At 64.0% G+C, this 113,562-nt stretch carries 104 protein-coding genes, 1 tRNA gene and 2 pseudogenes (1 of these 107 only partly in view); 57 read left to right on the forward strand and 50 right to left on the reverse strand.

Features of this window, described 5'->3' with window-relative positions:
• The first annotated feature begins 97 nt into the window (after positions 1–97).
• Both RT582_RS11935 and RT582_RS11940 read left to right on the forward strand, forming a co-directional pair.
• Positions 98–173, forward strand: a tRNA-Glu gene (locus RT582_RS11935).
• Between the two features lie 191 nt (positions 174–364).
• Entirely contained in the window at positions 365–814 is a 450-nt protein-coding gene (locus RT582_RS11940; RefSeq protein ID WP_104096884.1) for an acyl-CoA thioesterase, read from the forward strand.
• 13 nt (positions 815–827) lie between these two features.
• On the opposite strand, the gene RT582_RS11945 is transcribed toward RT582_RS11940, so the two are convergent.
• Positions 828–1,082: a hypothetical protein gene (locus tag RT582_RS11945; protein WP_044316067.1), complete on the reverse strand. Its 255-nt coding sequence runs from the start codon at positions 1,080–1,082 to the stop codon at positions 828–830.
• Between the two features lie 98 nt (positions 1,083–1,180).
• Here RT582_RS11945 and dinB point away from each other — a divergent pair, with 98 nt between their 5' ends.
• The 17 genes from dinB to RT582_RS12030 all read left to right on the forward strand — a co-directional run bounded on the left by dinB (position 1,181) and on the right by RT582_RS12030 (position 18,452).
• Entirely contained in the window at positions 1,181–2,245 is a 1,065-nt protein-coding gene (gene dinB, locus RT582_RS11950) for a DNA polymerase IV (RefSeq protein WP_313477542.1), read from the forward strand.
• A 338-nt stretch (positions 2,246–2,583) separates the two neighbouring features.
• Positions 2,584–3,504, forward strand: a complete 921-nt coding sequence (locus RT582_RS11955) for an MSHA biogenesis protein MshI (protein ID WP_313477544.1) — start codon at positions 2,584–2,586, stop codon at positions 3,502–3,504.
• Positions 3,504–4,109, forward strand: a complete 606-nt coding sequence (locus RT582_RS11960; protein ID WP_104096887.1) for a PilN domain-containing protein — start codon at positions 3,504–3,506, stop codon at positions 4,107–4,109. The genes RT582_RS11955 and RT582_RS11960 overlap by 1 nt, the downstream gene beginning before the upstream one ends.
• Entirely contained in the window at positions 4,102–4,779 is a 678-nt protein-coding gene (gene gspM / locus RT582_RS11965; RefSeq protein ID WP_104096888.1) for a type II secretion system protein GspM, read from the forward strand. Before RT582_RS11960 ends, gspM begins: the two co-directional genes overlap by 8 nt.
• A gap of 19 nt (positions 4,780–4,798) precedes the next feature.
• On the forward strand, positions 4,799–5,098 hold the full coding sequence (locus tag RT582_RS11970; RefSeq protein WP_255849662.1) for a Type II secretory pathway component: 300 nt from the start codon (positions 4,799–4,801) through the stop codon (positions 5,096–5,098).
• Positions 5,095–6,696, forward strand: a complete 1,602-nt coding sequence (gene mshL, locus RT582_RS11975) for a pilus (MSHA type) biogenesis protein MshL (protein ID WP_090521652.1) — start codon at positions 5,095–5,097, stop codon at positions 6,694–6,696. Before RT582_RS11970 ends, mshL begins: the two co-directional genes overlap by 4 nt.
• Positions 6,697–6,704: 8 nt before the next feature.
• Positions 6,705–7,634: an ExeA family protein gene (locus RT582_RS11980; protein WP_102832474.1), complete on the forward strand. Its 930-nt coding sequence runs from the start codon at positions 6,705–6,707 to the stop codon at positions 7,632–7,634.
• Positions 7,631–8,995, forward strand: a complete 1,365-nt coding sequence (locus tag RT582_RS11985; RefSeq protein ID WP_313477546.1) for a tetratricopeptide repeat protein — start codon at positions 7,631–7,633, stop codon at positions 8,993–8,995. Before RT582_RS11980 ends, RT582_RS11985 begins: the two co-directional genes overlap by 4 nt.
• Positions 8,992–10,716 (forward strand): GspE/PulE family protein, encoded by a 1,725-nt coding sequence (locus RT582_RS11990; RefSeq protein WP_313240542.1) that lies wholly within the window; start codon positions 8,992–8,994, stop codon positions 10,714–10,716. Before RT582_RS11985 ends, RT582_RS11990 begins: the two co-directional genes overlap by 4 nt.
• 81 nt (positions 10,717–10,797) lie before the next feature.
• The gene (locus RT582_RS11995) at positions 10,798–12,036 is read left to right on the forward strand and encodes a type II secretion system F family protein (RefSeq protein ID WP_313477547.1); all 1,239 of its coding nucleotides are present in this window, start codon (positions 10,798–10,800) and stop codon (positions 12,034–12,036) included.
• 133 nt (positions 12,037–12,169) lie between these two features.
• Positions 12,170–12,697 carry a pilus assembly FimT family protein gene (locus tag RT582_RS12000; RefSeq protein ID WP_278378527.1) on the forward strand — a complete coding sequence of 176 codons (528 nt, stop codon included), beginning with the start codon at positions 12,170–12,172 and terminating at the stop codon, positions 12,695–12,697.
• Between the two features lie 25 nt (positions 12,698–12,722).
• Positions 12,723–13,181: a type II secretion system protein gene (locus RT582_RS12005; protein WP_312724663.1), complete on the forward strand. Its 459-nt coding sequence runs from the start codon at positions 12,723–12,725 to the stop codon at positions 13,179–13,181.
• Between the two features lie 138 nt (positions 13,182–13,319).
• The gene (locus RT582_RS12010) at positions 13,320–13,784 is read left to right on the forward strand and encodes a pilus assembly FimT family protein (RefSeq protein WP_312724664.1); all 465 of its coding nucleotides are present in this window, start codon (positions 13,320–13,322) and stop codon (positions 13,782–13,784) included.
• A gap of 161 nt (positions 13,785–13,945) precedes the next feature.
• Positions 13,946–14,311 carry a prepilin-type N-terminal cleavage/methylation domain-containing protein gene (locus RT582_RS12015; RefSeq protein WP_376785684.1) on the forward strand — a complete coding sequence of 122 codons (366 nt, stop codon included), beginning with the start codon at positions 13,946–13,948 and terminating at the stop codon, positions 14,309–14,311.
• Position 14,312: 1 nt separating this feature from the next.
• Positions 14,313–15,149 (forward strand): PulJ/GspJ family protein, encoded by an 837-nt coding sequence (locus RT582_RS12020; protein WP_313475095.1) that lies wholly within the window; start codon positions 14,313–14,315, stop codon positions 15,147–15,149.
• Positions 15,139–15,585, forward strand: a complete 447-nt coding sequence (locus tag RT582_RS12025; RefSeq protein ID WP_312724667.1) for a pilus assembly protein MshP — start codon at positions 15,139–15,141, stop codon at positions 15,583–15,585. Before RT582_RS12020 ends, RT582_RS12025 begins: the two co-directional genes overlap by 11 nt.
• Positions 15,582–18,452 (forward strand): polymer-forming cytoskeletal protein, encoded by a 2,871-nt coding sequence (locus RT582_RS12030; protein ID WP_313477548.1) that lies wholly within the window; start codon positions 15,582–15,584, stop codon positions 18,450–18,452. The genes RT582_RS12025 and RT582_RS12030 overlap by 4 nt, the downstream gene beginning before the upstream one ends.
• A gap of 320 nt (positions 18,453–18,772) precedes the next feature.
• Here RT582_RS12030 and RT582_RS12035 read toward each other — a convergent pair whose 3' ends face one another.
• The 8 genes from RT582_RS12035 to RT582_RS12070 all read right to left on the reverse strand — a co-directional run bounded on the left by RT582_RS12035 (position 18,773) and on the right by RT582_RS12070 (position 25,701).
• Positions 18,773–19,174, reverse strand: a complete 402-nt coding sequence (locus RT582_RS12035; protein WP_014821213.1) for an META domain-containing protein — start codon at positions 19,172–19,174, stop codon at positions 18,773–18,775.
• Complete coding sequence (locus RT582_RS12040) at positions 19,171–19,611, reverse strand: hypothetical protein (RefSeq protein WP_313477550.1); 441 nt, start codon at positions 19,609–19,611, stop codon at positions 19,171–19,173. Before RT582_RS12040 ends, RT582_RS12035 begins: the two co-directional genes overlap by 4 nt.
• A 96-nt stretch (positions 19,612–19,707) precedes the next feature.
• Positions 19,708–20,514 carry a dienelactone hydrolase family protein gene (locus tag RT582_RS12045; RefSeq protein WP_313477552.1) on the reverse strand — a complete coding sequence of 269 codons (807 nt, stop codon included), beginning with the start codon at positions 20,512–20,514 and terminating at the stop codon, positions 19,708–19,710.
• 166 nt (positions 20,515–20,680) lie between these two features.
• On the reverse strand, positions 20,681–21,382 hold the full coding sequence (locus tag RT582_RS12050) for an ABC transporter ATP-binding protein (protein ID WP_023444303.1): 702 nt from the start codon (positions 21,380–21,382) through the stop codon (positions 20,681–20,683).
• A 2-nt stretch (positions 21,383–21,384) separates the two neighbouring features.
• A complete protein-coding gene (livG, locus tag RT582_RS12055) occupies positions 21,385–22,152 on the reverse strand; it encodes a high-affinity branched-chain amino acid ABC transporter ATP-binding protein LivG (protein ID WP_014821209.1) in 768 nt (255 codons plus the stop codon).
• A complete protein-coding gene (locus RT582_RS12060) occupies positions 22,149–23,405 on the reverse strand; it encodes a high-affinity branched-chain amino acid ABC transporter permease LivM (RefSeq protein ID WP_014821208.1) in 1,257 nt (418 codons plus the stop codon). Before RT582_RS12060 ends, livG begins: the two co-directional genes overlap by 4 nt.
• Positions 23,402–24,325: a high-affinity branched-chain amino acid ABC transporter permease LivH gene (gene livH / locus RT582_RS12065; protein WP_003299167.1), complete on the reverse strand. Its 924-nt coding sequence runs from the start codon at positions 24,323–24,325 to the stop codon at positions 23,402–23,404. Before livH ends, RT582_RS12060 begins: the two co-directional genes overlap by 4 nt.
• Before the next feature lie 257 nt (positions 24,326–24,582).
• Positions 24,583–25,701, reverse strand: a complete 1,119-nt coding sequence (locus tag RT582_RS12070) for a branched-chain amino acid ABC transporter substrate-binding protein (protein ID WP_313477555.1) — start codon at positions 25,699–25,701, stop codon at positions 24,583–24,585.
• 198 nt (positions 25,702–25,899) lie between these two features.
• Here RT582_RS12070 and RT582_RS12075 point away from each other — a divergent pair, with 198 nt between their 5' ends.
• Entirely contained in the window at positions 25,900–26,217 is a 318-nt protein-coding gene (locus tag RT582_RS12075) for a DUF2288 domain-containing protein (protein ID WP_014821206.1), read from the forward strand.
• A 58-nt stretch (positions 26,218–26,275) separates the two neighbouring features.
• Here the strand turns inward: RT582_RS12075 and RT582_RS12080 are convergent, their stop codons facing one another.
• The 8 genes from RT582_RS12080 to RT582_RS12115 form a co-directional block, all read right to left on the reverse strand.
• Positions 26,276–27,859, reverse strand: coding sequence for a M48 family metalloprotease (locus tag RT582_RS12080; RefSeq protein ID WP_313477556.1), 1,584 nt, complete (start codon positions 27,857–27,859; stop codon positions 26,276–26,278).
• A complete protein-coding gene (locus tag RT582_RS12085) occupies positions 27,846–28,211 on the reverse strand; it encodes a hypothetical protein (RefSeq protein ID WP_041756511.1) in 366 nt (121 codons plus the stop codon). The genes RT582_RS12080 and RT582_RS12085 overlap by 14 nt, the downstream gene beginning before the upstream one ends.
• Positions 28,145–29,503 (reverse strand): CHASE2 domain-containing protein, encoded by a 1,359-nt coding sequence (locus RT582_RS12090; RefSeq protein WP_102832483.1) that lies wholly within the window; start codon positions 29,501–29,503, stop codon positions 28,145–28,147. The genes RT582_RS12085 and RT582_RS12090 overlap by 67 nt, the downstream gene beginning before the upstream one ends.
• Positions 29,504–29,587: 84 nt before the next feature.
• Positions 29,588–30,355, reverse strand: coding sequence for a phosphonate ABC transporter, permease protein PhnE (phnE, locus tag RT582_RS12095; RefSeq protein WP_313477557.1), 768 nt, complete (start codon positions 30,353–30,355; stop codon positions 29,588–29,590).
• A complete protein-coding gene (gene phnE / locus RT582_RS12100; protein ID WP_090521617.1) occupies positions 30,352–31,185 on the reverse strand; it encodes a phosphonate ABC transporter, permease protein PhnE in 834 nt (277 codons plus the stop codon). The genes phnE (RT582_RS12095) and phnE (RT582_RS12100) overlap by 4 nt, the downstream gene beginning before the upstream one ends.
• Positions 31,179–32,027, reverse strand: coding sequence for a phosphonate ABC transporter ATP-binding protein (locus RT582_RS12105; protein ID WP_090521615.1), 849 nt, complete (start codon positions 32,025–32,027; stop codon positions 31,179–31,181). The genes phnE (RT582_RS12100) and RT582_RS12105 overlap by 7 nt, the downstream gene beginning before the upstream one ends.
• 19 nt (positions 32,028–32,046) lie before the next feature.
• Positions 32,047–32,898, reverse strand: a complete 852-nt coding sequence (locus RT582_RS12110) for a putative selenate ABC transporter substrate-binding protein (RefSeq protein ID WP_090521613.1) — start codon at positions 32,896–32,898, stop codon at positions 32,047–32,049.
• Positions 32,899–33,407: 509 nt separating this feature from the next.
• On the reverse strand, positions 33,408–34,220 hold the full coding sequence (locus RT582_RS12115; protein ID WP_090521609.1) for an undecaprenyl-diphosphate phosphatase: 813 nt from the start codon (positions 34,218–34,220) through the stop codon (positions 33,408–33,410).
• Between the two features lie 279 nt (positions 34,221–34,499).
• On the opposite strand from RT582_RS12115, the gene RT582_RS12120 reads away from it, so the two are divergent.
• From RT582_RS12120 to RT582_RS12140, 5 genes are all read left to right on the forward strand, one after another.
• A complete protein-coding gene (locus tag RT582_RS12120; RefSeq protein ID WP_102832485.1) occupies positions 34,500–35,387 on the forward strand; it encodes an NAD(P)-dependent oxidoreductase in 888 nt (295 codons plus the stop codon).
• A complete protein-coding gene (locus RT582_RS12125; RefSeq protein ID WP_090521605.1) occupies positions 35,384–36,166 on the forward strand; it encodes a hydroxypyruvate isomerase family protein in 783 nt (260 codons plus the stop codon). The genes RT582_RS12120 and RT582_RS12125 overlap by 4 nt, the downstream gene beginning before the upstream one ends.
• Positions 36,167–36,286: 120 nt before the next feature.
• On the forward strand, positions 36,287–37,633 hold the full coding sequence (locus RT582_RS12130; protein ID WP_023444478.1) for a spinster family MFS transporter: 1,347 nt from the start codon (positions 36,287–36,289) through the stop codon (positions 37,631–37,633).
• 157 nt (positions 37,634–37,790) lie between these two features.
• Entirely contained in the window at positions 37,791–39,056 is a 1,266-nt protein-coding gene (locus RT582_RS12135) for an Hsp70 family protein (protein WP_023444477.1), read from the forward strand.
• Between the two features lie 116 nt (positions 39,057–39,172).
• Positions 39,173–40,081, forward strand: coding sequence for a CHAD domain-containing protein (locus RT582_RS12140; RefSeq protein ID WP_313477562.1), 909 nt, complete (start codon positions 39,173–39,175; stop codon positions 40,079–40,081).
• 147 nt (positions 40,082–40,228) lie between these two features.
• Here RT582_RS12140 and rapA read toward each other — a convergent pair whose 3' ends face one another.
• Positions 40,229–43,078, reverse strand: coding sequence for an RNA polymerase-associated protein RapA (rapA, locus tag RT582_RS12145; protein WP_313477563.1), 2,850 nt, complete (start codon positions 43,076–43,078; stop codon positions 40,229–40,231).
• A gap of 151 nt (positions 43,079–43,229) precedes the next feature.
• On the opposite strand from rapA, the gene RT582_RS12150 reads away from it, so the two are divergent.
• The 4 genes and pseudogenes from RT582_RS12150 to ccoM all read left to right on the forward strand — a co-directional run bounded on the left by RT582_RS12150 (position 43,230) and on the right by ccoM (position 44,662).
• On the forward strand, positions 43,230–43,526 hold the full coding sequence (locus tag RT582_RS12150; protein WP_090521698.1) for an aspartate-semialdehyde dehydrogenase: 297 nt from the start codon (positions 43,230–43,232) through the stop codon (positions 43,524–43,526).
• Between the two features lies 1 nt (position 43,527).
• Positions 43,528–44,155: pseudogene (locus tag RT582_RS12155) on the forward strand (alpha-ketoglutarate-dependent dioxygenase AlkB family protein).
• A complete protein-coding gene (locus RT582_RS12160) occupies positions 44,152–44,313 on the forward strand; it encodes a hypothetical protein (protein WP_014821192.1) in 162 nt (53 codons plus the stop codon). Before RT582_RS12155 ends, RT582_RS12160 begins: the two are co-directional and overlap by 4 nt.
• Positions 44,314–44,554: 241 nt before the next feature.
• A complete protein-coding gene (gene ccoM / locus RT582_RS12165) occupies positions 44,555–44,662 on the forward strand; it encodes a cytochrome c oxidase subunit CcoM (protein WP_023444473.1) in 108 nt (35 codons plus the stop codon).
• Positions 44,663–44,736: 74 nt separating this feature from the next.
• Here ccoM and pulA read toward each other — a convergent pair.
• Positions 44,737–47,845: pseudogene (gene pulA / locus RT582_RS12170) on the reverse strand (pullulanase-type alpha-1,6-glucosidase).
• A gap of 233 nt (positions 47,846–48,078) precedes the next feature.
• On the reverse strand, positions 48,079–48,549 hold the full coding sequence (locus RT582_RS12175; protein WP_014821189.1) for a MaoC family dehydratase: 471 nt from the start codon (positions 48,547–48,549) through the stop codon (positions 48,079–48,081).
• 276 nt (positions 48,550–48,825) lie between these two features.
• Here RT582_RS12175 and fadD2 point away from each other — a divergent pair, with 276 nt between their 5' ends.
• From fadD2 to rarD, 7 genes are all read left to right on the forward strand, one after another.
• On the forward strand, positions 48,826–50,514 hold the full coding sequence (fadD2, locus tag RT582_RS12180) for a long-chain-fatty-acid--CoA ligase FadD2 (protein ID WP_313477566.1): 1,689 nt from the start codon (positions 48,826–48,828) through the stop codon (positions 50,512–50,514).
• A 224-nt stretch (positions 50,515–50,738) separates the two neighbouring features.
• Complete coding sequence (gene fadD1, locus RT582_RS12185) at positions 50,739–52,430, forward strand: long-chain-fatty-acid--CoA ligase FadD1 (RefSeq protein WP_221104587.1); 1,692 nt, start codon at positions 50,739–50,741, stop codon at positions 52,428–52,430.
• Between the two features lie 174 nt (positions 52,431–52,604).
• On the forward strand, positions 52,605–54,290 hold the full coding sequence (locus tag RT582_RS12190; protein ID WP_041754783.1) for a methyl-accepting chemotaxis protein: 1,686 nt from the start codon (positions 52,605–52,607) through the stop codon (positions 54,288–54,290).
• A gap of 183 nt (positions 54,291–54,473) precedes the next feature.
• Entirely contained in the window at positions 54,474–56,159 is a 1,686-nt protein-coding gene (locus tag RT582_RS12195) for a methyl-accepting chemotaxis protein (RefSeq protein ID WP_090521592.1), read from the forward strand.
• Positions 56,160–56,427: 268 nt separating this feature from the next.
• Positions 56,428–58,035, forward strand: a complete 1,608-nt coding sequence (locus tag RT582_RS12200) for a M28 family metallopeptidase (RefSeq protein WP_090521588.1) — start codon at positions 56,428–56,430, stop codon at positions 58,033–58,035.
• 115 nt (positions 58,036–58,150) lie between these two features.
• On the forward strand, positions 58,151–62,233 hold the full coding sequence (gene hrpA / locus RT582_RS12205) for an ATP-dependent RNA helicase HrpA (protein ID WP_125876673.1): 4,083 nt from the start codon (positions 58,151–58,153) through the stop codon (positions 62,231–62,233).
• 38 nt (positions 62,234–62,271) lie between these two features.
• Positions 62,272–63,165 (forward strand): EamA family transporter RarD, encoded by an 894-nt coding sequence (rarD, locus tag RT582_RS12210; RefSeq protein WP_090521583.1) that lies wholly within the window; start codon positions 62,272–62,274, stop codon positions 63,163–63,165.
• A gap of 102 nt (positions 63,166–63,267) precedes the next feature.
• Here rarD and RT582_RS12215 read toward each other — a convergent pair whose 3' ends face one another.
• From RT582_RS12215 to RT582_RS12225, 3 genes are read right to left on the reverse strand one after another with little or no spacing between them, the layout of a single operon-like run.
• A complete protein-coding gene (locus tag RT582_RS12215; RefSeq protein ID WP_313477572.1) occupies positions 63,268–64,119 on the reverse strand; it encodes an FHA domain-containing protein in 852 nt (283 codons plus the stop codon).
• Positions 64,120–64,176: 57 nt separating this feature from the next.
• On the reverse strand, positions 64,177–65,724 hold the full coding sequence (locus RT582_RS12220) for a serine/threonine-protein kinase (RefSeq protein ID WP_090521577.1): 1,548 nt from the start codon (positions 65,722–65,724) through the stop codon (positions 64,177–64,179).
• A 19-nt stretch (positions 65,725–65,743) separates the two neighbouring features.
• A complete protein-coding gene (locus tag RT582_RS12225; protein ID WP_090521572.1) occupies positions 65,744–66,520 on the reverse strand; it encodes a PP2C family protein-serine/threonine phosphatase in 777 nt (258 codons plus the stop codon).
• A 290-nt stretch (positions 66,521–66,810) separates the two neighbouring features.
• On the opposite strand from RT582_RS12225, the gene RT582_RS12230 reads away from it, so the two are divergent.
• Positions 66,811–67,950, forward strand: a complete 1,140-nt coding sequence (locus RT582_RS12230) for a sensor histidine kinase (protein WP_045666616.1) — start codon at positions 66,811–66,813, stop codon at positions 67,948–67,950.
• A gap of 22 nt (positions 67,951–67,972) precedes the next feature.
• Here the strand turns inward: RT582_RS12230 and RT582_RS12235 are convergent, their stop codons facing one another.
• Both RT582_RS12235 and RT582_RS12240 read right to left on the reverse strand, forming a co-directional pair.
• Positions 67,973–68,704: a TrmH family RNA methyltransferase gene (locus RT582_RS12235; protein ID WP_090521568.1), complete on the reverse strand. Its 732-nt coding sequence runs from the start codon at positions 68,702–68,704 to the stop codon at positions 67,973–67,975.
• 11 nt (positions 68,705–68,715) lie between these two features.
• Positions 68,716–70,353 carry an NAD(P)/FAD-dependent oxidoreductase gene (locus RT582_RS12240; protein ID WP_090521565.1) on the reverse strand — a complete coding sequence of 546 codons (1,638 nt, stop codon included), beginning with the start codon at positions 70,351–70,353 and terminating at the stop codon, positions 68,716–68,718.
• A gap of 247 nt (positions 70,354–70,600) precedes the next feature.
• On the opposite strand from RT582_RS12240, the gene rlmE reads away from it, so the two are divergent.
• Both rlmE and RT582_RS12250 read left to right on the forward strand, forming a co-directional pair.
• On the forward strand, positions 70,601–71,221 hold the full coding sequence (rlmE, locus tag RT582_RS12245) for a 23S rRNA (uridine(2552)-2'-O)-methyltransferase RlmE (RefSeq protein WP_003300908.1): 621 nt from the start codon (positions 70,601–70,603) through the stop codon (positions 71,219–71,221).
• An 88-nt stretch (positions 71,222–71,309) separates the two neighbouring features.
• Positions 71,310–71,954, forward strand: coding sequence for an ion channel (locus tag RT582_RS12250; protein ID WP_090521562.1), 645 nt, complete (start codon positions 71,310–71,312; stop codon positions 71,952–71,954).
• A 64-nt stretch (positions 71,955–72,018) separates the two neighbouring features.
• Here the strand turns inward: RT582_RS12250 and RT582_RS12255 are convergent, their stop codons facing one another.
• The 9 genes from RT582_RS12255 to RT582_RS12295 all read right to left on the reverse strand — a co-directional run bounded on the left by RT582_RS12255 (position 72,019) and on the right by RT582_RS12295 (position 80,122).
• On the reverse strand, positions 72,019–72,834 hold the full coding sequence (locus RT582_RS12255) for an alpha/beta fold hydrolase (RefSeq protein ID WP_090521559.1): 816 nt from the start codon (positions 72,832–72,834) through the stop codon (positions 72,019–72,021).
• A gap of 222 nt (positions 72,835–73,056) precedes the next feature.
• Positions 73,057–73,944: a YghX family hydrolase gene (yghX, locus tag RT582_RS12260; RefSeq protein ID WP_090521555.1), complete on the reverse strand. Its 888-nt coding sequence runs from the start codon at positions 73,942–73,944 to the stop codon at positions 73,057–73,059.
• A gap of 115 nt (positions 73,945–74,059) precedes the next feature.
• Positions 74,060–75,043 (reverse strand): ribonuclease Z, encoded by a 984-nt coding sequence (locus RT582_RS12265; RefSeq protein WP_313477577.1) that lies wholly within the window; start codon positions 75,041–75,043, stop codon positions 74,060–74,062.
• A gap of 143 nt (positions 75,044–75,186) precedes the next feature.
• Positions 75,187–76,350: a DUF1624 domain-containing protein gene (locus RT582_RS12270; protein WP_090521551.1), complete on the reverse strand. Its 1,164-nt coding sequence runs from the start codon at positions 76,348–76,350 to the stop codon at positions 75,187–75,189.
• A 142-nt stretch (positions 76,351–76,492) separates the two neighbouring features.
• Positions 76,493–76,912 carry a VOC family protein gene (locus tag RT582_RS12275; protein ID WP_090521548.1) on the reverse strand — a complete coding sequence of 140 codons (420 nt, stop codon included), beginning with the start codon at positions 76,910–76,912 and terminating at the stop codon, positions 76,493–76,495.
• 16 nt (positions 76,913–76,928) lie between these two features.
• On the reverse strand, positions 76,929–77,348 hold the full coding sequence (locus tag RT582_RS12280) for a YciI family protein (protein ID WP_044313759.1): 420 nt from the start codon (positions 77,346–77,348) through the stop codon (positions 76,929–76,931).
• A 119-nt stretch (positions 77,349–77,467) separates the two neighbouring features.
• Entirely contained in the window at positions 77,468–78,217 is a 750-nt protein-coding gene (locus RT582_RS12285; protein ID WP_313477578.1) for a CPBP family intramembrane glutamic endopeptidase, read from the reverse strand.
• A gap of 1 nt (position 78,218) precedes the next feature.
• Entirely contained in the window at positions 78,219–78,773 is a 555-nt protein-coding gene (locus RT582_RS12290) for a COG3904 family protein (RefSeq protein WP_313477579.1), read from the reverse strand.
• A gap of 98 nt (positions 78,774–78,871) precedes the next feature.
• On the reverse strand, positions 78,872–80,122 hold the full coding sequence (locus RT582_RS12295; RefSeq protein WP_313477581.1) for a M20/M25/M40 family metallo-hydrolase: 1,251 nt from the start codon (positions 80,120–80,122) through the stop codon (positions 78,872–78,874).
• Between the two features lie 137 nt (positions 80,123–80,259).
• Between RT582_RS12295 and RT582_RS12300 the strand changes: the two genes are divergently transcribed.
• The 4 genes from RT582_RS12300 (at position 80,260) to RT582_RS12315 (ending at position 83,187) form a co-directional block, all read left to right on the forward strand.
• A complete protein-coding gene (locus tag RT582_RS12300) occupies positions 80,260–80,703 on the forward strand; it encodes an HIT family protein (RefSeq protein WP_313477582.1) in 444 nt (147 codons plus the stop codon).
• Between the two features lie 108 nt (positions 80,704–80,811).
• The gene (locus tag RT582_RS12305; protein ID WP_313477584.1) at positions 80,812–81,792 is read left to right on the forward strand and encodes an ABC transporter substrate-binding protein; all 981 of its coding nucleotides are present in this window, start codon (positions 80,812–80,814) and stop codon (positions 81,790–81,792) included.
• Positions 81,789–82,550 carry an ABC transporter permease gene (locus RT582_RS12310; RefSeq protein WP_044313764.1) on the forward strand — a complete coding sequence of 254 codons (762 nt, stop codon included), beginning with the start codon at positions 81,789–81,791 and terminating at the stop codon, positions 82,548–82,550. The genes RT582_RS12305 and RT582_RS12310 overlap by 4 nt, the downstream gene beginning before the upstream one ends.
• The gene (locus tag RT582_RS12315) at positions 82,543–83,187 is read left to right on the forward strand and encodes an ABC transporter ATP-binding protein (RefSeq protein ID WP_313477586.1); all 645 of its coding nucleotides are present in this window, start codon (positions 82,543–82,545) and stop codon (positions 83,185–83,187) included. Before RT582_RS12310 ends, RT582_RS12315 begins: the two co-directional genes overlap by 8 nt.
• A gap of 7 nt (positions 83,188–83,194) precedes the next feature.
• On the opposite strand, the gene RT582_RS12320 is transcribed toward RT582_RS12315, so the two are convergent.
• Entirely contained in the window at positions 83,195–84,460 is a 1,266-nt protein-coding gene (locus RT582_RS12320) for a DUF445 domain-containing protein (protein WP_313477588.1), read from the reverse strand.
• Positions 84,461–84,758: 298 nt separating this feature from the next.
• Complete coding sequence (locus RT582_RS12325; protein ID WP_014821159.1) at positions 84,759–85,160, reverse strand: hypothetical protein; 402 nt, start codon at positions 85,158–85,160, stop codon at positions 84,759–84,761.
• A gap of 227 nt (positions 85,161–85,387) precedes the next feature.
• Between RT582_RS12325 and RT582_RS12330 the strand changes: the two genes are divergently transcribed.
• The 3 genes from RT582_RS12330 (at position 85,388) to RT582_RS12340 (ending at position 86,655) form a co-directional block, all read left to right on the forward strand.
• A complete protein-coding gene (locus RT582_RS12330; RefSeq protein WP_014821158.1) occupies positions 85,388–85,576 on the forward strand; it encodes a hypothetical protein in 189 nt (62 codons plus the stop codon).
• A gap of 40 nt (positions 85,577–85,616) precedes the next feature.
• Positions 85,617–85,826, forward strand: coding sequence for a hypothetical protein (locus tag RT582_RS12335; RefSeq protein WP_014821157.1), 210 nt, complete (start codon positions 85,617–85,619; stop codon positions 85,824–85,826).
• A 241-nt stretch (positions 85,827–86,067) separates the two neighbouring features.
• On the forward strand, positions 86,068–86,655 hold the full coding sequence (locus RT582_RS12340) for a LysE family translocator (RefSeq protein WP_312172298.1): 588 nt from the start codon (positions 86,068–86,070) through the stop codon (positions 86,653–86,655).
• On the opposite strand, the gene RT582_RS12345 is transcribed toward RT582_RS12340, so the two are convergent.
• Positions 86,641–87,492 carry an AraC family transcriptional regulator gene (locus tag RT582_RS12345; protein ID WP_312172301.1) on the reverse strand — a complete coding sequence of 284 codons (852 nt, stop codon included), beginning with the start codon at positions 87,490–87,492 and terminating at the stop codon, positions 86,641–86,643. The genes RT582_RS12340 and RT582_RS12345 overlap by 15 nt on opposite strands.
• 112 nt (positions 87,493–87,604) lie before the next feature.
• Here RT582_RS12345 and RT582_RS12350 point away from each other — a divergent pair, with 112 nt between their 5' ends.
• On the forward strand, positions 87,605–88,030 hold the full coding sequence (locus RT582_RS12350; protein ID WP_023444443.1) for a hypothetical protein: 426 nt from the start codon (positions 87,605–87,607) through the stop codon (positions 88,028–88,030).
• A 9-nt stretch (positions 88,031–88,039) separates the two neighbouring features.
• On the opposite strand, the gene RT582_RS12355 is transcribed toward RT582_RS12350, so the two are convergent.
• Positions 88,040–88,390 (reverse strand): DUF6746 family protein, encoded by a 351-nt coding sequence (locus tag RT582_RS12355; RefSeq protein WP_313477590.1) that lies wholly within the window; start codon positions 88,388–88,390, stop codon positions 88,040–88,042.
• Between the two features lie 469 nt (positions 88,391–88,859).
• Between RT582_RS12355 and RT582_RS12360 the strand changes: the two genes are divergently transcribed.
• Both RT582_RS12360 and RT582_RS12365 read left to right on the forward strand, forming a co-directional pair.
• Positions 88,860–90,479, forward strand: a complete 1,620-nt coding sequence (locus RT582_RS12360) for a methyl-accepting chemotaxis protein (RefSeq protein WP_023444441.1) — start codon at positions 88,860–88,862, stop codon at positions 90,477–90,479.
• Between the two features lie 119 nt (positions 90,480–90,598).
• Positions 90,599–91,612: an alpha/beta fold hydrolase gene (locus RT582_RS12365; protein ID WP_313477592.1), complete on the forward strand. Its 1,014-nt coding sequence runs from the start codon at positions 90,599–90,601 to the stop codon at positions 91,610–91,612.
• A gap of 6 nt (positions 91,613–91,618) precedes the next feature.
• Here the strand turns inward: RT582_RS12365 and RT582_RS12370 are convergent, their stop codons facing one another.
• Entirely contained in the window at positions 91,619–92,566 is a 948-nt protein-coding gene (locus RT582_RS12370; RefSeq protein ID WP_313477594.1) for an alpha/beta hydrolase, read from the reverse strand.
• Between the two features lie 124 nt (positions 92,567–92,690).
• A complete protein-coding gene (locus RT582_RS12375) occupies positions 92,691–93,917 on the reverse strand; it encodes an MFS transporter (RefSeq protein ID WP_313477596.1) in 1,227 nt (408 codons plus the stop codon).
• 376 nt (positions 93,918–94,293) lie between these two features.
• Here RT582_RS12375 and RT582_RS12380 point away from each other — a divergent pair, with 376 nt between their 5' ends.
• Positions 94,294–96,315, forward strand: coding sequence for a methyl-accepting chemotaxis protein (locus RT582_RS12380; RefSeq protein WP_313477598.1), 2,022 nt, complete (start codon positions 94,294–94,296; stop codon positions 96,313–96,315).
• A 53-nt stretch (positions 96,316–96,368) separates the two neighbouring features.
• Here the strand turns inward: RT582_RS12380 and RT582_RS12385 are convergent, their stop codons facing one another.
• From RT582_RS12385 to RT582_RS12405, 5 genes are all read right to left on the reverse strand, one after another.
• Positions 96,369–96,719 (reverse strand): DUF3147 family protein, encoded by a 351-nt coding sequence (locus tag RT582_RS12385; RefSeq protein ID WP_042924706.1) that lies wholly within the window; start codon positions 96,717–96,719, stop codon positions 96,369–96,371.
• A gap of 73 nt (positions 96,720–96,792) precedes the next feature.
• Positions 96,793–97,473, reverse strand: coding sequence for a transmembrane anchor protein (locus tag RT582_RS12390; RefSeq protein WP_090521515.1), 681 nt, complete (start codon positions 97,471–97,473; stop codon positions 96,793–96,795).
• Between the two features lie 12 nt (positions 97,474–97,485).
• A complete protein-coding gene (locus RT582_RS12395) occupies positions 97,486–98,217 on the reverse strand; it encodes a HupE/UreJ family protein (protein WP_313477600.1) in 732 nt (243 codons plus the stop codon).
• A gap of 58 nt (positions 98,218–98,275) precedes the next feature.
• On the reverse strand, positions 98,276–98,638 hold the full coding sequence (locus RT582_RS12400; protein ID WP_313477601.1) for a hypothetical protein: 363 nt from the start codon (positions 98,636–98,638) through the stop codon (positions 98,276–98,278).
• Between the two features lie 212 nt (positions 98,639–98,850).
• Entirely contained in the window at positions 98,851–100,698 is a 1,848-nt protein-coding gene (locus tag RT582_RS12405; protein ID WP_313477603.1) for an SLC13 family permease, read from the reverse strand.
• A 230-nt stretch (positions 100,699–100,928) separates the two neighbouring features.
• Between RT582_RS12405 and RT582_RS12410 the strand changes: the two genes are divergently transcribed.
• The gene (locus tag RT582_RS12410) at positions 100,929–101,885 is read left to right on the forward strand and encodes an alpha/beta hydrolase family protein (protein WP_313477605.1); all 957 of its coding nucleotides are present in this window, start codon (positions 100,929–100,931) and stop codon (positions 101,883–101,885) included.
• Positions 101,882–102,358, forward strand: coding sequence for a GreA/GreB family elongation factor (locus RT582_RS12415; RefSeq protein ID WP_313477607.1), 477 nt, complete (start codon positions 101,882–101,884; stop codon positions 102,356–102,358). The genes RT582_RS12410 and RT582_RS12415 overlap by 4 nt, the downstream gene beginning before the upstream one ends.
• A gap of 108 nt (positions 102,359–102,466) precedes the next feature.
• On the opposite strand, the gene RT582_RS12420 is transcribed toward RT582_RS12415, so the two are convergent.
• Positions 102,467–104,407, reverse strand: coding sequence for a DNA topoisomerase III (locus RT582_RS12420; protein ID WP_313477610.1), 1,941 nt, complete (start codon positions 104,405–104,407; stop codon positions 102,467–102,469).
• Positions 104,408–104,595: 188 nt separating this feature from the next.
• On the opposite strand from RT582_RS12420, the gene RT582_RS12425 reads away from it, so the two are divergent.
• Entirely contained in the window at positions 104,596–104,808 is a 213-nt protein-coding gene (locus RT582_RS12425) for a DUF3079 domain-containing protein (protein WP_003283903.1), read from the forward strand.
• Between the two features lie 7 nt (positions 104,809–104,815).
• On the opposite strand, the gene RT582_RS12430 is transcribed toward RT582_RS12425, so the two are convergent.
• Positions 104,816–106,045: a dicarboxylate/amino acid:cation symporter gene (locus tag RT582_RS12430; protein ID WP_042926552.1), complete on the reverse strand. Its 1,230-nt coding sequence runs from the start codon at positions 106,043–106,045 to the stop codon at positions 104,816–104,818.
• 194 nt (positions 106,046–106,239) lie between these two features.
• Between RT582_RS12430 and RT582_RS12435 the strand changes: the two genes are divergently transcribed.
• The 3 genes from RT582_RS12435 to RT582_RS12445 all read left to right on the forward strand — a co-directional run bounded on the left by RT582_RS12435 (position 106,240) and on the right by RT582_RS12445 (position 108,680).
• Positions 106,240–106,563 carry a hypothetical protein gene (locus tag RT582_RS12435; RefSeq protein WP_090521501.1) on the forward strand — a complete coding sequence of 108 codons (324 nt, stop codon included), beginning with the start codon at positions 106,240–106,242 and terminating at the stop codon, positions 106,561–106,563.
• Positions 106,564–106,635: 72 nt separating this feature from the next.
• Complete coding sequence (locus RT582_RS12440) at positions 106,636–107,361, forward strand: SIMPL domain-containing protein (RefSeq protein WP_313477614.1); 726 nt, start codon at positions 106,636–106,638, stop codon at positions 107,359–107,361.
• A 185-nt stretch (positions 107,362–107,546) separates the two neighbouring features.
• Positions 107,547–108,680 (forward strand): Fic family protein, encoded by a 1,134-nt coding sequence (locus RT582_RS12445; RefSeq protein WP_313477616.1) that lies wholly within the window; start codon positions 107,547–107,549, stop codon positions 108,678–108,680.
• Between the two features lie 87 nt (positions 108,681–108,767).
• On the opposite strand, the gene RT582_RS12450 is transcribed toward RT582_RS12445, so the two are convergent.
• The 3 genes from RT582_RS12450 to RT582_RS12460 form a co-directional block, all read right to left on the reverse strand.
• A complete protein-coding gene (locus RT582_RS12450) occupies positions 108,768–109,694 on the reverse strand; it encodes an ABC transporter permease (protein WP_014821137.1) in 927 nt (308 codons plus the stop codon).
• A gap of 65 nt (positions 109,695–109,759) precedes the next feature.
• The gene (locus RT582_RS12455; protein WP_014821136.1) at positions 109,760–110,866 is read right to left on the reverse strand and encodes an ABC transporter permease; all 1,107 of its coding nucleotides are present in this window, start codon (positions 110,864–110,866) and stop codon (positions 109,760–109,762) included.
• 12 nt (positions 110,867–110,878) lie between these two features.
• A complete protein-coding gene (locus tag RT582_RS12460) occupies positions 110,879–112,435 on the reverse strand; it encodes an ABC transporter ATP-binding protein (protein WP_313477618.1) in 1,557 nt (518 codons plus the stop codon).
• Between the two features lie 250 nt (positions 112,436–112,685).
• Here RT582_RS12460 and RT582_RS12465 point away from each other — a divergent pair, with 250 nt between their 5' ends.
• Positions 112,686–113,562: the 5' portion of an AraC family transcriptional regulator gene (locus RT582_RS12465; protein ID WP_313477620.1), read on the forward strand. It continues 44 nt past the right edge of the window; only the first 877 of its 921 coding nucleotides appear in the window; the start codon lies at positions 112,686–112,688; its stop codon lies beyond the right edge, outside the window.

Raw genomic sequence — 113,562 nt, forward strand, 5'->3', positions numbered from 1 at the left:
CGCTTGCATGGCATGCAAGAGGTCGACGGTTCGATCCCGTCTAGCTCCACCAATCACGGCTTGTCGATTGATTGTTCGGCAGGTTTGCGAAGGTTTCGTCCCCTTCGTCTAGTGGCCTAGGACACCGCCCTTTCACGGCGGTAACAGGGGTTCGAGTCCCCTAGGGGACGCCATTTTTATTGCCCGTTTTGGGCTTCAAGGGGTCATCTTTCATGAGATGGCCCTTTTTGTTTTGCGTGGTCGAAAAGTCGGTTGAGTCGCACTGCGCTGAATGTCTTGTCATTGCTCGCAGCAACAGGCGTGACTCGTCGCGGCGGCTGCGGTTTCATAGGTCATCGCAAACGGCCAACGAGGCTTGCAACGAATGAGCTGGGATCAGGCAGACGCGTTTACCATCGACCTGCAGGTGCAGTCCGAGCATATCGACGAGCTGGGCCATGCCAACAATGCGGTCTATGTAACCTGGCTGGAGCGGTGTGCCTGGCAGCATTCGCAGAGTCTGGGATTGGGCATCCACGACTACCGCCGCCTCGATCGGGCGATGGCAGTGCTGCGGCACGAGATCGATTATCTGGCCGCGGCCTACGAAGGCGATCTGCTGCAGTTGGGAACCTGGATTTCCGAATCCGATCAGCGTTTGAAGATGAAACGCAATTTCCAGCTGATCCGACCGGCCGACGGCGCTACGCTGCTGCGCGCGCAGACGACTTTCGTTTGCATCGAGCTCTCCAGCGGGAAACCCAAGCGCATGCCGCCGGAGTTCATCGACGGCTACGGTAAAGCGCTGGTTCAGCCGTACCCGCTGGAGCTTTGACGAAGCTGGTTGCTCAGCCGCGCTGCTCGGGCTTCATGACGTCGCTCTCGCGGCGCTTCTCGGCATCCTCGCGCCAATCTTCCTGGATTTCCTCTTTCATTTTCGGGTCGGCGCCGCCATCTTCGTTCTCGCGAGCCATTCCCTCGCCTTTCTTTTCCTGCTGGATGTTGGTGCCTTGCGGCTGAGTGTTCATCATGTCCTGGTCGGCCAGCGCAACGGCGGAAAACAAGCTGCCCAGTGCGATGATGCCTGCGTACAAGATTTTCATCTGAACCTCCGGCTATCGGGTGATAAAGCACTTACCATCTTAATAACCGACCTGTTGCGCTGAAGATTCGTTCATTCCTGTCCGGTGCCCCGTTTTCCGTGAGTCAGTCCTCCCTTCGCAAGATCATCCATATTGATTGCGACTGCTTTTACGCCGCGATCGAGATGCGTGACGACCCCAGTCTGGCTCGGCGGCCGATCGCAGTTGGCGGCGCTGCGGATCGGCGCGGGGTCATTGCCACGTGCAACTACGAGGCGCGAGCATATGGTGTTCGCTCGGCCATGGCGTCCGGGCACGCGCTGAAGTTGTGTCCTGATCTGCTGATCCTGCGGCCCCGCATGGATGCCTACCGAGAGGCTTCGCGTGAGATCCTTAACATCTTTCGCACCTACACCGAGCAGATCGAGCCGCTGTCGCTGGACGAGGCTTATCTGGACGTCACTGCCTGCGAGCATTTTTCCGGTAGCGCCACGCGTATTGCCGAGGACATCCGGCGTCGGGTCTGGCAGCAGCTGCGCATCACGGTGTCGGCGGGTGTTGCTCCGAACAAGTTTCTGGCCAAGATTGCCAGCGAATGGAATAAGCCCGACGGCCTATTCGTCATTACCCCGACACAGGTCGACGATTTCGTACAGGCGCTGGAGGTCAAGCGGCTGCATGGTGTGGGTCGCGTCACCGCTGAGAAGCTCGGCCGGCTCGGCATCCGCACCTGTAGCGACTTGCGCGAGTGGCACAGATTGGACCTGGTCCGCGAGTTCGGCGCGTTCGGCGAACGGCTCTGGGGGCTGGCGCGCGGCATCGATGAGCGGTCGGTGCAGGTGGAGAGTCGGCGCCAGTCGGTGAGCGTCGAGCAGACCTACGACAAGGATCTGCCGGACTTGGCGGCGTGCCTGCAGCGTCTCCCGGAGCTGCTGCAGCAGTTGGCTACCCGCATGGCGCGCCTCGACAACGGCTATCGACCCGGCAAGCCCTTCGTAAAGCTCAAATTCCATGACTTCACCCAGACCACAATGGAGCAGACTGGCGCCGGACTCGAAATCGACGACTACGCCGATCTGCTCGCCATCGCCTTCTCCCGCGGTGCCCGGCCGGTTCGGTTGATTGGCGTCGGCGTGCGGTTGGTCGATCTGCGCAGTGGTTTCGAGCAGCTCACTCTGTTCTAAGAGCGCCAGTTTCCTTTCCTGCATCTTCCTGCATCCATCGCGTGCTTATTCCGCTAACTACCGTTCGTCAGGTGCGTAGTTTGTGATGCCCTCGTGCGACGAAAGGGCTTAAGCCGATATAGCGCGAGCTAATTAATTAACCCAGAATGCGCGCGATCTTTGACGTCCTTGGATTGACGGTTTTCTGTTGCGCGATTGATTCACGACAATATTTGGACGCACCCATCGGATATTGTTAGAGTCACGCAAGATGGCAATATGCTATCTATTGACGCCCTCAGTATCGATTCTCTGCTTTTTGGCAGTTGAGCACCGACGTCTTGGCGAGGGAGCCATTGGTGGGTCTGTTTTCCAAAACCAAGAAATCAAAACCAGCCGGCATGCTCGGCATTGAGGCTGGTCCGCAAGGTATCGCGTTGGCGCACGTCGTTCGGGTGCCCGGTGCGCGGCCGCTGCTGCCGTACTGCGGACACCTGGAAGGCAGCGTCGACGCGCAGGCCGCTCTGCTGGAGAAGGCCGTGAGCGAACGTGCCTTGCAGGGCTTGCCGACGAACGTGCTGCTGCATCCTTCCGAATACCAGATGTTCCTTCTCGAAGCGCCTGAGGTGCCATCGCAAGAGCTGCGTGACGCCATGCGCTGGCGCATCAAGGACATGATCAGCCAGCCGCTGGACGATGTGGTGATCGACTGCTTAGCGCTGCCCGAGGACGCTTATCGCGGACGCACGCGTATGGTCTATTGCGCCGTTCTCGAGAAAACCCGGATGCAGCACTACGCCCAGTTCGTGCGTCAGGCCGGTCTGCACATGGCGAGCATCGACATCACCGAGATGGCGTTTCGCAATCTGGGCTCGCTCGCCGGCGCCGAAGGCATGAATCTCGCACTGCTGCGCCTGCGCACCAGCGAAGGCCTGATCTGCATCCAGAACGGCGCCGACCTTTACATGGCACGGCGCATCGAGCAGGGGCTGGCCCGCGCCGCCCAGGATCTGGGCAGTACGACACTGGAAATCCAGCGCTCGCTTGACTACTTCGAGAGCCAGCTCGGCAAGGGCTATATCAATCGCTTGATGTTGCTGCCTATGAAGCAGGATGGCGAGCGCGCCTATCAGGGGCTGGCCAGTGGCCTGGCGGTGAACCTGCAACGCCTCGACCTGCGCGAGCTCTTCCCCGGCCAGCCGGGTGCCGAGATGTCCGAAGCGCAGCAGGCGTTCTGCATTGGCGCCGTCGGCGCCGCCCTGCGTCAGGACGCCGTCTGATGCAGAACGTCAATCTCTATCAGCGCGAACGTCGTCAGCAGGGTGGCCCGCGTCCGCGGCAACTCCTGCTTGGCGCATGTGTACTGGCGCTTGCCCTGGCTTCGCATGCTGCCTGGCAGGGCTGGAACCTCAAGCAGCGCGCCTCGGACCGTCAGTTGGCCGAGGCGCAGGCGGTCTCTGCAGAGGCGCAGCTGGCTGCATTCAAGGCCAACTATCGGGAACCGACTCTGGATACCCGGCTGCCTGCGCAACTGGCAGAGCGGGAAGCGGAGAACCGCCAGCTGCAGCGCCTCGCAACGCACCTGCGAACGCTCGATGGCCAGCTGCGTGGCGGCTTCGCGCCTGTACTGACGGCGCTGGCCGATCGGCACCCGCCGCGCGGGCTGTGGCTGACCCGCATCCGTCTGCAGGCGGGCGGCAGCGACATGCTGTTGCGCGGCTTGAGCCAGGATCAGGAACTGCTTCCGCTTTATCTGGAAAGCCTCGGGCGCAGCAAGACGTTGCAGGGTCGCGAGTTCGGTAGCTTCGATCTGCAGCGCGACGACAGCGGCCTGCTGGCGTTCCGCCTGGCATCCCGTGCGGCGGAGGAGGGCGACGATGAATAACGCCATGCAAAACCTGCGGCAGCGCTGGCAGGCGCTGGCGCCGCGCGAGCAGTGGCTGAGCGTGCTGGTCGGCGCTTCCCTGCTGGGCATGCTTTATCTACTGCTAGTGGCTGAGCCGCTCGCCCAGCGCATCGCCCAGCAGAACAGCCAGCTGCGTCTCGCCGAAGCCCGTCAGCTGGAGGCGAACAATGCGTTGCTCGAACTTCAGGCCAAGCTCGCGGCCGACCCCAATCGTCCTTATCGCGACGCACTCGATATTGCACGCACCAGCCGCGAACAGATTCTGCGCAGCATCGACGAGGAGACCCGCTCACTGGTTTCACCTGCACGCATGAAAGCGCTGCTGCAGGACCTACTGCGCCGTCAGCCTCAACTGCAGATGGTCGCGCTGCAGAGCTTCAGCGCGCCGCTGGAGTTGCCGGCCGGCGCGACGGATGCGGCGAAGGATGCGCCGCCAGCGGCGGTCAGCTTCTACCGGCACGGCCTGCGTCTGACCCTGCAAGGCGGCTATTTCGACCTGCTCGATTACCTGCAGGCGGTGCAGAACAGTGGCTGGCGTCTGCATTGGGACAGCCTGGACTATCACATCGATGAGGCCGGGCCGGACAAAGCGCGGATCACGCTGGAGCTGCATACCTTGAGTCGCGAAGCGGGGTGGGTTGGTGTCTGATTTTTCTCGTGCGTTCTGCTTGTTCCTTTTGCTGCCCGCTTCGACCTACGCGCTCGATCCCACCCGCCCGCCCGCGGCGTTCGTGACCGCGGCAGCGGAGCGCCAGGCACCGGCGACGCTGCACCTGCAAGCCATTTTCCGTGGTGCACAGAGCGCCCGGGCGGTGCTCAACGGCCAATCGCTGAGAGTCGGCGACATCCTGGCCGATGCCCGAGTCCTGGCCATCAACACGAATTCCGTCCTGATCGAGCGCGACGGCCAGCAGCAGACGCTGCGTCTGGTTGCCCCGATCATTACTCCGAGCCAAGTCCGACCATGATGCCGACCCTTTTTCCACGTCTCGGCTTGCTGAGCCTGTTCTGCCTGCTGGCCGCCTGCCAGACATTCGAGGACGGCGACAAGCGCCTCTACGAGCAGAGCAACCGTCTGTTCGAGGAAAGCCTGCAGCAGACCCAGGCCAAGGCGCTGCCGCCGCCGTCGGTACAGGCTGCGCTGATTCCGCCGCTGAGTGTCGACGGCAGCTCGGCGGTCAGTGGCCCGCGCTTCGATGTGGTCGCCAACGACATGCCGGCCCGCGAATTCTTCCTCAGCCTGATGGACAACGCCGGGCAGAACCTGCTGGTACACCCGGCGGTGACCGGCAACATAACCTTCAGTTTGCGCAACGTGACGCTGGAAGAGGTCCTCGCGGCGGTGCGCGACAGCTACGGCTACGACTATCGCCGCACCAGCTATGGCTACCAGATCCAGGCCAATACCGCAGTCACCCGTACCTATGACCTGAACTACCTCAACCTGCAGCGACAGGGCATGACCGATACTCGGGTCAGCTCCGGTCAAGTCACCACCAGCGACAACACCGACACCGGTGCAGGCGGAACCACGACCAACTCGACCTCCAGCACCGTCAACGCCAGTCAGCTGCTGACCAGCAGCAGCGTCGACTTCTGGAGTGAAGTGCGCGAGGTCGTGGCGATGATGATCGGCAGCGAGGCGGACAACAGCGTGGTGGTCAACCCTCAGGCCGGACTGCTGGTGGTTCGAGCATCCAGTGCCGACCAGCAGAACGTCGAGCGCTTCCTGCAACAGGCGCAGCGCAACCTGCAGCGGCAGGTGATTCTGGAAACCAAGATTCTCGAAGTGAGCCTGTCCGACGGCTTCCAGTCCGGGATCAACTGGGCGCAGCTGGGTTCCATGGGCAACGCCGACTTCGCGCTGGGTGTGCAGGGCGATACGCTGGACGGCGTCAATAATGTCGGTGGCGTGTTCAGCGCTGCGGTCAGCGTCGGCGACTTCAGCGGCGTGCTGCAGCTGCTGGAAACCCAGGGCGATGTGCGGGTGCTTTCCAGCCCGCGGATTTCCACTCTCAACAACCAGAAGGCCGTGATCAAGGTCGGCACCGACGAGTTCTTCGTCACCGACGTTTCGACCACCACCACCTCGCTGGCGGGCGGCACCACCGCGCCCGATCTGGACATCACCCTGACTCCGTTCTTCTCCGGAATCTCGCTGGACGTCACCCCGCAGATCGACGAGAACGACCAGGTCACGCTGCACGTCCGTCCGACCGTCAGCCGCGTTCAGGATCAGAACAAGAGTATCCAGCTGGGCGGTTCCGACAACGTCTTCAACCTGCCGCTGGCGCTGTCCACCACGCGCCAGTCGGATTCCATCGTGCGCGCGCGTAGCGGCCAGGTCGTGGTCATCGGTGGCCTGCTGGAAAACCGCAACAGCAACAACGACGCCAACATTCCCTGGGCCTCCAAGCTGCCCATCGTCGGCAGCCTGTTCCAGCAGCAACGCAAATCGCTCGAGCAGACCGAGCTGGTCATCCTGGTGCGCCCGCAGGTGATCGACGATCAGGTCTGGCTCGACGAGCTGCGCCGCAGCGCCGATTCGTTCCGGCAGGTCAGGTAAGCATCGGTATGTACGAAGCATTCTTCGGCCTGCAGGAAAAGCCATTCGCATTGACGCCGAATACCGGCTTCATGGTTCGCCTGCCGCCTTACCAGGCGTGCCTGAACCTGCTGCGCGTGGCTCTGGCCGAAGGCGAGGGCTTCATCAAGGTGACCGGCGAAGTGGGCACCGGCAAGACCCTGCTCTGCCGCGCGCTGCTCAAGCAACTGGATGCCGAACACTACCAGCTCGCCTGGTTGCCGAACCCAGCGCTTGGACCCATGGCGCTGCGCCAGGCGCTGGCCCATGAGCTGCATGTGCCGCGGGTCGAGCAACTGGACAATCACGGGCTGCTGACGGCACTGCATCGCCGGCTGATCGAGCTGGCCGGCCAGGGCAAGAGCACCGTGCTGTTGATCGATGAGGCGCAGGCGCTGCCACCGGCCACGCTGGAGGCCCTGCGACTGCTGACCAATCTGGAAACCGAGCAGCGCAAACTGCTGCAGGTGGTGCTGTTCGGCCAGCCTGAACTGGACGCTACGCTGGCCAGCGAAAATTTCCGGCAATTGCGCCAGCGCATCACATTCTCCTATCGCCTGCGCCCGCTGGATGTCAGCGATGCCAGGCGCTATCTGCATGAACGCCTGGCGGTTGCCGGTTATCAAGGTGAACCGCTGTTCAAGCCGGCCGCGATTCGCCTGCTGGTCAAGGGCAGCGGTGGCATCCCGCGGTTGCTCAACATCCTGGCCAACAAGTGCCTGATGGCGGCGTTTGGCGAAGGTCAGCGACGGGTCGGCAGCCGCCACGTACGCCGTGCCCTGGCCGATACCGAGGGTGCGCGACCGTTCCTGCGTGCAGCCCTTCCGTTGCGTTGGGCATTGCTGGCGGGTGCGGCAACCCTGAGCCTGCTGCTGAGTGCGTTGCCATGGCTGTCGCAGCTGGCCGAGGTGCGGCCATGAGCCTGGTCAACGACATGCTGCGCGATCTCGAAGCGCGCGGCGCGGCATCCGGCAGGCAGAGCCCATTCCTAGACATGCAGGCTGTCGATGAAACAGCCGCAACGCGGCGTCAGCGATCGGCACGGCTGCGCCGCTGGTTGTTGCCGCTGGCTATCGGGGCGTTGGTCGCCGCGGCATCGGTGGTGCTGTTCGAACGTTTCGCGCAAGCCCCGGTTGTGCAGGAGTCACCTGCCGCTGCTCCGGTGGTCGCTGCGGTGCCTGCAACTCAGCTCCTCGACGTCTTGCCGCAGCAAGACGGTGGCCGTTTCGTGCTGCAGTTGCTGCTGGATCGCTCGATCAGCTATCAGCGCACCGACGAAGGCGGCGCGATCAGTCTGCGCCTGCCGGATGTGACGCTCGCCGGTGGCCCGCGAAACGGTCGTGTGGAGAGCAATGGCCTAAGTCTGTCCTGGCGAGTGGAACAGCAGGGCGACCAGGTGCAGGTGCTGCTGCTCGGCATGACCGATCGCCTCGATGTGAGTGATCGGCTCGAGCCGGCCGCTGGCCATGCGCAGCTCTGGCTGGAAGTCCACATGGATGGCGCACCAGTGGCCGTTCCTGAGGACTTGGAGCTGCCTTTTGCCGAGCCGGCATTGGACGAAGCGAGCCTGCCGGAGTGGGTCACCCGCACCGCGCCAGACGCGCAAACCGCGCCGCCCGTCGCGCCGGATGTGCAACCGGTCGCCGAGCCAGCCCCGGCCCCGGTTGCCAGACCTCAGGTTGCCACCAAACCCACCGTGCAGATCGGCAGTCATCGACCGGACCCGCTGGCCCAGGCGCGCGATGCCCTGCAACAGCAGAACTTCCCCCGTGCCATCGAGCTGCTGCAGGCGCTCCATGCCGCACAGCCGGACAACGTCGAGGCGGCCCGCTGGTTGGCTCGTGCTTACCTGGCGGCTGGACGGATCGAGCCATTGCTCGAGTGGCTGCCGGCCCAGCTGCAGAGGCGGCCGTTCGATGCCGAGCTGCGTATGCTGCTCGCCCGTGGCCAGCTGCAGAGCGGCGACAAACAGACGGCGCTCGCCACCCTGGTGCAGAACGCGCCGTCGCTGGCCAGCGATCCCGGCTATCACGCGTTGCTGGCAGCTCTGCAGCAGCAGGTCGGCGACTGGGCCGGCAGCGCTGCGGTTTATCGCCAGCTGGTGGCTCTTCAGCCGCAGCAGGCGGCCTGGCAGCTGGGCTTGGCCATCGCGCTGGAACAGATCGATCAACCCGCCCGGGCGGCGCGCCACTACCGTCTGGCCGCGCAAGGGCAGGGGCTCGATGACAACTCGCGGCGCTTCGCCGCCGAACGTGCCGGCGTACTCGGAGGTGCCCGATGACCGCGCAAGATATGCGCCAGCGCAAGATTCGTCTCGGCGATCTGCTGGTCCAGGCCGGCCTGATCAGCGAGGCCCAGCTGCAGCAGGCGCTGCAGGACCAGAAGCGCACCGGCTCCAAGCTCGGACGCACGGTACTCGACCTCGGCTTCATCGACGAAGGCCGCCTGCTGCGTGCGCTGTCCGAGCAGCTGCAGATTCCCTTCGTCGAACTCAAGCACTACAAGTTCGACAACCAGCTGACCCAGAGCCTGCCCGAGGCGGTCGCCCGGCGCTTCCGGGTGATCGTGCTGTCCCGCCAGGGCGATGGTTTGCTGGTGGGCATGACCGACCCGCTGGACATCTTCGCTCAGGACGAGATCGAGCGCCTGCTCGGCAAGCGCGTCCACCCGGCAGTGGTGCGGGAAAGCGAGCTGCTCGGCGCGCTCGATCAGCTCTACCGCCGCACCAGCGAAATCGCCTCGCTGGCCGGCGAGCTGGAAGGGGAGCTGCAGGAAAGCGACTTTGACCTCTCGCGCCTTGGCGAAAGCAACAGCGATGCGCCGGTGGTGCGCCTGCTGCAGACGCTGTTCGAGGACGCCGTGCAGATGAAGGCCTCGGACATTCACATCGAACCGGACGAAGGCGTGGTGCGGATTCGCCAGCGTATCGACGGCGTGCTCAACGAACAGGTAATGAAGGAGCACCGCGTCGCTTCGGCGCTGGTCATGCGCCTGAAGATCATGTCCGGCCTGGATATCTCGGAAAAGCGCCTGCCGCAGGACGGCCGTTTCAACATCCGCGTGAAGAACCGCAACCTCGATGTGCGGGTTTCCACCATGCCGGTGCAGTTCGGCGAGTCGGTGGTCATGCGTCTGCTCGACCAGAGCGGCGCGATGTTCAAGCTCGAAGGCACCGGCATGCCGCCGGCGATGCTCGAGCGCTTCCGGCGTCTGCTGCAGCGTCCGCACGGCATGGTGCTGGTCACCGGCCCGACCGGCTCGGGCAAGACCACCACGCTCTATGCCGGGCTCTCCGAGTTGAACAGCCCGGAGAAGAAGATCATCACCGTCGAGGACCCGGTGGAGTACCGCCTGCCGCGGATCAATCAGGTGCAGGTCAACGCCAAGATCGAGTTGACCTTCGCCCGCGTGCTGCGCGCCGCCTTGCGTCAGGACCCGGACATCGTCCTGGTCGGCGAGATCCGCGATCAGGAAACCGCCGAGATCGGCCTGCGCGCCGCACTGACCGGCCACCTCGTACTCTCGACGCTGCACACCAACGATGCCCTGACCTCGGCCATGCGCCTGATCGACATGGGCGTCGAGCCCTTCCTCGTCGCCACCGCGCTCAATGCGGTGCTCGCCCAGCGTCTGATACGCCGCGTGTGCGAAAACTGCATGGAGGACGATCAGCCCGATCCTCGGCAACTGGCCTGGCTGGAAGCGCTGCACGGCGGCTCGCTGCGCGACCACCGTTTCAAGCGCGGCAATGGTTGCCATCAATGCCACAACAGCGGCTATGCCGGCCGTGTCGGTGTGTACGAGCTGCTGGAGCTGGACGAACCGATGATCGCCGCATTGCGTCGAGGCGATCCTCAGGGCTTCGCCGAGGCCGCGCGCCAGCAGGCGCACTATCGACCACTGGCGGCGTGCGCGCTGGATTACGCCATCGCCGGCGTCACCAGTATCGAAGAGGTGCTGAAGGTCTGCGCCACCCTGGCGGACGACGAGGTGATCGCGTGATCGCCGGTAATCTCCAGCCTGTCGCGGCCGTAGGCGCCAGCGCCACGGGCTTCGTCCGGTCATTTCGCGGGGTGCCTGCCGATGCCTAGCTTCCGCTATACCGGCCGCGATATGCGCGGCGCACGGGTCAGCGGCGCGCTCGATGGCGCCAGCGCTGACGCCGTGGCAAGCGAGCTGGTGTCGCGCCAGATCACCCCGCTCACCATCGATGCGGAGCGTGCCCAGGCCGATAGCGTCGACGTGTTTGCCGTGCTGCGCGAGAAGCTGCGGCGCAAACGTGTCGATCTGGACGAACTGATCATCTTCAGCCGCCAGATGTACAGCCTGAACAAGGCCGGCGTGCCGATCATTCGCGCCATCGGCGGCCTGGCCGAATCCAATCGCAACCTGTATTTCCGCGGCATCCTGCAGGACGTGCGCGCCAGCCTCGAAAGCGGCCAGTCCATGGCGGTCGCACTGAACGCGCATCCCAAGGTGTTCAACAATCTGTTTGTCAGCATGGTCAGCGTCGGTGAGAACACCGGCCAGCTCGACCAGGCGTTCAAGCAGCTGTCTGCCTATCTCGAGCTGGAGCGCGAGACCCGCAAGCGCATCAAGCAGGCCACGCGTTATCCGATCTTTGTGCTGGTGGCCATGGGGGTGGCGCTGGGTGTCATCAATCTCTTGGTGATCCCGGCGTTCGCCAAGGTCTTCGCCCAGTTTCACGCGCAACTGCCGTGGGCCACGCGCGTGCTGATCGGCACCTCCAACTTCATGCGCGACTATTGGTGGCTGTTGCTGCTGGGCATCGTCGGTGGGCTTTACGCCTTCTTCAAGTGGATCGAAACCGACGCCGGTCGACTGCGCTGGGACCGCATCAAGCTGCGCCTGCCCATCGTCGGCGGCATCTTCGAACGTATCGCCCTGGCGCGCTTCACCCGCACCTTCGCGATGATGTATCGCGCCGGCGTGCCGCTGCTGCAGACCCTCTCGATCAACAGCGCCAGCGTCGGCAACCAGCATATCGGCCAGGCGATTCTCGGCATTCGCGAAAGCGTCGAACGCGGCGAAGCGCTGACCCGTTCGGCGCACAGCTCCGGTCTGTTCACTCCGTTGGTACTGCAGATGATGGCCGTCGGCGAAGAAACCGGCGCGCTGGATGACCTGTTCATCGAAGTCGCCGATTTCTACGAGCAGGAGGTGGACTATGACCTCAAGCAGCTGGCTGATGCCATCGAGCCGATTCTTATCGTGGCCATGGGCGTGATGGTGCTGATTCTTGCGCTCGGCGTGTTTCTGCCGATGTGGGAACTGGGTAGCGCGGCGCAGGGGAGGGGTTGATGCATCGGGTTAAGAGCTTACTCCGGCTGCCCTCCAGCAAGAGAACGGCGGTTTACTGATATGACGGATCACTGACGGATCACGGAAGACCCGTTGGTTTTAAACAATACGGATCGGCCATGGAAAGGCTGCGTTGACCACTCAAGAGGAGAAGAAAATGGACAGGCAAAAAGGTTTCACGATGATTGAGCTGGTGGTGGTGATCGCCATTCTCGGCATCTTGGCAGCGGTAGCGTTGCCTCGCTTCATCGACGTTGCTGACGATGCGCACGAGGCGTCTGTACGAGGTACAGGGGGTGCCCTTGCGTCCGCAGTGATGCTTGCACGAGCGCAATGGGAAGTTAACCGGGGGAAAGGCATAACGTCGAACGATAACGTTGTGGGCTTTGGCTCCGGAAACATCGACGTCAATACAAGTGGCTGGCCGGTAGGTATCGATGGCGGCAACACGCTTGGTTCCGTTGCCGATTGCCAGGCGCTTTGGACCAACCTCCTTCAAGGCTCTGCACCAACAATCACCGGGGCTACGCCGGACTACGTTGCCACTCTGGCAGGCGCCACTGGCCAGGCCTGCACCTATACCTACCAAGGGCAGGGCAACAACGACACGATCGTCTACGACTCGGCACTCGGTACTGTCGTTACTACTTTTAATCCGTAATACCAACTGCCTTGGGGGCATCGAAATGAAGAAACAACAGAGCGGTTTTACCCTGATCGAGCTGATTATGGTGATTGTGATTTTGGGGATTCTGGCGGCGTTTGCGTTGCCGAGGTTTGCAGACTTGGGCGGTGATGCACGCCGCTCTACAGTCCAAGCTGTTGAAGGCTCTATGAAGTCCGCAGCAGCCATTGCCCATTCTGCTTTCCTAACGGCAGGAAATAGCCCGGCATCGGTGGATATGGAAGGTGCCACTATTGCTTTAGTTAACGGCTATCCTGATGCAGAATCCATAGCAGCTGCAGCAGGTATTACAGGTGGTACAACGGCTGCTGCGACTGGTGATTTCATTATCACTAGCACTGCAACTGCTACCACTGTTCAGGCGAAAGGCGCGGCTGATGAGACTAAGTGTCAGGTTGTTTATACCGAGGCAGTCGCAGGAGCGGCACCGGGTATTGTCGCAACATTGACCGATTGCTGAGCCTTATAAGCTATTTAGGGCAGGTCAATCGCCAGTGCACACTACGGCCGCACTGCAACCCGGCTTTTGGTCGGGTTGCAAGGAGTTTCCGGGGGCTTGTCAATCCTGACTTCTGCCAGCTTGAACAGGGATCGGCCAATGGTTAAACAGCGCGGTTTTACAATCGTCGAGTTGATCATGGTGATCGTCATCATCGGCATCCTCTCCGCCGTGGTTGGGCCGCGCTTCTTTAGCAAAAGCAACTTCGATGAGCGCTTCTATTATGAAGAACTGCTTTCTGCTGTCCGTTATGCGCAAAAACTGGCCGTGGCTGGTGGGTGTCCCATACAGGTGGAAGTCCGTGCATCCGGAACTTCGCTGAGTTACTTCGGGAAATGTGGTGCCAGAAGTTCTGGCGATGCTGTTGCTGGAGATCATGCAGTTGCTAACCCACGGGCTATCAAGGTTGTTCCCGATCCGTTCTCAGTCGTTTTCAATTCGCTTGGCTGTGTTTCCGATACGGCTACCTGCCCGGCGCAGGGTGTCGATGAACTGAAAATTGGTGAGTCCAGCTTCACAGCGAAAATTCACCATGCCACCGGCTTTATCGAGGTCGCCCCATGACCCATAAGCTCCGTAGGGTGAATGACGCTTCACCCACCCAGCACCAAACGGTTCACCCCCAATACCATGGAAGACGCTTCGCGGTTTATCACAGGGTGGCCATCCATCTTTCGATTTCCCGTCTAACAGCCTCACCAGCTGTCAATCGGCGCCAACGCGGCATGACCCTCGTCGAGCTGATCATCACCATCGTCATCATCGGTATCGCCGCCGCCGCACTCTTCTCCGCCATGGCAAGCATCACTGCTCGATCTGTAGATCCGATGTTGGAAGCTCAAAGCCTGCACCTGGCTGAGTCGCTAATGGAGGAAATGCAGTCCGTACCATTTAATGCGATTGCCGATATCGCTCCAAGAGAGCCGCAATATCGGGACGGCAGCGGCATTGAGGCGCTGGAAAACTATCGCGTCGGTGCGGTGGTTTGGGACTACAGCATTGGTGGACAGCCCGGCAAGCGCATCGATGTGGATGTCACCGATCCGACCGGCAGAACGTTGCGCCTCACCGGCTACCGGGCGGACTACTGATATGAGACGGACCGAACTTCGGAGACCTTGGAAAGGGTTTACGTTGGTGGAGCTCGTCATGGTGATAGCTCTGTCCGGAGTCGTCATGGTGATGATCTCCACCGTGATGACCCGTCCGCTACAGGGCTTCTTCGATATCAGTCGCCGAGCCGAGCTGACCGATCTGGCTGCAATAGGGCTTTCGAGGATCGCCCGGGACATTCGCGATGCCGTGCCCAATTCCTTGTGCCTTGGAGATACCTGCGGGGAGGGCGCGGGTGTATCGCTGCGACTGATGAGCATCAGCACCGCTGGTAGGTACCAGGCCAACACTTTCGATGCTGGGGCGGAGCGCTTCGATCCGCCGCGATGCCCAGCTACGGGTAGCTGCATGATTCCAGTGCTTGGCGGCACGGCGAAGGTACCGACCGGGGCGCACTGGCTGATAATCTACAACACGGGCGGTGACATGCCCGGCAGCAGTGTGTGGAATTCGCAGTCGGTCAGCCCGGCCGTAATGTCGGATCGTGTGTTCGAGTTGAGCGGTACCAGCCTAATCGGTACCGCACCTGGATTTCACTTCAAATATGCATCGCCGCAGCATCGTTTCTATCTGGCGCGGGAGGTGGTTCGCTATCGCTGTGAAGGCTCTCGCCTGCTTCGCGAAAGTGCGTCGGATCTGGCCTTCAACAGCAGTCTGTCGAGTCAGGTAGTGCTTGGCTCCCTCCGCGAATGCCGGTTCGTCTACGAGCCGGGTGATAACAGCCGTCTTGGTCTTGCGACGCTGCAGGTGACACTGGAACAGAAAGGTGAGCGGGTGACTCTGGTACGCCAGGTACAGGTGAGCAATGCGCCCTGAAAAAGGATTCTCCCCAGGTCAGCGGGGTTTTGGCCTGGTCGCAGCACTGTTCCTCATTGTGGTGGTCGCTGGTGCAATCACTACCATGGCGCGGTTGTCGGTGACACAGAGCAGCACCGGTAGCCTGGCGCTGCAGCAGGCGCGAGCCTGGCAGGCTGCGAATGCAGGTCTGGAGATGGCGATAGCCACGGCTGCAAAAGGCAGCTGCCCTTCATCTTTGCCTTTTACCCTGCCGGGGCTGGATGGTTTCACCATCCGGGTCACAGACTGCGATATGACTCCAAGCCTTCATCTGGACGAAGAAGAGCTGTCCCTGCACCTTTACGGTTTGGTTAGTGAGGCGGAATACGGCGCGCCGGGGCAGCCTGACCATGCCTTTCGGCAATTGGAGGCGCTTGTGGAGTACAGCGTGCCAGCAGGGGGGAGCGGAGGATGAGGCTGAAAATCAAACGACTGTTTTCCCTGATCATCGGCGGCCTGCTGTTTTGTATCACCAGTGCGGGGTTTGCCGCATCCTATAACCTCAGCAGCGGTGAGTACCCGCCGTGCTCCACCTCATGGAGTGTCAGCGCAGATACCTACACCTGTACTGGCGATGGTCGGGTGAGTCTGGGTTATAGCGATATCGTCACGGCCAGCCATGCCAGCACCCTGCGGGCAAACAAAGGTTTCTCGCTGGGCAACGGGCGGATCGGTAGTGTTAGTGCGCCTATCGCTTTGCTTTCAACTTACGGCACTGTCACCAGCTCAAGCGGCGCGGTGGTATTTGGCGACATTCAGGCAAATGCGCTTATCGAACTGACTGGCGCTACGGTGACAGGGAACCTGCGGGCAAATAGTGCGGATATTACCTTGGTGGGTAGCCGCATCACAGGCGGCGTCAGTGCCAGCAACGAGGTCAGCCTTAGCAGCACTGACGTGACGGGCGACATTTCCAGTAGTAATGGAACTATTACTGCCATAGGCGGCACGCTGCGAGGCAATATCAGCGGAAGCTGTTGTGATATCAGCCTTTCCAATCTTTCTCTCTATGGCAACGTTTCGGCCGTATCGGCTGATATTTTACTCTCCAGCGCGCAGGTCACTGGAAATTTGAACACAACTAACCGGGTTTCGCTCGACAAATCTACCGTCAATGGCAACGTCACCGCGGCCACTTGGGATGCTCAGACGATCAAGGGTACCGGCAATAGTTTTATCTATGGCGTCTGTATTCCTTCTGCGACCACACCTGCAAAACTCTGCAGCGGGGAGGAGCCCGTAGCAGGTGTACACCATTACCGGCTCGCCTTTGCCAGCCAGGCACTGACCTGTCAGCCGCAGACCATTTTGTTTTCAGCCTGCATGGATGCTGAGTGCAGCGTTGTTTCCAGCAGCACCAGCACCCTGACCATAAGCCCTAGCGGCACAGCAATGACTTTCAAGGGCCAGAGCGCAGGCACCGTGGCTGTGCGTACGGCACAAACCGTTGTTCTCTCCGTTATTGCTGCTAGCCCAGCGCCGAGCAATTCGACCCTATGCCGGGTGGATGGGGTCTTATCGACCAACTGCAGCATGACCTTTCATGACAGTGGCTTCGTCATGCGTGACCTCTCACCGCTGATCGCCGGTAAGCCTCGAACAGCCACCATTCAGGCTGTGCGCAAGAGCGACAGCAGTCCGGGGTGTACGCCGGCCTTTGCCGGGGGGGGGCGAACGTTGCAGTTCAGCGCGAGCTATGTCGAGCCTGCCGGCCCTTCTGGCTCGGCGCGGACGCTACGCATCGGCAGCACGGATCTGTTGCCGGGTGGGCCTGCTCAAGACGTTTCATTAACATTCGATTCCAGTGCTAATGCGCTATTTCCGGTCTCCTATTTCGATGCCGGAGTCGTTCGTCTGAGCGCAGCTTTTACCGGAACAACCAGCAGCGGGCCAAACGGGCAGAGCGAGGCAGGTTTGCAGATGACCGGCAGCGCCGAACTCGTCTCCCGTCCCTTCGGGCTGTGTTTGGAAACTGATCTGGCACACGATTCTGCGAAACGCTTTGCTGGCGTTGCTGGGGACGAGACGGTGCATGTGGCCGGTGATGCGTTCGAGCTCAGAGTTCGTGCCGTGGCCTGGACGCCAGCAGACGACGCCGACCTGAATGCCAGCGCCCCACGCCAGCCGAATATTTGCGCGAATCCAACCACTCCGAACTATCAACAGGCGGGTATCAGGTTGACCCATGCCGTACTTGAACCTGATCCTCCAGCGAGTGACGGTAGCCTCACTATTAAAAGTTACGTGCATCAGCGTGGCGAGCGCACTGTTCTGGCCGGGCAGAAAATCGATGAAGTCGGCGTATTCCAGCTGACAGCCGAGCCTCCGGCTTACTTTGGTTACAGCATGAGTCATGGCGTGAGTCAGAGTGGACGAATAGGGCGCTTCATTCCCGCTCGCTTCACGGCTACAGGCGTGGGCAGTCTCGATAGTTGTGATGATCTGAGCTATCAAGGTGAACCCTTGAAGTACGCGGTTGTGCCCAGTCTCACTGTGACTGCGCTCAACCGTGCCGGCACGCCTGCTCGTAACTACGATCGGGGCGACTTCTGGCGACTCTCCAGGCCGGCCGAACAATGGTTTACGCAGGAAACCGGTAGGGATGTTAGCTCCAGGCTGAGCCATAACAGGCGACTAGTGGAAAATGGAGCAGATGATGGTGACGGTGCGCGTGTCTTCACTTCGGAGCGAAATGATACCTCGATGGATTGGGATTTGAATTACGCCCGCAGCTCTTCACCGGGGAGCGCAGATTTGGCGTTCTCACTCCGCCAGTATTACCCGGAGGCGCTGCTGGTCGACCAGGATGGCGTATGCCACCGTGCAAACGGAAATGCAGACTGTGATGGGTATGCCTTGGATCTGAGTGGTGGCGATATTCGCTTGGGCAGGCTCCAGATTGGCAACGCCCATGGCTCGGAACTGGAGAATCTCGCGCTGCCTTGGCGCATACAAAGCTGGCAGGCACCCGGTGTCTTTCTTGCTGAAGCAAAAGACAGTTGCAGCTCAGTAAGCTGGTCTGTGCCGAATCTGGATGACATTACTCCCGGTTTGAAGGGGCACACCAGTCTGGAGTCGGGGGTGGTGCAAGGGCATCAGGGCGTTCTGGTGCTACTTGCTCCGGGAAGAGGGCGCACCGGCAGCGCGACGGCTGGCTTTCCGGACCTTCCGCATTGGTTCTGGTATGACTCGCGCGGCCCGGAATCGAGCCGTGGCCTAGCGACCTTCGGTATTTACGAAGGCGCCAAACCGCTGATCTTCCGCCGTGAACTGTATCGCTAGAAGACCGGACCACCGGAAACAAACGCAAAAAGGCCGCTCAATATGAGCGGCCTTTTCGTCTGGGTGTAAAAGAGGGGAATCCCTGGCCTGCCTGTACCAGGGTCCCCGAAACTGGTTGATTCAGTCTATGCACTGGATGTGCCAGTTTCGTGGAAGGTCGGCAGGCGGCTTTGCTCGGGCTTGTTCACAGGCGCTGAGCGCCGGAATCCGCGGGGAGGCGGGTCCCAGGCGCTGTGTCAGCTGCCGTAAGGATGAGCCGGCAGATGTGATCTCGCGTAAAAGCAGTGCGCATGCCTTGTTGCATGCGCACATTTGGCGCGTTATTCCTGTTCCGGCCAGAGCCGTAGCGGGGTGCCCTGGGCGGGCCAGAGGCGCAGTTGGTCGATGTTGGAGACATCCCAGCGCTCGACGCGATTGAGCAGATCGAGGAAGTGGTGCTCCTGCTCCATGATTTCCTCCGCGCACATCTTGCGTGTGCTGCCCAGGTTGCTGAAGCGGATCTGCTGGCCATCACGCTCGTAACTGCCGAACCAGTGGTTGCAGCCCGCGTTGCCGTAGGCGCGGCCGTCGCTCAGCGTGAGCGAGACGGGGGTGCGGCCGATCACGGCGTCATCGCCGATCCATTCGGCGATGTAGGTGACGTCGCGTTGCAGTTCGAGCTGTTCGGTGGCACAGCCTGTAAGGCCGAGGGCTGCGATGAGTGGCAGGATTCGTGAAGTCATGCCTGTTGCTCCTTCTGGCAGCTGGGGCAGCGGTGCTGGTCGTTCTGACCGGACCAGCCCAATTCGGTGATGCGCGCCTGTGCGGCGGGCTTGCGTGCGGCCTCGCCGAGCTTGGCATCCACGGCGAACTCGAAGTCCAGCTGTTTGCCGCAGCTGTCGCAGGTGACCTGCCAGTTGAGGATTTCCAGTTCGCGGAACACCGGTCCGCTGGCCACGGCCATCCATTGCCCCGGTGGGTTGATCAGGTGGCGGACCTTCTCCACTGTCAGGCGCTGGGAAAGGTCGCGGCTGCCCTTGAGCGTGACGATCAGTACATCGCCGCTACGAATCGAGCCGCCATTGCCGGTTACCTGATAGCGGCCCGGCGCCAGCGCACGGCATTCGGTGAGGGTGTGGGCGGGGTTGAGCAGGGTGTAGCGGAAATCGTGTTCGGCCATGACTCGTGATCGACGGTGAGTTGTGCGCGCAATGCTAGCACGCGCCCTGGCGGCAGGCGCGCCGCCGGGACGAATCACGGACGAGTAGCCGGTTGGTTACTGCGCCTGGGCGGTTGCAGGTTTGCCGAAAGTGTCTTCGAAGAAGCGCTGCATATCACGCCAGGAACGTTCGTCCGCGGCTTTCTGATAAGCGACGTCGAGGCCGTTCTTCTGGTGGGCGTCGGCACCCTGATTGGTGAAGCCGTGCTTGGCGCCCGGCAGGCTGACGAACTGGTAGTCGGCACCGGCCTTGACCATCTCGACGTTCAGCGCGGCGATGTCGTCGGTGCTGATCATGCTGTCCTCGCTGCCATGTTCGACCAGCACACGCGCCTTGACGCTGCCGGGCGCGGCGCGGGTTTCGGTGGCCAGCGCGCCGTGGAAGCTGACCACGCCTTCCAGCGGCACACCCTGTCGCGCCATGTCCAGAACCACCTTGCCGCCGAAGCAGTAGCCCACCGCGCCCAGTTTGGCGGTATCGGTCTGGGCCTGTTCCTTGAGCAGATCGAGGCCGGCATTGAAGCGGCCCTTGGCAGCATCGGCGTCCTTCAGCGCGGCCTGCATGAAGCTCATGGCGTCTTTCGGGTGATCGGTGTTCTTGCCTTCGCCGTACATGTCGATTGCCAACGCGCTGTAGCCCAGCTCGGCGAGGTCGCGAGCGCGCTGCTTGGCGTAGTCGTTCAGCCCCCACCATTCGTGTACCACGACGATGCCGGGACGCTTGCCTTCGATGGCGTCGTCATAGGCGTAGTAGCCGATCATCTCGGTGCCATCGGCAGCGGTGTAGGGGATTTCCTGCGTCTGAATCTCGGCATTCGCAGTGACGCTGGCAACCATGAGCAGGCCGAACAGGCAGTGGCGCATCGTGGGATCTCCTTGGTGATCGTTATGTTGGCGATGGGGGTTCGAAGAAGGATAGCGGTTCTTCGACTGCACGCGCAGCGCCCGGGTTCGGCTGCGTGATGGATACGTATAAGACGAAAAAGCCCTGCCGGTTGGCAGGGCTTTTTCGTTGAGTGTGGTGGCGATGTCAGCCGCCCAGGTAGGCGTCGCGCACTTTCGGATCGGTCAGCAGGTCCTCGCCGCTGCCCTGCATGACGATATGCCCGTTCTCCAGCACGTAACCGCGGTCGGCCAGCTTGAGCGCCTGGTTGGCGTTCTGCTCGACCAGAAACACCGTCACGCCATCCTCACGCAGCTGTTCGATGATCTCGAAAATCTGCTGGATGATGATCGGCGCCAAGCCCAGCGATGGCTCGTCGAGTAGCAGCAGCTTGGGTTTGCTCATCAGCGCGCGGGCGATGGCGAGCATCTGCTGTTCACCGCCGGACATGGTGCCACCGCGTTGCTGGTAGCGCTCCTTGAGCCGCGGGAACAGGCCGAGCACCTTGTCCAGTTGCTCCTGAAAGTCCGTCTTGCCGGTGAAGAAGCCGCCCATGGAGAGGTTTTCCTCAACCGTCAGGCGGGCGAAGATCCGCCGGCCTTCGGGTACCACGGCGATGGCCTTGCGCATGATGTCGCAGGTCTGCTGGCCGACCAGCTCCTCGCCCTGGAAGCGGATACTGCCGCTGGCCGCCTGCGGCGAGCCGCACAGGGTCATCAGCAGGGTCGACTTGCCTGCACCGTTGGCGCCGATCAGGGTGACGATTTCGCCCTGTTCCACCTGCACGTTGATGTCGTGCAGGGCCTGGATCTTGCCGTAGAAGGTCGAGACGTTTTCGAAAGTCAGCATGCTTACGCCTCCCCCAGGTAGGCTTTGATCACGTCCGGATTGTTGCGCACCTGTTCGGGCGAACCATCGGCCAGCGGCGTGCCCTGATTGATCACGTAAATGTGGTCGGAAATGCTCATGACCAGCTTCATGTCGTGTTCGATCAGCAGCACCGTGACCCCATGTTCGTCACGCAGCATGGCGATCAGCGCCTTGAGATCCTCGGTTTCCTTTGGGTTGAGGCCCGCCGCCGGCTCGTCGAGCATGAGGATGCGCGGACGCGTCATCATGCAGCGGGCGATCTCCAGGCGGCGCTGCTGGCCGTAGGCGAGGGTTCCAGCCGGGCGGTTGGCTACATCGGTCAGATTCACCTGCTCCAGCCAGTGCGCAGCAAAGTCCATCGCCGCGCGCTCGCTCTTACGAAATCCCGGGGTCTTCAGGAGACCGGCGAGGAAGTTGGTGTTCAAATGGCGATGCTGTGCCACCAGCAGGTTTTCCACCGCCGTCATGTCCTTGAACAGGCGGACATTCTGGAAGGTGCGTACCACGCCCTGGCGAGCGATCTTGTGGCCCGGCAGGCCATGGATCGGCGTACCGTCGAGGAGGATTTCTCCGGCGGTCGGCTGGTAGAAACCGGTCAGGCAGTTGAACACCGTGGTCTTGCCGGCGCCGTTGGGGCCGATCATCGAAACCACTTGCTTGTCATGTACCGTCAGCCCCACCTCGTTGACCGCCAGCAGGCCGCCAAAACGCATCATCAGGCCGCGTACTTCGAGAATCGGGCGGCTCATTGCTTCAGCTCCAGGTGTGGGCGTTGCATCGGCAGCAGGCCTTGCGGACGCCAGATCATCATCAGCACCATCAGGGCGCCGAACATCAACATGCGGTATTCGCTGAATTCGCGCATCAGCTCAGGCAGCAGGATCATCACGATGGCTGCGAGGATCACCCCGAGCTGCGAGCCCATGCCACCCAGCACGACGATGGCGAGAATGATCGCCGACTCGATGAAGGTGAACGACTCCGGCGATACCAGACCCTGGCGTGCGGCGAAGAAGCTGCCGGCAAACCCGGCGAAGGTCGCACCGAGGGTGAAGGCCGAGAGCTTGATCACGGTGGGGTTCATGCCCAGCGCGCGGCAGGCGATCTCGTCTTCGCGCAGGGCTTCCCAGGCGCGTCCGATAGGCATGCGTAGCAGGCGGTTGATCACGAACAACGTCAACAGCACCAGTAGCAGGGCAATCAGGTAGAGGAAGATCACCTTGTTCACCGAGTTGTAGGCCATGCCGAAATACTCGTGGAACGTCTGCATGCCCTCGGCTGCGCGGCGGTCGAAGGACAGGCCGAACAGGGTCGGTTTGTCGATGCCGCTGATGCCGTTCGGGCCGCCGGTGAGGTCGGTCATGTTGCGCAGCAGGATGCGGATGATCTCGCCGAAGCCGAGAGTCACGATGGCCAGATAGTCACCGCGCAGGCGCAACACCGGGAAGCCCAGCAGGAAGCCGAACAGCGCCGCCATCGCGCCGGCGATGGGCAGTGCAGTCCAGAACCCGACCCCGTAGTAGTGCGAGAGCAGCGCATAGGTGTAGGCACCGACGGCGTAGAAGCCGACGTAACCCAGGTCGAGCAGGCCGGCCAGACCGACGACGATGTTCAGGCCGAGGCCGAGCATCACGTAGATCAGGATCAGCGTGGCGATGTCCACCGCGCCACGTGACCCATAGAACGGCCACGCCAGCCCGACGAGGATCAGAGCGATGATGATCCAGCGTTGGGTCGAGGGCAGGGTAAGGAAGCTGCCCGCGCCTGCGGGTACGCTCGGCAGGCTTGGGCTGGCGGCCCAGCCGGCGGCCAGGTGAGTACGGAACAGTTGCCAGACGAACATGGCTACCGCGCAGGCGGCGATGATCCAGAACGTACCGGCTTCGGCGCCGTGCACTTCGACGCGGATGCCGACGGTGGTGAGCTTCAGGCCAAATACCGGCACCGCAACGGCGATGACCAGCAGGGCGCTGAAGAAGGCTGTACGGAGATTGCCGGTCATACCTTTTCCACCTCCGGGCGGCCGAGGATGCCGGTGGGGCGGAACAGCAGGACCAGCACCAGCAGGCTGAACGCCACGACGTCCTTGTACTGGTCACCGAAGATGTCGGCACCGAAGGCCTCTGCTACGCCAAGCACCAGGCCGCCGAGCATGGCGCCCGGAATGCTGCCGATGCCGCCGAGTACCGCCGCGGTGAATGCCTTGATGCCGGCGAGGAAGCCGATGTGCGGGTTGATCACGCCGTACTGCATGCTGATCAGTACCGCTGCGATGGCGGCCAGCGCAGCGCCGATGACGAAGGTCAGGGCGATGATGCCGTTGGTGTTGATGCCCAGCAGGTTGGCCATCTTCAGGTCTTCTGCGCAGGCGCGGCAGGCGCGCCCCAGACGTGACCGCGAGATGAACATCGTCAGCCCGTACATGGCAACGAAGGTGACCACGAAGATCAGGATCTGCATGTACGAAATCACCACGCCATTCATGGTGCTTTCACCGAACACCAGATTGCCCGGCATCAGGTTGGGAATCGCCTTGTCCTTGGAATCCTGAGCCAGCAGCACGACGTTCTGCAGGAAGATCGACATGCCGATGGCCGAGATCAGCGGAATCAGGCGGTTACTGCCACGTAGCGGGCGGTAGGCGACCCGTTCGATGCTGTAGCCGTAGGCGCTGGTGACGATGATGGCGGCGACGAACGCACCCATCATCAAGATAGGCAGCGCATCCAAGCCCATCATGGACAGGCCGACAATGGCGATGAAGGCGACATACGAGCCGATCATGTACACCTCGCCGTGGGCGAAATTGATCATGCCGATGATGCCGTACACCATCGTGTAGCCGATGGCGATCAGCGCATAGGTGCTGCCAACGGTGAGCCCGTTGATCAGCTGTTGTAGGTAGTGGTAAAGCTCAGGCATCACTGCTCTCCCGAAGTCCCTGCAATTGCGTTTCGGTCTGCTGCGCTGCCCACGTCGAACGCACCGCACACCCTGGCGCGGCGCCACTGCGGTACGGTGCCCTGCGGATCACGCACGGCATCGGTTCGAGGTGGGCCTGCTGTTCAGGCCGCTCGTTGAATTACAGGTACGGCAGGGCGACCCGGGTGCTTTTGGCTGGGCCGCCTGCTTAAAACAAAGCCCACAAGCGAGTGTGGGCTTCGTCAGGCTGATGGAATTTACTTGGCTTCGGTCTTGGTGCCGTCCTGGTGCCATTCGTAGACGACGAAGTTGAAGTCCTTCAGGTCGCCCTTCTCGTCGAAGGAGAGCATGCCGGTCGGGGTGTCGAAGGTGTTGCTGCGCAGCGCCTCTGCCACCTTGGCGGTGTCGGTGCTGCCGGCTTTCTCGATACCTTCGGCAATGACCTGCACGGCGGCGTAGGCGGGGAATACGAACGGGCCGCTCGGGTCCTGCTTCTTGGCCTTGAAGCCGTCTACCAGTTCCTTGTTGCGCGGGTCCTGATCGAACGACTTCGGCAGCGTCACGTACATGCCTTCGGAAGCCGGGCCGGCGATGGCGGAGATTTCCGAGTTGCCGACGCCTTCCGGACCCATGAAGCGTACGTTCAGGCCTTTTTCCTTGGACTGACGCAGCAGCAGACCCAGTTCCGGGTGGTAGCCGCCGTAATAGACGAAGTCCACGCCTTCACGCTTGAGCTTGGCGATCAGCGAGGAGAAGTCCTTGTCGCCGGCATTGATGCCTTCGAACAGGCCGACCTTGATGTTCTTGCTTTCCAGGGTCTGCTTGACGGCAGTGGCGATGCCTTCACCGTACTGCTGCTTGTCGTGGATGACGGCAACGTTCTTCGGCTTGACGTGGTCGGCAATGAAGTTGCCGGCGGTCGGGCCCTGCAGGCTGTCGAGGCCGATGGTACGGAAAATCAGCTCGTAACCGCGGGAGGTGATGTCCGGGCTGGTGGAAGCCGCGGTGATCATCAGGATGCCTTCGTCCTCATAGATGTCGGACGCCGGCTGAGTGGAGCTGGAGCAGAGGTGGCCGACAACGAACTGCACTTCGTCATTGACGATCTTGTTGGCCACCGCCACGGCCTGCTTCGGATCGCAGGCGTCGTCGTAGCGCACGCCTTCCAGTTGCTGGCCGTTCACCCCGCCGGCCTTGTTGATCCGCTCGATGGCCATTTCGGCCCCGATGAACTGCATGTCCCCGTACTGCGCCACCGGCCCGGTTACCGGCCCTGCCAATCCGATGCGGATCGTGTCGGCGGCCAGGGTGTAGCTGGCTGCGCCGGTCAGTGCCATTGCCAGAAAAATTTTCGAAAGACGCTGGTTGGTCTTCATAAGTGCTCCACTTGCATCGTTATTGTTTGAATCCTGCGGGCCGGAGTGCCGTTTAGAGGCGAACATCCCGAAACGCTCCGGCAACTGTACCGGCACAGTGTAGAAGTGTCTCCTCCGTTTGCACAGCCGGCAGATTCAACCGTTTGATGGGAATCGGGGCGCGGGTATCATTGCGCGCTTTCGTATCTGGTGAGTCCCATGGCCGACGACGCAAGCACTCTTTATGCCAAGCTGTTGGGCGAAACCGCAGCGATTACCTGGGAAGAACTGCAGCCGTTCTTCGCTCGCGGAGCGCTGCTGCAGGTGGCTGGCGATGCTGATCTGGTCGAGGTGGCGCTGGCCGTCGCCGAGGACGATCAGACCAAGGTAGCGGCGTGGCTCCACGGCGGACAGCTGTCGAAGATGCAGCCCGAGCAGGCGCAGGACTGGCTGGAGCGTGACCCCGACCTCTGGGCCGTCGTGGTCGCCCCTTGGGTGCTGGTGCAGGAGCGCGTCGGCAAACCTGCATTGCACTGAAACGGGGCGAGGCGCGCAGCCGGTAATCGACTGCGCAACCAGCGTCGCCCTCTCAAGGTCAGCCGATCTTCTTGCAGACATCCTTTCGATTTGGCATCTGCTTGCATTTTTCGCCGAGCATGCGCAGTTCGCTCTCATCTTTCTTGAGCTTATGAGCGAGCATCTTTTCGACAATGAACTGTTCCTGTGAACCCAGGTGGCGTTCAGCCCGTTCAATGGTCGCAAGGGCCGCAACTGCATCGCCATTGTTCAGATGATAGTGAACCAGTTGTTCGTAGACTTCCGGTCCCGCTAGCGACCAGTCCTTGATTGCGTTGAGCTGCGCCAGTGCACGACGTTTGTCACCAGTTGCCATGTGGACGTTGAAGAGGCTACGACGAATGCCTGGCTGGTTAGCCACCGGAGACCTCAGAGCTCGCTCGGCCAAGGTTCGGGCATCCTTCAGATTCTTCTGAGCCAGGGCCTCGTTGGCTCCGTAGGCGTTCTTGTAAGCGTCCAGTGAGGCTTTCACGCCTGGGGTGTTGCGGACTGTAAGCCAGTTCCGTTTATTTACCCGGTGATAACGCTCGGCATCGTACTCGCGCTGCAGATATTGGCGCAGGTCGTCATCGCGGCGCTGGGCTGACATGTGTGAGCGGGTGAGGTGCTGGCCGACTGCGCTGACGGTCGTCATCAGGCCCTGATTGACGAATGTGTTGATCTCCTGGGTAAAGCCGTTCAGGTCGAGGCGCTGCAGCGAATCTTGCATCGCGCCCCGTCGCGCCTGGATAAAACCGGCCAGGAGGGGTTCCTGCTTTCCCTGGAAATCGCTAAGCCGCTGCAGACTGTGGCTGGCACCGCGCGGCGCGTAACGCGCTTTGATCAGTAGATCGGTACCCAGCAGATCTGCCTGGTCTTCCTGAGCACGACCCCAGGCGGTGTTCCATACGTTGTCTGAAAAGGTGTTGGCGAGTGAGGTGTAGAGCACCGTCTCACCGACGGCCTTCTGTGTGGCTTGCGGATTTTTGCTGACCACCTTCCATTTCGAAGCTCCGCGATCCAGGCGAGAGTCGGCGACCATCGTCGCGATTACCGCAGTGGTGGCAATGTTGGTCAGCAGTTCCCGCTGCTCGTTGAAGGCTTGGCGGCGATCATGGTGGCGCAGCAGCACATGGCTCATTTCATGGGCCAGCATCGCCGCGATTTCGTCCTCGCTTTCTACGCTTTCCAGCATGCCGAGCGGCACGTAGAGATTGCCGTACGGGTCGGCTGATGGCCCGAACGAATAACTGTCGGTGACCGTTACCCGCAATTGTGGCTGCTCGCCAGGCCAACCCTTGGCGAGACGTTCGACGATGCCTTGCAGATAGTTCTGCAGCGCAGGGATTAGCACCACGTTCTGTTGGCGGATTTCATTGGCTGGCAGGCTACGGCCGTCATAGCTCAGCCGCAGGTTGTGGTTGTGCTGCGGATCGAGGCGGAAGTAGCTGCGAACCTCCTCCTGCTCCAGGTACTTGCCCTGAAACCCGCTTTGCGTGCTTTGTCCTGCAAGATTGATCAGCGCGTCAGGTGCTCCTTTGAGCGTGCTGCACCCGCCCAGACAAGTCAGCAGTAAAGCCGCCGCGAATGCGGCACGCTTACGCAGTAGGTCAGTTCTTCGCACAGCCAGCCCCGTAACCAATGGTGGAGAGATTGGTCGCGCTATCTGCGCGGGCCTTGGGCAGTGCTGCGCACGGCATGGGAACGGTCTTGCCTTGACTCAGGCGGACATCGACACCATCCAGCCAGACCAGCTGTCCGGCTACCTCGACCTGCACCAGTTCGAGATCGTCATTCCACTGCTGTGCGGCCAGCGGTGTGGCGGGTAACTCGGAGCGTGCAATCTTCTTCAGCAAACGACCCTCTGCATCAAGCAGAGCGATCGGATCGTTGGTGTATTGCTCTACGGTCAATCCGGCCGCGTAGCTGGTACTGCTGAGCAACAGGGCGCAGAGCAGTGTGAGGGGTTTGCGCATGATGACTCCTTTCGTGTGCTGGTCGAGGGGAGGGAGGGGGATTCCGGTTCTTCTGGCAGTAACACGCCAATCAGCAGCAGCAAGCCGAGGATGTTCACTGGAGTGACGCGCAACTGATAAAGCAGCACGCTGATTAGCAGCAGACAGAGCGTTGCACCGATCGCGAACGCCAGGCGATGCCCAGGCAAAAGGCCTGCGCGGGCCGAGTGAAACCAGAGAATGACCAAAGCGAAGATGAACTCGAGCAGGTCCAGGACATCGATTTCGGTGTTGAACAGTTGCGGTGGTGCGGCGATGTAGTCCTGGCCATATTCGATCAAGTTATCCAGCGCCATGGCGTGGGCGTAGACGCCCGGCAACTTGCCGTGAACCGGCGAGCTGGTGAGATCCGCGGCGGAACTGATGGAGGCGCCTACCATTACCAGGCGATCGCCAAGCAGCTCGCGTAACAAGGCGCGCTCCTCCGGTACGGTCGTAGCCAGGGCACTCGCGGTGATTGTCAGGTGAAACGGGCAGCGTGTTTCGGTAGGAGCACTGAGACGCCAGAAGACCGACTGGGCGAGCTGGCTGAAAATCCGGCTCCAGAGTCCAGATGATGAAGCGCACTGGCTGACGTCGCTGACCAGACGCTGCTCACGCGCCGGGTCACCGCCCCATTGCAGAGCGATCGGCGGTTGTTCTCCGGCGAGCTGTGCCGTTGCTGGTAGCGGCTGGCAGGCATGGCGCGTGCAGTAGCTTCTGTATAAGGCGAAGGCTGCGCTGTCCATCCAGCCGTATGCGGTCTCGGCTGCCAGCGGGTACTGATCTTCATAACCGCTCCAGCTCACCAGTGCCGGCTCGCTAACTTCGGTAAAGATCGGCAAGGCATTGGATTCAGTGCTGCCGGAGTTGGCGAGATACAGCGGCACGCCGGCAGCTCGATAGCGTTCGAACACGTTGGACAGGAGTCGACTACTGTCGCTGTTGCGTCCGCGGGAGTGGTCGTAGCTGTACATCAGGTCAACCATGACCGCGGCTGGTCGATAGGCCAGTAGCTGGCGGAACAGTTTGCTCTGTTCGCTGTAGGGTAGTGGCCAATGGCTTTCGCGCTGGCGCAGAAAAGCGTCATCGATGATCACAACTGCGATCTGCTGTCTGGCGCCGGCATCGCCGTAGGCGTTGGCTTGCAGCTGATTGAGCAGGCGGGACGATGCGCCATCGGTGGCCGTAGTCAGGCCGAAGGGATCCAGCAGGATTGCCAGCAATGCCAGTACGGTTCGTAGCGTAGACAACTGGCGCGGTAGGGCCGGCACTTCATCATCCTTGATGATCTCAAAACGACATCACGGATGTTCGGTGAATCAGTTCACAAAAGTCAACGGAGTCGGCCGCGGCGATTAGCCTCGCACCCAGCGCTGCCTGGCCCAGGCACTCAGGCTGTCGACCGCCAGTACCATCGCCAGCATGGCCAGGATCACCGTCGAGGCTTGGGCTTCCTGGAACAGGCTGAGGTTCATGTAGAGCATCTGGCCCAGGCCGCCGGCGCCAACGAAGCCGAGCACGCTGGCCATGCGAATATTGTTTTCCCAGCGGTACAGCGTATAGGCCACCAGTTGCGGCCAGAGCGAGGGCAGCGTGCCGTAGCAGAATGCCGCGATGCGTCCGCTACCGGCCAGGCGAAGGGCGTCGGCGGGCCGGGACGGGGTATTTTCCAGCGCTTCGGCGAACAGGCGCCCCAGCACGCCAGCAGTGTGCAGCGCCAGCGCCAGGGTGCCGGCGTTCGGCCCGAGCCCCGCTGCCAGCACCATCAGCGCGGCCCAAACCAATTCCGGAATCGCCCGCAGCGCATTGAGCAGCAGGCGTGATGCGGCCTGTGCCAGCAGACCGAAACGGCCGGCCGCGGGGAGTGCCAGCAACAAGCCGAACAGGGCTGCGAGCAATGTGCCGATGGCCGACATCGCCAGGGTTTCCAGCGTGCCGCGAGCGATCGCCTGCAGATGCGCGGGCGACAGGTCCGGCGCCATGAATCCCGAAGCGTAGGCGGCCATCTGCGCAAGGCCGTCTCGGCTGAGCAGCGCGGCGCTTTCCAGCTGCAGGAAGGCAAAGGCGGCCACCACGGCCGCGACCAGCCCGGCCGGAATCAGCAGGCGCGACAGCAGACTCATGCGAATCTCCAGCGCAGCAGACGGCTGAGCAGGTCCGCCAGCAGCACCAGCGCGAGGAACGTCAGCAACATGGCGGCGACCTCACCGCCGGCGAACATGCGCATCGACAGGTCCATCTGCTGGCCGAGTCCACCGGCGCCGACGAACCCCATCACCACCGAGGCGCGGATCGCACATTCCCAGCGGTAGACGCTGTACGACAGCATCTCGCCCGTGGCCTGCGGCAGCACGCCGTAGAGGAAGGCCTGCAGCCGCGAGGCGCCGGCACCGAGCAGTGCACGGGCGGGTAGCGGGTCGACCGACTCGAAGATCTCCGCGTAGACCTTGCCGAGCATGCCGGCGTAGGTGATGGCGATGGCCAGCACGCCGGCGGTCGGCCCCAGGCCTACGGCGCGGACGAACAACAGCGCCCAGACGATCTCCGGGATGCTGCGCAGCACGATCAGCAGGCCGCGTACCGGCCAGCGCAACGCTTGCGCCCACCAGGCCGGGCGACCACCACGGCTGAGCGCCGAGAGCGACAGGGCGCGGGTGGCAAGCAGGGCGCAGGGGATGGCGACAGCCAGGGCCAGGGTCATGCCGGCAGTGGCGATTGCCAGGGTTTCCAGTGTCGCCTGCCAGAGCAGGTCAAGGAATTCGCCACTGTGCTCCGGTGGCCAGAACGCCGAGAGAAACGTGCCCATGGTGTCGGCATTGCTGCCGTCGAACAGCACACCCAGGTCCAGCTCGCTCAGCCTTACCCCTGGCCACAGCAGCGCCACGGCCAGCAGGGTCAACATCAGGCGTGGCGCGGCGGCAGGATCGTGTCGGACAGTTGCGGGGTTCAGCATCGCGGAATGTTCAGTGGCGGGGTCGCTGCTGCAGGTGGCGACGGGGCATGCTGAAGCTGCTCATTGGCATACAGCGCCGCCAGCTCGTCGGGGCCGATTTCGCTGGCAGGCTTGTCGAACAGGATGCGGCCGTCACGCACGCCGACGATTCGCGGAAAGTGCTCCAGTGCCAGCTCCACTGCATGCAAGCTGGCCAGCAGCGTGGCGTTGCGACGTTGCGCCTCGCGGTTGAGCACGCCCAGCGTGTGACTGGCGAGCACCGGGTCCATGGCTGAGACGGGTTCGTCGGCGAGGATCAGCTCCGGCGCCTGGTAAAGCATGCGGGCGATTCCGACCCGCTGCAGCTGGCCGCCGGATAGCTGATCGCAGCGCATGTACAGCTTGTCGGCAAGGTCGAGCCGCCCGAGCGCCTCGGCAGCGCCCTGGCGGTCCAGGGGATAGAGCAGGCTGAGCAGGCTTTTGGGTAGCGACCAGTTGCCGAGACGCCCCGCCAGTACCGCCGTCACCACCCGCTGTCGCGGTGGTAGCGGCGGCGCCTGGTGGATCAGGCCGATCTGGCTGCGCAGGCGTTGGCGAGCGCCGGCCGAGAGCGTCCAGGGGCGCTTGCCGAGCAGCTCGAGATCGCCCTGATCTGGCTTGAGCGACGTGGCTAGCAGACGCAGCAGCGTGGTCTTGCCGGCCCCGGACGGGCCAATGATGGCGACCCGTTCACCCTGCGCGACCTGCAGGTCGAGCCGCCGCAGTGCGATCTGGCCGCCGGCGTGGGTGTGGCCCACGCCGGCCAGCTTCAGCGCCGGTTGTGCAGCGAGGCCTGGCGCCGGCGGTGTTTGCAATGTGCTCATTGCTGGCGCTTACGCGGCATCACTTGAGCAGGCCGGCGGCGCGCGCAGCTTCTTCGATGCCTGCGTAGTTCTCCGGCTTGGTCTCGATAAAGCGACTGGCGGCCTGCAGATCGAGAATCGCCTTGTGCTCAGGGTTGGCCGGATCGAGGGCGAGGAAGGCAGCCTTGATCTTCTCGACCAGCGCCGGCTCGAGGTTGCCGCGCACGGTCCAGTTGTAGTCGTAATAAGGCGGAGTGATGGAGATCACGCGGACCTTGTCGGTGTCGACCTTGCCGGCCGCGACCAGCTTGTCCCACACCGAGGCGTTGAGCACGCCGGCGTCGGCCTTGCCGGCCTCGACCCAGGCGGCGGTTGCATCGTGAGCGCCCGAGTAGGCGATGCGCTTGAAGAACTGCTCCGGCTGGATGCCGTCCTTGAGCATGAAGTAGCGCGGCATCAGGCTGCCTGAGGTCGACGACACGGAGCCGAAGGCGAAGGTCTTGCCCTTGAGGTCGGCCAGTGACTTCACCTCGGGATCGGCGGTGATGAACTTGCTAGTGAACTGCTCGTCCTGCTCGCGCTGCACCAGCGGGATCGCATTGCCAGTCTTCAGACGGGTCTGGACAAAGGTGAAGCCGCCCAGCCAGGCGAGATCGAGGCGGTCGGAGGCCAGGGATTCGACGACAGCCGCATAGTCCGATACCGGGGTGAACTTCACCGGCATGCCCAGCTGCTGTTCCAGGTATTCCCCCAGCGGCTTGAACTTGCGAATCAGCTCGGTCGGGGCTTCATCGGGGATAGCGGAAACCCGCAGGGTTTCAGCGGCGTGGGTAGTAGCAATAGACAGGGACAGGGCAAGGCCGGCGACGGCTGCCAGGGAGCGCTTCAGCATTGAGGGTTCTCCGGTTCAATAGCGGAAAAAGCGCGCGGATTATAGAGCGTGGTAGGCGTGTGGCGCCAAGGGAAAGCTGAACAGGGACGTTTGGAGCGCTTCTGGCGCATTTCCATTGCAGAAATATCGTGTAACACGACGAACTTTTTTCAGGCCCCAAACCTAAGTGATCTGTAGTGGCCGAATATGTGCAATGTGCCACCCCCCGCAGGCAAAGGAAGCGAATGTGAAGTGCGATAAGAAGCGTCGGTCCACCATGGTCTGGGCAGATGGTCACTCATTCAGAGAGGTAGCGCGAATTCAGGCGCAACCTGTTGGCAGCGCGGAAGTACGCAGCGCGCCTTTGACCGAGAAGATGTTCACCGAGGCGCGTATCGCAGCTGTCCTGCTCGGCCCACTGCTGATCGACCTGCCTCAGGGCTGATAGGGCGACCTCGCTCCGGCCAGCGCCGCGGCAGCGCGAGGAATCGCACGCCGCGGCAAGGTGTTCAACGTATCAGCAGGGGTGCTCAGGCGCCGGCGAACAGTACCAGCAGCACCACACCGAGGATCAAGCGGTAGATCACGAACGGCAGCATGCCGACGCGCTCCAGCAACTTCAGGAAGATGTGGATGCACAGGTAGGCGCTCATCGCCGACAGCACCACACCCAGCCCCATCGCCGTCCAGTCAACCGCTACCCCGCCTTCCACCAGGTCGAGTGTGCTCAGCGCGCTGGCAAGCACGATCACCGGGATCGACAGCAGAAAGGAAAAGCGTGCTGCGCCGGAGCGCGACAGGCCCAGCAACAGCCCGGCGGTCATCGTCACGCCCGAGCGCGAGGTGCCGGGAATCAGCGCCAGCGCCTGGGCGCAGCCGATCAGCAGGATGTCCTTCCAGTTCAGACTGTGCTCGTCGCGCGGTTGCGGGATTCGCCGGCTGACCACGTCCGACCACCACAGCAGCAGACCGAAGCCGATGGTCGCCCAGGCGATCACCAGCGGCGAACGCAGCTGGACTTCGATGAAGTCCTTGAACAGCAGCCCGGCGATGCCGACCGGAATCGTTCCAAGGATCACCGCCCAGGCCAGCCGGCTGTCACCGACCCGCTCGCGGCGGGCTAGCGATGCGAACCAGTCGCGCGTCATGCCGAAGACTTCCAGGCGGAAGTACCAGACCACTGCGGCCAGGGTGCCGAGGTGCACCGCCACGTCGAATGCCAGTCCCTGGTCGTCCCAACCCACCAGGTGCGGGAAGAGGATCAGATGAGCCGAGCTCGATACCGGCAAGAACTCGGTTAGTCCCTGCACGATGGCCAGAACGATGATCTGAATTAAATCCATTGCTTGTTTCCTGCGATGTCTTCTGATGCACGCGCGTTGCCAAGGGCAGGCGTGCGTTGAGCGGATGGGTCTGCGCGAGGCGATGCCCCAGGGCCTCCTTCAGAGGCGCTCGACGGCGGATCGTTCCGGTTGGTCGGGCAATTTACTGGATCGGTCACAGTGGAATTGTGGCAGCAGGAGGGGGCATTGAGCAGTTGAGGGATGAGGGAGGTACATCGTTTGGCCGTTCCTGGCGGTGCGGCGCTAGAATCACGACCTCGTTCGTCAAGGAGCCGCCTCATGTCCGACCTGCCAACCCTCGCTTTTGCCGGTATCGGCCTGATGGGCCTGCCGATGTGTCGACGCCTGCTGGCGGCGGGGTATCGTCTGGCGGTGTGGAATCGCTCGCCCGAGAAGTGCCAGCCGTTGGTAGAGCTGGGGGCCAGGGCGGTGGCGACGCCCGCCGAGCTCTGTGCCGAGGCCGACATTGTGCTGTTGTGTCTGGCCGACACCGCCGCTGTGCGCGAGGTGCTTTTCGGCAAGGGCGGCATCGCCGAAGGTGGCAAGGCCGGCAAGCTGCTGGTCGATCACTCGAGCCTGGAGCCGACGGCAACCCGCGACATGGCCGCCGAGCTGGAATTTCGCAGTGGCATGCGCTGGGTCGATGCCCCGGTCTCCGGTGGAACGCCGGGCGCGGAAGCCGGCAGCCTGGTGATCATGGCCGGCGGACGCGACGAGGATGTCGAGCGGGTACGGCCGGTGCTGATGCACCTGGGCCAGCGCCTTACCCATATGGGTGGGGTCGGCGCCGGCCAGGTGACCAAGGTCTGCAATCAGATGATCGTCGCCTGCAATGCGCTGGTGATCGCCGAGGTCGTGGCCTTGGCCGAACGTGCCGGAGTCGACGCCAGCCTGCTGGCACCGGCGCTGGCCGGCGGCTTCGCCGATTCCAGGCCGCTGCAGATTCTTGCCCCGCAGATGGCAGCGAGCGAGTTCGAGCCGGTGAAATGGCACGTGCGCACCCTGCTCAAGGACTTGGACACTGCGGTGAAACTGTCCCGTGAGCAGGGTTCGGCGACGCCCTTGAGCGGCCTGGCCGCGCAGCTGATGCGCCTGCACGGCAGCCAGGGCAATCTGGAGCGTGACCCCGCCACGCTGGTGCAGATGTACCGGGAGGGCGACCAATGAAGATCGCCGCCAATCTATCGCTGCTGTTCACCGAGCTGCCGCTTACCGAACGCATCCTTGCCGCCCGCACCGCCGGTTTCGATGGCGTGGAGATCCAGTTTCCTTACGAAGTGCCGGCCATTCGCCTGAAAGAGCAACTCGAGCGCGCCGGCATGCCGCTGGTGCTGATCAATCTGCCCGCCGGCGATCTGCTGCAGGGCGGACCAGGTCTGGCGGCGGTGCCGGATCGGCAGGAGGCCTTCGACGCGGCTCTGCAGGAGGCGCTGACCTATGCGCTGATGGTTCGCCCGGCCAGTGTCAACGTGCTGCCGGGCCGCCTCGCCGAGGGCGTCGACCGTGAGCTGGCGCTGGAGACGCTCGAGCACAACCTGTGGAAGACCGCCGACGCCTTCGACATGCTCGGCATCCGCGTGCTCTGCGAAGCGATCAACCCGCTCGACATGCCAGGCTTTCTGATCAACAGCGCGGCGGATCTGGAGGCTCTGCTGCAGCGGGTCGATCACCCCAACTGCCTGGCGCAACTGGATTTCTACCATATGGCACGCCAGCAGCTGGACCTGCCCAGCTGCATTACCCGGCTGGGCGAGCGCATCGGTCATGTGCAGTTCGCCGACTGCCCGGGCCGCGGCGCGCCGGGTAGTGGTGAGCTGGACTTCGGCGCAGCGCTGCAGGCCTTGCAGGCCAGCGGCTACCAGGGCTGGCTGAGCGCCGAATACAAACCGGGGGAGCAGGGCACCGAAGCCAGCCTGGGCTGGCTGGCCGAGTGGCGCGGGCGCTGAGCCATCGCGGGGCATAAGCGAAGGTGATGTTCGGAGACAGGATCAGGCACAGACTCTAGAGTCATGGTCGAGTCCCGGCTGGTCTGCGGCCGGAATATAAGAACAATCGAGACCGACGTCATGCAGCCTTCCACCCAAGCATCCAACGCCTGGCGCGTGCTGTTTCTGCTCTTTCTGGCGAACCTGTTCAACTTCTTCGATCGCACCATACCGGCGATCATCGCCGAGCCGATCCGCCTGGAGTGGAGCCTCAACGATTTCCAACTCGGCCTGATCGGCACCGCCTTCACCATCGTCTACGCCATTGCCGGGCTGCCCCTGGGGCGCATGGCGGACCTCGGTTCGCGGCGCAAGATCATGGGCTGGGGGCTCACCGCGTGGAGCGGCCTGACCGCGATTAACGGCCTGGCCTGGAACTTCTGGAGCTTCCTGCTGGTGCGCATGGGCATCGGCATCGGCGAGGCCAGTTACGCGCCCGCCGCCAACTCGCTGATCGGCGACCTGTTTCCGGCGCACAAGCGCTCCCGGGCCATGGGCATCTTCATGCTCGGCCTGCCGTTGGGCCTGTTGCTGGCGTTCTTCACCATCGGTTCCATGGTAGAGGCGTTCGGCAGCTGGCGCGCGCCCTTCTTCATCGCCGCGGTGCCGGGCCTGGTGCTGGCGCTGTTCATCTTTCTGATCAAGGAGCCCAAGCGCGGCGCCGCCGAGACCGTCAAGGTTTCCCAGGAGCCGGTGCAGCAGCCGATCCGCAAGGTGCTGTCGATTCGCACCTTCTGGTGGCTGGTGCTGGCCGGCCTGGCATTCAACTTCGCCACCTATGCCTGCAACGCCTTCATGGTGCCGTTGCTGATGCGTTATCACGGTGTCTCGCTGGTACAGGCGTCGGTCGCCACCGGCGTGATCGTCGGCTTGACCGGCCTGTTCGGGTTGACCCTGGGCGGCTGGGTCGCTGACCGTATCCACCAGCGCTACGCCCGTGGTCGCCTGATCTTCGCCGCTGTGAGCATGTTGATCGCGACCATCGCGACCGGCTATGCGCTGCTGGCCGGCCGCATCGAGGTCGGCATGTTCGTCGCCGTGTTCAGCATTGGCTGGCTGTTCTCCTACAACTTCTATACCTGCGTCTACACGGCAATTCAGGACGTGGTCGAACCGCGCCTGCGGGCCACGGCCATGGCGCTGTTCTTCGCTGGCCTGTACCTGCTGGGCGGCGGCATGGGGACAGTAGTGGTGGGGCTGCTCTCGGACCACTTCGCCGAAGGGGCGATGCTGGCAGCGGGCGCCAGCGAGATGGCCGAGGCCTTCCGTGCCGAGGGTCTGCACGGGGCGATGTATCTGATACCGGCGTCGCTGCTGCTGACCATGCTGTTCCTGTTCCAGGCATCGCGGACCTTCTGCGCCGATGCCAAGCGCATGACTGCCGGGATGACGGCCGATGCGCCCGGCGCGGAGGCGGTGCCTGCCTGATACGTTTGCGTTATGGGGTTTGTGCCCGGACCAGCGATGGCCGGGCATTTTTTTGTCTGGAGAAAGCCATCGAGGGGCTAACCGACGATAGGCCTGCATCGGCGGGCCGCCTCCTTTACACTGCGCGGCCGTTTTTTCAGTACCCGTGGAACACGCCATGCTCAACGCCTCATCCGCCCGCGCCTGCGGCATCGACTTCGGCACCTCGAATTCCACGGTTGGTTGGTGGCGCCCCGGCGTCGATCCGCTGATCGCGCTGGAAGGCGAGCAACCGACCTTGCCGTCGGTGGTGTTCTTCAATCTCGAAGAGCGCCGGCCGGTCTACGGTCGGCAGGCGCTGAGCGAATATCTGGAGGGCTATGAAGGCCGCCTGATGCGTTCGCTCAAGAGCCTGCTCGGCTCCAAGCTGCTGAAAAGCGAAACCACCGTGCTCGGCAGCGCCATGCCGTTCAAGGAAATCCTCGGCCTGTTCCTCGGCACCCTCAAGCAGCGCGCCGAAACGGCTGCCGGCCGGCCATTCGAGGAAGTCGTGCTGGGGCGGCCGGTGTTTTTCGTCGATGACGACCCGCAGGCCGACCGCGAGGCATCGGACACCTTGGCCGCTGCCGCCCGCAAGATCGGCTTCAAGGACGTGTCCTTCCAGTACGAGCCGATCGCCGCGGCCTTTGATTACGAGTCGCGTATCGAACGCGAAGAGCGCGTGCTGATCGTCGATATCGGCGGTGGTACCTCCGACTTCTCGCTGGTGCGGCTGTCGCCCGAGCGTCGGGACGTCGATGATCGACAGGCTGATATTCTCGCCACCGGCGGTGTGCACATCGGCGGTACCGACTTCGACAAGCAGCTCAGCCTGAGCGGGGTGATGCCGCTGTTCGGCTATGGCAGCCGGATGAAGAGCGACGCACCGATGCCGACCAGCACCCACCTCAACCTGGCCACCTGGCACACCATCAACGCCGTATACGCGCCGGCCTCGCTACGGGCGTTGCAGAGCATGCGCTACGACATCGTCGACCCCACCGGTATCGACCGGCTGTTCCGCCTGATCGAGCAGCGCGCCGGACACTGGCTGGCGATGCAGGTGGAGCAGGGCAAGATCGAGCTGACCGAGGCGGAGCAGTTCGCCATCGACTTCCAGCGTATCGAGCCGCAACTGCAGGTCGAGCTGACCCGCCAGGGCTTCGAAGGCGCCATCGCCGCACTGCTTGACCGTATCGGTGGCAGCATCAATCAGCTGCTGGCGGATGCCGGCGTGCGCCATGATGAGGTCGATACGGTGTTCTTCACCGGTGGCTCGAGCGCCATTCCTGCACTGCGCGACAGCGTTGCCGGGCTGCTGCCTCGGGCGCGGCACGTGGAAGGCAATCGCTTCGGCAGCATCGGCAGCGGATTGGCCATCGAGGCGCGCAAGCGCTACGGTTGAAATGGAATCCCGGCGTTGCTGACACAAATCTTCACATTGCCGGAATAACACCCGGCGTGGCGTGCGGGTCTCAATACGGATGCTCCAGCGGAGCGTGTCATTGAGGGATAACGCAAATGGCCTATCGAATACGCCCAGCGCGCAATGCTGCCAAAGAGGTGCGCAAGGCCGCGCTGGGGCGCATCAACAAGGCGATCCAGGCGCTCTGTGTCGAGCCGTCCGAGCGGGCCGAGGGCGTGCACCAGGCGCGCAAGCGCTTCAAGGAATTGCGCGCGCTGCTGCGGCTGGTGCGTGAACCGCTCGGTGCGCGTTTCAGCGTCGACAATCGTCGGCTGCGCGATGCCGGACGACGCCTGGCCGAGTCACGCGATGCCGCCGCCATGCTGGAAAGCTGGGACGCCCTGGAGCGCACCAATCAGCCACTGTTCGTCAGTGACGCGTTCCGCCAGATCCGTCTGCGCTTGCAGCAGCGCGCCGCGCCGGATGGTGAGGTGCATACCGGCTTCGATGTGGAAGTGACGCAGGTGCTGGGTGACCTGCGCGCACTGACTCGCGACGTGCAGCACTGGAAATTGCCGGGCAAAGGCTTCGGCTTGCTCGCCGCGGGCTTTCGGCGAACCTATGCCGACGGTGTGCGGGATCTCGCACGTGCGCAAAAGGCGGACTCGGATGAGTTGCTTCACGAATGGCGCAAGCGGGTGAAGGACCACTGGTATCACTGCCAGCTGCTGTCTCCGTGCTGGCCGGATGCGCTGGAAACTCGCGCGGAACAGCTCAAGCAGGTCGCCGACGCGCTGGGTGACGACCATGACCTGGCGGTGATGACTGAGCTGATGCAGGGCGAGCCCGAGCTGTTCGGTACACCGGATACCCGTGAAGCGGTGCAGCGCTGTATCGAACAGCGACGGGCGCAATTGCAACAGCGCGCGCTGCGCCTGGGCCGCCGCTTGTATGCCGAACCGCCAAAGGCGCTAGCGGAGCGGGTCGGGGCGTACTGGCGTATCGCACGTAAGGAATCGGAATAATAGGAGCACGCCTCGACGGGGGCGTTCCCGGGGAAGCGCGGACCGCCTCGTTCAGGTCGGGAACGAGGTGGTCCAACCGCTGGTGCGTTGACCTGAACGGATGGTTTGGGCACCGCCTTCAGGACACACGGGCAAAGCGCTGCCGGCTCAGCCGGCGACCAGCACCCGTATTGCCTCCAATCGCAAGGCCGCCTTTTCCAGTGCTGCCAGGCCGTCTTCGCGCTGCTGACGCAGGGCTTCGATCTCGCTGTCGCGCACGCTCGGGTTGACTGCCTGCAGGGCTATCAGTCGCGCCAGCTCCTCCTCCAGGCCGGCCTTGAGCTTGCGTTGTGCTTCGGCAACGCGCTCGCTGTGGCGCGGCGCGATCTTGGCTTCGGCGGCGGCGATCTGGGTGGCCAGCACGTCGCGCTGGGCCTGAACGAATTTGTTGGCGCTGGCCCGCGGCACGCTTTCCAGCTGATCGTTGAGCGTATCGAAGGCCACCTTCGAGGCCAGGTCATTGCCGTTGCCGTCGAGCAGGCAGCGCAGCGCCAACGGCGGCAGGAAGCGGCTCAGTTGCAGCGCGCGCGGCGCCACCACTTCACTGACGAACAGCAGCTCCAGCAGCACGGTACCCGGCTTGAGCGCCTTGTTCTTGATCAGCGCGACCGCGGTATTGCCCATGGATCCGGACAGCACCAGGTCCATGCCACCCTGCACCATGGGGTGTTCCCAGGTGAGGAACTGCATGTCTTCGCGGGCCAGGGCCTGTTCGCGGTCGTAGGTGATGGTCACGGCCTCGTCGTCGCCCAGCGGGAAGCTGGCATCCAGCATCTTTTCGCTGGGGCGCAATACCAGGGCGTTTTCCGAGTGGTCTTCGCTGTCGATGCCGAACGCGTCGAACAGCTGCTCCATATAGATCGGCAGGGCGAACTGGTCGTCCTGCTCCTCGATGGCTTCGACCAGCGCCTTGCCTTGTTCGCCGCCGCCGGAGTTGAGTTCCAGCAGACGGTCGCGACCGCTGTGCAGTTCGGCTTCCAGACGCTCGCGCTCGGCGCGGGCCTCGTCGATCAGCAGCTGATAGGCGTCGTCGTCACCTTCTTCCAGCTGCGCCAGCAGGCGCTGACCGAAGCGGTGCTGCAGGGCGTTGCCGGTCGGGCAGGTGTTGAGGAAAGCGTTCAGTGCCTGGTGATACCACTTGAATAGGCGTTCCTGCGGACTGGTTTCCAGATACGGCACGTGCAGCTGGATGGTGTGCTGCTGGCCGATGCGGTCGAGACGGCCGATGCGCTGCTCGAGCAGGTCCGGATGCGCCGGCAGATCGAACAGCACCAGATGGTGGCTGAACTGGAAGTTACGGCCCTCACTGCCGATTTCCGAGCAGATCAGCACCTGCGCGCCGAACGCCTCGTCGGCGAAGTAGGCCGCGGCGCGGTCGCGCTCGAGGATGCTCATACCCTCGTGGAACACCGTGGCCGGAATGCCGGAGCGCACGCGCAGCGCGTCTTCCAGATCCAGGGCGGTCTCGGCATGAGCGCAGATGACCAGCACCTTGTACTTCTTCAGCATCTTCAGCGTGTCGATCAGCCATTCCACGCGCGGATCGAACTGCCACCAGCGGTTGCTCGCCTCGCCGTCGTCCTGCTGGCTCTGGAAGGCGACCTCCGGATACAGCTCGGCATGCTCGCCCAGCGGCAGTCCGAGGTATTCGGCCGGGCAGGGCAGCGGATAGGGATGCAGCTGGCGCTCCGGGAAACCCTGCACGGCGGCACGGGTGTTGCGGAACAGCAGACGGCCGGTGCCGTGACGGTCGAGCAGCTCGCGGATCAGCCGGCTGCTGGCCTCGATGTCGCCATCGGTGGCGGCGGCCAGCAGGGCTTCGCCCTCGGCGCCGAGGAAATCGTGGATAGTCTGGTGTGCCTGCTGCGAGAGACGGCCCTCGTCGAGCAGCTCCTGCACGGCTTCGGCCACCGGCTGATAGCTGGAGCTTTCGGCGCGGAAGGCATCGAGGTCATGGAAACGATTCGGATCGAGCAGCCGCAGACGGGCGAAGTGGCTGTCCAGACCGAGCTGTTCCGGAGTTGCAGTCAGCAGCAGCACGCCGGGGATCACTTCGGCCAGCTGTTCGACCAGTTTGTATTCGGCGCTGGCACCTTCCGGGTGCCAGACCAGGTGGTGCGCTTCGTCCACTACCAGCACGTCCCAGCCTGCGGCGAAGGCAGCATCCTGGGCACGCTCGTCTTCCTTCAGCCATTCCAGCGATACCAGTGCCAGCTGGGTGTCTTCGAACGGGTTGCTGGCATCGCTCTCGATGAAACGCTCGGCATCGAACAGTGCGACTTCCAGGTTGAAGCGGCGGCGCATCTCCACCAGCCACTGGTGCTGGAGGTTTTCCGGAACCAGGATCAGCACCCGGCTGGCGCGGCCTGAGAGCAGTTGGCGATGGATGATCAGGCCGGCTTCGATGGTCTTGCCCAGGCCCACTTCGTCGGCCAGCAGTACGCGCGGGGCGATGCGGTCAGCGACTTCCTTGGCGATGTGCAGCTGGTGCGCGATGGGCTGCGCACGCACGCCACCGAGGCCCCACAGCGAGGATTGCAGCTGGGCGCTCTGGTGCTGCAGGGTGTGGTAGCGCAGGCTGAACCAGGCGAGCGGGTCGATCTGCCCGGCGAAGAGGCGGTCGCTGGCCAGGCGGAACTGGATGAAGTTCGACAGCTGGGTTTCCGGCAGGGTGCGGGCTTCGTTCTGTGCGGTCAGGCCGTGGTAGACCAGCAGGCCGTCGACGTCGTCGACCTCGCGCACGGTCATCTTCCAGCCTTCGAAATGGGTGATCTCGTCACCGGGTACGAAGCGCACCCGCGTCAGTGGGGCGCTGCGTGTCGCGTACTGGCGCGTTTCGCCGGTCGCCGGATAGAGCACGGTGAGCATCCGTCCATCCTGGGTCAGGATGGTTCCGAGGCCGAGTTCTGCCTCGCTGTCGCTGATCCAGCGTTGCCCCGGTAGATACTGCTGCGCCATGCTGCCTCCCGCTGTGAAAAAGCCGGCTATGGTAACGGAACGTCGCCATCAGAGCGACGGCCGATGGCGACTGCGTGACGCATGAAGTGTAGCGGTCCTGTTAAAGTTGGCCGGTGCCGCGCCGATTCATCGGTAAAGAGGGGTAATGAGCATGCTGCCACCCATCCCATCAGGCGTATTCCCGGTCAACGCCCAGCAGGACGTGGTCAAGCCGCGCCCGGAGATCGCACCGGTGGCACCCGTGCAGCCGAGCCCGGACGAAAGTGCGGTTACCCTCGACCGACGTCATCCGCAGGAGAGCGCCGAGATGCTGCGCGACGAGCAGCGGCGGCGTCAGCGCCGGGGTTATACCCCGGAGGAACTGGCGACCGGAGAGACTGATGAGCAGGACCAGGCCGAGCTCGAAGAGCTGCCGCGCCAGGGACTCTGGGTTGACGTCGAGGTCTGAGGTGTTCACGAACGACCCGAGCCACGCTTCATCGATCGAGTTGCCGGACGCCGCACTGGACTACTACCCGGGGTGGGTCGACAGCGAAACCGCCGATGCCTGGCTGGAGAAGCTCGTCAGCGCCACGCCCTGGTCGCAGCCCGAAATCCGAATCTATGGCCGCCAGGTTGCAGTACCACGCATGGTCGCCTGGTACGGCGACGCGGACGCCAGGTATCGCTATTCCGGCCTGCGACATGATCCGCTGGCCTGGACACCGCTGTTGCGCGACATCCGTGAGCGTCTGCAGCACGAGACCGGTCAGCGCTTCAACGGTGTGTTGCTGAACCTGTATCGCGACGGACGCGACGCCATGGGCTGGCACAGTGACGATGAGCCCGAGCTGGGCGATTGCCCCACTGTCGCTTCGCTGAGCTTGGGCGCTGAGCGGCGCTTCGATCTGCGGCGCAAGGGCAGTGGGCGGATTCAACACTCGCTCGTCCTCGCTCGTCCTCGCTCATGGCTCGCTGCTGGTCATGAGGGGCACGACGCAGCATCATTGGCAACACCAGATCGCGCGGACCAGTAAGGTGCTGCAGCCGCGCCTCAACCTGACCTTCCGCCTGATCGAGATGAGGCCGAGCAAATGAGCAGCGACGAGAAGTTGATCGACTTTAGTGCAGAGCGCGCAAAGCGCATTCACGACCTCAACGACAAGCGCCTCGAGGAAATGCGCAAGACCTTCGAGCAGGTCCTGCCGCTGGGCAAGGCGAAGAAGAAGGGCAAACGCTCTCCGAAGAAGCGTTAATCGCGCCCCTTTCAACATTGCACAGATCGATTCGCTATTAGCCGCTCGGCTCTCACCACACTTCTGCTGCTGCCCCTGCCGTTTTTCGCCTCAAACACCCCTGTTTTCTTGACCTGGATCAGTCGTTGCTCACGGCTGTGCGCGCTGCTTTGTGGCCATTGACCCGGGTCAATTTTTTTAGGGGGGAGCGGGTTTAACTTGAACCCATCGAATAGCGAATCAGGTTTCGGAGGTAGGTCTCATGTTTGTCGATGATGTGGTGCTCGCAGGGGTGGTCACGGTCGGCCTGATGGTCGCCTTCCTCGGAGGCTTCGGATATTTCATCTGGCGGGATGCGCACAAGAAGTAAGCGATTCCCGGCAGATTCAAAGAGCACGCAAGGCATTTAGGCGACCTATGGTCGCCTTTTTTTTTGCGCGCGATTTACCGACGTGCCTGAGGTTGGGCGAACACGATCGTCGTGAACGCCGGGACCTCGAACTCCCCACTGGTGACCTTGGCCTGGCGGCTGATCGGGTCGACCGAACCATTCAGCACCGGGTGCAACTCGTAGCCGTCCGCGCCCGGCAGGCGAACCGGCCTGTCCGAGGCATTGATCACCACCATCAGCGAGCTGTAGCGGCGGTCCAGATCGCGGCCGTCACGCGGACCATCGGCCAGACTGAAGGCGGTCACGCCGGGCTGCTGTTCGGGGCCAGTGTTGTGAAACTGTAGGCGCCGTTGCACCTCGCGGGCGCTGTCGAGCTGGAACAGTGCGCTGTCGCTACGGATTTTCAGCAGCTCGAGGAAACGTCGTTTCGCCGCGACGATGTCGGTGGTGCCCGGTTTGGCCTGCGGGTCGACAATGATCCTGCGAATCAGCGGCCAGTTGTCGCCGTCCTTGTCCGCGCGCGGCAGGCCCTTGTTCCAGTTGTTGTCCTGATAGCTGAAGTCCACCGCATTGAACCAGTCTCCCGAATCGTAGCTGTCGCGCTGCATGGACTTCGATCGCAGGATATCCGAGCCGAGATGGATGAACGGCACGCCCTGGCTGAACAGCGGCACCGACAGCGCCACCATGTGCAGGCGCACCCTGTCGGCAACCGACAGGCTGCTGGCCAACTTGTACTGGTAGCGTCTGGTTGTCGTGCTTGGAGACGTAATTGACGGTTTCCTGCGGGTCCAGCGTATAGCCGGCGGGCTGGCCGTTGTAGTCGATCTCGCTGCCTTTGCGCGTGCTGCCGTCGGAGGTCACGAATTGGAAGTCGCGTAGCCCGCCAGCAATGCCGACGCGGATCAAATCGGTGGCGTGCAGCAGTTGCGCTTTTTCCTGAGCCCCGGCGCCGCTCAGCTCGATGGGTCGCAGATAGAGCCCGTTGGCGAAGCCCTGGTTGCGGCGAATGCTGTCGCCGCCGTCGAAGGGGCTGCCGCCACGGACTGCATCACGTTGCCGATCATTGAAGGTACCGACGCCGGTGCCGGCCATGTTCAGTTGATTGGCGTTGATACCGCGTGCGTTGCCGGCGACCTCGCCGAACTCCCAGCCTTCGCCGTAGAAATAGGTGTCGCGATCGATGCGGCGAACGGCGCGATACGCATCGACGATCTGCTCGCGCATATGGTGACCCATCAGATCGAAGCGAAAGCCGGCGATCTTGTAGTCGCGTGCCCAGACCTTCAGCGAGTCGATCATCAGCTTGGCCATCATGCGATGCTCGCTGGCGGTGTTCTCGCAGCAGGTCGAGGTTTCCACCGCGCCGGTCGTCGGGTTGCGGCGGTGGTAGTAGCCGGGTACGACCTTGTCCAGGACGGACTTGTCGGCCAGGCCGGAAGCGTTGGTGTGGTTGTAGACCACGTCCATCACCGTGGCGAGGCCATTGCCGGCCAAGGCCTGCACCATCTGGCGGAACTCGATGATGCGCTGCACGCCTTCGGCATCGCTGGCGTAGCTGCCCTCGGGCGCGGTGAAGTGGAAGGGGTCGTAGCCCCAGTTGAAGTCATCCAGCCCACGCAGGTCGTTGTACAGCGATTGCGCCTGACCGCTGGCCGGGTCGAAGCCCTCTAGCACCTGACGGATGCTCGCTGCGCCACAGTACTGCGCCCAGCGCTCCCGGGCCGCATCCGACAGGTCGCAGAGCTTGGCGAAGGGATCGTCCAGGTTGATCCGCCGAGCGGGGTCTTCGCTGATGGTCGCGATGTCGAACACCGGCAGCAGCTGCACGTGGGTGAGCCCGGCCTTCTGCAGGTCGCGCAGGTGCCGCATGCCGTTGCTGTTCTGGTGGGTAAACGCTGCGTAGGTACCGCGCAGCGCGGCCGGCAGGCTGGTGTCGCTGGCGCTGAAGTCGCGCAGATGGGTTTCGTAGATCACGCTCGCTTCGGGGCGCTCCGGGTGTGGCGGACGCACGGCATCCCAGCCAGCTGGCTTGAGGTCGCCGGCGTTCAGGTCGACGACCTGGGCGTACTGGCTGTTGCGCGACAGGCTCAGGGCGTAGGGATCGCTGACGAGCGTCGTCTCGATCCTGCCGGTGCTGGGTCGGTAGGCGGTGACTTCGTACTGGTAGTACTGGCGATCCAGTGCGTGTGGGCCTTCCAGGCTCCAGACGCCGAGCCGTTCCCGCATAGGCTTCGGATAGCCGGGTAGCAGTCGTTTGGACGCATCGAAGACGTGCAGGCGAACCCGCTGTGCGGTCGGTGCCCAGAGCTTGAAGGACACACCTCTGGCATTGAGCGTCGCGCCCAGCTCGCCGTTGTAGGCGAACAGCATGTCGAGGATGCCGGCGGTCTGCACTTCGGTGGCGTCGATGACCCGGTCGTCCGCGTCGTAGGCGATTACCACCAGCTGGCTCATCACGGCGCGGCGAATGTCTTTCACACCTGTCGTGATTCGGTAAGCGGGGGCATCGACCAGATGCGGGTGTTGGCGCCTGAGGCCATTGCGCAGGCTGGACGGCTGCATCGCCAGGGCCCGCCCGCCGCTGACGGTACGCGCCTCGCCGTCGATGCGGATGCTGGCGTCGCGGTCATAGCGCAGTTCCAAGCGGCTGGCGCCCGGCGCACCGCCCACCAGTGCGAGCGTGAACGGATCAAGCCAGTGCGCCCGCGCGCCCTTGATCGCCACGGCACTGCCACTCAGCGGCGTGCTGGACAGCTGTGGGTTGCCGCTGACCGCGAAGACACGACGGCCCAGTTCATCGAAGCGCCAGGTCAGGTCGCCACCGCCCAGGTCCTTTTCGTCGCCCTTGTGCATGATCAGATTCAGGCAGCTGGCATTGGCGCTCAGTGGAATGCGGTACAAGGCGCCGTACCGCGGGTCGGTATCCACCGCCGCGAGCGGTTGCGCCCAGCTGGTTTCAGTCGCACTTCCGTTGCAGCCGGGGGTATTCCATAGATGTGGTCCCCAACCGTTGTAGTCACCATCGGCGCGCTGATAGTAGAGCAGGGCCTCGTCGGGGCCAGGGTCGAGCGGGGTAGCCGAAGCGGATTGCATGGCCAGTGAGAAGCCGGCAAGGGCGAGCGCCGCCAGGCGCCGATAAGCGATCGAGCGAGTGAGCATGGGTGAGGGTCCCGTTGTTGTTCTTCTTGTACTGCTCGCTGGATGGTCGGCGCGGGGTATCCGATACGCATCCTCCGTTGGGGAACTGCTCGGGGCGTAGGCCAAGGCCGTAATGGCGTTCTGCTTGTCGCCCGTGCCGGGCAGGCGGAGGGATTGCTGGAAATGAAGAGGGCGCCAATCAGGCGCCCTCAGCTTGCCTCCGTCACGCGACGGGACACTGAACGTGGAAAGGCTCAACCGATGGTGATCGGCGGCAACTCCTTCAGTTCTACGGTCTCCTGCTTGCGTGGCGCGAGCACTTCCGCCTCGCCATCGACCACCTGCTCATCGTTCTGGTTGAACACGCGGGTGGCGATGCGCACGCGGTTCTTCGGCAGCTTCTCGAGGATTTCCAGGCGCACGGTCAGGGTGTCACCGATCTTCACCGGGCGGGTGAATTTCATGGTCTGGCCGAGATAGATGGTGCCCGGGCCCGGCATGGTGCAAGCCACGGCGGCGCTGATCAGCGCGCCACTGAACATGCCATGGGCGATGCGTTCCTTGAACAGCGTACCGGCCGCGAACTCGGCGTCCAGGTGGACCGGGTTGCGGTCGCCGGACATGGCCGCGAACAGCTGGATGTCCTTTTCCTCTACGTGTTTTTCGAAGCTCGCCTGCTGGCCGACTTCCAGTTCGGCGTAGGGCGTGTTGCTGATGGTGCTCATGGACAGTCCTCAGATGCTGGGGCGGCGCGTCAACTGCTGCGCCTGATCGAATCAGGTTCCGCGCAACCGGCACAGCCCGGTACTTGCGCGCTGGGGCTGCATTCTAGAGGCATGCAGCCCGATTGTCCCGGGTGCAGGCCGTCCCGGCAGCGTGACGAAAGATTCACGGCAGTGATTTGTGGGGCTTGGACTGTTGCGTCGCGACGCTGACCTGATAAGTTCGCCAGAGCCCGCTGTGCGCGGGCCAGACACTCTCAGGTAAAGAGGCCAATAACAATGCAGCCTGAATTCTGGAATGACAAACGCCCTGCTGGCGTGCCCAACGACATCGATCTAGGTGCTTACCGCTCGGTCGTCGAAGTGTTCGAGCGAGCCTGCAAGACCCATGCGGACCGCCCCGCATTCAGCAATATGGGTGTCACCCTCAGCTACTCCGATCTGGAGCGCCACTCCGCCGCTTTCGCCGCCTGGCTGCAGCACCACACCGATCTGCAACCCGGCGACCGCATCGCCATTCAGATGCCCAACCTGCTGCAGTATCCCATCGCGGTGTTCGGTGCGCTGCGTGCCGGCCTCATCGTGGTCAATACCAACCCGCTGTACACCGCGCGGGAGATGCGCCACCAGTTCCAGGATTCCGGCGCGCGGGCGCTGGTGTATCTCAATACCTTCGGCCACCACGTGCAGGCGGTGCTGCCTGATACCGCCATCGAGCACCTGATCGAAGTGCGCATCGGCGACATGTTGCCGCCGCTCAAGGGCGCGCTGGTCAATGCGGCGGTCAAGCACCTGAAGAAAATGGTGCCGGATTACAGCCTGCCGCAAGCCGTTTCCTTCAAGGATGTGCTGCGCGACGGCGCACGCCACAGCCACAAGCCCGCGCCGCTGGAGCTCGACCACGTCGCCGTGCTGCAGTACACCGGCGGTACGACCGGTGTGGCCAAGGGCGCGATGCTGACCCACGGCAACCTGGTGGCGAACATGCAGCAGGTGCGGGCCAACATGCAGCAGCTGGACGATCAGGGCCACCCGGTCATCCGTGAAGGTCAGGAAGTGATGATCGCGCCGCTGCCGCTGTATCACATCTACGCCTTCACGGTTAACTGCATGTGCATGACGGTGACCGGCAACCACAACGTGCTGATCACCAACCCGCGGGACATCAATGGCTTCGTCAAGGAACTGCAGCGCTGGCAGTTCTCCGCGTTCCTCGGGCTCAACACGCTGTTCGTCGCGCTGATGGCTCACCCGCAGTTCAAGAAGATCGACTTCTCCCGGCTCAAAGGCACCAACTCGGGCGGCACTGCCCTGGTTTCGGCAGTCGCCGAACGCTGGAAGAGCCTGACCGGCTGCACCGTTGTCGAAGGCTACGGCCTGACCGAAACCTCGCCGGTCGTCTGCGCCAATCCTCATGGCGAACATTCGCGCCTCGGCACGGTGGGGCTGCCGGTGCCCGGTACCACGGTCAAGGTCATCGACGACGAAGGCAACGCCTTGCTGCTCGGCGAGCGCGGCGAGCTGTGCGTCAAGGGGCCGCAAGTGATGAAGGGCTACTGGCAGCGTCCCGAAGCTACGGCCGAGGTGCTGGACGAGGAGGGCTGGCTGAAGACCGGCGACATCGCGGTGATCGACGAGGACGGGTTCGTCAGCATCGTCGACCGCAAGAAGGACCTGATCATCGTCTCCGGTTTCAACGTCTACCCCAACGAGATCGAGGACGTGGTGATGGCCCACCCGAAGGTCGCCGCCTGCGCCGCTATCGGTGTCGCGGACGAGAAATCCGGCGAGGCGGTCAAGCTGTTCGTCGTGCCCAGCGATCCGACTCTCACCCAGGAAGAATTGCAGGCTTATTGCCGGGAGAATTTCACCGGCTACAAGATGCCGCGGCACTACGTTTTCCGCGATGCATTACCGATGACGCCGGTGGGCAAGATCCTGCGCCGCGAGTTGCGTGAAAGCGCCTGATAACGACAGGTGCAGCCCGCAGAGGGCGACTCAAATTGAGTGACCGGGATATATGTTCCGGTCACTTTATGTCGAATCAACGCGTTCCGGACTCTGTTCGCTCCTGGGCAAAGCTGCTAACCTCGGGCACGCTTTTAGCCCGATTAGTGGTACAAAAGTTAACAAATCACAACAAAACAGCTGCCATCGCGCAGTAATAAAGCTGTTGCTTAGGAGTGGGGTTCATGACCGATAACTTCTGGAAGGATAAGTATCCTGTTGGTGTCTCCAGCGAGATCAATCCCGACGAGTATCAGAACATCCAGGCTGTGCTCAAGCAGTCTTGCGAGCGTTTCGCCGACAAGCCGGCCTTCAGCAATCTCGGCAAGACCCTGACCTATGGTGAGCTGTACAAGCTGTCCGGCGATTTCGCCGCCTATCTGCAGCAGAACACCGATCTTCAGCCCGGCGACCGTATCGCCGTGCAGCTGCCCAACCTGATCCAGTACCCCATCGTGGTGTTCGGGGCCATGCGCGCCGGCCTCATCGTGGTCAACACCAACCCGCTGTATACCGCGCGGGAAATGGAACACCAGTTCAACGACGCCGGCGCCAAGGCGCTGGTCTGCCTCGCCAACATGGCGCATCTGGCCGAGGAAGTGCTGCCCAAGACCGGCATCAAGCACGTGGTCATCACCGAAGTCGCCGACATGCTGCCGCCGCTCAAGCGCATGCTGATCAACGCGGTGGTCAAGCATGTGAAGAAGATGGTCCCGGCCTACAGCCTGCCGAAGGCGGTCAAGCTCAACGACGCGCTGGCCCTGGGTCGTGGCAAGGCTGTGCGGGACGTATCGCCGACCAGCGATGAAGTGGCCGTGCTGCAGTACACCGGCGGTACCACGGGCGTTGCCAAGGGCGCGATGCTGACCCACCGCAATATTGTCGCCAACATGCTGCAGTGCAAGGCGCTGATGGGGTCGAACCTCAATGACGGCAGCGAGGTGCTGATCGCCCCTCTGCCGCTCTACCACATCTACGCCTTCACCTTTCACTGCATGGCGATGATGCTCAGCGGCAACCACAACATCCTGATCTCCAATCCGCGCGACCTGCCGGCGATGATCAAGGACCTGTCGAAGTATCGCTTCAGCGGCTTCGTCGGCCTCAACACGCTGTTCGTGGCGCTGTGCAACAGCGAAGACTTCCGCAAGCTGGATTTCTCCGCGCTCAAGGTCACCCTGTCGGGCGGCATGGCGCTGCAGCTGGCGACGGCCGAGCGCTGGAAGCAGGTGACGGGTTGCCCCATCTGCGAAGGCTACGGCCTGACCGAAACCAGCCCGGTGGCCTCGGTCAATCCGATCGAGCACATCCAGATCGGCACCATCGGCATTCCGGTTCCTTCGACGCAGTTCAAGGTCATCAATGACGATGGCCAGGATCTGGCGCAAGGCGAGATCGGCGAGCTGTGCATCAAGGGCCCGCAGGTGATGAAGGGTTACTGGCAGCGCCCCGAGGCCACTGCCGAAGTGATCGACGCCGAAGGTTGGTTCAAGTCGGGCGATATCGGTGTCGTTCAGGAAGACGGCTACATCCGCATCGTCGACCGCAAGAAGGACATGATTCTGGTCTCCGGTTTCAACGTCTATCCCAACGAGCTGGAAGACGTGCTTGCCGGTCTGCCAGGGGTGCTGCAGTGCGCCGCCATTGGCGTGCCGGACGAGAAGTCCGGTGAGGCGATCAAGCTGTTCGTGGTGGTCAAGCCGGGAGAGAGCCTGACCAAGGAACAGGTCATGCAGCACATGCACGATAACCTGACCGGCTACAAGCGCCCGAAGTCAGTGGAGTTCCGCGACAGCCTGCCGACCACCAACGTCGGCAAGATCCTGCGTCGTGAGTTGCGTGATGAAGAGTTGCGCAAGCTGGGCCACAAGAAGTAGTACTCGTACCTCGACGAAAAAACCCCGCCTCGGCGGGGTTTTTTCGTTTTTGCGAACAGCGTTCATCGGCAGCGCCCGTCACAGCTTGAATTAGCGCTTGGTAGCGTTCTCCTCGTGATGTAGTCAGTGGCACAATGGCACTACTTAACCGCGTTTTTCATGGGGGATTTCCAGATGCTGTCATCACTACGATTGCGAGTGAAACTGCTCTTGCTTGCCCTTGGCCCGATTCTGCTGCTCGCTGTCCTGCTCAGCGGCGTTGCGGTGATCGAGCTGCAGGATCTGGCTGACCAGCAGGAAACGCAGACCCGCGCCAGTCTCATCCGCGACCGACGCGCCGAACTCGAAAGTTACGTGCAGCTCGCCCGCAATGCGATTGCGCCGATCTATGAGCGCTCCGCCGAAGGCGACCTGCAGGCCCGCGATCAGGCCGTGGCGCTGCTGGAAGGGCTGACCTACGGCCGCGAGGGCTACTTCTGGGGTTACGACGGGCAGTCCGTTCGCGTGTTCCAGGGCGCGACCCGCGAGCGTATCGGTGAGAACTTTGCCGACTTCAAGGACCCGAATGGCGTGTATGCGATTCGTGAACTGGTCAAGGCGGGTCAGAACGGTAGCCACTACGTCGACTACAGTTTCGCCGTGCCGGGCAGCAATGCACTGGTGCCCAAGGTCGGCTATGCCGAGTACCTGCCGAAATGGAACCTGGTATTCGGCACTTCGCTGAACCTGGATGACGTCGAGCGCGATGTCGGTGAGGCTCGGGCAGCCTTCCAGGCGCGCATCGACAGTCTCACGCTGATCATGCTTGGGTCCGCGCTGCTGCTGCTCATCCTCGTTGCCGTGCTCGCGGTGCTGATGAGCAATGCCATTCTGCGGCCGCTGCTGCAGATCAAGCAGAACCTCGACGACATGGCCGAGGGCGATGGCGACCTGACTCATCGCCTGCCGGTTACCAGCCGTGACGAGCTGGGTGAGCTGTCGGCATCGTTCAACCGCTTCGTCGAGAAGATCCACGTGCTGGTGCAACAGGTCGCCGGAACCACCGCGCAGCTGACCGGTCTGGTGGGTGAAGTCGCCAGCCAGGCGCAGCGTTCGGAGCACGCCATGGCCGATCAGCGCAGCGAAACCGACCAGGTGGCCACGGCAATCAACGAGATGTCGGCCGCTGCTCACGAAGTGGCGATGAGCGCCCAGCGTGCCGCCGAGGCCGCGCGCGAAACCGATCAGCAGGGCCTTGCGGCCAAGCAGGTCGTAGACCAGAGCATTCACCAGATTCACGAACTGGTGGGCGAGCTGCGCGGCAGCGGCGAGTCGCTGGAGGGGCTGCAACAGGACGTGAAAGGCATCGTCGGTGTGCTCGACGTGATTCGTGCCATTGCCGAGCAGACCAACCTGCTGGCGCTCAATGCCGCCATCGAGGCAGCCCGTGCCGGCGAGGCGGGGCGTGGCTTCGCGGTGGTGGCTGACGAGGTAAGGGCGCTGGCCAGCCGCACGCAGCAGAGCACCGGCGAGATTCAGGGCATGATCGATCGCCTGCAGAACGCAACTTCGAACACCGTCAGCACCATGCTGCGCGCCGGTGAGAAAGGCGAGAGCACTCGTGATCACGCCAATCAGGCCGGGGAGTCGCTGGATGCCATCTCCGCACTGATCGGCACCATCAATTCGATGAACGCGCAGATCGCCGCCGCAGCCGAAGAGCAGACCGCCGTGGCCGAGGAAATCAACCGCAGCGTGCACCATATCGCCGACGCGGTGGACGGTGTGGCCAGCGATGCTGCCCAGGGCGCGCAAACCGCACGTGAACTCAATGGTCTGGCGGAACAGCTCCAGCGGCTGGTGGGACAGTTCCGCATCTGATCGACAAGCCGCTCTAGGACGGGCCATCGCGAAACCCTGCCATGCAGGGTTTCGTCGTTCATGGGGTAAAGAAAGATCCCGCCAGGTCGACAACCCGAAGGTACTTGCGCAATTGGTGCTTAAGTGGCGCCTGTTTTTTGTCGCAATTTCTCTTGCTACAAGTACCTAAAGGAATCGATCAGAATGCTCTCCAATCTTCGTTTACGAATGAAGCTGCTGTTGCTCACGCTGGGCCCGATTCTACTGCTCTCCATCCTCCTCAGCGGCATCGCCGTCTATGAATTGCGCGCACTGGCCGAACAGCAGGAAGAGCACACCCGCAAGAGCCTCATTCAGGATCGGCGTGCCGAGCTCAAGCATTACGTCGAGCTTGCGCGCAATGCCATCGGGCCGATCCACGAGCGCTCCGCCGAAGGCGACATGCAGGCGCGCGATCAGGCGGTGGCCATTCTCGAGCGGATGTCCTATGGCAAGGACGGCTATTTCTGGGGTTATGACTCCCAGGCCGTGCGCATCCTGCAGGGCAACACGAAGGACAAGATCGGCCAGAGCTTCTACGACTACCGTGACCCGAACGGTGTCTACGCCATTCGCGAGCTGGTGCGCGCCGGCCAGGACGGCAGCCACTACGTCGACTACAGCTTCGTGCTCGGTGACAGCAGTGTGCTGGTGCCCAAGGTCGGCTATGCCGAATTCCTGCCCAAATGGAACATGGTCTTCGGCACATCGTTGAACCTGGATGGCGTCGAGCGCGACGTGCAGGCCGCGCGGGCAGAGTTTCAGGAGCGCATCGACGGGCTGGTAGCCATCATGCTGGTTTCGGCGTTCGCGCTGCTGGCGTTGATGGCGCTGCTAGCCGTCTTCATGAGCAATGCCCTGCTCAGTCCGCTGCTGCTGATCAAGCGCAACCTGGATGACATGGCCCAGGGCGACGGCGACCTGACCCAGCGACTACCGATCACCAGCCAGGATGAACTGGGTGAGCTGGCCATGTCGTTCAACCGCTTCGTCGAGAAGATCCATTCACTGGTACAGCAGGTCGCCGGCACCACCACGCAATTGAGCGGGCTGGTCGGTGCGGTGGCCAGCCAGGCGCAGCGCTCGGAACAGGCCATGGCCGACCAGCGCAGCGAGACCGATCAGGTCGCCACGGCGATCAACGAGATGTCGGCCGCGGCCCACGAGGTCGCGATGAGCGCCCAGCGTGCCGCCGAAGCAGCGCAGCAGACCGATCAGCAGGGCGTTGCGGCCAAGCAGGTAGTCGATCAGAGCATCCGCCACATTCACGAACTGGTGGGCGAGCTGCGTGGTAGCGGTGAGTCGCTGGAAGGGCTGCAGCAGGACGTGAAAGGCATCGTTGGTGTGCTTGACGTGATCCGCGCCATCGCCGAGCAGACCAACCTGCTGGCGCTCAATGCGGCCATCGAGGCAGCCCGTGCCGGTGAGGCAGGTCGCGGTTTCGCCGTGGTCGCCGACGAAGTACGTGCCCTCGCCAGCCGTACCCAGCAGAGCACCGGTGAAATCCAGGGCATGATCGACCGTCTGCAGAGCGCCACTTCCAACACCGTCACCACCATGTTGCGCGCTGGCGAGAAAGGCGAGAGCACCCGTGACCAGGCCAACCAGGCCGGTGAGTCACTGGATGCCATCTCCGCACTGATCGGCACCATCAACTCGATGAACGCGCAGATCGCCGCCGCCGCCGAGGAGCAGACCGCCGTCGCGGAAGAGATCAACCGCAGCGTGCACCACATTGCCGATGCGGTGGACGGTGTGGCCAGCGACGCCGCTCAGGGAGCCCAGACCTCCCGCGAGCTGAATGGACTGACCGTGCAGCTGCAGCAGCTGGTCGGTCAGTTCCGAATCTGATTCGACGTTCTCCGGCCGCAGGTGCAACGCCTGTCGCCGTTGCTGAACAGCGCTGATTCCAGCGCCGCTCCGCCAGGTGCCACTGAAGCGCCTCGATGAAGTTCCCTCCAACCCGATCAACGGTGCTACCGGCGGGCGGCTGTCTCAGAACCGAGACGGCGGCCGTTCGGTCTAGCTCCCTATGGCCGCGTCCGCTGAAAGCAGTAGGGGACGATGGCGCAAGCCACAGGCGGCCTGCCCATCAATCCGTTGCAAGGATGAGTTACCCATGCACAAAAAAAACAATGCTGTTCGGGTAGTTGCTTCTCTCGCATTACTTACCGGCAGCGTCGCGTTTGCGGCGCCGCAGGTAGACACCCTGCAATTCAACGACTTCTGGACGCCGGACAAGCCCAACGCGGCGTTGTGCCGTTCGCCCTTGCTGGTCGGCACTCCGGTCGGTTTGCCGCGCTGCATGCAGGCGAGCAACGTCATGAAGCACCTGGAGGCGTTGCAGGACATCGCCATGATGAACGACGGCAATCGTGCGTCCGGTCAGCCCGGTTATCAGGCGTCGATCGACTACGTGCGCAGCCGCCTGCAGCGCGCCGGTTATCGCGTCGAAGTGCAGGCCTTCCCGTTCCTTGCGTTCTATCCGGTCAGCCCCGGCACGCTGAGCGCCGTGGCGCCGCAGCCGGCCCAGTACGTCTGGGAGGAGGATTTCACCTACGCCGATCAGACCGATCCGGGCAATGTCACCGCACCGGTGGTGCCGGTCGACCTGGCTCTCGGCGCTGGCAACACCTCCACCAGCGGCTGTGAGCCCGAGGACTTCGCCGGCTTCCCGGCCGGTGCCATTGCCTTGATGCAGCGCGGCGCCTGTCCATTCGGGCAGAAGGCTAGCAATGCCGCGTCGGCCGGTGCGGCTGGCGCCATCATCTTCAACCAGGGGGACACCGAGGACCGCAAGGGGCTGCTGGTCGCAACCCTGGGCGAGGACTACAGCGGCGGCATCCCGGTGATGTTCTCGACCTACGATAACGGCGTGGCCTGGTCGCAGACCGCGGGGCTGCAACTGAGCATGAACGTCGACGTGATGCGCGAGCAGACCGAGACCTACAACCTGCTGGCCGAAACGCGCCGCGGCGATCCGGGCAACGTGGTCATGGTCGGCGCGCACCTGGACTCGGTGTTCGAAGGGGCGGGCATCAATGACAACGGCTCGGGCAGCGCCGCGCTGCTGGAAATGGCGCTGCTGATGAGCAAGGCGCGGCCCGAAAACAAGGTGCGCTTTGCCTGGTGGGGTGCGGAGGAATCCGGCCTGGTGGGCTCGACCTACTACGTCACGCAGCTACCGGACGAGGAGAAACAGCGCATCAAGGCCTATCTGAACGTCGACATGATCGGTTCGCCGAACTATGCCAACTTCATCTATGACGGCGATGGCTCCGACTTCGGCCTGCAGGGGCCACCCGGCTCGGCCGCCATCGAACGCCTGCTGCGCACCTACTTCCAGCTGCGCAACGCGCCGTCTGAAGGCACCGAGATCGACTTCCGCTCCGACTACGCGCAGTTCTTCGAGGACGGCATCGCCTTCGGCGGACTGTTCACAGGCGCCGAGGACATCAAGACCGAGGAGCAGGCGCAGCGTTACGGCGGCGCAGCCGGCCAGCCGTTCGATCCGTGCTATCACAACGAATGCGACAACCTGGGCAACATCTCCACCGAGGCGCTGGAGTTGCACGGTGACGCGCTGGCCTTCGCCACCAGCTGGCTGTCGCTTTCGACCCGGATGATTGATGACGAGATCGCCGCGGCGGCGGCGGAGCAGAGCATCGGCAGCATGCGCATCCAGCAGGTGCAGGAGAAGTCGCGCTGGGGTCACTGGATCCGTTGATCGGCTGAACACCGCGCCGGCATGCCGGCGCGGTCCCTGCACACACCCTTTCCCTTCGGCCGGCCGGGCAAATCTGCGACAATCGCGCCCTTCTCGAATTGCCCCACGGCTGTCCATGACCGACGCAACGCCCGCTATCGATACCCTGCTAAAGAATCTCGACCAGGCCCTGTTCGCTGATCGCCACCGCCTGCGCCGGCAGCTGCACGAGCTGAGAAAGCAGCCGGACGAGGCCAAACTGGCCCAGTGGCTGGAGCGCTTCCAGGCTTCGGTGGCCAAGGTTGAGGCGCGCAGGCAGAGTGTGCCGCGCATTCGCTACGACGATAGCCTGCCAATCGCCGCCAAGCGCGACGAGATCAAGGCCGCGCTGGAAAAGCACCAGGTGCTGGTGATCGCCGGTGAGACCGGCTCGGGCAAGACCACGCAGCTGCCGAAAATCTGCCTGGAGATCGGCCGTGGCGTGCACGGGCTGATCGGCCATACCCAGCCGCGCCGGCTCGCAGCGCGCAGCGTCGCCACGCGGGTGGCAGAGGAAATCGGCACGCCACTCGGTGAGCTGGTGGGTTATCAGGTGCGTTTCGAGGATCAGAGCAAGGACAGCTCGCTGATCAAGCTGATGACCGACGGCATCCTGCTGGCCGAGACGCAGCACGACCGCTTCCTCGAGCGTTACGACACCATCATCGTCGACGAGGCCCACGAGCGTTCGCTGAACATCGACTTCCTACTCGGCTTTCTCAAGACCCTGCTGCCGCGCCGGCCGGATCTGAAGGTCATCATCACCTCGGCGACCATCGACCTGCAGCGTTTTAGCGAGCATTTCGACGGTGCGCCCATCGTCGAGGTGTCCGGGCGTACCTACCCGGTGGAGACCTGGTATCGGCCACTGGCGGCCGAGATCGACGAGGACGGCAACCGGGTGGAGGACGACCTGACCGTCGACCAGGGCATCCTCGCCGCGCTGGACGAGATCGCCGCCCACGAGCAGAGCGTCGGCAAGCGCCCCGGCGATGTGCTGGTGTTCCTCCCCGGCGAACGCGAAATTCGCGACGCGGCCGAGGTGCTGCGCAAGGCCTATCTGAAGTTCACCGAGGTGCTGCCGCTGTATGCGCGGCTGACGCCGGCCGAGCAGCAGAAGATTTTCCAGCCGCGACCGGGGCGCAAGATCGTGCTGGCCACCAACGTCGCCGAGACTTCGCTGACCGTGCCCGGTATCCGCTACGTGATCGATTCCGGTACCGCGCGCATCAGCCGCTACAGCTACCGCGCCAAGGTTCAGCGGCTGCCGATCGAGGCGGTGTCCCAGGCCAGCGCCAACCAACGCAAGGGGCGCTGCGGGCGGGTCGAGCCGGGTATCTGCATTCGGCTTTACAGCGAGGAGGATTTTCTCGGCCGGCCGGAATTCACCGATCCGGAGATCCTGCGCACCAACCTCGCCGCGGTGATCCTGCAGATGCTGCATCTGCGCCTGGGCGACATCCAGGATTTCCCCTTTATCGAGCCGCCGGATGGCAAGGCCATCAGTGATGGCTTCAACCTCTTGCAGGAACTTTCGGCGGTCAACCGCGAGAATCAGCTGACCCCGCTGGGTCGCCAGCTGGCGCGCCTGCCGATCGACCCGCGACTGGGTCGCATGCTTCTCGAAGCCGCACAGCAGGGCAGCCTCGCCGAAGTCCTGATCGTTGCCAGCGCACTCTCAGTGCAGGACGTGCGCGAACGTCCGGCCGACCGCCAGCAGGCCGCCGATCAGGCCCATGCGCAGTGGAAGGACCCCGACTCGGACTTCGCCGCGCTGATCAATATCTGGCGCGGTTTTGAGGAAAAGCGCCAGGAGCTAGGCTCCAACCCGCTGCGCAGCTGGTGCCGGAAGAATTTCCTCAACTATCTGCGTCTGCGCGAGTGGCGTGACGCGCATCGCCAGCTGACTCTGATTGCCCGAGAACTCAAGCTTGGTTCGGGCAGGTCGGTGGATGGCTCCGGACAACCACCGCGTGCCGATAAGGCACGTAGGGTGGAAGACGGCGAAGCCTCTTCCACGCGTCCGGCCGGGGCCAGCGCCCAACCCGTACCGACCAAGGACACCAAGGTCAACGTCATCCTCCGCCAGCAGGCCGAAGCCAGCGAGGCGGCGCAGAAGGCCAAGGGCTACGCGGCGGTGCACAAGGCCATCCTCGCCGGCCTGCTCAGCCAGATCGGCAACAAGACCGAGGAGGGCGACTTCCTCGGCGCGCGCCAGCGGCGCTTCTGGGTGCATCCATCCAGCGTGATCGGGCGCAAGAAACCCAACTGGCTGATGGCCGCCGAGCTGGTGGAGACCACCAAGCTGTTCGCGCGCATGGTTGCCAAGATCGAGCCGGACTGGATCGAGCCGCTGGCCGGGCACCTGATCAAGAAGAACCACTTCGAGCCGCACTGGGAGAAGAAGCGCGGGCAGGTGGTGGCCTACGAGCAGGTGACGCTCTACGGAATGATCGTCGTTGGCCGCCGGCCAGTGCACTACGGGCCGATCGATCCGCCGGCGGCCCGCGAGCTGTTCATCCGCGAAGGGCTGGTGCGTGGAGAGATGCACAGCCGTGCGCGCGCCCTCAGTGCCAATCGCGAACTGCTCGAACGCCTCGACGAACTGGAAGCCAAGGCGCGGCGACGCGACATCCTCGCCGACGAGGAAACGCTGTTCGACTACTACGATGCGCGCCTGCCGACGGACATTTACCAGACCGCCAGCTTCGAGAACTGGTACAAGCGCGAAAGCGCCAAGGACTCGCAGCTGCTGATCATGCGCGAGGAAGACGTGCTCGCCCGCGAGGCCAGCGAGGTCACCGCCGCGCAGTATCCGGATTACCTGCGCATCGGCGAGCTGCAGTTGCCGCTGGAATACCATTTCGAGCCCAACCACCCGCGCGATGGCGTCACCCTGCGCGTACCGGCGCCGTTGCTGCCACAGTTGCGCAGCGAGCGGCTCGACTGGTTGGTGCCGGGGCTGCTGCAAACCAAAGCCGTAGCGCTGGTGCGCAACCTGCCCAAGGCACTGCGCAAGAACTTCGTGCCGGTGCCGGATTTCGTTGGCGCGGCGCTGGCCAAGATCAGCTTCGGTGAAGGCTCGTTGCCCGAGGCGCTGGGCCGCGAGCTGCTGCGCATGACCGGCGCGCGCGTATCGGACGAAGCGTGGGCCGAAGCGGCCGCCGGGCTGGAAAACCATCTGAAGATGAACATCGAAGTGGTCGATGCCCGCGGTAAGTTCCTCGGCGAAGGTCGTGACCTGGCCGAGCTGACTGCACGCTTCGCCGAGGCCAGCCAGGCCGCCTTGGCGCCGCCGCAGCAGAAAGCCGAACAGCAGCCGGTCGAAGCCAAGGGCTTCGCCCAGATCGCGGAAAAGGCCCAGGCGAAGATGGCCGGGCTGTCGATGACGGTCTATCCGGCGCTGGTGGAAGAGGGCGGGGTGGTCAAGGAAGGACGTTTCCCGACTCAGGCCGAAGCTGACTGGCAACACCGTCGCGCGTTGCAGCGCTTGTTGCTGCAGCAATTGGCGGAGCCGGCCAGATACCTGCGCAACAAGCTGCCGGGGCTCACTGAGCTGGGCCTGCTCTACCGCGACATGGGCAAGGTCGACGGGCTGGTCGAGGATATCCTCCTGGCGAGCCTGGGCAGCTGCATCCTCGACGGTGAAGCCCAGTTGCCGCGTGATGGCGCAGCCCTGGCGTCACTGGCCGAGCGCAAGCGCGGCGACTGGGCGGCGCATGCCGAGCGTCTGGCGCGCCTGACGCTGGAAATCCTCAAGCACTGGCACGGCCTGCAGAAGCGCTTCAAGGGCAAGATCGACCTGGCCCAGGCGGTGGCGCTGAACGACATCAAGGCGCAGCTGGGCAACCTTGTCTATCCGGGCTTTGTTCGCGAAACGCCTGCCGAGTGGCTGAAGGAGTACCCGCGCTACCTCAAGGCCATCGAGCAACGCTTCGAGAAGATCGGTGCGCAGCTGCAGCGTGATCGCGTCTGGTCCGGCGAGCTGGCCGGCTACTGGGAGCAGTACCAGACACGCCTGAAGAAGCACTTGCAGGAAGGCAAGCGCGATGCCGAGCTGGCGCTGTATCGCTGGATGCTCGAGGAATATCGCGTCTCGCTCTGGGCGCAGCAGCTTGGCACCAGGATGGCGGTTTCGGACAAGCGCCTGAACAAGCAGTGGAGCCAGGTCGAGCCCTGAGGTCGGGGCTGGCACGAATCGTCAATCGCAGGAAGCCCATGGAAACTCGCAACAGGCTGGCGGGCGTCGCCGGCTCGCTCGCCGCATCGACGCTCTTCGCAACGCTGTATTACTACACGTCGCTGCTCGAGCCGTTGAGCGGCCAGCAGATCTACGGCTGGCGCATTCTGCTCACCGCACCCTGCCTGGCGTTGCTACTGCTCGCCATCGGTCGCTGGGGCGAGGTCCGCGAGATCCTTGTACGCGTACCGGCCGAGGCGCGACTGTGGCTAGCGCTGCCGCTGTCTTCGGCGCTGGTCGGTTTGCAGCTGTGGCTGTTCACGTGGGCGCCGATCAACGGCCACGGGCTGGACGTTTCGCTCGGCTACTTTCTGCTGCCGCTGACACTGGTACTTACCGGGCGCCTGGTTTTCGGCGAAACGATCAGTCGATTGCAACGCCTGGCCTGTCTGCTGGCGGCTGTAGGCGTGGGCAATCAGCTGCTACTGGCTTCGTCACTGTCATGGCCGGTACTCGCCGTTGCCCTGGGTTACCCGTGCTACTTCGTTCTGCGCCGCAAGCTCGGCACCGCCAGTCTTGGCGGGCTCTGGGTGGACCTGGTCATCAGCCTGCCGGTTGCTGCGCTGTTCGTCCTAGGCAGCGGTGACACGTTGAACCTGCTTGCCGGCAACCCCCGCCTGCCATTGCTGATCGCCGGCCTGGGCGCGCTCAGCGCGCTGGCGTTGGGGCTGATGATCAACGCCAGCAAATACCTCAGCCTGACCCTGTTCGGCCTGCTCAGCTATGTCGAGCCGGTACTGTTGGTGGTCGTGGCGCTGCTGCTTGGCGAGAGCATCGCGCCGGACCAGTGGCTGACCTACGGGGCGATCTGGGCGGCGATTGTGGTGTTGGTCCTCGAAGGATTGCGGGCGCTGCGTCGGGGACGAGGGTAGCGTTCGGTAGAGATTGAGAAGGTGCCGAGGTTTCATCGGGCAGGCGCCGGCTGCTAGGGCAGAAAGCGGCACTGCATGGCCGCCGCTCAAGCCTGTTAGTTGCTAGATCATCTGCTGCGCAACCAGCCCGGCGACAATGGCCAGCCCCAGCGCGCCGAGCAGCATGCCAAGGCGCCATGCGGATTTACCTGGCTCACGAGCAGGAGCGGCGGCAACAGGTGCCGCCGCGTGCAGCGGGTTCGGCGTGGCAGGGCGGGGGCGGGAAGGTTTCGGCTGGGGGGCGACCGTGGTGGGCAGGTCGGTGGCGCAGACGAATACGGTAGCGTCTTCGTCGACGACTTCCGGGGTGCTGACCTTGGGCCCGATCACCAGCAGTGTGGTATTGCCCAGCTGGATCTGGTCGCCCGGCTGCAGCACAGCGGTCGTGACCTTCTCGCGGTTCACCAGCAGGCCGTTCGCTGAGGCCAGGTCCTTCACTTCCAGCACATCGCCCTTGAGATAGAACTCGGCGTGGCGGCGGGACAGTTCCGCATCGCTGAAGCAGAGCTCGCATTTGACCGAGCGGCCGAAGGTCATCGAGCCAGTGATGTGGTACTTGTGGCCCTGGTTCTCGCCCTTGACCACCTGCAACAGCCAGCGCGGGGCGCTCGCCAGCTTGGTGCCGGCCTTGGCCGGATCGACGATCTGCAGTTCCAGCGCGCCCAGGCGCAGGCGGTCGCCGGAACGAATCTGGTAGCGCTCGCCGACCTTCTCGTCATTGACGTAGGTGCCGCCAGGCGTGCCGAGGTCGGTGAGGTAATAGAAGCGGTTTTCCAGCAGCAGTTCGGCGTGAAATGGCGCGACCCCGGCGTCGTTGGCCACCAGCTTGTTGCTGCGGTCCGAACCGAGGGTGAAGCGTTCATCGGCAAGCCAGACCGGACTCTGGCGATTGTCAGCGAAGTGGATCCTGAGCATGGCGCGGTACCTTTTAGCGGAGCGGGCGACGGTCTGAGCCGAACGGCACTCGGCGAATTATTGGTTGAATATCCGGTTCCACAGGCGCTTGACTGGGTTGGCTGGCGCTTGCGAGGTCTGCGTGTTGGTCGGCGCGGCGCGTGAGGTGCTGGCCGTTGTGCGTTTCACCGGGCGCGGCGCCCGGGCCTTGGCAACCCGCTGAGCATGCGCGTCGTGCAGCGCGAGCAGGGGCGCATAGTCCGGGGTGGCTTCCAGCCCCTGCTGGATGTACTCCAGCGCCAGGGCGAACTCGCGGCGCCCGTAGGCTGCTTCGGCTAGCTCGACATAACGCTCGCTGACCTGCACCAGCCCGTTGCGGGCCACCTCGTTTTCCGGCAACCAGCCCAGCACCTGCTGGTAGTAGTGCACCGCGCTGTCTTCGGCGGGTTGCAGCAATTGATCATTTGCCAGCCGTTGCGCCGCCAGTTCCAGTGCCTGGGCGATGCGGGCATCGAGCACGCGGCGTATGCCGTCGAGGGCCTCGGCATTGTCGGAATCCAGGCGCAGGGCCTGGCGGTAGTAGTAGTCGGCATTGTCGAACGCCGGTGCAGTCAGTTGCCCCTCATCCAGGCGTGCCTCGGCGCGGGTCAGGTAGTCGTTGATGCGGCTGTATTGCAGCCACTGGTAGCCGCCGGCGGCCAATGCGGCGACTGTCACGATCAGCGCCGCACCGATCACCGCCCAGCGGCCGATGCCACGACGGCGACGGCGGCGTCTGGTCGGCGCCTCGATGAATGCCGCCGGTGCGATGCGGGTCTGGTCCATGTCCGGCTCGGTGAGCGTGTCGATGGCTGCCAGCAGCTCACGGCAATTGCCGAAGCGCTCATCCGGCTGCTTGGCCAGCATGCGGTCGAGCAGTGGCTGGTAGGGCGCGAGCGCTGGCGGCAGTTGCGGCAAGGGCATCTGCAGGTGGTTGAGCACGGTTTGCGGATAGCTGCTGGCGCGGAACGGGTTGGTCCCGGTGAGCATCTCGGCGAGTATCACTCCCAGACTGTAGATGTCGCTGCGCGCATCGAGTGGCTGGCACTGGGCCTGCTCCGGGCTGCTGTAGGCAGGGCTGCCGACGGCGATGCCGAAGTGGGTGAGCTCGTTATCCAGCTCTACGGCCTTGGCTACGCCGAAGTCGGTGAGCACCACGCTGCCGTCGTCACGGAAGAGGATATTGGCTGGCTTCACGTCTCTATGGACTAGCCCGCCGTCGTGCACCACCGCCAGGCCGCCGGCCAGCTGACGGATGATGTCCAGCGCGCGCGATGGTGAGAAGACAATGCCGCGGTGTTGCGCCAGGTCGCCGCCGCCGAGGTATTCCATGGCCAGGTAGTGCCGGCCATCGGCGATCTGGCCGATGTCGTGGATGGTGATGATCGCCGGGTGGCGTAGCGAGGCGACGATATGGCCTTCCTGGATGAAGCGCTCGGTGAACGCTGCATCTTCCGTGCGCAGCAGCACCTTGACGGCCACCTCGCGATCCAGCGACAGCTGGGTGGCCAGGTAGACCTCGGCCATTCCGCCTTTTCCGAGCCGCTTGTGCAGGCGATAGCCCGGTATTTCCAGCATCCGATGCATTGTAGAAACTCGCGCTTGCTTACGACTTGAGGGGTTTTAACAGCATGTTGATGAAGCGCCGCCCGCGGGACTCGGCCGCCGGGAGGGGGGCGGTGCGGCCGATGACGATGCAGGAGATGTTGTCGCGGCCGCCGTGTTCATTGGCCTGGTCGATCAGCTGTTCCACCAGGTTCTCGAGGGTATCGGCAAAGGTGCAGCTGGCGTGGATCTGCGCGTCGGTCAGCTCGTTGGTCAGGCCGTCACTGCATAGCAGCAGCAGCTCGCCGGGCTTGAGGGTGCCGCTGTGGGCACCGACTTCCAGCGGCGCCTCGCGTCCCAGACAGCGCAGGATGATGTTGCGCCAGGCGTGGCCTTGAGCCTCGGCCGGCTTCAGCTCCCCGGCGTCGATCATCATCTGCACCCAACTATGGTCCCGCGTAAGCTGCTCGATACCGTTGGCGGTGACCAGATAGGCGCGGCTGTCGCCGACCCAGGTGAGTTCGAAGTCGGCACCCTTGAAATGTGCTGCGACCAGCGTGGTGCCCATGCCGTCGTCCACAGCCGCGTCAAGTACTGCCTGGTTGGCGTGCTGAACCGCTGTCTGCAGCGGATCGCCGTCCTCGATCGCCTGCTGCAGCGCAGACAGTGCCAGGCTGCTTGCAACCTCCCCGCATTGATGCCCACCCATGCCGTCGGCGATGGCCCAGAGCCCCAGCTCCGGCGCGCAGAGCAGTGCATCTTCATTATGGCTGCGCCTGCGCCCTGGCGAGCTTTGCCCGGCGTAGTCCAGCAATGAATCAGAAAGGGTAGGTTGCATGCGAGGGCCTGCGGCACGACGTCGAGCGAGCATGATGCGTGGGGCTCGTAGGGCTGTCATCGACCGGCACCGCGACAAGCGCAAAACTGTTAACTCGCGCAAAGGGCAGCTTTATTTTTCGGCTGTTATCCGCGAATGCTGGTAGCCCGATATGAGCAAGCGCGTTCACGCAAACCGGCCAGCTAAAAGTTACTACTGCTGGCGCTGCTTCCCTGTAGTCTCGGCTTCCGCTCCTCACTGACACACCTGTCGTCGCTACAACCATCCGTTTCAGTCACGAGGAGCAAACCATGCGCTTGGCCGATTTCATTCTGGAAAACATCGAACCCATCCTTCAGCAGTGGGAAGACTTCGCCAAGACGATGACACCCGCCGCCAACGGCATGGATTCGGTGGCGTTGCGGGACCATGCGGAGCAGATGTTGCTGGCGATCGCCGCCGATCTGCGCACGGCCCAATCGGTGAAGGTGCGGATCGCCAAATCCCATGGGAAGGCGTCGCCGTCACGAGATGCCACTCCCGCGGAAACCCACGCTGACATCCGCTACTCGTCGGGCTTCACGATCGCGCAGGTCATCGCCGAGTACCGGGCATTGCGCACCAGTGTGCTGGTCCTGTGGATGTCGTCCGATGCAACGTCGAAAGAGCACGAGATTTCGGACATCATCCGCTTCAACGAAGCGATCGATCAGGCCCTCGCCGAGTCTGTGGTCTGCTATGCGGACGCAGTGGATGCCGCGCGAAATGTCTTTCTCGGCATATTGGGCCACGACCTGCGAAGCCCCCTCGGCGCCATATTGCTGAGTGCTGACGTACTGCTACGCACAGGGGATCTGCCTCCAAAGCCGACCATCAACGTGTCGCGTATCTATACGAGCGTGAAACGCTCCATCAAGATCGTCGGCGACCTGTTGGACTTTACCCGCACGCACTCAGGCGTAGGCATTCCGGTGCGCATGGACAGCGAAGATCTGGCGCACGCGTGTGAAGGCATGGTTGAAGAGGCGAGGGCGTTCAACCCCGACCGACAGATCGTCCTGCAGTCGGAGCCGAGCCTTCCTGGGCAGTTCGATAAATCGCGAATGGAGCAGGTGATTGCCAACCTGATTGGCAACGCCGTCGAGCATGGCGAGGCGGGGACACCGATTACGGTCAGCCTGAAAAGCGATGAGGGGATCGCCGCGCTGACGGTTCACAACGTCGGCCGGCCCATCGCCGAATCGGCAAAAAGCAGCCTCTTCAATCCGATGGTGCGTCACATCCAGAGCGGCAACGCCGAGTACGGTGCGGGCGCGGGGCTCGGCCTTGGACTGTATATCGCATCCGCCATAGTCGATGCTCACCACGGCAGTATCGAGTTTGAGTCGATGGCCGGTAGCGGCACCACGTTCACGGTGCGCATACCCCTGGGCGGCGAGCAGGCTGCATAGTGCAGCCCACCTCAAGCAGCGGCTATCTGCTCAATTCGTACGCGCACATGTTGACTGTTGCCGCCAGATTCAGCGATTCGATGGCGCCACACCCGGGAATCGTGAATGGCTGGGCTTTGAGTGAGGCCAGCTGTTCGCGTGGCACGCCGCGGGCTTCGTTCCCGAACAGGTAGCAATCGAAGGCGCGGAAACTCGCCGATTGCACCGGCTCGCCGCTCATATCCAGGCAGGCGATGCGCTGGAAGCGGGTGTGCAACGAATCCAGCTCCACATCCAGCTCCATCGGCGCATGAAAGATAGCGCCCATGCTCGAACGCACGACCTTGGGGTTGTACGGGTCGACGCTGCCGGGGCTGAGCAGGCAGCGAAAACCACCGAACCACGCCAGCGTGCGCAGGATGGTGCCGAGGTTGCCCGGGTCCTGGATTTGATGCAGGTAGATGGCGCGCTCGCCCGCGAGCGGCGCAGCAACCGGCGCGCCTGTCGCTGGCATCGGCACCAGCGCAACGATGCCCTGCGGGGTCTTGGTATCGGCGATCTGCGCCATCTGGCGATCGCTGATCAGGTGGGTCTTGAACGGGCTTTGCCAGTGCTCGTAGGCGCTGGTCACATACAGCTCGCTGCGTTGCAGCAGCGGGTTATGCAAGCCCGCCTTCTGCAGCTCCAGCACCAGATGCTCGCCCTCCACCAGAAAATGCCCGAACTCGGTCCGGTACTTTTTCTGGTGCAGCTTCTTGATGTCGTCGAATTTCATCAGGGCGGCGCTCAGTTGCTCTGCACTTCGGTGTGTTCCACTTCAGCCAGCATCGACTTGGCCAGCGCCTCGGCAACCTTGATGCCATCCACGCCTGCCGAGAGAATGCCGCCGGCGTAACCGGCGCCTTCACCGGCCGGATACAGACCGCGCAGGTTGAGGCTTTGCAACGTCTCGTTGTCACGGGTGATGCGCACCGGCGACGAGGTGCGGGTTTCGATGCCGGTAAGCACCGCATCAGCACGATCGAAGCCGCGGATCTGCTTGCCGAACGCCGGCAGCGCTTCGCGGATCGCCTCGATTGCATACTCGGGCAGCGACGGCGCCAGATCGCCCAGGCGCACGCCCGGTTTGTAGGAGGGCTCGACCTCGCCGAACGCGGTAGATGGCACGCCGCGAATGAAGTCGCCGACCAATTGCGCGGGGGCGCAGTAATCGTTGCCACCCAGCTCATAAGCGCGCGACTCCAGACGCTCCTGCAGTGCTAAGCCGGCCAGCGGATCGCCAGGGAAATCCTGCTCAGGGTTGATGCCAACGACGATGCCGGCATTGGCATTGCGCTCATTGCGCGAATACTGGCTCATGCCGTTGGTCACCACGCGCCCCGGCTCGGACGTGGCGGCCACGACGGTGCCGCCCGGGCACATGCAGAAGCTGTAAACCGCACGGCCGTTCTTGGCGTGGTACACCAGCTTGTAGTCCGCAGCACCCAGCTCCGGATGGCCGGCGTACTTGCCCAGCCGGGCCTGGTCGATCATGCCCTGCGGGTGTTCGATGCGGAAACCGATGGCAAACGGCTTGGCCTCGATGAACACGCCCTGGCGATGCAGCATGCGCACGGTATCGCGGGAGCTGTGCCCCAGCGCCAGCACCACATGGCGACTCTTGATCGTCTCGCCGCTGGCCAGCACCACGCCTTCGAGCTGGCCATCGTTGATCACGAGGTCGGTCACTTTGCTCTCGAAGCGTACTTCGCCGCCGAGGGCGATGATCTCCTCGCGCATGGTCGAGACCACGCCGGTAAGGCGGAAGGTACCGATGTGCGGCTTGCTCACATACATGATCTCGGCCGGTGCGCCGGCACGAACGAACTCGTGCACCACCTTGCGCGCGTAGAACTTGGGGTCCTTGATCTGGCTGTAGAGCTTGCCGTCCGAGAACAGCCCCGCGCCGCCCTCGCCGAACTGCACGTTGGATTCCGGCGTCAGGACCTTCTTGCGCCACAGCGCCCAGGTGTCCTTGGTACGGCTGCGTACATCCTTGCCGCGCTCCAGCACGATGGGCTTGAAGCCCATCTGTGCGAGCAGCAGCGCGGCGAACAATCCGCAGGGGCCGAAGCCCACCACCAGCGGTCGCTCGCTCAGATTGGCTGGCGCCTGGCCTACAGGGTAGTAGTTGGTGTCCGGCGCTGGACGCACGTTGTGGTCATCGGCAAAACGCGCCAGGACGGCCGCCTCGTCGCGGGCCTCCAGATCGATGATGTAGATGAACAGAATGACGCTGTTCTTCTTCCGGGCATCGTAGCTGCGCTTGAATACGGTGAAATTCAGCAGATCGGCGTCGTTGATGTTCAGGCGTTTGACGATGGCCTGGCGCAGCTCATCGGCGGAATGATCGAGGGGCAGGGACAGCTCGTTGATGCGAATCATGGCGGTAATCCTGGCCGGTGACTCCGGCAGAGGAAGAAGAAGGGGCGGGGAGTAGGGCGCGGATTGTACCCGTCGCCGCTCGTGCCTGTCAGGCTGCGCTGATGGCCTTCCACGCCTTGTGTGCTGCGACCAGCGCCCGCGAGGCGGCATTATCGGCTTATAATCGCCGCCACTTTGCGTCCAATGGTTGTGCCTTGCTGCGCCGTTGGTCCGCGTCTTACCTTGATTCTCCGTGGTTGGCTCTATCATGAAACGATCCAAAAGCAGCCGTCGTTGGCTGGATGAACACGTCAACGATCCCTTCGTCAAACGCGCCCAGAAGGACGGCTTGCGCTCGCGCTCCAGCTACAAGCTGATCGAGCTGAACGAGAAGGACAAGTTGATACGCCCCGGCATGCTGGTCATGGATCTCGGCTCCGCTCCCGGTGGCTGGTCGCAGGTGGCCGGCGGCATCGTCGGTGAGAAGGGCAGGGTGCTGGCGACCGACATCCTGCCGATGGGCGGGCTGGACAACGTCGATTTCGTGCAGGGCGACTTCACCGAAGACGCTGTTTTTCAGCAGATCCTCGACATGCTCGACGGCCGGCAGCCCGATCTGATCGTCTCCGACATCGCGCCGAACATCAGTGGCGTCGCCGCCGCCGACCAGGCTGCTTCGATGTACCTGGTCGAGCTGACCCTCGACATGGTTCGCCAGGTGCTCAAGCCCGGCGGCAACTACGTGGTCAAGGTCTTCCAGGGCGAAGGCTCGGACGACTTTCTCAAGGATGTACGCAGCTCGTTCGAGAAGGTGTCGATCCGCAAACCGGAAGCATCGCGCCCGCGTTCGCGTGAGGTCTATCTGGTGGCGAAGGGGTTCAAGGGCTAAGGGCACTTTCAGTGCCCTGCCGCCAGTGCCCTACCGCGCGTTCCGCTCCCGCTACACCCGAGCTGGCTGATACATCGATAGGCAATCAATGCTGACCTACCTCGTGCGTTATCCCTCGGCAGCGCTGCTGTTTGTCCAGCTGCTCGGCATCCTGCTGTATCCCTTCATGGAAAACACCCCGCTCGGCCGCGCGGCCTTTGGTGCATTCGGCGTTGTGGTGCTGGTCCTGGCGTTGCGCATCGTCAACCGGAGCCCGACTCTGCATTCGCTGGCGTTCCTGATGGCCGCTGCGATCCTCGGACTGACGCTTGCCGTCGAACTGACAGCCGTGCCCGGCCTGCATCTGGCGTTGGTCGTGACCGAGTCGATGTTCTACTTCTACGCGGCGGCAGGCCTGATCGGCTACATGATGGAAGACCAGCGCACGACGACGGACGAACTGTTTGCCGTCGGTGCCACCTTCACGCTGCTGGCGTGGGCGTTCGCCTACGCCTATGCGGCCTGCCAGCTCGTTGCCCCTGGCAGTTTCGTCGCCAACCTGCAGCCGGATGAGCCCCGCTCGTGGATGGAACTGCTGTTTCTCAGCGTCACCGTACTCTCCGGTGTTGGCCTCGGTGACATCCTGCCGCTGCGGCCTGTGGCGCGGGCGCTGGTCATGCTCGAGGAAATTGCAGGGCTGATGTACATCGCCCTGGTCGTCTCGCGGGTAATCGGGCTGACCATCCGCCGTTAATGGCGCCTCCTGCAACGCCGCCCTTCCGAATGCCCTGTCGCCGAGAGAAACGCCAGGCAAGACCTTAGCCGATCGCCCGCAAGAACCGTCCAACCCGCTCCAGCACTACGTCCGGCTGCTCGCGATGCGGCACGTGGCCGACGTCGGGCAGCAGCGCCTGTTCGACATGGCCGCCGGCGTGCCGGGCGATCAGTTGCGGGTGGCGTTCGGAGCCGAATTCGTCGTTGTCGCCATGGATGGCCAGTGCCGGGCAGCGGACTCGAGGCAGGGCGTGGGCGAGGGTCCAGGAGGCGAAGTCGGGCGCGAGCCAGGTGTCGATCCACGCGCTGAGTACCCAGTCGCTGCGCTCGCCGTGGTAGCGGCGCAGGCGTTCGCGCTGTGTGGGGTCGGCGAACCAGCTTCTGGCCTGGCGGATGCCTTCCAGCGTGCGGGGTTCGACGAAGGTGACCGCCGACATCGTGATCATCGCCTGGCAGGCTGCTGGATATTGCGCGGCGCAATGCACCGCCATGCTGCCGCCGACGCTGTGACCGACCACCACAAAACGCTCGATACCCAGATGGTCCAGCACTTGGGCGAAGCCATGCGCCGCTTCATCCTCGACGAAGGTCGGCGCAGGCGGAGCGGTCAAACGGTCGGAGCGACCGAAGCCTAGCCGGTCATAGGCGACCACCGTGCGGCCGGTAGCCTGGGCGAGCGCGGCGGGGAAATCCTTCCACTGTTCGGTGCAGCCGAGCGACTCGTGCAGCAGCAGGATCGGTGCGCAGTTCGGGCGCAGCGCGCCGGTGTCGGGGAACCAGCTGCGGACGAACATCTGCCCATGCGTGCTCTGTACCCAGAGGTCTGCCGGGGCGTTGCCGAGCGTTGCGCTAGTGGTCATGGAGGGCTTTCCTGAGCGGTGCGGACCACATAGCAGTACTGGTCTTTTACGTAAACGTCAACATGCAGTGACGGATGTATCGACAGTGTGCTGCAGCCTTCGGGCCGGCAATGCAGCCGAAACCCGCACTGATGCGCGGGACAACGCGCGGGCGTTCTGGAGGCAAATCAGGTCAGCGCAGGGTTGGAGCCTGGCGGTATGGCCCGCTACGGCAGGAGCGTATCAGCTCAGATAACGCTGGAACCAGGCGATGGTGCGTTGCCAGGCCAGCTCAGCCGCCTGCTCGTCGTAGCGCGGGGTGCTGTCGTTGTGAAAGCCATGCTGGGTGCCCGGGTAGATGTAGGCCTCGTAGTGCTTGCCGGCCGCCTTGAGCGCGGCTTCATAGGCGGGCCAGGTTTCATTGACGCGCTCGTCGTGTTCGGCGAACTGGAACAGCAACGGTGCTTGAATTTTCTCCACATCCGCCGGATTGGCCTGACGGCCATAGAACGGCACTGCCGCCGCCAGTTCCGGGTATGCCACCGCGGCGGCATTGGCCACGCCACCGCCATAGCAGAAGCCGGTGATGCCGACCTTTTCGTTTGTGGCTTCATGAGCCATCAGCCATTCGATAGCGGCGAAGAAGTCGTTCATCAGTTTCTGCGGGTCGACCGCGGCCTGCAGTTCACGGCCCTTGTCGTCGTTGCCGGGATAGCCGCCGACCGAACTCAGCCCGTCCGGTGCGAGGGCGACGAAACCGGTCTTGGCCACGCGCCGTGCGACGTCTTCGATATAGGGGTTGAGGCCGCGATTCTCGTGGACGACAACGATGCCTGGCACCTTGCCCTCGGCCTTGACCGGACGGACCAGGTAGGCGCGCACCTCACCGTGGCCGTTGGGCGATGGGTAGCTGACGTATTCGGCGATGATGTCCGGATCGGTGAAGGCGACCTGCTGGGCCAACGCATAGTTGGGCGTGAGCGCATCGAGCACCGCCACGGCGGCCGTGCTGCACAGCGTGAAGGCCGCGGCGCGGTCGAGGAATTCCCGGCGGCTGAGCTTGCCGTGGACGTAGAAGTCGTAGAGCTCGAGCAGTTCGGGGGCGAAGTCTTTCGCGGTAAGACGTTCCATCGGCGGCTCCGTCGAGTATCGAAAGCGATGCTGGGTGTTTGCGCTGACAGCGGGTGCAGCAGCCAGTGTAGTCAGCCGGGCTGCAGGCGCTGCGTTTGCAGACGATCTTTACGGTTCAGCGCGGCGGGCGTGGGCGAGGTGGCTCGACGGGCGTCAGCTGGCCGTCCTTGCCGAGGTGCAGGCGCATGAAGTCTTCGGCAAGCAGCAGCTTACCGGCGTAAAGGGCGCTGGCTTCGGCGCACAGGTCGTCGATCGAGTGACCACGCCCGGCGTTCTTCTGATAGCGCGCGCTGAAGTGGGTCAGCACAAGATTCGGCAGGCCGACCGTTTGCGCAAAGCGCGCCACCGATGCCGCCGTGCTGTGGCCAAAGTCATTGCGCGCGTCGTTGGCCACCGCTTCGGTGTAGGTCGCCTCGTGCACCAGCAACTGGGCGCCGCGGCAGGCGTCGGCAAGCAGTTCGGGACGATCATTGTCGCCGCCGATGACGATGCGTTGCGGCGCACGGCTGAAGCTCAGGTAGTCGTCGCTGCGCAGCATCCGGCCTTCGTGCTCGACATCGAAGCCGCGTGCCAGCTGGCCCCAGAGCGGGCCGCGGGGCACGCCGTCGCGCTCGAGGCGGTCGATGTCCAGCCGCGGATCAGGCCGGGCCTCGGTGAAGCTGTAGCCGTAGCAGGGCACACGGTGGGACAGGGCGGTGGCCTCGATGCGCATGTTCAGGTTGCGCCACTCGCCCAGCGATTCGACCGCGTGAAAGTCGAGGTCGTAGCCCAGCCAGCTCTGGCTCATCTCCAGCGTGGCGCGCACCCAGGTTTCGATGCCCTGCGGCGCGATGATCGTCAGTGGGGTCTTGCGCCCCATCATCCCGGCGCTGGCGAGCAGACCGGGCAAGCCGTAGCAGTGGTCGCCATGTACATGGGTGATGCAGATGGCGCGCAGGTCATGTAGCGACAGCGGCGTGCGCAACAGCCGGTGCTGGGTGCCTTCGCCGCAGTCAATCAGGTACCAGCTCTTGCCGGTGTCCTCCAGCAAGGCCAGGGCGGTGACATTGCGCGCGCGGGTGGGGGTGCCGGATGAAGTGCCGAGAAATAACAGATCCACGCCGCCGTTCCTTCCTGCCGTTCAACTGATCCGCGAAAGGTTGAGCCTTTGCCGGCGCCGCTGCAATTGCATTTTTGCGACGCCGCGGCCCTGACCGGCTGGCTGGCCGAGCGCCGCGGACCTCGCACTGTCGCAGGGCCGCTTCAGAGGTACTTCAGCCAGGCAATGTCCCTGCGCCGTGCTTTGAGTTCGGCGAACCAGCGCACCGCCGGGAACAGCAGCACCGCTAGCGCCAGGGTGCACAGCCACAGTGGCCACACCGCATCGAAGCCGAAGTGATTGCCGCGGTTCAGACCCCAGATCGCCACGGCGGCGATGTAGAGCAACTTCAGCACGTACAGGTGCAGCAGGTAGAAGAACATCGGTGCCGCACCAAACACGCTGAGCGGTCGCAGCCAGGCGCGGCCCTGCTTGCGTTCGAAGTAACGCAGGAGCAGCAGGCCGCAACCCAGCGTCAGGCACAGGAACAGCAGCGACGGCGGGTATTTGGTGACGTTGAACAGGCTCATCAGCGTGCGCAGGCCGTCCTCGCCGACGACCCAGGGCTGTTCGCCGTAGCTGTTGATCAGCCGCAGCAGAACAAAGGTCAGCAGGGCACCTTGAGCCCAGCCGCCCAGGTAGCGCTGGCGTCGCTCGGGGTCGGCGTTCCTGGCGAACCAGGGCCCGACAGCGTAGCCAAGGGCGATCACGCCGATCCACGGCAGTAGCGGATAGGAAGTGCGCAGCCGCAGGTTTTCCGAAACCTCGATCCAGCCGCGGTCGTGCAGGATGGCCCAGGGGACGTGCAACGCTGAGTCTGCGGAGAACTGCAGCGGGTCGAGCAGGTTGTGGCCGCCGATGATCACCAGACCCAACACGATCAGCGCAGGGCGCGGCAGCCAAAGCAGCGCCGAGAGCGCCAGCATGCTCAGGCCGATCGCCCAGATCACTTGCAGATAGATCACCTGCGGCGGGAACTGGAACGTCCAGGCGAAGTTGACCAGGGTGAATTCGAGCGCCACCAGGAACAGCCCGCGTTTGAGCAGAAAGCTCGACACTGCACGGCGGTCCTGGTGCTTTTCGCCATAAAGAAAGGCCGACAGGCCGGTCAGGAAGATGAATACCGGCGCGCAGAGATGCGCCAGGGTGCGGCTGAAGAACAACGCTGGTTCGGTGACCGCCACGTCCATCGGGTCGGGCACCTGCATATGCAGCAGGAAGGTTTCGCGGACATGGTCCAGCAGCATGAACAGGATCACCAGGCCGCGCAGCGCGTCGATGGATTGCAGACGCGCCGCGGCTGGCGGAGTGAAATCGGGGGAGGGCATGAGCGGCTCACAGCAGGATGATCGCAATGCAGGCGCAGACTCGCTGCGCCCGCCGAAAGGTACGATACGTTATAACAAAAGTCGCTGCCTCTCCAGATGCGAATCAACCACGATAGTCCCCGGCGTAAAAGGGCTGAATGCTTCAGCCCTGCTCGCAGTTAACCATCCACGACACGCCGAAGCGGTCGGTGAGCATGCCGAAACGCTCGGCCCAGAAGGTTTTCTCCAGCGGCATGATCACCGTGCCGCCCTCGGCCAGTGCGGCGAACAGCTTTTCGCTTTCGTCCACGCTGGTCGGATGCAGGGAAAACGAGCAACCCTTGATGCCTTCGTACGGCCCGCCACCACAGGTGTCGGGCAAGGAGTCGGAGGCCATCAGCACACCATCGCCGAGGTTCAGGCAGGCGTGCATGATCCGCTCGCGGTACTCGGCGGGAAACTGCTCGGCATCCGGCGCTTGGGCAAATGTCATCATCTCCAGCGTGCCGCCCAGCACGTCTTTGTAGAAGGTGAACGCCTCGCGGGTCGTGCCGTCGAGGGTGAGGTAGGTGGTGATCTTCATTGCTTGCTCCTTGCGGTCATTGATTGAGTTGCGCGCGCAGGCGGTCTTCCTGCTCGCGCAGTTCGGGGGTGAACTCGGCGCCGAAGTCTTCCGCTTCGAATATCTGGCGAATCTCGATTTCCGAATCGCCGATGGCCGACTGCGGGCAACGCTTGACCCAGTCGACGGCCTCCTGCAACGAGGCGGTCTGGAACAGCCAGTAGCCAGCGATCAGCTCGCGGGTTTCGGCGAACGGGCCGTCGGTGACGCTGCACTGGCCGCCGTTGAAACGGAGGCGCGCGCCCTTGTGGCTGGGGTGCAGGCCCTCGCCGCCGAGCAGCACGCCGGCATTGGCCAGGTCTTCGTTGTAGCGGCCCATCGCCGTGAGAACGTCCTCGCTGGGCATCTCGCCGGCTTCGGTTTGTGGGGTGGCCTTGATCATCACCATGAAACGCATCGGTGGACTCCTTCAGTGGAATGGAAAGAGCCTAGACGGGCATACGGCAATTTCCGCCGGCTCCGATCATTGGTCGAACGGGCGCCGGAGGAATCGACAGGTCGTTGAAAAAATATTGCTTAGCGCAGGGGATAGGTCAGCAACAGCAGGTGCAGGCTGTTGATCGCACCGTGCAGAAACACCGCGACCCACAGGCGATCACCGGAGTAATGGAAGGCCAGGCCGTAGCCCAGACCGGCCAGCGTGGCGAGCCCGGCGAAACCGAAGCCGCCCGGCAGGTGCGCGGCGCCGAACAGGGCGGTCGCCAGGCCGATGCCGATGGCCGCACCGAAGCGGCGGACCAGTTCACGCTGCAGCAGGCCGCGAAAGATCAGCTCTTCGGCCAGGCAGGTGATGCCCAGGTTGATCAGCAGCCAGGGCAGGAACAGCGCCGGCCATTTCGGTTGCCAGCCCAGCACGCCGGAGACCAGCGCCAGCAGTGGGACGAGAATCAGGCAGGCGCCTGACGCAAGCAGGGTGAGTCTGATCGAGCGCCAATCCGTTCGTGGCTGGCCCAGCCACCAGGCCAGCAGCAGTGCCGCGACCATCGCCTTGTCCGGGCTGATGCGCAATTGCCAGGGCGAGGCACCGCCCAGATCCTGCGGTGGGCCGAGCGGCAGCGGGCTGAAGCCTGGCAGCAGGTGCGCGGCGAGCAGCAGGGCGCCGAGCAGCGTACCGAACAGCCACGGCGGGTTGGGGATATGCGGCTGAGCGACAAGCCAGCCAGCGAATAGCAGAACGGCCAGCGCGCCAACCGGTTCGATCATGCCGAGGGCCAGGCCGAGTGATAGCGCGACGACCGGAATGCAGTAGTGCAGCCTGCGAATCACACTATTGCAGCCGATAACGCGCGAGCTCCTTTGGCGTGAGCACGCGCATGCGCCACGGTTCGATCAGCTGCATGTCGTCCGCCAGCCGCGTATTGACGCCCATGTCCCGCAAGTAGATGCGTGGTGAGCGGTGTGGTCGCTGGCTGATGGACTGCGCCGACTCGCCATTGGCGACGTAGGGCCGATGCAGGCCGACATAGCCGCGCACGGTGCGCTGCCGTCCCGCCGCCAGCAGATAGATGCAGCTGCCCTGGCAGACCGCGGTCGCCGGCACCAGGGCGTCGAAGCCCGTCTCGCGCAGCAGATAGCCCATGCGCATGGCTTCCGCTGCGCTGCCGCCGATGTTGTCGAGGATCAGCAGCTTGCGCGCGTGTTTGCCAGGGTGGGCCATGATGCCCTTGAGCAGCGCCTCGTAGTCACCCGGCGCAATCTGTTCGGTAACGCGCGCGACCAGCACCAGGCCCTGATCTTCATGTTCCAGCGGCAGCACCTCGACCTTGGCGTGGGCAGTGCAGGCGAACAGCGCCAGTGCGCAGAGGGTGACGAAGCGAAGCATCGAGCGGGCAGTCCTGAAATGGGAGGTGGCGAAGATACCCGCAGCGCCGGCTTTCGCCTACTGCGACCTTCGCCCCTCGCTCGGGCCTGGATAGCGTGTTAGCGTGCGGCGTCTTCGGCGGACAATGCGCGAATCATCGCCGTCGTCAGATACAGCCGCGGCGCGATGCTCGACAGCTCGATGTACTCATCTTCCGAATGCAGCCCGGCACCGACCACGCCCATGGTTTCCAGCACGGCCGGCTTGTCGCTGTCCGGCACGTAGGCATAGCCGGCGTCCGTGCCGAAGCGCATGGCGATCGGCTCGATACGCTGGTCGATCTCGCCATACAGGCGCTGCGCGGTCTCGGCCAGGCGCTCCGATGCCGGATTCTTCGCCAGCGGTGGACGGCCCTTGTCGACGCGCAGCTCGACGCGGGTGTCGTCGATCAGCTTGTTCCCGATGATCTTCTGCGCATCGGCGAGCACGCGGTCGGTTTCGCTGATATCGGAATAGCGCATGTCTGCTTCGGCGGTCGCCTTGTTCGGGATGATGTTGCGCTTCTCGCCGCCGGCGATCATGGTCCAGCTGACCGTGGTGCCCTTGTCCGGGTCGCCCAGGTCCTTGAGCTGCACCAGCTGGTGCGCCAGTTCCAGCACGGCGTTGCGACCTTCCTCAGGTGCGGAACCGGCGTGGGAGGATTTGCCCTTCACCTCCAGCATCACCGCATTGATGCCATTGGTGGCGGTGGTCACCGCATCGCGATCCGGCGGCTCGTAGGAGAAGACGTAATCATGCTTGCTGGCCAGCTCGGCGATGATCTTCTTCGAGCCGGCTGAGCCCATTTCCTCATCCGGGTTGAACAGCACGGTGATCGTGCCGTAGGCGTCGAACTGCTGCGCCTTGAGCAGCTCCAACGCTTGCAGAATCATCGCCACGCCACCCTTGGCATCGGCCACGCCGGGGCCGTAGGCGCGTTGCTCGTCCATGCGAAACGGACGCTCCGCGGCGGTGCCTTCGGCGAACACCGTGTCGTAATGCACCATCAGCAGGAAGTCCTTGCCGCCGCTGCCCTTGAGGGTGCCGACGATGTTGTCACCGGCCGATGGCGTCGCCGAACTGGTACTGACCTCCGCACCCAGCGTCTGCAGGCGCTCGACCAGCAACTGGCTGACCGTGGCCAGGCCCTCGGCCTGGCCGGTGCCTGTATCCACCGCCACCAGCTGTTTCACGGTTTCGATATAGGCGCTCTGTTCGGCCTTGGCCTGTTCGAGCAGCTCGGCAGGTTTGATTTCGGCGGCCATGGCAGACAGCGATGAAAGGCAAAGCGCGACTGCAGCAGCAATCGGGGCGACGGCGCGTACGTGCATCGGAATAACCTCGGATCGCGGGGGTGATGAGCTTGAGAGCGCGGCCAGGCCCGCAACGTTCCGAAGCATCGCTGCACGGGTCGCAGCCGCGCGGAGAATGCTAATGTCTGCCTTTTCCACTTGCCGGAGAACTCCAGGTGTCCCTGACCACGCCCTACGATCCGCAGAACATCTTCGCCCAGATCATTCGCGGCGATGCGCCCTGCTACAAACTCTACGAGGATGACGACGTACTGGCCTTCCTCGACCTGTTCCCGCAGTCCTTCGGCCACACGCTGGTGATTCCCAAGCGCTCGGCGGCCTGCAACATCCTCGATGTGGATACCGACGCGCTGGCCAAGGTCATGGCCGTGGTGCAGAAGCTCACCCGGGTGATCGTCGACGAGCTGCAGCCGGATGGTGTGCAGGTTGCGCAGTTCAATGGTGCGCCGGCGGGGCAGACGGTGTTCCACATCCACGTGCATATCGTGCCGCGCTACTCGGGCGAGGGGCTCGGCATTCATGCCGCCGGCAAGGCCGATCCGGCCGATCTGGAAAAGCTTCAGGCGCGCTTGCAGCAGCGGATCGCCGCGCAGGGCTGAGCCAGGCTGCGATGTCGTGGCGGGGTCAAGTCCGCTGCGACCATCGCAGCAGCCAACAGGCACCAAAGTACAATTCGTGCCCGGCAGGGGGCTTCGTACCCTGCGGGCATGATGCTTTCATTGCCCTTCCTCACCCCGTTCGTTCTGCGCGCTCGCCGTGCGCTGCTGGCGCTTGTATTGCTGCCCCTGTGGGCACAGGCGCAGGAGCTGCCGGTGCTGACCCTCAGCGTGCTGCAGTTCGGCACGCCGCACTGGGAGCTTGAGCATCTCAAGCGTCAGGGGCTGGACCGCGCCAACGGTTTCGAGCTGAAGGTGCGACTGGTGGCCGATGTGCCGGCCTCGCGACTGGCATTGACCAGCGGCAGCGTCGACGGTGCGGTGAGCGATCTGCTCTGGGCGCAGGCGCGTTACCAGGCCGGCACGGCTTATCGCTACGTACCTTTCTCCTCCCAGATTGGTGAGGTGCTGGTGCCCGAAGGCAGCGCCATCCGCACGCTGGCCGACCTGCGCGGCAAGCGCATCGGTGTCGCTGGCGGGCCGGACGGGCTGGGCTGGCAGTTGCTGCAGCATGCCGCGGCCCAGGACGGAATCGATCTGTCCAAACGGGCGACTGTTCAGTACGCCGCACCGCCACTGCTCAGCCAGGCGCTGCGCCGCGGTCAGGTGGATGCGCTGCTGACCTTCTGGCATTTCTCCGCGCGCATGCGTGGCGAGGGTGGTGTGCAGGTGGCGTTCAGTCTCGATGATCTGCTCCGATCATTGGAGCTTGATCCCCACCTGCCGGTGCTCGGCTATCTGTTCTCCGAATCCTGGGCCGTCGAGCATGAGGCGCTGCTGCAGCGTTTCGCCATGGCGTTGGGCCAGACCAAGCACGAGCTCGCCAGCGAGCCCGCGCACTGGCAGGCGCTGCGGCCGCTGATGCGTGCCGACGAGGATGGCGTGTTCGCCGCGCTGCGTGACAGTTTCCTCGCCGGCATCCCGCAGCCGCTGGATGAGCCGCGTATCGCCGACCTGCAGCGACTGTTGACCCTCACCGGCGCCGATCCGGCGAAACTGATGCCGACCGCGTCGTTCCAGAGCACGCCATGAACGGCTCGCGCTGGGCCTGCTGGATCGCCCTGCCATGCGCGGTGGCACTCTGGACGCTGATTGCGCTGGGCGTGCAGACGCCGCTGCTGCCGAGTCCGGCCGCCGTGCTCGACACCTTCTGGCAGGCCACGCAGAGCGGTGAACTGCCCGAACATCTGCTGGTAACCCTGCGCCGCGTGCTGTTCGCCTTCGTATTGGCGATGGCGCTGGGCACGCTGCTCGGCGTGTGGATGGGCAGGTCGCGGCTGGCCAATGCCGTGCTCGATCCGCTGCTGGTGCTGTTTCTCAACCTGCCGGCACTGGTCACCATCATCCTGCTCTATGTCTGGTTCGGCCTAGTGGAAGCCGCGGCGGTGCTGGCGGTGGTGATCAACAAGGTGCCGAACGTGGCTGTCACCGTGCGCGAGGGCGCCCGCAGTATCGATCCCAAGCTGGAACAGATGGCCCTGGTCTACCGCTTCACCCGCTGGCAGCGGATCAGGCATGTCTGGCTGCCGCAGCTGTTTCCCTACCTGATGGCCGCCACCCGCGGTGGGCTGGCGCTGATCTGGAAGATCGTGCTGGTGGTCGAGCTGCTCGGGCGCTCGGATGGCATCGGCTTTCAACTGCATATGGCCTTTCAGGTGTTCGACGTGGCGAGCATCCTCGCCTACAGCCTGGCGTTCATCGCCGTGGTCCAGCTGATCGAACTGGCGCTGTTGCAGCCGCTGGAGCGTCGCGCATCGTCCTGGCGCGAAGCGGGTGTACGCCATGCTTGAGCTGCGCCTGGATGGCCGTCATCCCGTGCTGGGCGTGATCGATGCGCAGGTGCGCGAAGGCGATCGCATCTGTCTGCTCGGGCCGTCCGGTGTCGGCAAGACGACGCTGCTCAACGGCATCGCCGGGCTCGATCCGCAGCTGCGGCCGATGATCGAGCAGCGCGCCGGCTTGCGCGTCGGCTACCTGTTTCAGGAGCATCGCCTGTTGCCCTGGCGCACGGTGCGACAGAACCTGGCGCTGGTCGGCGCGAGCGCGGCGGACATCGAGCGGCTGCTGGCCGAGGTCGGGCTGCGTGGCGCGGCCGATAGCCTGCCGGATCAGCTCTCGCTGGGCATGGCGCGCAGGGCCGCACTGGCGCGCTGTCTGGCGATCAAGCCGGATCTGTTGCTGCTCGACGAACCCTTTGCCTCGCTGGATGCCGAGCGCGCCGCCGAGCTGCGTGGCCTGATCGCCCGCCTGCTGGATCGGCACCCGGACATGGCGATGATCTGCGTGACCCACGATCCGCGCGATGCCGACGATCTGGCCAATCGCCTGTGGTACCTGAGCGGCGTCCCGGCGACATTGCGCTGCGATGAGCCGCCCGGCAGCCCCGTCAATCTCAGCGAACTGAGCGAGCGCCAGCGCCGCGCCTGAGCGGCATTCAGCCGGCCAGCAGCTGCGTCAGCGCATGCAGCGCCAGACCGACCAGCCCGCCAACCAGGGTGCCGTTGATGCGGATGTATTGCAGATCCTTGCCGACGCTCTGCTCCAACTGCTCGACCAGCTCACGGCTTTCCCAGTTCTCCACTCGCTGCGCGATATAGGCGCCGATCTGCCCGCGGTAGCGCTCCAGCAGGCCGGGCGCGGCGGCCAGCAGTTGCTCGTTGATCCAGTTGCGCATGGATTTGTCGGCGGCGAGGCCGTCGCCGAGGCCGCGACAGAGGCTGACGATGCGTCGGCCGATGCGTGAGTCGTCGCTGGCCAGGTCGCTTTCCAGCCAGGCCGTGAGTTCCTGCCAGAGATTGCCGAAATAGGCGCTGGTGGCGGGGTGCTCCAAGAGCTGCGCGAGAATGCGCTCGACCTCCAGGGCGTATTGCGGGTCCTGCTCCAGACGCTCGATGTATTTACTGACGTGCTCGTCGAAGCGCTGGCGGATCAGGTGCTCCGGGTCGGCGGCGATCTCGGCGATCAGTGCGGACAGGCCGTCGACGAACTTGTTCGCCGACCAGCCGCTCACCGGCCGACTCAGGCCGAGATAGCGCAGGGTGCGGATTTCCCGGCTGATGGCGTCGGCGACCAGCGCGCGGGTTTCCTCATCCTGCATGATCGAATCGAGGCGGATCAGCAGCTCGTCGAGCATCGCCTGATGCCGGCCCTGGCTGGTCAGCACGCGCAAGGCCTGGGCCAGCGGGGCGGAGAGGTCGAACCTGCGCAGTCGCGTGGTCACCTTGGCCTCGACGAAGGCGCGCACGCGTTCGTCATGCAGCGCGGCGATGCCGAAATGTGCAACGCCGGTGAGCCTGCGGCCGACCGCCTCGGCATTGCTCGGATGGCGTAGCCAGCCGGCCAGGCGCGAGGCGATGTCGAGTTCCTGCAGCTTGGCCAGCACCAGCGGCGTGGCGAGGAAATGCGTGGTGATGAAGCTGGACAGGTTCTGACCGATGCGTGCCTTGCTGCGCGGGATGATCGCCGTGTGCGGGATCGGCAGACCCAGCGGGTGGCGAAACAGCGCGGTGACGGCGAACCAGTCGGCGATCGCGCCGATCATGGCGGCTTCGGCGAACGAGGCGACGTAGCCCCAGGCCGGATGGCTGGCTTCGAAGCGTGTCGCGACGATGTAGAGCAGGGCGGCCAGTAACAACAGAAGGCCGGCGACCAGCTTCATGCGCGAAACCGGTGACTGCCAGGCGCTGATCATGGAACGCATGCAGGTCCTCGTCGTGTGGGCGAATGGAATCTCTAGGGGGTAGACAGCGAAGCAGGGCGATGAGGTCGGCGCTTGAATGAAACGCATGATGATGCGGATCGTCAGGCGGTTGGGCTAGCTGGGCTGAAACTTGCCTGCAGGATGGATTCGTACGGCAGCCTGGACCAGGCCGGTGCTGCTGCTTGAGACGGCACGGCTGCGCCGAGGTCCACCCGACGGACTCTGCTGAATCGCCGGGTGGATGTCGCTTCGCGCATCCACCGGAACACGCCCGGTGGATGTAATCGCCGGAGGTGGATCAGACCTCGTCGTCCTCTTCCTCGCGGATCAGCACGTACTGGCCTTCGGCATCGTTCAGGCAGTCCCAGACGTAGAACATCGATACCTGGCCCGGGCTTTCCGTGACGGCGGCGTAGTCGCCGGGCACGGCAGTGAAGTAGACGCCGGAGTCGGGCGCTGCCTGGCATGCGATGCGGGCGACGACGAAGGCTTCCGGCGCGGTGCCGTCGAAGTAGTCGTCACGGTCCTTGGCATCCCATTCGGCTGGCGCTTCAAAGGGGCCGCTGATGACGATGCGCGCGTCACCAAGATCCTGCTCTTCCGCTTCCTCGTCGTATTCGTCGGGGCGGTACAGGGTGCATTCCAGGGCTTCCGGGTTTTCGAGAATGGCCGCGCGGGATTGTGGGGTGAGTGTCTGCATGGAATCTCCGACTGCGGTTGGGTGTGAGGGGGCAGTGTGGTGGAGCGGCTCGGGCAGTGCAATCGGTTGCATGGTCGCGCCCGCCGATAGTGGCACGGGATCGGTCGGGCAATCCTGCGGCGGCGCCACGGCAACCTTCGGACCGCCGGTGCCGTGCGGTTCGAACGTCGCGTGGTTTGTCGCCTCCAATCGATATCAGTCATCCACCCGCGACAGCCGAGGCAACCATGAAGGCAGATGACCAGCAGGCAGGCGATGAGCCTGATGTAACCATGACCGATGGAGGCGAAAAGAACGCCGGCGAAGACCCGGACTACGACGACCAGCCTTCGCCGCTGGACGATCCTGACGAGCCTGAGACGTTGCCGGACGATCCGGACATCCAGGGAGAAGACGGTTCCGGCGAGCCGAGCTGACCCATCCGCCCACGACAATCGCCGCCCCAGAGGAGTCACCATGAACATTTATCAGGTCAGGCCCACCGAAATGGGCTGGGAGCTGGAAGACCAGCAAACCCAGAAAACCGTGCTGCGAACCCTCACCAAGGACGAGATGTACAGCGCGCTGGATGCCTACATGGACGGCCGCGCCGCGTCGGTCGAGGTATTCGGTCGCGATGGCGAGCTGGAGGAAGCGCGTCCCTATCCGGGGAGCCATCACCTGTAGACATAGCCGCCTGTTTGGTAAGTTCAGTCGGGCAATTTCGGCGCCCATGGCACCGATACTGTGTTGCTGCTCCTTGCCATAGCCCGCTATGACTCGCCGCGGCGCCTTGTCTCGGAGCCCTGTTCATCCGAACTTGCCTCAACCAACTCACCACACAGGCCACTAGGGCAATTTCCTTCAATACCATGCCCTGTCGGGCCCATAGCCTGCCCACCATCTTCCACTGGTAAGCAGAGTACTCATGGACCCCTATCTCTCGATGGCTGCGTTCGCCCTGGCCTCGTCGATCACTCCTGGCCCGGTCAACCTGGTCGCGCTCAACTGTGGCGCGCGTTTCGGCTTTCGCGCCAGTGCTCGGCACATCACCGGCGCAACTGTCGGTTTCACCCTGTTGCTGTTGCTGATCGGCCTCGGGCTTTACGAGCTGCTCGAGCGGGCGCCGATTCTGATGCGTGGCATCCAGTGGGGCGGGGTCGCCTTCCTGCTCTACATGGCCTGGAAGCTTGCAGTCGATGATGGCCGTCTGGAACACGCTGCGGCCGGCAATGGCCCGTCGCTGCTCGACGGCGCGCTGATGCAATGGCTCAATCCAAAGGCCTGGCTGGCGTCAGTGGCGGGCATGGGGCTGTTCGCGGCGAATGGCGATGTGCTGCGGGTCTGGCTGTTCGCCGGCCTGTATTTCGTCATCTGTTATGGCTCGATTGCCTGCTGGGCCGGAGCTGGCGCCTTTCTCAGCCGCTATCTGCAGGAGCCGGGGCGGGTGCGCTGGCTCAATCGAACGATGGCACTGTTGCTGGCAGGCAGTGCGTTCTATCTAGTGGCGGGCTGAGCCCGGCGCGACGCGATCCCGGTACTGCCCGGGCGTCGCCGCCAGCTGACGTTTGAAGGTGCGCTGGAAGTGCGCCTGGTCCGCAAAACCGGCGGCCAGCGCCACCTCGGCGAGGTCATGACCCTGGCGCAGCCAGTGCTGGCTGCGCTGGATGCGACGGTTGAGCAGATAGGCATGCGGGGTCATGCCGTAGTGCTGCCTGAAGGTGCGGATCAGATAGGACGGCGACAGCGCGGCTGCCTGGCAGATGTCTTCCAGACGCAGCGCCTGGGTACAGTGTTCGGCAATGTAGTTGGCCGCCCGTCGCAGCTGTTCGACGGGCTCTGCGCCCGGGCTGGCGGCTGCCGGGGCAAGGGTCTGCTGCAGCAGCGTGAAGTACTCGACCGCCGCGCTCTGCCGCTGCAGCGTGTCCGCCTGCGGGTCGAGCAGGGTGGCGTACAGCCTGGTCAGCCCGGTGAACAACGCCGGGTCGAGGCTCTGGATCGGCGTGTAGGGAATGAAGCGGCCGTCGGCGCCGACGCCCAGTTCATGCTGCAGCGCGCCCAGCCAGCCCGTGTCGACGTAGAACATCAGGTACGACCAGGGTTGGCCGTCGATGGGGTTGCAGGCGTGGACCGTTTGCGGATTGATGATCACCACGGCGCCGCGGGCGATCCGCTGGCGTGCCGTGCCGTTGAAGTAGGTGCTGGCGCCGGCGGTGATCGCGCCGATGGAAAAGGTCTCGTGACAGTGCGGCGCATAGCAGACCCTGCGCCCATCGGCGACCGCCCGCGCCTCGAGGAAGGGCAGGGCGGCGTCGCGCCAGAAGCGTGGCTGGCTGTCGTCCGGATTGTTCACGTTGTGCCTGCCGTCATCGATACGAAACTGTAGTCAGACTCTAGCAATCATTCGGCGCTCTGGCATGCTCGACGACCAGGTTCGCCATTTCAGTCCCGGCCAAGGAGTTTCCATGCGTCTGACCCTCGCTTTCACTGCACTGCTGTCGCTGGCTGGCTGTTCATCCTGGCAGCCCGATGCCGAGGACATCGAACCGGTGCCGGCCGAGCGGGTGCTGGCCTACCAACAGCCCCTGGAGAACGCCGGTGAGGTGGTGGTGACGCGGGATTTCGGCTTGCGTGGCGGCGGCTGCTACATCGCCGTGATGATCGATCGTGAGCTGGCTGCGCGCATCCACGTCGGCGAGGTGGTACGTTTTCAGGTGCCGGCCGGTGCGCGGATCGTCAGCATCGGCACCGATCCGCTGGACGACACGCTGTGTGGCAAGCTCAGCCTGCGCCGCGAGAAACTGGCGCAGGTGCAGGCGGGGCAGACGCTGGAATATCGCGTCATCAGCGACAACCGCATCGGCTTCGATATCGTGCCGGTCGAGCCCTGATGCGGCGGATTACTTGATCACCGTCCGCGCAGTCTTCAGATAGCCAGCACCGTAGCTGCTGACTTCGTCGGCGCTCTCGGCTTCCGAGGCGATGTGGATTTCCTCCAGGGTATCGTTCAGCCCGTCCATTTCCTCGACGATTTTCTCCAGCGCCGCTTTCAGCGTGTAGGTCAGTTCGTGGATCTGCGCCATGTTCTCCGGTGTCTGCTCCTGCGCCAGGGCCTGGTCGAGGCGAGTGTTGTATTCGGAGAATTGCTTCACCGCCTCGGCCAAGTTGCTAGGTGGCGGTGCCTCGGCGAAGGCATGGCTGGCGACGATGGTGGTCAGCGCCAGAGCGGCGGTCCGGATAAGCGTTTTCACGACAGGTCCCTTGCTGAATTTGGTCGGGCGCGAAGGTATCACCTGCGGGTACTGACGCTGTGTAGTAGCGCACAGTCTGCGCTGCGCCATTAGTCGCATGTCTTATCGCATGACCGTCGGGGCAGTGAAGTTCAACGGCAGTGCAGGCGAGGCTACTGACGCGTCGGTGAACCGACCTTGCTGCGCAATGTGCTGCCCGGCCGCTCTGGCATGCAGCTTGCGATGATTTTTCATTAAAGGGCGACCGCGCTTGGCCGATATGATCTCGCGTGCTGGCATTTCGCCTGTGCTCGGCAGGCGTCTGTAGACCCAACAACAAGATCACGCTCCCGCTTCCTCTTCCGCGATTCGCGTCCTGCAACAGGACCACGCGGCACGTCCCTCGCCCGACGCGCCGGTTCGACCGTTATGCCTCACTTTTGCCAATTTGCCGCTCCTCACGAACGGCACGCCATATGGAAAAGAACGAATGATGCAGCAACTGACAATCCGTGCCCGCCTGCTGATTCTGGTCGGGGCCATGCTTGCGGCCTGCCTGGTGATCGGGCTGACCGGGCTCAATGCCCAGCAGCGCAGCGTCGCCGGGCTCAACACCGTGTACCTGGATCGCGTCGTGCCGCTGCGTGACCTCAAGCTGATCGCCGACCTGTACGCGGTGAAGATCGTCGATACCACTCACAAGACTCGCAGCGGCATGCTCAGCTACGGCCAGGCGCGTGACGAGGTGCGCAACGCCCGCGCCGAGATCAACCGTCTCTGGAGTGCGTACCTGAACACCCGACTGGTTGACGCCGAGCGACTGATCGCGACGCGCATCGAAACCCTGATGAAGGCCGCGGACGAACCACTCGATGCGCTCGAGCGTACGCTGGACCGGCACAGCGAAAAGCGGCTGGCGGCGTTCGTCATCAACGATCTGTATCCGCTGATCGATCCCATATCCGAAGGCTTTACCCAGCTGATCGAGCTGCAACTGGGCGAGGCCAAGGCCGAGTACGAACAGGCGCAGGCGCTCTATCAGCGTAATCGCCTGTTGAACATCGGCCTGTTGCTGGCGCTGCTGGTTGGCGGCGGTCTGTTCGCCACGGTGATGTTGCGCAGCATCAGCCGGCCGCTGGAGGAGTTGAAGCAGGCCGCGGCATCGGTGGCAGCGGGTGATTTGAGTCGCACCATCGAGTGTCGCGGCAAGGATGAAATTACCGAGGTGCAGCAGTCGATCCGTCAGATGCAGCGCACCCTGCGCGATACGCTGCAGGACATCCAGGGCTCGGCGACCCAGCTGGCGTCGGCTGCCGAGGAGCTGCACGCGGTCACCCAGCACACCGCCCAGGGCATCCATCAGCAGAACGAGGAAGTGCAGATGGCCGCCACTGCGGTCACCGAGATGTCCGCCGCGGTGGACGAAGTGGCCGGCAACGCCAACCGCACCTCCGATGCTTCGCGCGATGCCGAGACGGTCGCCGACGACGGCCGCCGCCAGGTGACTGCCACGCGGCAGACCATCGACCAGCTGAGCGACAAGCTGCAGCAGACCGCGGCCACCGTGACCCACCTGGCCCAAGAGGCTGCGAGCATCGGGCAGGTGGTGGATGTGATTCGCGCGATCGCCGACCAGACCAATCTGCTCGCGCTCAACGCCGCCATTGAGGCCGCGCGGGCCGGCGAGGCTGGACGTGGATTCGCGGTGGTCGCCGACGAGGTGCGTAACCTCGCGCAGCGCACGCAGAGCTCGACCCAGGAGATTGAACGCATGATCGGCGCGATCCAGAGCGCTACCGAGCAATCGGTGCGCGACATGCAGCAGAGCAGTGAATTCGCTACGCGCAGCCAGACCATGGCCGGCGAAGCGGATCAGGCGCTGGGGCTGATCGCCGAGCGCGTCGGGCAGATCAACGAGATGAACCTGGTGATCGCCAGCGCCGCCGAGGAGCAGGCACAGGTCGCGCGGGAGGTGGATCGCAACCTGGTGGCCATCCGTGACATCTCAGAGCAGAGCGCCACCGGCGCGCAGCAGACCTCGGTGGCCAGCGACGAGCTGGCGCGCCTGGCGACGCAGCTCAACCAGCTGGTCGGGCGCTTCCGTCTGTAAGCGAAGAGATGGGCTGACGCGGTCGGGACATGCATTGTCGCAATCCGACCGCGAACCCGGCTGCACGAATGCATTCCTATGTACGGAGTTTCCCGATTCGTACCGAACAGGAGTCGCGCGTGAAAACAGCCGTGTCCGCCCTGGCGCTTGCCGCCGGTCTAACCCTGAGCCTGCCGCTGCTGGCCGAAAGCCGAACCGCATACGGCCCGCAGCTGGAAGGCTTCAGCTATCCGCACCCGCTCAAGCACTACCGTTTCGAGTCCCAGGGCAAGGCGCTGGAAATGGCCTTCATGGACGTCGAGCCGCAGGGCAAGGCGAACGGCCGCACGGCGCTATTGCTGCATGGCAAGAACTTCTGCGGGGCGACCTGGGAGCGCACCATCGAGGTGCTCAGCCAGGCCGGTTACCGGGTCATCGCTCCCGATCAGGTCGGTTTCTGCAGCTCGAGCAAGCCCGAAGGTTACCAGTTCAGCTTCGCCCAGTTGGCGCACAACACCCAGGCGCTGCTGGAGCAGGAAGACATCGAGCAGGTCACCGTGATCGGCCATTCCATGGGCGGCATGCTGGCCGCGCGACTGGCGCTGAACTACCCACAGCGAGTCGAGCAGCTGGTGCTGGTCAACCCCATCGGTCTGGAGGACTGGCAGGCCGAGGGCGTGCCCTACGCCTCGATCGATCAGCTCTACCAGTCGGAACTCAAGACCGACTTCGACAGCATCAAGGCCTACCAGCAGAAGTTCTACTACAACGGCAGCTGGAAGCCGGAGTACAACCGTTGGGTCGGCATGCTCGCCGGAATGTATGCCGGGGACGGCAAGGAACAGGTCGCCTGGAACCAGGCACAGACCTCGGAAATGGTTTTCACCCAGCCGGTGATCCATGAGTTTTCGCGGATCAGGACGCCGACCTTGCTGCTGATCGGCGGGCTGGATCGCACCGCGCCGGGCGCCAACCGTGCGCCGGAGGATGTCGCCAAGCGCCTGGGCAACTATCCCGAGCTGGGTCGCCAGGCTGCCGCGATGATTCCTGATGCGACGCTGGTGGCCTTCCCCGACCTGGGGCATTCGCCCCAGGTCGAGGCGCCGGAAGCGTTTCACCGTGCCTTGCTCGAAGGGTTGGAGGCCAAGCGCTAAGGCTGGCTAGCCGCGCTCCGCTGTTTTTGCCTGCTGCGGCTGCGCGGCACCCAGGCGCTGCTCGCCGGATTCCAGCAGCGCCTGCAGCGCTCGGCCATAGGCGCCGAGCGCCACGCGCAGGCTGTTGTTGTGGGTGGCGCCTTCGACCAGCAGCAATTGCTTGGGTTGGCGCGCAGCCTGATACAGCTGCTCGCTGAAGCGCGGCGGCACATAGCGGTCATCAGTGCCATGCACCACCAGCAGCGGCATGCCGATCTGGTCGATCTTCTCCAGCGAATCGAACTTCTGCGACAGCAGCCAGCGCACCGGCAGTGTGGTGTCGGACACGGCTGTCGCCACGTCGGCCAGCGAGGTGAAGGTCGACTCGATGATCAGCGCGCGCGCCTCGGCCGGTACGCTGTCGCGCTCGGCCTGCTGCCCGAGTTCGGCGGCCAGGTCGACAGCCACCGCGCCGCCGAGGGAATGCCCGTAGATGAAGCGCTTGCCGGCGTCCGGCTGCAGCGTCTTCAGGCGCTCCCAGCCGATGCGCGCGTCGGCATAGACGCTGCGTTCCGACGGCAGATCGCCAAGGCTCTGGCCGAAGCCGCGGTAGTCGATGGCCAGCACCGAGAAGCCCAGCGCGCGCAGCTGTTCCAGACGAAAAAGGTGGCCGGTGAGGTTCCAGCGCACGCCGTGCAGGTAGAGCAGGGCGGGTGCATCGGCGTTGGCGGCCGGCCACCACCAGGCATGAATGTTCTGCTCGTCACCGAACGCGGAGTCGGTCAGCTGCAGCTCCTCGACGCCACGCGGCAGGCCGCTGAACCAGGACGCGGTGCCCGGTTCGATACGGAACACCAGCTCGCGCTCTTTCTGTTCGAGCACCGAACAGCCGACCGGAAGACCGACGGCGAACAGGGTAATCAGCAGCAGGCAGAGCCGCCGGGCTTTGCTGCGGAACAGGAAGAAATACTGCAAGGTCAGGGTCTCGAAATCAGGAATCGTAGATAGGACCCGCTTGCCGAATGATCTGCAAGGCGGGCCATCGCTTCACTGATTACTGCATGTTGCGCGCCAAGGCCACGGACAGCTGGCGTCGGTATCAGGAGCAGCAGGCGGCCGGGCTCGACTCGGCATCCTTCACCGCGCGCTCGATTTTCCAAGCCCAGGCGAACACCAGCAGACCGCCAACGGCGGTGGCGGCGCCGATATAGCCGGTGGATGTCCAGCCGAAACCGGCGGTGATTGCCAGCCCGCCCAGCCACGGCCCAAGGGCGTTGGCGATGTTGAAGGCGGCATGATTGGACGCCGCGGCGAGGGTCTGCGCATCCGCGGCGACATCCATCAGGTGGGTCTGCAGCGCGGGCGACAGCGACACCATGGTGCCCACCGCGAATACCGCCGGAAAGATCGTCCACACCGAGTGCGCGGCCAACGGGAATACCAATAGCACCAGTGCGCTCCACAGCAACAGCCAGGCGACCGCCTTGAAGCGCAGCTTGTCGAACAGCCAGCCACCGACCAGATTGCCGACGATGCCGCCCAGACCGAAGGCGGCGAGGGCGAAGGGAATCCAGCCGGCGCTAACGCCGGTGACGTTCAGCAACGTCGGCGCCATGTAGCTGAACACGCAGAACATGCCAGCGAAACCAATGGAGCTGATCGCCAGGGCCAGCCAGACCTGCGGCCGGTTGAATGCGCGGATCTCATGCAGCGGGCTGTTGCGCGGCTCGTCGCGGTTCAGCGGCAGGAACAGCGCCACCAGCAGCACCGTCAGCAGGGCGATGGCGCCGACCAGGGCGAACGCATAACGCCAGCTCAGCCATTGCCCGAGCCAGGTGGCCAGCGGGTTGCCGATCAGGATTGCCACGGTCAGCCCCATCAGCACGCGGGCGACGGCCTGGGCGCGTTTGTCCGGCGGCACCATGGAAGCAGCCACCAGCATCGCCACGCCGAAATAGGCACCGTGGGGCAGGCCGGTGACGAAGCGAAAGATCATCAGCGTCGAGTAATCCGGCGCCAGGGCGCTGGCGAAGTTGCCCAAGGCGAAGAAACCCATCAGCAACAGCAGCAGGTGCCGGCGGAACAGCCGTGAGCCGAGGATCGCCAGCAACGGTGCGCCCACCACCACGCCCAGGGCGTAGGTGCTGATCACGTTGCCGACCTGGGGTTCGCTGATACCCAGCCCCTCGGCCACGTCAGGCATCAGGCCCATGATGGCGAACTCACCGGTGCCGATGGCGAAGCCACCCACGGCCAGCGCCAGCTCGAGCAGCAGCACGGCGCGGGCGGAAAGGGGCTGAGTCGCTGCGGTGGCTGGCGCCGTCATGGTTACCTCGTCGCGTCGAAAAGGGGCGGCATTATTCACGCTGGTTCGCGCAGGTAAAGCCCTACCGCCAAAGAAGGAGATGCACTGGGTGTTTGGGAGTGCTTCAGCCCGCGGGAGTTCGCCCGTCCCGGACGGAAATTCACGGCGCCTGCCTCAGCCAACAGGCCCATCCGGATGGATGGTCGGCTGGCGCCGTTTTCCTGGCTCTCGTTCTTGATCGTGGTCACGGTGACCGCTCGGTCGGCTCCGTATTTTGCGCGGCAACTCCCGCGCGTTCGGTTGCCACTCTCAGTCTGGCTTTAGCCAGGCGCCGCGTCCGGAGGGCCACGACGTCGAACGGCGCCGTGCAGTGCCACGTCACGTCAGGACATGTCCCATGAAATTGCTGTTTTCCCCCGCCGAACTGTTGATGAACCGGCTCAGCTATCCGATCAAGTTCGGTGTGCTGGGGCTGCTGGTCTTCCTTGCCTTCGCCAGCGTGATGCTGACCCTCGCCGGCCAGCTCAACCGCACCATCGAGCGAGCGGAGAGCGAGCTGGTCGCCACAGCGCTGGCGCGCCCCTTGTCGAGCCTGATTGAGCTGACCCAGCAGCATCGCGGCGTGTCCGCCATGCTGCTCGGCGGCAACACGGACATGGCGGATCGGCGCTCCGCCCTGCAAACCCGTGTCGATACCGCCCTGGTGGAGATGAGCCAGGCACTGGCCGAGGACAGGCGCGGCACGCGCGAGTGGCAGGCGATCGGTCGAGACTGGGATGGCATCAAGCGGGCCGTGCAGAGCTGGTCCCAGCCGCAAAGCTATGACGCGCACACCGCGCTGATCGCCCAACTTCTGGACTTCCAGACCCAGGTGGCGGACGCCTACGGGCTGACCTTCGATCCCGAGCCGCAGACCTATTACCTGATGACCACCGCGGTTAGCCGCATGCCGTTTCTGATCGAGCGGCTGGGCCGCCTGCGCGGTAGTGCTTCGGCGATACTGGCCAGGGGCGAGATGAGCGAGCCGCAACGCACTGCGCTGATTGTGCTGACCGAGCAAATCAAGTCGGCGACCCAGGACATGGAGCGCAGTATCGACAAGGTGGTTGCCGAGCGGCCGGAACTCCAGCCGCCGTTGAGCCGCGCCGTCGCCACCATGCGCGAACGTGGCCAGGTGATCGATGCGGTGGTGCAGGACATGGTGGTGCGTGCTGACTTCAGCAGCACCTCGTCAGCGCAGTTCTTCGACATCACCACCGAGGCGATCAGCATCGGCTATGCGCAGATGCGCGACGTGCTGCTGCCAAGCCTGGACGGCCTGCTCGAACAGCGTATCGAGGACGCCCGACAGGTACTGCTCGGCAACCTGACCGTGCTGCTGGTGGTGCTGGCGGTGATCGGCTATCTCTCGGTGGGTGCCTATCTGTCGGTGATGGCCAGCATCCGCAGCCTGCGCGCCGGCAGCGAGCGGCTCGCCGCTGGCGATCTGACAACCCATATCGATCTGGCTGCGCGCGACGAGCTGCGCTTCGTCGCCGGCAGCTTCAACGACATGGCCGACGCCATGCGCGGGCTGATCGGCAGCATCAAGAACAACTCCGACCATGTCGCCGACTCGGCGCGCAGCCTGGTTACCGCCTCGGGGCAGATCCATGTCGCCTCGCAGTGCCAGAGCGACGCCGCATCGAGCATGGCGGCGGCGGTCGAAGAAATGACCGTCGGCATCGAGAGCATCGCGCGCAACGCGGGCGAGGCCGATGCACTGGCGCATCGCTCTGGCGAACTGTCGCGTCAGGGCGGCGAGATCGTCGCCGCGGTGGTCGATGAAATCAGCCAGATCGCCGTATCGGTGGGCGATTCGGCGCGTACTGTGGCCGAGCTGGGCGAACGCTCCGGGCAGATCTCGGCCATCGTCGGGGTGATCGGCGACATCGCCGCACAGACCAATCTGCTGGCGCTGAATGCGGCGATCGAAGCGGCGCGGGCCGGTGACCAGGGGCGCGGCTTCGCCGTGGTGGCCGATGAGGTGCGCAAGCTGGCCGAGCGTACCGCCAATTCCACAAAGGAGATCGCGCAGATGGTTGCGGCCATCCAGCAAGGCACAGAGGGCGCGGTACATGGCATGGAGCAGGGTGTGGTGCGAGTCAATGAGGGCGTCGCACGCGCGCAGCGGGCCGGCGAGGCCATGGGTGGCATTCGCGAGGCGGCCAATCAGGTGCTGTCCACCGTGGCGGAGATCTCCAATACCTTGCGCGAGCAGAGCGCGGCGTCCGCCGAGATCGCCCAGCAGGTGACCACCATTGCGCGCATGGCCGAGGAGAACGGTGAGGCGGTAGGCAGCAATCACCACACTGCCAGCCGCCTCAGCGACCTTGCTGGCACCCTGCTGGACAACGTCAGCCGCTTCAAGGCGAGTTGAGCACGTGTGCAGCGACGGCGCCAGGTGGCGCCGTCGGTCTTAACGCCAGGCGGTCACAGCAGCTCTATGCCGAAGGGGCGCATGAGCAGCGCTAACAGCCCGAAACAGACGACCGTGATGCCTGCGCTGGCCAGCAGTGCCAGCCAGAACCCCAGCCGTGGCAGCAGCAGCGGAAACGCCAGGAACATCGGCAGGGTCGGCAGGACATACCAGAAGGTATGCCAGGCGTGGTTGGCGATCTTCTCCGGCGATTGCTTCTCCAGGTACAGCCAGATCAGCGTGAGGAGGGTGATGAGCGGCAGCGCGGCAATGAAGCCGCCGAGCTTGTCGCTACGCTTGGCCACCTCCGACACCAGCACGACCATGGCAGCGGTCAGCGCGTATTTGGTGATGATCCAGGACATGGGTTTCTCCCGTACGAGCCGCAGCCCTGGCCGAGTTTGGCCAGGGCTGCGGTGGTTACGCCGAAAACGAAACTCAGAACACCTGTTCGATGGTGATGTATTCGCCATCGGTGCGCAGGGTGAGTTTCACCGTCTCGTTGGTGCGGTTTCGCCAGAACCAGCCGTGCTTGCCGTCGAACGCGGCGACCAGTTCACCCTGCAGCTCAGGCGCATTCTTGCCCTTGCCATAGCCATGGTAGAAGCCCTTCGGTGCCTTGTAGGGATCGCCGTGGGTGTCGTAGTTGAGGCGCCCGCCATTGGCCGTCCAGTGGAAGTTCGCCTTGGCGCCTTCCTTCATTTCCAGCTTGATCTCGGTGGCCTGGTTGGGCTTGAGTGTCAGGTTCACCTCGTGCTGCTGGGTGGCGACTTTTGGTGGCGCCGGTTGCGCAGGCGTTGGCGCCGCCGCCGGGGCTGGCTCGGCCTGTGCCGCCACCGGTTCCTCCTTGTCCGGCGTTGTTGCGCCAGGTTCGGCTGGAGCGGCTTCGGCCGGTGGCTGCGCTTCGGTCGCGGCTTCCTCGGCCAGGGTCTGCTTCAGTTCGCCCATCTGGGTCAGGCCCAGCAGTCGGCCGGCACCGGTCGGGTCGATGGCGTACTCGGCGGGCATCACCACGGTTACCAGCAGCACGCCGGCGGCGATCAGGGCGATGAGGGTGGAGCGCAGCAGCTGGCCGCTGCTGGGCAGCTCGCTCAGGTCGGGACGTTGGTTGTTGTACATGGGGCAAATTCCTTACGAAGACAGGGCCAGGCCGGTGAGCTGGTAGCCCATCAGCAGGAAACCGGCGCTCATCATGGCGACGTTGGCGGTGTAGGCGTGGCGCCAGAAGCCGGCGGTGCGCCGCCAGTAGCCCATGGCAATGAGGATGGCGCTCAGCGCCAGCAGCTGGCCGATCTCGACGCCGACGTTGAAGGCGATCAGGTTGGCGATCAGGCCATCGGCGGCAATCTCGTATTCGAGAATCTTGGTCGCCAGGCCGAAGCCATGGATCAGGCCGAACACCAGCGTCGCGGCGCGGGTATCGGGCTGATAGCCGAACCAGCGTTGAAAGGCGCCGAGGTTGTCCAGTGCCTTGTAGACGACCGAGAAACCGATGGTTGCGTCGATCAGATAGGCGCTGACGCTGATCTCCATCAGCACGCCGAGCAGCAGGGTGACCGAGTGGCCCACTGCGAACAGGGTGACGTAGAGCCCGACGTCCTTGAGTCGGTAGAGGAAGAAGATCACCCCGAAAAGGAACAGCAGGTGGTCGTAGCCGGTGATCATGTGCTTGGCGCCGAGGTAGACGAACGGCAGCAGCATCACGCCGGAGCTTTCCTGGATGAAGCCCTTGTCGCCTTCGGCCACGCCATGGGCGAGTGCGTCGGGCACGAGGAAGAACAGCAGCATGCCGAAAACCGGCAGCAGCGAGTGGCGCAGGCGTGCGTAAAACGCAGCGAGCCCGCGCAGGGATTGCGAATGCATGGAATGGTCCTGAGCTGGTGAAAAGAGGTCGCCTGAGGCGACCGCGGTCGCAGCAGGATCAGGCGCGAGGTGGGCGCTCGATGCGTGACACCGGCCCTTCGGGCAGCGCGCGCCGTGGCCAGGCTGGCAGGTCGGCGCGCTCGGGCTGCGCAGACAGGCTGAGCTGAAGCATGGGATGGGGTGTTTCGTGGATGTGATCGCCAAGCACGTGCACGTGTTGCAGCTGGCACAGCGTGCAGTTGCCGGGCTGCCATTCATGGCTGGGAGCGTGATGATGGTGATCGTGATCGTCGTGCCAGTGGGCGTCAGCACCGTGCTGAGCCGCGCCGTTCAGCCACGACAGCGCATGGCCGCCCCAGCCCATCAGCATGGCGATGAGCAGTGCGGATACCAGCGGGGTCTTGAGGCGTTGGCGGATCATCAGCGATCTCGTGTTGCAGGCGTCGCACGCAAAGCAGGGTATGCCGTTTCGCCTGACACCGCGCGCTGCGCATCGTCAGGTCGACGCGATTCTGGCAGCCATCGTCGGATCTGTCTGCGTGTACTGCCATTGCTCAATGGGCTAATTTCCCTTCCGCCTTGGTAGTAGTCTGAGTGCCCACGGACGCTGGGCACCGGTGCCACTGTGGCTGCTCATAGCGGCCAGATCCAGAGAATCGCCGGCACGGCGCAGAGCACCACCAGAATCGACAGCGGCAGGCCCAGCCGCCAGTAGTCGCCGAAGCGGTAGCCGCCCGGTGCCATCACCAGCGTGTTTGACTGATGCCCGATGGGCGTCAGGAAGGCACAGGAGGCACCGATCGCCACGGCCATCAGGAACGGATCAGCCGAGACGTCCATCCCACGTGCCAGGCTGATCGCCACGGGTGCGGCGAGCACCGCCGCCGCGGCGTTGTTGACCACGTTGGAGATCAGCATCACTGCCACCATCAGCAGCGCCAGTGTCGCCGCCGCTGGCAACGACTGGCCCAGTTCCAGCAGGGTTTCGGCAATCAGCTGCGAGCCTCCGCTGCTTTCCAGCGCCTCGCCGACCGGCAGCATCGCCGCGACCAGCACGATGACCGGCATGTCGATGCTGTCGTAAATGCGCCCCATGGGAATCAGCCCGACCAGGATCATCACCAGCGCGCCGGTGACCAGCGCGGTGGCTGCCGGCACCAGGCCGAAGGCAATACAGGCCAGCGTGATGGCGAAGATGGCACTGGCCAGCAGCACGTTACGCGGTGTGGTGATGCTCAGCCCGCGGGACGCCAGCGGCAGGCAGCCCAGGCTGTTCAGGCTCGACTGCAGCGCGTCCTCGCGGGCCTGCAACAGCAGGATGTCGCCGCTAGCAAAGCGAATCTTGCCGAGGCGCTGGCGCAGCCGCTGCCCCTGGCGGGCGACGGCCAGCACGTTGACGCCGTGGCGCTCGCGCAGGTCGAGGCCGCTGGCGGTCGTGCCCACCAGTATCGAGCCGGGGGAGACGATGGCTTCGGCCAGGGTCAGCTCACCGTGCCGGCTCTTGTGATTCTTCTCGGTCTTCTCGTCTTCGACCGCCTGCTCGGTGGCCTCCTGCTCTTTCTGTGCTTTCTCCTCCTGCTCGTCGACATTGGCCGCCAGCGCAACGCCGGTGACGTCGAGCAGCGCCTTGAGGCTGTCCGAGTCGGCCTCCACCAGCAGGATGTCGCCCTCGCGCAGCACCTCGTAGGTCGAGGGCATGCGCTGGCGCTCATCGCCGCGCACCAGGGCGATCACCTGCACATCGGCTTCGTCCTCCACTGCATTGATCAGCGCGTGCAGCGTGCGCCCGGCGTATTTGCAGCTTTCCGGTACTCGCACTTCGGTGAGGTAGGCGCTGATCTCGAACAAATCGCCGTTGCCTTCCTGTTCCTGTCGCCGCGGCACCAGCCGCCAGCCGAGCAGGGCGATAAACAGCACGCCGGCGACGGTCACCGCAGCGCCCACCGGGAGAAAGGCGAACATGCCGAACGGTGCCTCGCCGGCCTCGGCGCGATAACCGGCGATGATCAGGTTGGGCGGGGTGCCGATCAGCGTCAGGGTGCCGCCGAGCAGCGAGCCGAACGCCAGTGGCATCAGCAGATACGACGGTGAGCGCCCGCTCTGGCGCGACATCCAGATCGCCACCGGCATGAACAGCGCCAGCGCGCCAACGTTGTTCATGAAGCCCGAGCTGAGCGCGACGATTCCGGTCAGTGCGGCGACCTGCGCCCATGGGCGTTCGCCGACCTGCATCAGCCGCCGTGCTACGGAATCCACCACGCCGGCGTTGAGCAGGCCGCGGCTGAGGACCAGCACCGCGGCCACCGAGATCACGGCGGGATGGCCGATGCCGGAGAACACCTCGTCCGCCGGCACGACGCCGGTCAGTGCGCAGGCGAGCAGCGCGCCGAGGGCGACCAGGTCGTAGCGCCAGCGATTCCATACGAACAGCACCAGCGTTGCCGCCAGTACGCCAAAGACGATCAGCTGTTCGCCGGTCATGAACTTTTCTCCAAGCCGTCAGGAACCCGCAGCGCGTCGGCGCCTTTGGTTCGGGGCGGTAATGCCAGTGGAAACCAGGATGAGGTATTGCGCTGCAGGCCACCTGGCTGCAGTGGTAATGCGGCTGTCATAAACAGACTGCGGTCGCTGCGCAAAGGTGCCGGCAGGTTATGGCAAAAATGTGCGCTGCGGGGCAAGGTGGCGGCACAACAATTCGAAAGGTCCTTGCCATGCCCGAGTCCGTTGCCCTGCACTGCATCGATGGTTTCACCCTCGCCGCGCAGCTGTGGCGGCCGGCAGGCGCCGAGCGCGGCGCGGTGATCATCAGCTGTGCCACCGGGGTGCTGTCGCGCTATTACGCACGCTACGCGAGCTTTCTCACTGAGCACGGTTTCACTGCACTGACCTACGACTTTCGCGGCATCGGCGGCTCGCGGCCGCAGCGCCTGCGCGACATGCGGATGCGTTGGCGCGACTGGGGTGAATACGACTTCGATGCCGCGGTGCGCTATATGCGTGAGCGTGATCCGCACGGGTTGCTGGTTGCAGTGGGGCATAGCGCCGGTGGCTTTATGCCGGGCTTTGCCGAAGCTGCCAGCGAGGTGCACCGCTACCTCAACGTGGCCGGGCAGTACGCCTACTGGCGCGACTACGCCGCTGATCAGCGCCTGCGTATGTACGCCAAATGGCACCTGTTCATGCCCGCGGTTACCCGGCTGGCTGGCTATTTTCCCGGCCGGCGCTTCGGCTGGCTGGAAGATCTACCGGCGGGCGTCGCGCTGGAATGGTCCCGGCGCGGCGCGCGCCTGGAAGACAGCTACCCGCCTGACGAACACGAACTGCTGTTTAGCCGCTTCGCCGCGATTCGCGCGCCGATCCTCGCGGTCAGCACCAGCGACGACGAGTTCGCCACGCCGGCCGCCATGCGCCGCGGGCTGGGCTACTTTCGCAACAGTCCGCGCCAGTTGGTTCAGCTCAACCCGCGCGCGCTGGGCTTCGAGCGCATCGGCCATTTCGGCCTGTTCCATGATCGGCATCGCAACGGTTTCTGGCGCGAGACGCTGGAGTGGATTGCCGAGGGCCGCAATCCCTGGTTGGCCGATGCGGTCATCGCGGCGGGTGCAGCGCCGAACAGCGACGCAGCCATTCCCTTCGGCGCGCCGTCGGGCTATAAGCCTGGCCCATGAACAAGACCGCCCTTCAGCAGCAGATCATCGCCACCCTCGAAGCCGACCGCGAGGTCGCCAGGACCGTGCTGGCCGCGACCCACGAGGCCGCCACCCATACCGAGAGCAAGGCCGAGAACAAGTACGACACCCGTGGCCTGGAAGCGGCCTACCTCGCTGACGGGCAAAGACGGCGTCTGCACGAGATCGAGACAGCACTGGCCGCCTACCGAAACCTGCAGCCGACCATCGGCTCGCACGAGTACGTGCGGGTCGGAGCGCTGCTTTGCCTGGAGCACGATGGCGTCGAACGCTGGTTCTTCCTCGGCCCGGATGCCGCGGGGCTGAAATTGCAGCATGAAGGCCGGGAAATTCTGGTGATCTCGCCGCGTTCGCCGTTGGGGCACGGGCTGCTGGGGCGCCGGGTCGGTGACGAAGTGGAGCTGCGGGTCAACGGCCAGCCGCAGTGCTACGAGGTGCTGGAGGTTCACTAGGGCAGCTGCTTGTTTCGGACTGGTCTGGGATAGGCGCGATTCGCGGTCAAGAACGCTCCCGCGCTGCGCCTACTGAGTCTGGAAACGTAACCACCCCCGAGCTGTGGCTCAGTCTGCGGTTGCCGGCTTGCGTCGGCGAGCCGGTTTGCGTGGCGCGCCGCTGCGTTTCTTCTTCCACGGTTTTCCCCCGCGGCCAGCGGCAACTGGCGGGCCGCTGATGGTCATGCGCAGTCCGGCGCAGCGTTCGACCAGCTTGCTCATCCACGCCGACTGTTTGGCGACGAATTCCTCCAGCGGCATCTCGCCGCTCTGCACCATGTCCAGCGCCTGCTCCCAGATCGCCGTAGTCCCGGGATCGGCGATCGGCCGCGGCACGGCATCGATCAGGCTGAACGCCGCTGGTGTCGCCGCCAGCGCCTTGCCCTGGCGAACCAGATAACCGCGGTCGAGCAGCCCCTGGATGATGCCGGCGCGGGTCGCTTCGGTGCCGATGCCGGTGGTGTCCTTGAGCTTCTGTTTTAGCCGCGGGTCGTCCACCAGCTTGGCGACGTTCTTCATCGCCTTGATCAGGTCGCCTTCGGTAAAGGGTTTCGGCGGCTGGGTCTGCTGATCCTTGAGATGAATCTCGCCCACCGCGTAGTCCTGGCCCTGTTGCAGGGCCGGCAGGCTCTGCGGCTCGGCTGCTTCGCGATTGCCCCGTGCCGGCGCCAGCGCTTCAGGCATGGCGCGTTTCCAGCCCGGTTCGACGATGCGCTTGCCCACCGCCCGCAGCGCCTGGCCGGCGCAGTCGAAATCGGCCTGGGTACGGTCGTACTCGTGGTTGGGCAGGAACTGCGCCAGATAGCGCGCGCGGATCAACTCGTACACCGCACGCGGTCGCCCGGACAGACGTTCCAGACCCCGCGCTGCGGCGGTTGGGATGATGCCGTGGTGGGCGCTGACCTTGGCATCGTTCCAGGCCCGTGAGCGGCGCGACAGGTCCAGATGCGGCTGCAGCGCCGCGAGCGCCGGGTCGCCCTGCATCAGCGCCGCGACGATGGCCCGCGCTTCGCCGTGCTGGCTCAGTGGCAGGTAGCCGCAATCGCTGCGCGGGTAGGTGATCAGTTTGTGGGTTTCGTACAGCGCCTGGGCGATGTCGAGGGTTTCCTGGGCACCGAGGCCGAGCTTCTTTGAGCAGACTTCCTGCAGCGTGCCGAGATCGAACGGCAAGGGTGCGGCCTCGCGCTGGCGCTCGGTCTTGAGCTTCAGCAGGCGAGCGCTGGCGGCGTTGCGCATGGCGTCCGCAGCCTGCTGCGCACGAGCCTGATCGAGGCAGCGGCCCTGGTCATCGCAATGGTCGTCCGGCGCCTGCCACTGCGCGGTGAACGCAGTGCCATCGGCGAGCAGCTGCACGTCGATGGCCCAGAACGGCACTGGGATGAAGTCGGCGATGCTGCGGTCGCGGTCCACCACCAGGCGCAGCGTCGGCGTCTGCACGCGGCCGACCGGCAGCACGCCCTGGTAGCCGGACTGGCGGCCGAGCAGGGTGAACAGCCGGCTCATGTTCATGCCGATCAGCCAGTCGGCGCGCGAGCGGCCGAGGGCGGCATGGTAGAGGTTGAAAGTCTCGGCGCCGGGCTTGAGTGCGGCCAGCGCCTTGCGGATGGAGGCATCGTCCAGCGCCGATAGCCACAGCCGGCGGATCGGCCCGCGGTAGCGGCAGTGCTCGACCAGCTCGCGGGCGATCATCTCGCCTTCGCGGTCGGCGTCGGTGGCGATCACCAGTTCGCTGCATTCGCCGAGCAGGCGCTTGACCGCCTTGAACTGGCTGGCGGTCTTCGGCTTGACCAGCATCTTCCAGCGCTCCGGCACGATCGGCAGGTCGGCCAGCACCCAGCGCTTGTAGCGCGGGTCGTAGGCGTCCGGCGGGGCGGTTTCCAGCAGATGGCCGATGCACCAGGTCACCGTCACCCCGGCGCCCTGCAGGCAACCGTCGCCACGCCGGTTGGCGCCGAGCACCTTGGCAATGTCCCGGGCCTGGGAAGGTTTTTCGCAGAGATAGAGTTGCATGGAGGCTGTGACGGCAGGGGTCGATGGCGCGAAGCATGGGTACAAACGGCGCTTCAGGCAATCTTTATCTGTATGTGCATACAGTTGTTGTGCGCCGATACCGGTCGTTCTTGAGCATGATCAAGTCTGGCGGCGGCGAGGAGGCTTAGCCTGTGGCCACTGCAACAACGCCAGAAAAGGCACGCGCAATGGCCAAGAAATTTCCCCTCGAACCTTCCCACCCCGAACGTGTGTGCTGGGGCTGCGACCGCTATTGCCCGGCAACTTCGATGGCCTGTGGCAACGGCGCGGGCCGCACCCAGCATCCGGCGGAAATGTTCGGTGAGGACTGGTATCTGGACGAATGCTGGGGCATCGACCCGGAGCTGATCGCCAAGACCCGCAAGGAGTCGTCGACCTGATGCTGCGCTAGGCGCGATCGGCGAAACGCTGCACCACCACACTGCCGATGATGTCGCCCTCGACGTTGACCGCCGTGCGCACCGTGTCCAGCAAGCGGTCGATCGGCAGCAGGATCGCCACCGCCTCGGCCGGCAGGCCGACCGCCTGCAACACCATCACCATGGTCACCATGCCGGCGCTGGGAATCCCCGGCGCGCCGGTGGACGCGATCATCGCCGTGAAGAACACCACGGCCTGCTGCGCCAGGCTCAGCTCGATACCCATCAGGTTGGCGACGAACAGCGCTGCTGCCGCTTCGTAGAGTGCGGTGCCGTCCATGTTCATCGTCGCGCCCAGCGGCAGCACGAAGCCGGCGATGCCCGGGCGCACCTTGAGGTTGTCCTCGGCGCAACGTAGGGATATCGGCAATGTCGCCGCGCTGGAGCTGGTGGCGAACGCGGTGATCAGCGCTTCGCGGGTGCCGCGGAAAAACCACAGCGGCGATTTGCCGGTTGTGAGAAAGAGAATGCCCGGCAACACCACTATGCCGTGAAACAGCGTGGTGGCGAACACCAGCACGATAAAGCCGCCGACGGCGCTGAGCAGCGCCACATCCTGCTCGGCCACCAGCTTGATCAGTAGCGCGAGGATGCCCAGCGGCGCCAGGCGCATGATCCAGCTGATGATGCGCATCATCAGCTCGAGGAATTCCTGCAGCACCACGAGGATATTGCGGTAGCGGTCGCCGCCGGCCACCAGGGCGATGCCGATGAACATGGCGAACACCACGACGGCCAGGATGCTGCCGTTGGCCAGCGCGGCGAAGGGGTTCTGGAACAGGTTGGCGAAGAAGTGCAGGAAGAACTCCGGCAACGTCAGCTGACGCGCCTCGAAGTCGTTCATCGCCTCGGCGAACAGATCCAGCGACAGCCCCGCGCCCGGCTTGAAGATGTTCGCCGCGACCAGCGCCACCAGCATCGCCGCACTGGTGGTGAGGGTGAAGTAGACCAGTGCGCCGCCCCACACCCGATGCACCTGATGGTGCGCCTGCAGGTTGGCCACGCCGACCACGATGGAGGTGAAGATCAGCGGGATCAGCACCATCTTCAGCAGGCCGATAAAGATGCTCCCGGCCAGGGTGCTGGCATAGAGCACGCCCTCGCGTACGGGCGCGTCGGTCGGCAGTGTGCCGGTCAGCCAGCCGATGGCGACACCCAGGCAGGCCGCGACAAGAATCTGCAGGTTGAGACTGGGCAAAGGGGTGGCTCCTCGGATCGGTAGCGGTGGCGCTAAGCAAAAGAATGAACGCTGCGGCAAAAGTTCGCATCGCGCGGGGCGCAATCATACAGACGCAACGCAACCGACGTGCCAATGACCTGGCGTCGGCTGGCCGCTGACAAAGCCTCGCAGCTGGGTTTTCATGACCGGGCAGGTAGAGGAGGGCGCGAGTCATGAGCGATCAGGACATCGAACAACGCATCGCCCGCGATATCGCCAGCTGGCAACGCGGTGTGCAGGGAAAAGGCGAACCGCTGGTGGTGGACGAAGGCTGGCTGCAGACGCCGCCGGGCCTGCGCTTGCCGTTCTCGGTGCTGAAGAGCGCCGGGGTGCCGCCACGGGAAGTGGATCTGCTGGCGCAGCGTGCCGCGTTGCGCGAACGGCTGGAGGCCTGTGCCGATACGCAGCAGCGCGCGCGGCTGGAGCGCGAGCTGAGTGAGCTGGAGCAGCACATCGCCTTCCGGCTGGATGCGTTGCAGCGCCTGGGTCGCGGTTGAGCGCTGGTGACTGGTGTTCGCCCGGCGCTGGAGTAGCATGCGCATTCGGTCAATTCCTAAGGGGAGAAGCACGTGGCTACAGCACGAATCGGATTTCTGCCGGCGGCGTTGATCGCCGCGGCGGTGGCTTTCGCCGGTTGGTCGGTGGGGCAGGGTGTGGAGCGTTTTCGCATGGCTGACCGCACGGTGACGGTCAAGGGCCTGGCGGAGATGGACGTGAAGAGCGACTTCGCGGTGTGGACGCTGGGCTTTCGTCGTGGTGGCGATCAGTTCGCCGAGGTGCAGAAGGGGCTGAGCGAGGATCGCCAGCTGGTGCTGGATTTCCTACGCGAGCAGGGCTTCACCGACGAGGAGCTCGAGGTGCGGCCCTTGCAGGTCCAGGATCTGTTGGCGCGTGAATGGGCCTCGCGTGATGTGGCGCTGCGCTTCAATGGCCAGGGTCAGGTGCTGGTCAAGTCCGAGCGCGTCGATGCGGTGGGCAAGGCGGCCAATGCCATCGATCCGCTGATCTTGGCCGGTGTTCAGCTGGATACCGAGGTGAACGGCTTCGCCGGGCCGCGTTATCAGCTGCGCGGCTTCAACGAACTGAAGCCGCAGTTGCTGGAAGCCGCCACCAGCAATGCCCGTGAGCAGGCGACGCGTTTCGCCGAGGATGCTGGTGCCACGCTGGGGCGCTTGAAGAATGCCAACCAGGGGGTGATTCGGGTGATCGATGACGATGGCAGCGATATGGACAGCGGGCGGACCGTGGGGAAACGGCTGCGGGTGGTGAGTACGTTTGAGTACACGTTGGATTGATATGGGCTGAGTCCCTGAATGACGCGCCAACCGCCTGCCAAGGTGGATCAACCGCACTGCCCAGGCGAGTTCAAGCCCGATAGCCATGGCTTAAAGGTTAGACAGTGAGCCGATTAGTCGGCATTATCGGCTCACCAAATGAGCCGAATAAGCTCGTTAATCGGCTCACAGAGGAGCCAGCCCTCATGAATGACCCGCTCTGGGTCTGGCAGCAGCCCAACTGGCCGCACTTCAATTGGCAGGCAGACGCACTGGCCCCGCTGCTGCGTACCTGCAGTCAGGCTCAAGGTCGCTTGCTCGGGATGCTCGGTGCCGTTGGCAGTGACACAGAGGTGCAGAGCACCCTGAATGCCATGTTGCAGAACATCGTCACCTCATCAGCCATCGAGGGTGAGCAGCTGGATGTCGGCTCCGTGCGTTCGTCACTGGCGCGGCGCCTGGGGCTGAACGAAGAAGGTCGCATCACCTCGCGTTCCGAAGGCCTGGCGGAACTGATGCTGGATGCCACCCGCGGGTATCAGCAGCCGCTCGATCTGCAGCGGCTATTCACCTGGCACGGCTGGTTGTTCCCCAGCGATGATCTCTTGCTGAACCGCCCGTTGCGCATCGGCATGCTGCGCGGCGAAGAGCCCATGCAGGTAGTTTCCGGGAGGCTCGACCGTCCTACTGTGCATTTCGAAGCGCCACCCCGCGCCGGGCTGGAAGAGCAACTGGGCGACTTCCTTGCCTGGTTCGAGAGCAGCCGCAGCGATGCAGGCCTCGACCCATTTCTACGAGCCGGCATTGCGCACTTCTGGTTCGTCACCCTGCACCCCTTCGACGACGGCAACGGCCGCCTTACGCGCGCCATCACCGACTTGGCACTTGCGCAGGGAGAACAGCAGGCCATCCGCTTTTACGCCATGTCGGCGAGCATCCTCGATGACCGCGCCGGCTATTACCGCATCCTCGAAGCCAGCCAGAAAGGCACGCTGGATATCACCGCCTGGCTGCAATGGTTCCTCGCCACGCTGCTCAAGAGCTTGGAACAGGCCCTTGCTCGTATCGACCGCGTGCTGGTCAAGGAACGCTTCTGGCAGGCTCACCGCAGCCAAACCCTGTCTGCCGAGCAGATCAAAGTGCTTAACCGCCTGCTCGATGGCGGCGAGAGAGGTTTCGAGAACGGCATCAGCGCCGCGCAATACCAGGCTGTGGCCAAGGTCTCGAAAGCCACCGCCACGCGCCACCTTAGCGATCTTGTCGACAAGGGCTGCCTTGCCCGGTTGCCGGGCGGCGGACGCAGCACGCGCTACCAGATACAGCACTCGGCACACGCTTGAAAAAGTGAGTCGCCCAACAGCGCGAAACCAGGCTTTCATCAACTCCTTGGATAGCCCTGGTTCCGCGTAGCCAACCGGCCCGACAAATCAATGCCCCGGCTGCCAAGGCTGCCCCAGCGACACCGGCGCGTACAGCCGCGTACGGATCGCATCCCGCGACAGCAGCACCAGCACCAGAATGGTCGCCACATAGGGCAGCATCGCCAGCAGGTTGCCGGGGATCGCCAGGCCGAGGCCCTGCGCCACCAGGTGCAGGATGCTGGCCAGGCCGAACAGGTAGGCGCCGAGCAGGACGCGGCTCACCCGCCAGCTGGCGAACACCACCAGGGCCAGGGCGATCCAGCCGCGGCCAGCGGTCATGTTTTCCGCCCACATCGGCGTGTATGCGAGCGACATGTAGCCGCCGGCAAGCCCTGCCATTCCGCCGCCGAACATCACCGCCAGGGTGCGCACGCGCAGCACCGGCAGGCCCATGGCGCTGGCGGCGTTGGGGTTTTCGCCGACGGCCTGGATGATCAGGCCGATGCGGCTTTTCAGCAGCACCCAGGCCACCAACGCAAACAGACCGAAGGACAGGTACACCAGCAGATCCTGGGCGAACAGCATGCGACCGATCACGGGGATTTCACTGAGCAGCGGAATGGCGATCGGCTCGAAGCCGGCCAGCGGCTTGCCGACCCAGCTGGCACCGACGAAGGACGACAGGCCGACGCCGAAGATGGTCAGCGCCAGGCCGGTGGCGACCTGATTGGCGTTGAAGCCCAGGGCCACCATGGCGAACAGCAGTGAGAGCAGCACACCGGCCAGGCAGGCGAACAGCACGCCCAGCCAGAGGTTGCCGCTGGCGAAGGCGACGATGAAGCCGATCACCGCGCCGAACAGCATCATGCCCTCCTGGCCGAGGTTGAGCACGCCGGTCTTCTCGCACACCAGTTCGCCGAGGGCGACCAGCAGCAGCGGCGTGCCGGTGCGGATCATGGCGTAGAAGATATTGGTCAGCAGATCCATGTCCATCGGTCAGGCCTCGAACTTCAAACGGTAGGCAGCGGGTGAAAAGGGCAGTAGCGCAGTGCGGACGATCATGTGGCCGGCTCCTCTTTGGCGCTGACGAGCGCTGGTTTGCGCGCCCACAGCTTCAGGCGCGGGCGGTAGAGGATCAGTACGTCGCAGGCGAGCAGGAAGAACAGCACCATGCCCTGGAACAGCTGAGTGATGGATTGCGGCAGGTTGGCGGCCATCTGCGCGTTCTCGCCACCGAGGTAGAGCAGCGCCATCAGCAGACTGGCGAAGACGATACCGATGGGGTTCAGGCGACCGAGGAAGGCCACGGTGATCGCCGCGTAGCCATAGCCCGGTGAAACTTGCGGCACCAGTTGGCCGATTGGCCCGGTGACTTCGGCGACGCCGGCCAGCCCGGCCAGGCCGCCGCTGATCAGCAGGGCGATCCATACCAGTTTCTTGTCGCGGAAACCGACGAAGCCGGCGGCGCGCTTGTCCAGGCCGAGCACCTTGATCTGGAAGCCGAGAAAACTCTTTTGCAGCAGCACCCAGACCACCACCAGCGCCAGCAGGGCGAAGTAGAAACCGCCATGCACGCGCAGCCCTTCGATCAGCTCGGGCAGCCGGGTGGCGTCGCCGAACATCGCCGACTCGGGGAAGTTGAAGCCTTCCGGGTCCTTCAGCGGGCCGTGCACGGCGAACAGCAGCAGGTTCAGCGCAATGTAGTTGAGCATGATGCTGGTGAGGATTTCGTTGGCGTTGAACGCCGTCTTCAGCCAGGCGCAGAGCCCGGCCCAGGCGGCGCCGCCAAGGGTGCCGAGCAGCAGTGTCAGCACCAGTGCCCAGCGCGAATCCCAGTCGATGATGTTGACCGCCAGCGCGCTGCCGGCCAGGGCGCCGATGAGGAGCTGGCCTTCGGCGCCGATGTTCCAGATGCGCGCGTTGTAGACCACTGCCAGGCCCAGCGCGCAGAGCAGGATCGGCAGCGCCTTGACCAGCAGTTCGGAGACGCCGTAGAGATCGCCGAGCGGGTCGATCAGCAGCACCTTGAGGGTTTCCAGCGGCGGATGGCCGAGCAGCGCGAACAGCAGCGCGCCGCTCAGCAGCGTCAGCAGTGCCGCCAGCAATGGCGAGAACCAGAGCATGGCCCGTGAGGCCTCGCCGCGGGGTTGCAGGGATAACAGCATGATGGATTCTCGTCAGGCGGCAGGGGTGGAAACAGGGGTGTCGCTGGTATCGAACTGGCCGGCCATCCAGCGGCCGACTTCGACCGGGCAGGTGCTGGCAGTAGCGCGCTGTGGCGACAGCCTGCCGTCGCTCAGGGCGGCGATGCGGTCGCTGATCTGGAACAGCTCCTCGAGGTCTTCGGAGATCACCAGGATCGCCGCGCCGGCATCGCGCAGTTCGATCAGCGCGCGGTGGATCGCTGCTGCCGCGCCGACGTCCACGCCCCAGGTTGGATGCGCGGCGATCAGCAGCTTCGGCTGCTGCAGGATTTCGCGACCAAGGATGAATTTCTGCAGGTTGCCGCCGGACAGGCTCGCCGCCGGGGCCTGTGCGTCCGGCGTCTTCACGGCGAAGCGCTGGATGACCTGCTCGGCGAAGGCGCGCACCTTGCCGCGTCGGATCATGCCCTGCTCGACCATGCCGGTCTGCTGATAGGCGGTGAGCAGGCCGTTGTCGGCCAGGCTCATGCTCGGCACCGCGCCGTGACCGAGACGCTCGGCCGGCACGAAGGCCATACCGTGGCGACGGCGGGCATCGGGGCGCAGATGGGCGACGTCGTCACCGAGAAAGCGGATGTGCATGGCCTCTGCGGCCGGCAGACGCTGTTCGCCACTGAGCAGGGCGAGCAGTTCGTCCTGGCCGTTGCCGGCGACCCCGGCGATGCCGACGATCTCGCCGGCGCGCACTTCCAAGTCCACCTCTTCGAGGGACACGCCGAACGGATCGGCGTTGTGCCAGGACAGCCGCTCGACCCGCAGGAACGGCGCGCGGCCCTCGCTCTTCGGGTATTCGGCTTCCAGCCCCTCGGCATCGCCGACCATCAGCCGCGCCAGTTCCAGGTCCGAGCAATCGGCCGGCACGCACTCGCCGGACACGCGGCCGGCGCGCAGCACCGTGGCGCTCTGGCACAGCGCGCGCACCTCGTTGAGCTTGTGGCTGATGAACAGGATGCTGCAGCCCTCGGCCGCCAACCGGCGCAAGGTCACGAACAGCTCGTCGGCCTCCTGCGGGGTAAGCACCGAGGTCGGTTCGTCGAGGATCAGCAGGTGGATGTCCTGCATCAGGCAGCGGATGATCTCCACCCGCTGGCGCTCGCCGATGGACAGGCTGTGCACCAGCCGTTGCGGCTCCAGCGGCATGCCGTAGCGCTGCGAGACCTCGCGGATCTTCGGCTCCAGCTGCTTCGGCGTACCGGCCTTGGCGCCCAGCGCCAGGGCGATGTTCTCCGCTACCGAGAGCGTCTCGAACAGCGAGAAGTGCTGGAACACCATGCCGATGCCGCGCTCGCGGGCCTGCGCCGGGTCGCGCATGGTCACCCGTTCGCCTTGCCAGTGGATTTCGCCGGCGTCCGGCTGGGTCACGCCGTAGATGATCTTCATCAGGGTGCTCTTGCCGGCGCCGTTCTCGCCGAGCAGGGCGTGGATCTCGCCCGGCTGGATCGACAGGTCGATACGGTCGTTGGCCAGGCAGCCTGGATACTGTTTGGTGATGCCGCAGAGCTGGAGGCGTGCGGTCTGGGATTCGGGCATGGAGGCGTCCGCTGGGTTTTTCATGACCAGGGTGTAGCAAAAAGCTGGCCAGGCAGTCAGGAATTGAGGTGCGACGTGGCCACGGCAGCTGCGCCACCGGTTAGCCATGCGACGATGTTAGCCGGTGCATCGCTTTGGTGCTTCACTCGGTAGCGCTGTCGTGCCGATGCACTGCCATGGGGCGGGACGACCACGGGCTGGATGGGCTGCTAAGCTAACCGTCCTTTCCGCTCCCACCGGTTTGCCTGCAATGAACCAGATGGACCTTCATTCCGCCGAGGAAACGATTGCCCAGCGTGCCGCACTGGCGCGGCTGATCGATGGCCTCGTGCGCGACGACGGCATGCATCCCACCGCGATTGACGACCTCCACCTGATCCGCTGCAGCGCGCCGAGCGAACTGGTGCACGGGCTGCACAAGCCGGCGCTGTGCATCATCGTGCAGGGCAGCAAGGAGGTGCGCCTGGGCGACGAGCTGTACACCTACGATGCGCTGCACTACCTGGTGGTATCGGTCACCGTGCCGGTGGCCGGTCGCGTGCTGGAGGCTTCGTCCGGCGAGCCGTACCTGTGCATCCGCCTGGATATCGATCCGGCAATGGTCGCCACCCTGGTCGCCGAAAGCGCGCCGTTGAGCCAGCCCGTGGAAGGGCCGGCGCGCGGGGTCTATCTGGATCGCATCGACGAGCCGCTGCTCGACGCCACCTTGCGTCTGGTGCGATTGCTGGCCAGCCCGCAGGACATCCCGGTGCTGGCGCCGCTGGCCATGCGCGAGATCTTCTACCGCCTGCTTTGCGGTCGCCAGGGCCGCCATCTGCACGAGATCGCAGTGCGCGACAGTCAGGGCCATCGCGTCACCCGCGCCATCGAATGGCTGAACCGCAACTACGTCGAGCCGCTGCGCATCGAGGAACTGGCGCAGCGGGTCAACCTCAGCAGCTCGACGCTGCATCACCGCTTCAAGGCGCTGACGGCCATGAGCCCGCTGCAGTACCAGAAGCAGCTGCGCCTGCAGGAGGCGCGGCGGCTGCTGATCGCCGAGGGGCTCGATGTGTCCAGCGCCGGCTACCGGGTCGGCTACGAAAGCCCCTCGCAGTTCAGCCGTGAGTACAGCCGGCTGTTCGGCG

The organism is Stutzerimonas kunmingensis (assembly GCF_032106285.1).
GTDB lineage: Bacteria > Pseudomonadota > Gammaproteobacteria > Pseudomonadales > Pseudomonadaceae > Stutzerimonas > Stutzerimonas kunmingensis_B.

Coding starts and splice junctions, on each gene's coding strand:
- RT582_RS11940 (WP_104096884.1), top strand. CDS start 365: ATGAGCTGGGATCAGGCAGACGCGTTTACCATCGACCTGCAGGTGCAG.
- RT582_RS11945 (WP_044316067.1), bottom strand. CDS start 1,082: ATGAAAATCTTGTACGCAGGCATCATCGCACTGGGCAGCTTGTTTTCC.
- RT582_RS11960 (WP_104096887.1), top strand. CDS start 3,504: ATGCAGAACGTCAATCTCTATCAGCGCGAACGTCGTCAGCAGGGTGGC.
- gspM (WP_104096888.1), top strand. CDS start 4,102: ATGAATAACGCCATGCAAAACCTGCGGCAGCGCTGGCAGGCGCTGGCG.
- mshL (WP_090521652.1), top strand. CDS start 5,095: ATGATGCCGACCCTTTTTCCACGTCTCGGCTTGCTGAGCCTGTTCTGC.
- RT582_RS11980 (WP_102832474.1), top strand. CDS start 6,705: ATGTACGAAGCATTCTTCGGCCTGCAGGAAAAGCCATTCGCATTGACG.
- RT582_RS11985 (WP_313477546.1), top strand. CDS start 7,631: ATGAGCCTGGTCAACGACATGCTGCGCGATCTCGAAGCGCGCGGCGCG.
- RT582_RS11990 (WP_313240542.1), top strand. CDS start 8,992: ATGACCGCGCAAGATATGCGCCAGCGCAAGATTCGTCTCGGCGATCTG.
- RT582_RS11995 (WP_313477547.1), top strand. CDS start 10,798: ATGCCTAGCTTCCGCTATACCGGCCGCGATATGCGCGGCGCACGGGTC.
- RT582_RS12005 (WP_312724663.1), top strand. CDS start 12,723: ATGAAGAAACAACAGAGCGGTTTTACCCTGATCGAGCTGATTATGGTG.
- RT582_RS12010 (WP_312724664.1), top strand. CDS start 13,320: ATGGTTAAACAGCGCGGTTTTACAATCGTCGAGTTGATCATGGTGATC.
- RT582_RS12015 (WP_376785684.1), top strand. CDS start 13,946: ATGACCCTCGTCGAGCTGATCATCACCATCGTCATCATCGGTATCGCC.
- RT582_RS12020 (WP_313475095.1), top strand. CDS start 14,313: ATGAGACGGACCGAACTTCGGAGACCTTGGAAAGGGTTTACGTTGGTG.
- RT582_RS12025 (WP_312724667.1), top strand. CDS start 15,139: ATGCGCCCTGAAAAAGGATTCTCCCCAGGTCAGCGGGGTTTTGGCCTG.
- RT582_RS12030 (WP_313477548.1), top strand. CDS start 15,582: ATGAGGCTGAAAATCAAACGACTGTTTTCCCTGATCATCGGCGGCCTG.
- RT582_RS12035 (WP_014821213.1), bottom strand. CDS start 19,174: ATGACTTCACGAATCCTGCCACTCATCGCAGCCCTCGGCCTTACAGGC.
- RT582_RS12040 (WP_313477550.1), bottom strand. CDS start 19,611: ATGGCCGAACACGATTTCCGCTACACCCTGCTCAACCCCGCCCACACC.
- RT582_RS12045 (WP_313477552.1), bottom strand. CDS start 20,514: ATGCGCCACTGCCTGTTCGGCCTGCTCATGGTTGCCAGCGTCACTGCG.
- RT582_RS12050 (WP_023444303.1), bottom strand. CDS start 21,382: ATGCTGACTTTCGAAAACGTCTCGACCTTCTACGGCAAGATCCAGGCC.
- livG (WP_014821209.1), bottom strand. CDS start 22,152: ATGAGCCGCCCGATTCTCGAAGTACGCGGCCTGATGATGCGTTTTGGC.
- RT582_RS12060 (WP_014821208.1), bottom strand. CDS start 23,405: ATGACCGGCAATCTCCGTACAGCCTTCTTCAGCGCCCTGCTGGTCATC.
- livH (WP_003299167.1), bottom strand. CDS start 24,325: ATGCCTGAGCTTTACCACTACCTACAACAGCTGATCAACGGGCTCACC.
- RT582_RS12070 (WP_313477555.1), bottom strand. CDS start 25,701: ATGAAGACCAACCAGCGTCTTTCGAAAATTTTTCTGGCAATGGCACTG.
- RT582_RS12075 (WP_014821206.1), top strand. CDS start 25,900: ATGGCCGACGACGCAAGCACTCTTTATGCCAAGCTGTTGGGCGAAACC.
- RT582_RS12085 (WP_041756511.1), bottom strand. CDS start 28,211: ATGCGCAAACCCCTCACACTGCTCTGCGCCCTGTTGCTCAGCAGTACC.
- phnE (WP_313477557.1), bottom strand. CDS start 30,355: ATGAGTCTGCTGTCGCGCCTGCTGATTCCGGCCGGGCTGGTCGCGGCC.
- phnE (WP_090521617.1), bottom strand. CDS start 31,185: ATGCTGAACCCCGCAACTGTCCGACACGATCCTGCCGCCGCGCCACGC.
- RT582_RS12105 (WP_090521615.1), bottom strand. CDS start 32,027: ATGAGCACATTGCAAACACCGCCGGCGCCAGGCCTCGCTGCACAACCG.
- RT582_RS12110 (WP_090521613.1), bottom strand. CDS start 32,898: ATGCTGAAGCGCTCCCTGGCAGCCGTCGCCGGCCTTGCCCTGTCCCTG.
- RT582_RS12115 (WP_090521609.1), bottom strand. CDS start 34,220: ATGGATTTAATTCAGATCATCGTTCTGGCCATCGTGCAGGGACTAACC.
- RT582_RS12120 (WP_102832485.1), top strand. CDS start 34,500: ATGTCCGACCTGCCAACCCTCGCTTTTGCCGGTATCGGCCTGATGGGC.
- RT582_RS12125 (WP_090521605.1), top strand. CDS start 35,384: ATGAAGATCGCCGCCAATCTATCGCTGCTGTTCACCGAGCTGCCGCTT.
- RT582_RS12130 (WP_023444478.1), top strand. CDS start 36,287: ATGCAGCCTTCCACCCAAGCATCCAACGCCTGGCGCGTGCTGTTTCTG.
- RT582_RS12135 (WP_023444477.1), top strand. CDS start 37,791: ATGCTCAACGCCTCATCCGCCCGCGCCTGCGGCATCGACTTCGGCACC.
- RT582_RS12140 (WP_313477562.1), top strand. CDS start 39,173: ATGGCCTATCGAATACGCCCAGCGCGCAATGCTGCCAAAGAGGTGCGC.
- rapA (WP_313477563.1), bottom strand. CDS start 43,078: ATGGCGCAGCAGTATCTACCGGGGCAACGCTGGATCAGCGACAGCGAG.
- RT582_RS12150 (WP_090521698.1), top strand. CDS start 43,230: ATGCTGCCACCCATCCCATCAGGCGTATTCCCGGTCAACGCCCAGCAG.
- RT582_RS12160 (WP_014821192.1), top strand. CDS start 44,152: ATGAGCAGCGACGAGAAGTTGATCGACTTTAGTGCAGAGCGCGCAAAG.
- ccoM (WP_023444473.1), top strand. CDS start 44,555: ATGTTTGTCGATGATGTGGTGCTCGCAGGGGTGGTCACGGTCGGCCTG.
- RT582_RS12175 (WP_014821189.1), bottom strand. CDS start 48,549: ATGAGCACCATCAGCAACACGCCCTACGCCGAACTGGAAGTCGGCCAG.
- fadD2 (WP_313477566.1), top strand. CDS start 48,826: ATGCAGCCTGAATTCTGGAATGACAAACGCCCTGCTGGCGTGCCCAAC.
- fadD1 (WP_221104587.1), top strand. CDS start 50,739: ATGACCGATAACTTCTGGAAGGATAAGTATCCTGTTGGTGTCTCCAGC.
- RT582_RS12190 (WP_041754783.1), top strand. CDS start 52,605: ATGCTGTCATCACTACGATTGCGAGTGAAACTGCTCTTGCTTGCCCTT.
- RT582_RS12195 (WP_090521592.1), top strand. CDS start 54,474: ATGCTCTCCAATCTTCGTTTACGAATGAAGCTGCTGTTGCTCACGCTG.
- RT582_RS12200 (WP_090521588.1), top strand. CDS start 56,428: ATGCACAAAAAAAACAATGCTGTTCGGGTAGTTGCTTCTCTCGCATTA.
- hrpA (WP_125876673.1), top strand. CDS start 58,151: ATGACCGACGCAACGCCCGCTATCGATACCCTGCTAAAGAATCTCGAC.
- rarD (WP_090521583.1), top strand. CDS start 62,272: ATGGAAACTCGCAACAGGCTGGCGGGCGTCGCCGGCTCGCTCGCCGCA.
- RT582_RS12215 (WP_313477572.1), bottom strand. CDS start 64,119: ATGCTCAGGATCCACTTCGCTGACAATCGCCAGAGTCCGGTCTGGCTT.
- RT582_RS12220 (WP_090521577.1), bottom strand. CDS start 65,724: ATGCATCGGATGCTGGAAATACCGGGCTATCGCCTGCACAAGCGGCTC.
- RT582_RS12225 (WP_090521572.1), bottom strand. CDS start 66,520: ATGCAACCTACCCTTTCTGATTCATTGCTGGACTACGCCGGGCAAAGC.
- RT582_RS12230 (WP_045666616.1), top strand. CDS start 66,811: ATGCGCTTGGCCGATTTCATTCTGGAAAACATCGAACCCATCCTTCAG.
- RT582_RS12235 (WP_090521568.1), bottom strand. CDS start 68,704: ATGAAATTCGACGACATCAAGAAGCTGCACCAGAAAAAGTACCGGACC.
- RT582_RS12240 (WP_090521565.1), bottom strand. CDS start 70,353: ATGATTCGCATCAACGAGCTGTCCCTGCCCCTCGATCATTCCGCCGAT.
- rlmE (WP_003300908.1), top strand. CDS start 70,601: ATGAAACGATCCAAAAGCAGCCGTCGTTGGCTGGATGAACACGTCAAC.
- RT582_RS12250 (WP_090521562.1), top strand. CDS start 71,310: ATGCTGACCTACCTCGTGCGTTATCCCTCGGCAGCGCTGCTGTTTGTC.
- RT582_RS12255 (WP_090521559.1), bottom strand. CDS start 72,834: ATGACCACTAGCGCAACGCTCGGCAACGCCCCGGCAGACCTCTGGGTA.
- yghX (WP_090521555.1), bottom strand. CDS start 73,944: ATGGAACGTCTTACCGCGAAAGACTTCGCCCCCGAACTGCTCGAGCTC.
- RT582_RS12270 (WP_090521551.1), bottom strand. CDS start 76,350: ATGCCCTCCCCCGATTTCACTCCGCCAGCCGCGGCGCGTCTGCAATCC.
- RT582_RS12275 (WP_090521548.1), bottom strand. CDS start 76,912: ATGAAGATCACCACCTACCTCACCCTCGACGGCACGACCCGCGAGGCG.
- RT582_RS12280 (WP_044313759.1), bottom strand. CDS start 77,348: ATGCGTTTCATGGTGATGATCAAGGCCACCCCACAAACCGAAGCCGGC.
- RT582_RS12290 (WP_313477579.1), bottom strand. CDS start 78,773: ATGCTTCGCTTCGTCACCCTCTGCGCACTGGCGCTGTTCGCCTGCACT.
- RT582_RS12295 (WP_313477581.1), bottom strand. CDS start 80,122: ATGCACGTACGCGCCGTCGCCCCGATTGCTGCTGCAGTCGCGCTTTGC.
- RT582_RS12305 (WP_313477584.1), top strand. CDS start 80,812: ATGATGCTTTCATTGCCCTTCCTCACCCCGTTCGTTCTGCGCGCTCGC.
- RT582_RS12310 (WP_044313764.1), top strand. CDS start 81,789: ATGAACGGCTCGCGCTGGGCCTGCTGGATCGCCCTGCCATGCGCGGTG.
- RT582_RS12315 (WP_313477586.1), top strand. CDS start 82,543: ATGCTTGAGCTGCGCCTGGATGGCCGTCATCCCGTGCTGGGCGTGATC.
- RT582_RS12320 (WP_313477588.1), bottom strand. CDS start 84,460: ATGCGTTCCATGATCAGCGCCTGGCAGTCACCGGTTTCGCGCATGAAG.
- RT582_RS12325 (WP_014821159.1), bottom strand. CDS start 85,160: ATGCAGACACTCACCCCACAATCCCGCGCGGCCATTCTCGAAAACCCG.
- RT582_RS12330 (WP_014821158.1), top strand. CDS start 85,388: ATGAAGGCAGATGACCAGCAGGCAGGCGATGAGCCTGATGTAACCATG.
- RT582_RS12335 (WP_014821157.1), top strand. CDS start 85,617: ATGAACATTTATCAGGTCAGGCCCACCGAAATGGGCTGGGAGCTGGAA.
- RT582_RS12340 (WP_312172298.1), top strand. CDS start 86,068: ATGGACCCCTATCTCTCGATGGCTGCGTTCGCCCTGGCCTCGTCGATC.
- RT582_RS12350 (WP_023444443.1), top strand. CDS start 87,605: ATGCGTCTGACCCTCGCTTTCACTGCACTGCTGTCGCTGGCTGGCTGT.
- RT582_RS12360 (WP_023444441.1), top strand. CDS start 88,860: ATGATGCAGCAACTGACAATCCGTGCCCGCCTGCTGATTCTGGTCGGG.
- RT582_RS12375 (WP_313477596.1), bottom strand. CDS start 93,917: ATGACGGCGCCAGCCACCGCAGCGACTCAGCCCCTTTCCGCCCGCGCC.
- RT582_RS12380 (WP_313477598.1), top strand. CDS start 94,294: ATGAAATTGCTGTTTTCCCCCGCCGAACTGTTGATGAACCGGCTCAGC.
- RT582_RS12385 (WP_042924706.1), bottom strand. CDS start 96,719: ATGTCCTGGATCATCACCAAATACGCGCTGACCGCTGCCATGGTCGTG.
- RT582_RS12390 (WP_090521515.1), bottom strand. CDS start 97,473: ATGTACAACAACCAACGTCCCGACCTGAGCGAGCTGCCCAGCAGCGGC.
- RT582_RS12395 (WP_313477600.1), bottom strand. CDS start 98,217: ATGCATTCGCAATCCCTGCGCGGGCTCGCTGCGTTTTACGCACGCCTG.
- RT582_RS12400 (WP_313477601.1), bottom strand. CDS start 98,638: ATGATCCGCCAACGCCTCAAGACCCCGCTGGTATCCGCACTGCTCATC.
- RT582_RS12405 (WP_313477603.1), bottom strand. CDS start 100,698: ATGACCGGCGAACAGCTGATCGTCTTTGGCGTACTGGCGGCAACGCTG.
- RT582_RS12410 (WP_313477605.1), top strand. CDS start 100,929: ATGCCCGAGTCCGTTGCCCTGCACTGCATCGATGGTTTCACCCTCGCC.
- RT582_RS12415 (WP_313477607.1), top strand. CDS start 101,882: ATGAACAAGACCGCCCTTCAGCAGCAGATCATCGCCACCCTCGAAGCC.
- RT582_RS12420 (WP_313477610.1), bottom strand. CDS start 104,407: ATGCAACTCTATCTCTGCGAAAAACCTTCCCAGGCCCGGGACATTGCC.
- RT582_RS12425 (WP_003283903.1), top strand. CDS start 104,596: ATGGCCAAGAAATTTCCCCTCGAACCTTCCCACCCCGAACGTGTGTGC.
- RT582_RS12435 (WP_090521501.1), top strand. CDS start 106,240: ATGAGCGATCAGGACATCGAACAACGCATCGCCCGCGATATCGCCAGC.
- RT582_RS12445 (WP_313477616.1), top strand. CDS start 107,547: ATGAATGACCCGCTCTGGGTCTGGCAGCAGCCCAACTGGCCGCACTTC.
- RT582_RS12450 (WP_014821137.1), bottom strand. CDS start 109,694: ATGGACATGGATCTGCTGACCAATATCTTCTACGCCATGATCCGCACC.
- RT582_RS12455 (WP_014821136.1), bottom strand. CDS start 110,866: ATGCTGTTATCCCTGCAACCCCGCGGCGAGGCCTCACGGGCCATGCTC.
- RT582_RS12460 (WP_313477618.1), bottom strand. CDS start 112,435: ATGCCCGAATCCCAGACCGCACGCCTCCAGCTCTGCGGCATCACCAAA.